This window comes from Spongiibacter sp. UBA1325 (assembly GCF_002306875.1).
GTDB classification, from domain to species: Bacteria; Pseudomonadota; Gammaproteobacteria; order Pseudomonadales; family Spongiibacteraceae; genus Spongiibacter; species Spongiibacter marinus.
This window is the reverse complement of sequence record NZ_DBTD01000004.1, coordinates 218973-334315: the sequence shown is the minus strand read 5'-3', so window position 1 is coordinate 334315 and position 115343 is coordinate 218973. Positions and strand designations below refer to the sequence as shown.

The window sequence follows — 115343 nt, the reverse complement described above, 5'->3', positions numbered from 1 at the left end:
ACTTCGACAGCTGCTGGCGATTCACCCTGACACGCCGCTGGAATACATTCACCCCCGCGATGTCGCGCTAGCGATTAGTCGAGCACTGAGCTGCCCCGCCGCTCAAGCCAAAACACTTTTACTCGGTGGCGGGGAACGCTGCCAAATCAATCAACGGCAATTCATCAATACCGCGTTTCAAGCGCTGGGATTGCCACTACCAGAGGGTATTCACGGACAGGCAAATTTCTACACCCATTGGATGGATACGCGCGAGTCCCAGGCACTGCTGAATTATCAACGGCACAGCTTCGAAGACTACCAGCAGGAAATGCACACGCTCTTTGCCAGCGTCAGGCGTCTACTCTGGCCACTTCGGCCGATATTGCGGCCGCTTCTGCCAACGGTGCTCAAGCAACTTTAACCCTTAAACCTATGCAGATAATGATAAAGGTGTGTTCTATGAAAACGCAGAAAAACCACCGCCTTCCTCTCACACTGGCAGGACTCATGGCGGCAACCCTGCCCCCCGCCGTGGCGGCGAACCAAGGCAGCTCCGCGGGCGTGATTGAAGAAGTGATCGTCACCGCGCGAAAACGCGCTGAGAGCATTCAGGAAACGCCGGTCGCCGTCACCGCGATCACCGGGGACTCGCTACGTGAGCAGGGCATACTCGGCGCTCAGGAGTTGAGTAAGTCGGTGCCCAGCCTGCAAATCAATAACAGCACATCGCCACAAATTTTTATTCGCGGCATCGGCCAGCGAGCGCCCTTTGCGCGCTTCGACCCGTCAGTGAGTGTCTATTTAGACGGTATTTTCATCCCACGTCCGGATGGCCAGCTCTTGGATACCATCGATGTAGACAGCGTTCAGGTTCTGCGTGGGCCGCAGGGAACGCTGTTCGGTAAGAACAATACCGGGGGTGCCCTGGTCTTCACCCTGACAAAACCGGGAGAAGAATTCGGCGGCTATATTGAGGGCAGTCTCGGTAACTACAATGAGCAGCGCCTGCAGGCCGCGGTCGACTTACCCATCAATGATGAATTGCTGACCCGCATATCGGTAAACACCCGCCGCCGCGACGGCTTCCTGAAGGACGCCACCGGCCGGGAAAATCAGTCGATCGATCGGCTGTCTGCCATTTTCCAAACGCGCTGGCTGGCAAGCGATGATTTAACCATCGACGGTTTTGCCTTTGTCGGCCGCACGCGGGAAAACTTTCCGTCTTACCACTGCCGCATTATTAATGACGATGCCCTGTTTGTAGACGGCCTCGGGATACTCTGGCCGGGTGATACCGACCCAAATAACCCCAGCGCCTATCGCGACAACTGCGCCGCGAACGCCCGCGAATCCCAGAAGGATTTGCATACCAACCAAGGCGACAGCCAGCGACAGCATAAGGATCAGGATGAACTCATGCTGGGCCTGACCTTCGACTACCAGTTCAATGCCGACCACAGCATGAAGTCGATCATCGGCTATCGGGATGCCACCAAATACAACCCTCAGACAACCGCAGACGAAGGCGGCCCTGCTGAGTTTTTGCGGGCAGATTTGCTGGACGACAGCCTTCAGGAATCCCTCACTTTCGAGCTGCAATTTAACGGCGTGTTGTTCGATAGCGTCGACTATGCCGCCGGTATTTTCTGGCAGGACGAGTACAAATCGGAGCGCTTTAACACCGCCAACCCGCTCGTTGGCTCTGAACCCATTGATTTTCTCGGGCTCGCTGCCGGACAGGCCGGGTTAGACCTGGACATGCTCACCGACCTTCTCAGTGGTATTACTGGCCTCATTCCCGGTGGCACTGTGCCGCTCGTGGCCGCCGCTCTGCCATTGGCCACCGTTCAAGACTTTGACATCGACGGAGAAACCTTCGCCGCCTTTACACAGGCAACATGGCATATCACCGATCACCTAGAACTGACGGTAGGTGGCCGTTACACCGAAGAAACCCGCGATTCCTATCTGGTAACCCGCAGCGCCGACCTGGCGGAAGTAACCTCTATTGTGTCCAGCGCCGATCCGCGCTTTGTGCCGCTTTTACCGTCCATGGGGGCGATGGCCTTCCTGGGCCGGTGGTCACAGGACCCGCTCAGCATTGCCAACAATATTCTGCGCGAGCGCTTCCCCGGCGATATTCGGGCACCACTGGGCGACGCCAAGATTGATGAAAGAGAGGATACTTTCCGTCAATTCACGCCCATGGCATCGGCCGCGTATATTTTCCCTGAAGAACTGCTCGACGGCAGCCTGATTAATTCAGCAATGGTCTATGCGACGTGGAGCAACGGCTTTAAATCCGGCTTTCAGGAGCCCTTTGGTTTAGACGGCCTCAGCGTGGTCGAACCCGAGGAACTGGAGAACCGCGAAGTGGGGATAAAAATTGACGCCCTGGAGCGCTCCTTGCGCGTGAATCTGGCGGCCTACTCAATGACCTTCCAAAATATGCATTTGATCACGGTAAACGTCGACTCGAACAACACCCTGGTAGTCGGGTCACAAAATGCTGGCGAATCGCTGATCGAGGGTGCCGAGCTGGAAGTCATGTGGTTCCCGTCGATGAACACCATGGTGAACTTCACCTACAGCAACAATAACTATCGCTACGAAGAGTTCATGGACAACGACTTGAAGTCGCTGGCGTTGCGTGGCGAATTCGTTCCCATCGACCGTTCTGACGAAGAATTTGCAGTATCGCCGGAAGAAACAGCGGCACTGGGTATCCAGTACACGCTCAATACCGAGTTCGGCCGCTTCGTGCCGCGACTAGACGCCAGCTATAAGAGCGATATTTACCTCGGCCTGGACCGAGGCGCGTGGGAGGCGTCAAAACGCAAGGAAGCACTCACGTATGCCGATGCCTATGTGCTCTTCGACGCGCGCCTGAGCTGGAGCAACGACGCCGATGACCTGAGCATTGCCGCCTACGTGAAAAACCTGACCGACGAGCGCTACGACATTGGTGCGGTAGCCGCCGGCGACAGTATCGGCACACTCACTACCGTGCTCGGCGACCCGCGCACCTACGGCATAGAACTTCGTAAAACCTTCTAACCTTCCTGTCATTCGGCAGTGTTCGGCCCACCCTCCGGCCACTGCCCTTTTTTTACGAGCGAATTGATGAACCCTTTTACAGCTAAAACGGCCTTGATCACTGGTGCCGCCGGTGGCCTCGGCAGTGCGCTGGCGGCGCTTCTGGCCAGTAAAGGCTGCCACCTCGCACTGGTTGATATCAACGGTGACGCACTCAAACAGTTAGCGGATTCACTGGAGGGACAAGGTGTCACAATTTCTTGTCACACCGCCGACCTCTGCGACCGCCATCAGCTGATTGATCTAGTCGATGCACTGAAAGAGCAGTACACATCGATTGATATTCTGATAAACAACGCAGGGATAACTCTGCAGAAGAGTACTGAAAACCACCGCCAAACGGATTGGGAAAAGGTCTTCCAACTGAATTTTTTTAGTGCTGTGTTTCTCAGTCGAGAATTGCTGCCGCTGCTCAGAAACAGCGGGCAAGGACACATCGTCAATCTTTCTAGCATGGCAGCATTCTTCGGCCTTCCCAGCCAGTGTTCGTACAGCAGTAGCAAAGCGGCCCTGCAAAAATTCAGTGACTCGTTACGCGCGGAACTGAGTGGCGAGGGAATCGGCGTCAGCTGTATTCATCCGGGAGCCATTAAGACCGATATGATTCTGGCCACACTCAAAGAATCGGACGATGTACAGCAGGCAGAGAAAAATATGCGACTGGCGCAGCGCGTTGGAGTGAGTGCACACTACGCCGCGCAGCGCATTGTAGGCGCGATAGAGCGTAACAAGCGCAGTATTTGTATTGGCGTCGACGCGAGGGTATTTAAAATTGTCAGCGGCGCATTTCCCGGCCTGTTATCACAGCTGCTGGCAAAAACATTTGCTCGCCTGAGCTAAGCGACAGGTCGCTTAGCAGCGGTGCAGGGCCGCGCTACCTATCATGGCATTTTCCACAATGCCAATGCGGTCCTGCCCCCATAGCACTAACTCGCCATAGCGAAAACTCGGCACGCCCCAGCAACCCATGGCATACATCTCTTCCAGGTTTTTTTGCACCGCGCCCCGCCAGTGTTCATTGCCGAGTTGTTGTCGCGCCGCCTCCCAATCCAAACCACAGCGCTGAATAATGCGCTTCAATCCTCGATCGCTGGCGGCATCAATACCTTGAGCATTTACGCCGCGGGCAAAACTGAGCAAAAACGGTAGCAAGCGTCCGCTAGACTCCGCGTAGTCACAAAGTGCATAGCAACGCTCCACGGCATCGCCCAGCGGGTCGGCAACAAAACCGTACTCCAGGCCCTGCTTTTCCGCCTCCCGAACCGTGTCATGAAAAATATACATTTTCTTGTCAGGAGGTACAGGCATCCCGCGCATCATCATCGGCAGCACCGGCTTCACCTCAAGCGCGATGCCGTAGTGCTCACTCAGCTGCGCCGCCTTCTCTAGCGCCAAGTATGAATAGGGGCTGCGTGCAGACCAATAGAGCACTAAGGGTAGATCGGGATCGACAACATCGGCGCGCTCACCGCGACAAAAACCGCTGTAGCTGCGCGTATACACCGCCTTTTCATCCGACCGCTTTGCACCGCCTTCAGCAATAAGCCGCCGTTCAAGGTGATCCAGCCGGTCCACGCCCCAATACCATTCCGGCGCACAGTAAATCATCGCCCCAGCGTAATGCCCCAGCGTTTGTAAGCGTTGAGAGTTTTCCGCCAGGCACTGACGGGCCCAGGAATCCAACGCGAGTAATTGCGTCGGCATCCGTCCCTGCCAGAGCGCCGCCAGCAGGCCGCGCGCTTGCCGCGGAAAATCGTCTACGGGTAACGATAGAAGGGATACCGCCGTATGGTCGATAGCGGCCTGCTCTAACGCGGGCAATTGTGAGGGAAAGTCTAAGTTGTATAGCCTGGCAAGATGTTCAGCGTCGCGACAGGCATACTCCCGCCACATGGTTTTTTCCGGGTACATGTCCTCGGGCGACTCGACGATCACCCACCACTTTACCTCGACATTAAAGCGCGAGCAGACATCGTCCATTACCTGCAATAGTAAATAGCTGTAGGGGTCATCAACGCGAATGAACACATCGAGCGTATGCGGCCTACCTGCCAAACGCCGCTTCGCGCTGTGGTAGCCCCGCCGCAAGGAAAGTAAGGACGTACTTGAAAGCACCCGGGCAAGGTGGGGCATTAGCGGGTTCATGTCACGACTCGGCTTGCTGAGCTAGCGGAAATTGCACGCCACAGACGCGGTTGCGGCCAGATTGCTTGGCAAGATACAACTGCTCATCGGCAATTTTGAGCAGGTCCGGCGGCTCCAGTGCATCGCACTCGGCGGTGGTGGCAACCCCGAGACTCACCGTTACCGTTGCCGCCGTTTTCGATTCAACGTGGGGGATCGCCAGCCCTTCAACGGCCTGACGCAATTTTTCGGCAATATGTTTGGCGCCCTCCAGGTCGGTATCCGGTAACAGGCAGACAAATTCCTCACCGCCGAAACGGGCGAGCATATCGCGTCCGCGCTCAACACTGGAAGCCAACGCCGATGCTATTGCCTTCAAACACTGGTCACCGTCCAAGTGGCCATAGTGGTCGTTGTAGAGTTTGAAGTGATCAACATCAACCATCAGCAACGAAAGGGGCGACCCTGAACGGCGACATGCCCGCCACTCGGCATCCAGCCGCTCATCGAAAATGCGTCGATTGGGCACGCCGGTCAAACCATCCAGGGAAGCAAGCATGCGCAGCGCATCGGTTTGCGCTTTCAGTGTGAGCTGCGTTTTTACCCGAGCTCTAACCACTGCGGGGTTTACTGGCTTGCTAATAAAGTCGACAGCCCCCACCTCCAGGCCGTGGGTCTCCTCTTCGGGGCTATTTTGCGAGGTCACAAAAATCACAGGAATGTCGGCGGTATCGGCATCCTCTTTCAAGCGTTGGCAGGTTTCCAGGCCATCCATACCCGGCATGATCACGTCCAGCAATACCAGATCGGGCTGTTTGTCTCGACACAGCGCCAGCGCTTGCTCGCCACTCGTCGCCATGAACACTTCGTGATCGTCAGCGAAAATCTGATAGAGGGTCTGGATATTCACCGGCTGGTCGTCGACGAGCAGTAGCTTTGGCAGCGACCGCAACATCGGCTTCACCCAGTCGAGTGCCTTTTCCGTCATTGTTTACAGCTCCGTATTACTGTTTTGTGCGTCGAGCTCTGCCTTAACACGCTCCAGCGCAGCAAGGGCGCCGGCAAAATCGAGACTCGCTATGGATTCCGCCAGTATCTCGGCTCCGGCGACCGCTGCCAAGCCCCCTTCCGCGCGGAGCGTATCGTGCACGGCCATCGCGCGCATATTACTGTCACGAAGGAGGGCTTCTAGCTCCTCACAACCCTTGAGTAGCTGCGCGGCATCCACCTTGGTATGCCCTTCATCGCCTGCACTGGGCGCGGGCGTCAACTGGTTCGCCAACTCACTAAAAACGGCACACGCGCGTTTTAATTCAGCGTCTGCACGCTGAAGATCCTCAGCAAGGGCATCGGCACTTGCCCCCTGTTTACAAGCATCCTCAAGATCACCCAACATCTGCGCCAGCGCCGAAGCCCCCAGTGTGGCGGCAACACCGCGCACAGTATGCAATTCACGAGTCGCCAGCGGCGCGTTATTTCCACGCAGGCTTTTTTCAACCAGTTTGAGATCGCCGCAATGCCTGTCGGCAAATCGTCGCGCCTGTGCGACCAGCAAGCCGCGATTATTCCCCATGCGCAGCAAGGCTTCCTTAAAATTGAAGCCCTCCGGTGACGCTGGCAAATCGGGCTCGACACGCTCAACCACAACTGACTCATCGGCCACTGCTTCTCGCCCCGCGGCCTTTAACACGGCATCAACCAATTCAGACAGCTCAAAAGGCTTGCCTACATGATCATTCATTCCTGCGTCTAAGCAGGCCTTGCGATCAGATGGCAGGGCGTTGGCGGTCATCGCGATGATGGGCAAATCTACCAGACCCATTTCCTGACGAATCTTCCTGGTCGCTGTCAGGCCGTCCATCTCAGGCATTTGCAAATCCATCAATACAGCATCAAAGGGCGATGCACTCGTGCGTATTTGCTCCAGCGCCTCCAAGCCGTTTTCAGCCAACTCGATCTCAGCGCCCTCCAATGCCAGCAGCTCCCGCGCCACTTGTTGGTTGGTGAGATTGTCCTCCACTAATAACAGGCGCATACCTGCCAGCGAACCCTTCGCCACTGGACTGACAACCTGGTTCTTGTCGCTGTCATCCACCTCGGAGACTGCCTCTACCGGCTTCGGCTCCGCCCTCGCCGGCAAGCTCGGTGCCACAGCATGTGTCAGCGCTTCGCTAACCGCATTGAAAATATCTGAGGCGGTTACCGGCTTCATCAAAAAACCATCCATCGGGCTGCCGCCCTCGCGTTCTTCCTGCGCGTATACATCTTTCGCGTGGGCGGTCACCATCACCAGTTTTGGACAGCGCTCATCCTGTTCGCGGCGGATCGCCTCAGCGGTTTGCCAGCCGTTCATGCCCGGCATCATCCAATCGATAAACACGACATCGTATGGCGCCGAGGCAGAGCGGATTTTTTCCACGCCGGACTCGCCATCCGCCGCTTCGTCGCAGTGCCAGCCCATCGACTCGCAACTGGTAGAGATGATCTGTCGCGCGTTGGCGTTGTCATCAATACACAGTATACGAAGACCCTGTAAACCCTGAGAGAGTTCACGCGCACGCGGTGCCGAGCGCTCTGCCCCTTCGACATTTTCTAACAACAGGCTAAATGAAAACGTACTGCCGCGGCCTTCCTCGCTGTCGACTTCGAGTTCACCACCCATCATGCGGATCAAGCGCTGACAGATCACCAGGCCGAGCCCCGTGCCGCCATATCGACGGGTCGTTCCCGCCTCGGCCTGAGAGAAAGACTGAAAAATGCGCTGCTGCTGTTCAACCGACATGCCAATACCGGTGTCGCGAACGCTGAAACCCAAAACAATGCGCTGGCGCTGCTGGTGCTGCACCACCACACTGATCATCACTTCGCCGCTATCGGTGAACTTCACGGCATTCCCGGCGAGATTGATAAGCACCTGCTTGATACGCAGGGCATCACCACACACCTGACTGGGAATGGCCGGGTCCACATTGAAGAGTATTTCCAGTTGTTTTTCGTCAACATTCATACTCAGAATATTGGCGATATCGCGCAAGACCTCGTCCACGCTAAAGGGGTGAGGGTCCAGCAACAGCTTACCGGCCTCGATTTTGGAGAAATCCAGAATATCGTTGATGATCCCCAGCAAGGCCTCGGCAGCGCCACTGGCCTTTTGCACATAATCGCGCTGCCTTGCATTGAGGCCGGTATGATCCAATAGGTTTAGCATCCCCAGCACCGCATTCATCGGTGTGCGAATTTCATGGCTCATATTGGCGAGGAATTCGCTCTTTGCTTTGCTGGCGTCCTCCGCCACCGCCCTGGCGTGCTCCAGCTCGCGCTGTTCTTGCTTGCGGGTGGTTAAGTCCACGGCCACGCTGAGGAAGCCCAGTACATCCCCCTCGTCGCTGAGCATCGATACGGTTTTTAATAACACTGGGAACTCTTGCCCATCCCGTCGACGAAATACCCACTCTCGTTCATCGCTGAAACCCGCCTTTAAAAGCGAATAGGTATCGAGCTCACCGCCCTGTTCAATCGCCTTTTCACGCAGGGCCTGGTTAAATTCGTCGCCGACAAAGAAGCTGTTGATATAGCGCTGGCCTACCACCTCTTCTTGGCGATAGCCGAGCATTTTTTCCGCAGCGGAATTAAACAGGGTGATTTTGCCCCTGGGGTCGCTGGCGATAATTCCGTAGCCGGCCTTTTCAAGAATTGCCCGCTGAGTTGCCAAGGTCTCACTCAGGTCCTTGGTACGCTGGGCCACCACCTCTTCAAGGGACTCATTGAGCTGGCGCAATTTGCTGCGCGATTCCTTCTCCTGGCTGATATCCCGGACGATCATCGCCGCGCTGGTTATTTTACCCGCGACCTTCACAGGCGAGACATTAATAGCGACCTCAATACGGTTACCCGATTTATCTTTCCGGTGCGTTTCCACATGCGGCACAGGCACACCCGCGCGCATCTGCTTTAGAAAAAGCTGCTCTTCATCTCTGCAGTCATCCGGCAAAATCAGTGACGCCGTCGTCTTCCCTACCACCTCGTCTTCGCGATAGCCGAACAGCAACTCTGCCGCTGCGTTCCAGCTAATCACCACGCCATCCAGACTGACCGCGATCACGGCATCGTTACTGCCATCGATAATCGCGACTCGCTCCGCATTTCGCTCAATGGCTTCGTCGCGTCGGCGCATATTCACAACGAACTGAAGAAGTAATATGAAGGTGATCAGCGTAAAGCACACAAAAACCGCCGCATTAAAACGCAGCATGCGAAATACGGCATCATCAACCAGCGCTTGATCTGCGGCGACAACCAACGTGACCCAATGGCGGTCATCGTAGGTCAATCGCTGTTTCAGTGAGTACCAAGTGGCTTCCCCACCGCGCTCACGATAGGGCCTCAGGCCATCGGCCATCGGCGCATCGAAGGCCTGCCCCCACTGATAGGACGGCCCAAGTTCGTAGGCCAGGGTTTTTTCACTGTAGGGATGCAACAAAAAATGCTGCTCTTCATCGAGGAGGTAAACTCGGTAGCCCTGGGGCAGATCTTCCCGGATCAATCGCTGGCTATAGCTAAAATCCAGATTCATCACGACCACGCCAAACAGACGCTGTTGCGCGTCGAAAACCGGCGTTGCTATTCGCAGCGTGGGCCAAAGTGGGCGCTCGATCTTCCCGCGCTCGCGGTTAAAATTAACCCGCGAAAAATACACCTCGCCTTCATTGAGCTTGCTAGATTCTTTAACGTAGTCACTATGGCCTTTTTGCTGCAACTGAGACTGGGGAATAATTTGAACGGACTCGCCATCACTGTCGACGCGCACTAATTCCCGCCCACCGTCATCCATTCCGATAAAGCGCAGCTGACGTACCTCACCGCGGCTGTACATGTAGGCACTAAAAATCTCTTGTAAGCGCTGCTGCCAGTCTTGCAGGTTGCTGCGAGTGTCGGGATCCTCCCCGGAATTTTCCGAGGCGCGCATAATGCCAGAGATGGGCGGCGTGTTAGCCAGGAAAAGCGTGTCGCTTTCGTACTGGCCTATGTGGTTATCCAGCGCTCGCGCGCGAGCATCGAGAAGGCTGCTCAACACCTCGCCAACCGCCGACACTTCCTGTTGATAGGCACGACGCTCCGCCAGCGGAAACATCACAATAAATACACAGAGGAAGACCAGCAGCACACCGGCGAGTAATCGCGGGCCAAGCGTGTTGTAGATGTCCTTCAAGCGCTTAAAAATCAACATGCATCCTTTTGATATCGCGTTTCATCCGGAGGGGTCACAACGGGATGTTACCGTCATTCTCGCACACCCTCCTTTAAAACATAGTGCACCGCCGCACAGCAGAGCTGTATTCGTATTGGCCCCTAGCCTTCTACCGGTATTGGTAAGAATCAGCGCGATAACGCTCACAATAACAACGCCTTGAATTCAATCGGCGCTGTCTTCCCGTCGTCGCTCCAGTACGCGCCGAGCCCTTGCGACAAAGGCCGCGTTGGCCTGCGGGTGTGCCGGCTCTCCGAGGTGCTGACGCCACTGCTCACTCAGGGCCTCCATACCGGCAACCCGGGCATGGTACTTGTCGTTCGCCGCAACAAGCTGCCACGGTACCGGCTGGGAGCACTGCTTCAACATGTACTCGTAGGCCTGGCAATACTGATGATGAAACGGAAAGCTATTCAGGTCAGCATCGGTGATCTTCCAATGTTTCTCCGGGCTTTCCAAACGGGTCAACAGACGATTGCGCTGCGTTTCTTTATCGATGTAAAACAGCACCTTAACCACCATAATCTGGTCGTCAACTAACATCCTTTCAAATTCGGCGATCTCGCGACACGCACGCTCCCGCTCGTTGTATCCGTGCTCGACATGTTCCACCAGAATACGCCCGTACCACGAGCGGTCGAATACACACAATTGTCCGGAGGTAGGCAGGCGCCGCCAAATTCGCTGCAGGTAGTGCTGACCCGCCTCTATGGCATCCGGGGGCCCAATGGCATGGACCCGCACCCCTCGGGGATCCATATACCGCAGGGCACGTCGCAAAAAGCCCCCTTTCCCCGCCGCATCCGGGCCCTCCACCACGAGTATTGCACGGCGTCGGCTTCGGTATAATTGCAGCTGCAAAGCCATTAGATCGAGCTGGAGTTGGTCGCGCCGCTGACGGTAGAGTTTCTTTTCTAAAACGGGGTGCTGTAACGACGACAAGTCAATTTGAGTCAAAGAACGCCCTTCCCTTAATTAACCACCATAACGTTGCTTCATTAGCGGGTCTTCGGGGGACTTCAAAAAGTCCGCTGCCAAGCAGTCTAGCAGCGCTTTATGCTCAAGGTCTTGTAGCCAATGCTGTGGAATATCATCGAGGCCGCGCCAGGCACCCAATAGCTGCCCCGCCAACGCGCCGCAGCTGTCACTTAAACCACTGTGATTAACCGACAGCACCAGACCAGAGGCAAAGTCCTCGGCGCAGAGCAGTGAGTACAAGGCAACGGAAAACACGTCCAGGGCCATAGAGTCGCCACAGAGGGATTCTGCGGCACTGGCCGAGTTTGGCTGTGCATTGGCCAACTCAACGGCGTGATCGATAGCTCGGCGCAAGGCTTGGCTGTCCTTGTTGGGGCGCAGCTGCTCGTCGATCCGCGCCAGGCACGCCTCAGGCGGGTGACCATACAACAAGCCAAGCAACAGTATGCCCAGTGCGCCGCCGGTTAAACGACCATTAACGTGGCCATCGCTGAGGGCGCTGATATCGGCGCTGAGTGAGAACATTTCAGCACGCAGCGCCTCTCCCCAGAATTTGCGCGTATCACTAACAAAGTGCACAGCAAGGGGCGCAATTCGGCTCAAACCGGCACCGAACTGGTACTGGTTGTCAGCCGTTACGCCGCCCTGCTGACTTTTACTTAACACCGCCAGAAAACTATCGCGCGCTGCTCGCTGACTGTAGAGCCCGCGCTCTGCCAATAAGAAACTGCGCTGCTGCCCTGTGGTGGTTGTGGTCTGCGTGGATAGCCAACGTAAGTCCGCGCGATGAATAAAACTTCGTAAATCTGGCTGCTCGCCTCTCGCGCTCGCCACGCGGTAGCGGAGTATGCCTTCGGCGGTGAACATAAGGCGTTGCGTGTCGTCAGTGACCGCTCCCTTCCTTCCGTAGACCGGCATATAGTCGAGTACGCCCCGCTCTCCGTACTGCTGCACAATATCGTCGAGACTAAAGAACTGCACCGGGGCGCCCAGCGCGTCACCTACCGCCCCGCCCAGCAAGCATGCTCTTTGGTAGTCAGCACTGTTTGCTGCCCAGTGCTCGCTCTGTTCGGCCATCTTTTCGCCTCACCTTTTTCCATCCTCTTACCAGTGTAGGCGCAAATACTGCGGCTTGCGGCTGAGACACAAATCGACCGAGGCGAGCACTAACTTGATTTACCGGTCAGGAAACCAAATATCTGTAAATTGCGTAAACGATGAAAAACAACACGAGACAAAAACATGATTTCCAAGGAAGCCAGTGCCGTACACAGCGCATTACTGGAAGCGGGCCTAGAAACACCGATGCGCCCCCAAAGCTCACTGAATGACGACCAAAAAAAGCAGCGGATCGCCGACTTGATGCTGGGTGTTATGGAAACCCTCGGCCTCGATCTCAGTGATGACAGTCTTGAAGAAACCCCATCGCGGATTGCGAAAATGTATGTAGATGAAATTTTTTGTGGCTTGGATTACAACAACTTCCCGAAAATCACCAATATCGACAACAAAATGCGTGTCGAAGAAATGGTAAAGGTCAGTGGCGTTAGCGTAACAAGCACCTGCGAGCACCACTTCGTTACTATCGATGGTGAAGCCACGGTCGCCTATATTCCCGGCGAGAAGGTGATTGGACTGTCGAAGATTAACCGTATTGTGCGTTTCTTTGCGCAGCGGCCGCAGGTGCAAGAGCGCCTTACCCAACAAGTGTTGGTCGCTCTGCAAACATTGCTAGAGACTGAAGATGTTGCCGTTACCATCGATGCGATTCACTACTGCGTGAAAAGTCGCGGCGTCATGGACACTAACTCACGTACGCAAACCACAGCTCTGGGTGGCAGTTTTAAAAGCGACCCCAGCACGCGAAATGAGTTTCTAAGCCAGAGCTGCCGCTAATGCGGCAGCCATCTTCACCCCGCCTTAAATTAAATGCTCGTCGCTGAGCGGTGCTATCGCGATACGCATTTCCGTCTCCTCACTCTTAACTGGCTGGCCCAGCATTTCGTCGTAGGCACTGCGCTGAATTAGAAAAAATGTTTGGCAACGACAGTCGGCCAAGCGTCTTCGCAGGCTAGTTATGTCCCGCGTTACCATCCTCTTGCCGCGCTCATAGACCGGGAAACTTCCGCCGTCAATAATCGCCGAAAGTACATACATACCGCCATCGAGAGAATGCACCTCGATCTCAGATACAGGGTAATGATTCAGGTCGTCAAATTCACATTTCGTCATAGGTCACCTCCGACTAGGTATACGCAGGCAAGGTAAAAGGTGTTTCGCTATCCGTGTGAACACACTGCTATCGATGGCGGCCGCTATGGCATAATTGCCGCGACGTAAACGAGGGAGAAAACCAAATGGCCATGCCAACGCTGCGCGATGCAACCTTGACCGTGGACGGGCGAGTCGCACTATTGTGTTTCCAGCGCGACGACATCCGCAACGCCCTAACGGGCAGCGCGCTCATCGACGACATCTGCGATACCGTCACCTGGGCAAACCAAAACCCCGCTATCTCCTGCTTAATTCTCACTGGTGAAGGCCGCGCCTTTAGTGCTGGCGGCAATGTAAAGGAAATGCGCGACAAGCAAGGTATGTTTGGCGGCAACCCAGCCGAGATCAGCGCCAGCTATCGCAATGGCATTCAACGCATCTCAAGAGCAATGCACAACGCCGAGGTGGTTACCATCGCTGCGGTAAATGGCGCTGCGGTCGGCGCTGGCTTTGACCTCGCCTGTATGTGCGATCTGCGTATCGGCTGTGACAGTACCCGCTTTGGCGAAACCTTCATCAATTTGGGGATCATTCCCGGTGACGGCGGGGCCTGGTTTCTGCAGCGTTTAGTGGGCTACCAACGTGCCGCCGAGTTGAGCTTCAGCGGGCGTATTATTGAGGCAGAGGAAGCGCTCTCTCTCGGCTTATTGTTGGAAAAGGTCACAGACGACACACTCTTGTCCTGCGCCCAGGGCTATGCAAACACCTATGCCAGCAAGCCGCCACAGGCACTTAGGCAAACCAAACGTCTAATGAAGCTTGCACAACGCCAGGAACTGGACGATTTCCTGAGCGTTTGCGCCGATGTTCAGGCCCAGTGCCACCAAACAGAGGATCACATGGTGGCGGTAAATGCATTTTTTGATAAAACCAGGCCCGAGTTCAGCGGCCGCTAATTAGCACTTGCTGCTAGGCCCTAGCGCGCTGGGCTGACATCGATGCGATCGACAACGCCCTCGCGCTCGTCAAACACTTCCATGCTGACCGTAAAGCCCCACAGCTTAGATAAATGCTTCAGCACTTCTTTGGCATCGTCGGTAAGCGGTCTGTCGCGCAGCCGGGTGTATCGCAGCAGCAGTGAGCGGTCGCCCATATGTTCATAGCGAAGCACCTGGATGTCCGGCACCAAAATATCGCGATTGTATTGCCGTGACAGCAGGCGCCGCACGTCACGGTAGCCCTCGTCATTGTGAATTGCCGCCACCTCGACAAAGTCGTTTTTCGCTTGATCCGCTATGGCAAAAAGGTGGAACTCGCGGATTAATTTTGGCGACAAATACTGCGCGATGAACGACTCGTCTTTGTAGTTACGCATCGCAAAATCGAGCACTTCGCGCCAATCTCGCCCCGCAATATCGGGAAACCAGGCGCGGTCCTCAGCATCCGGCGACTCGCAGATACGGCGCAAGTCTCGGAACATGGCAAAACCGAGAGCGTAGGGGTTAATACCGCTGTAAGCGGGATGATCAAAGCCCGGCTGCATGACCACATTGGTATGAGACTGGAGAATCTCGAACATAAAACCGTCATCAACCAAACCGCGGTCGTACAGGGTGTTGAGCAAGGTATAGTGCCAAAACGTCGCCCACCCCTCGTTCATCACCTTAGTCATACCCTGCGGGTAGAAATACTGCGCGAGCTTACGCACGATCCGAACGATCTCACGCTGCCACGTTTCCAGGGTGGGTGAATATTTTTCGATAAAGTACAGCAAGTTTTCCTGGGGCTCAGGGGGAAAATTTGCTGCCTCAGCGGGTGCATCGTCATCGCCCTGCTTTTCCTTGCGCGGCAATGTTCGCCAAATATCATCAAACTGCTTGCGCGCATGCTCTGCGCGCTCATGCTGACGACGCAATTCATCCTGCGCTGAAAGTGGTGAGGGCCGGTGGTAGCGGTCCACGCCATGGTCCATCAAGGCATGACAGGCATCGAGGGTTTCCTCCACACGATCGATGCCATATTTTTGCTCGCACTCAAAAATATACTTACGAGCAAATACCATGTAATCGACAATCGCATCGGCGCTGGTCCACTGCTTAAACAGGTAATTCCCCTTAAAAAAGGAATTGTGTCCATAGCAGGCATGGGCAATGACTAAGGCCTGCATCGGCATACTATTGTCTTCCATCAAATAGGCAATGCAGGGGTCAGAATTAATCACCAGCTCATAAGCCAAGCCACGCATTCCGCGCCGATAGGCTTCTTCGTTACGAATAAATTCCTTTCCGTAACTCCAGTGGGTGTAGCTGATAGGCAAGCCCACGGACGCGTAGGCATCGAGCATTTGCTCAGAGGCAATCACCTCAATTTGATTAGGGTAAGTGTCCAAGCCAAACTCTTTGGCGATGCTCGCTATCTCGCGGTCGTAGCTGCGCAGCAGATCAAAATCCCAGTCGCCGCCCCGGGACAATACGCGGTCTTTCACCGTCTCGCTCACGCCGCCTCCCGCTGGAATAATTCCCGCAGTACTGGATAGACATCGCGCCGCCCCATTACTTTGGCGGCCGCAAAGTTTTCGCTGTGGATTTGGCTGTAGGCGGCACCCAGCGGCGTGATGCTACTGGCATTGTCCGGCACCTCTACGTAGGCGTAGTAGCGACAGTGCGGCAAAATATCGTCGCGCAACTTAGCCGCGCTGCGTTGCGGATCGCTGCCAAAGGCGTCGCCATCTGACACCTGCGCGCCGTATATATTCCACTGGTCTGGCGCATAGCGATCTTTAATAATTTCTTCGGCCAAATTAAGCGCCGACATCACCACCGTACCGCCGGTTTGCGGGTCGTGAAAAAATGCGTGTTCGTCAACTTCTTCGGCGTTTGACGTATGCCGAATAAATACAAGCTCGACATGTTCATATTTTCGATTGAGGAACAAATACAGCAAGGTAAAAAAGCGCTTGGCCAGGTCTTTTTTTTGTTCCGACATCGACGCCGATACATCCATCAAACAGAACATAACCGCGCGACTAATTGGCTTGGGCTCCTTAACTTTATGCCGGAACCGGAGGTCGTACTCATCCAAGAAGGGAATGCGATCAATGCGGTCTTTTAAGTCTTGAATTTCTTGTGGATCAGCTCCACTTTCCTCAAGCTCACGCAGTTCTCGTTTCAGCGGTGCCGCCAGTGCGATCTTCCTGGCCATAGCATTTTGCAGGCTGCGTCGCACCGACAGGTTAGACGGCACCCCCGATGGGGTATAGCCCGCACGACGAAAAGTGAATTGTTTAGCGTCACCCAGCACATTACGCGCTAAACGTGGCAGTTCCAGGTCGTCGAAAAAGAGGTTCATAAACTCCTCTTTTGACAGGGTAAACATAAAGTTATCCTGTCCCTCACCGCCTTCACCCTGGCCGTCCCCGCCCTCGCCTTCACCGCCACCGCCACCTTGGGGTTTAGCGATGCGATCTCCGGGGGAGAAACTGTGGTTGCCTGGGTGAACCATCTCCCGGTCGCCACCCTGGCCAATACGGAACTTCGGTTCGGAAATATCTTTTACCGGGATTCCCACCTCGCCACCGCGCCCCATATCGGTGATGGAGCGCTCGGCGACAACGTCTGCCACAGAGCGCTTCAGCTGGGATTTATATCGCCTGATAAACCGCGCACGGTTCGTCGCATTTTTGTTGCGGTCGTTCAGGCGGCGGTCAATAATCATCGACATATTCGCACCTTGCTTTCGACGTGGCAGCGTTAACTAGCCAGCTTTACGTACGCGCAGATACCACTCTGACAACAAACGTACTTGCTTGGGTGTGTAGCCCTTCTCGACCATGCGGGTAACAAAGTTTTCGTGCTTTTTCTGGTCCTCATCGGAGGCTTTGGCATTAAAGGAAATGACCGGCAGCAGCTCTTCAGTGCTGGAGAACATTTTCTTCTCTATCACTTCGCGCAGTTTTTCATAGCTCGTCCAGTTCGGGTTGCGGCCCTCATTTTGAGCGCGAGCACGCAGCACGAAGTTAACGATTTCATTGCGGAAATCTTTCGGGTTGGCGATCCCGGCGGGTTTTTCAATTTTCTCCAGTTCACCGTTTAAGGTGGCACGGTCGAAGATCGCGCCGGTTTCCGGATCTCGGTAATCTTCGTCCTGAATCCAGTAATCCGCAAAGGTCACGTAGCGGTCAAAAATGTTCTGACCGTACTCTGAGTATGACTCCAGATAGGCCGTTTGAATTTCTTTACCCACGTATTCAGCGTAGCGAACCGCGAGCCAGCCCTTGATAAATTCTAGGTAGGTGCGCTGCACATCCTCAGGCAGCTGCTCGCGCATAATGCGCTGCTCAAGCACATACATGAGGTGCACGGGGTTAGCCGCTATCTCGGCGTTGTCGTAGTTAAATACCGCCGACAGCACCTTGAAAGCAAAGCGCGTTGACATCCCGGTCATGCCCTCATCGATACCGGCATAATCGCGGTACTCCTGGAAGGACTTCGCCGCCGGGTCGGTGTCTTTCAGTGACTCACCGTCGTAAACACGCATTTTAGAATAAATGCTGGAGTTCTCCGGCTCGCCAAGACGCGTCAATACCGAGAACTGTGCGAGCATTTCCAGCGTTCCCGGTGCACATGGCGCATCGGCCAGGGAGCTGTGGCGCAGCAGCTTCTGGTAAATTTTTACCTCTTCTGACACCTGCAAACAGTAGGGCACTTTGACGATGTATACCCGGTCGAGAAATGCCTCGTTGTGCTTGTTGTTGCGAAAGCTCTGCCACTCGGATTCGTTGGAGTGAGCGAGTATTACGCCCTGAAAGGGAATCGCGGAGAAGCCCTCGGTGCCCTTGTAGTTTCCTTCTTGCGTCGCCGTCAGCAGGGGATGCAGCATTTTAATGGGCGCTTTGAACATCTCGACAAACTCAAGCATACCCTGATTCGCCAGGCACAGGCCGCCGGAGTAGGAATAGGCATCGGGATCGTCTTGCGCATAGCTCTCGAGCTTGCGAATGTCCACCTTGCCGACCAGAGTGGATATATCCTGATTGTTCTCATCGCCGGGCTCGGTTTTGGTAATCGCCACTTGCTTTAACACTGAGGGCTGAATGCGCACAACGCGGAACTGGCTAAGGTCGCCTTCATACTCGTCCAGGCGCTTGATCGCCCACGGTGACGCCAGGCCACTGAGATAGCGCTCGGGAATACCGTACTCTTCTTCAAGCTGCTTACCGTCGCGCTGGGGGTCAAACAACGACAGCGGCGACTCGTTAATGGGCGAGCCTTTCAGGGCGTAGATCGGGTAGGCTTCCATCAATTTTTTCAGCCGCTCGGCGATCGACGATTTACCACCGCCTACCGGGCCAAGCAGATATAGCACCTGTTTGCGTTCTTCCAGGCCCTGCGCGGCATGTTTGAAAAATGCGACGATCTGCGCGATCACATCTTCCATGCCGTAAAACTCTGCAAAGGCGGGATAGCGGGCGATCAAGCGATTAGAAAAAATTCGTGAAAGCCGAGGGTCACTGCGGGTATCTACAAGTTCTGGCTCGCCAATGGCAGCCAGCATTCGCTCAGCCGGGGTGGCGTAAGCAAGCGGATCGCTGCGGCAAAGCTCGAGGTAGTCAGTCAATGACATCTCCTCGTCCTTCGCCTTCAGATATTGCTCGCGGACGTTATCAAGGATACCCATCGGTGCAATCTCCTTTCTGCGTTAACGCCACGTCGCTGACATTCCACTCGCGATGTAGCGCGACGACAGTTTCATGTGTGTGCGTCTTCACTCTACTCTGCTACGCAGAGATCATCTACTTCGATCCACAAAAAAAGACTACGCGATTACCGAAGTGTGGCTAGTGCATGTGCCAATAGAGTGCTTGGGAAAACGCTCGGCCTACAACTAGTGTAGACCGTAAAAACGCAGGGAAAGTGCCGCAGTAAAATTTACTGCGAGCGGAGGAATCCTAGTGTTCTATCTGGCCAAGATTGGCATGGATTACCGCGCCACTAATCACCGGAGAGCGCGCACAAAAATACAAGGTATCGGCGATTTCTTGCGGATCTATCAAGCGCCCAGCCGACACATTGGCGGTGATTGCGGCAATCACCTCTGGGTCATTGTTGATGTGCCCGCGCAGCATGGCGGTATCGGTAAAACCGGGGCAAACACAGGCACTGTGGATACCGGTGCCGGCCAAGTCCTGCACCGTTGCTCGCATCAGCCCCACCAGACCATGTTTACTGGCCACGTAGGAAGCGCAGCCGCGCACGGCTTTTTCAGCGAGGGTTGACCCCACATACAAAATTGATGACCCCGGTTTCATGTAGGGAATCAGCACGGCATTGAGTTGCTGCGGGGCGACCAAATTGATCTGCAGTACCGCGGCGAAATCCTCGGCCGCGAGCGTGGCAACGGTATCGCTGTCTTGCCGCGCAGCATTGTGGATCAACACGATTTCGTCGGCACTTTCTGCAGCAATACTGAGCGCCTCCGCGGCCATACCCTCTAGCCAATCGATGCGCCCCATGTCCACCGACAACTGGAGAACGCCCTCAATGTCCAGCGACCGCCGTGACAGGTTGATTACCCGGTACCCTTCCGCCAAAAAGCGCTCCACTGTCGCGCGGCCTATGCCTTGGCTTCCACCACTAATTACTACTAATTTATTCACAATACCGTTCCATTCACAGTCGCCGAATCAATCGCGAGTCCAGCTTGCAGAGCCCCACTGACCCGGGCCCGAGGAAACCTTCATCACCAACTCGCTGATCTCATTGCCATCAATGAAGGGGGCGTCGTCGAGCAGGCGCTCGAGGACGTAGCGAGCAAATTCTTCAACCGTGGTGTTGCGCAATGGCAGCAGTAAGGTGTCGGCCTTTAAAAACAGCAATTCCTCACCGTTAAATTCGGCGCGGTAGTACTTGCCCTGTTCTTCGACCCGCATATACGGGGACTGCGCGGGCAGCAGCGTGTACTCGTCTAACTCTGCGCACAGCTTGCGCAGACGTTTTTTAATCTCCACGTAACTAAAGCACATACCGTCCTCACCTACCTCCGCGGTCAGGTCGAGGCTAACCCGAAAATTATGGCCGTGCAGCCGCTCGCGGTCCGTCGCCGAAAAGATAGTAAAGTGGGCGCCGGAAAACTTCAGATCTTCCTTGCATATTTCAATACAGGTATGTCGCTTTATGGGCATCCGCCCCTCCTTATTCTTTGGTGTCGCTCTGGCGTTGTTGCCATTCAGCCGCTGCCAGCAAAATTTCTTCCGCCAGCTGCTGCTCGCCCCGGTCCAGTGCCGCCACGCGCACATCTGCCTCGCGTTCATATAAGGGCTGGCGTTCGGCATACAAGGCCGATAAATCTGTTCCCGGTGCACAGGCAACGCCGCGCTCGGCAAAATTCCCCAGCCGCGTAGCCAGCTCGCTCTCTGTAACATCAATAAAGACCACAGGCCCCAGGCGGTGAAGTTTCTCCATCACCGGCTGGCTGTATACGGCGCTTCCGCCGGTTGCGAGCACCACCCCGGAAAAATCCTCCGCCAATAATGCACGCTCCTCGGCTTCACGCAGCCCTAAATACCCTCTTTGCGCTAGCAACTGCGCCAGTGTCTGGCCTTCACGCTGCTCGATAAGCCGATCGCCATCCACAAACCGCAACCCGGTGCGCCGAGCTATATGCCGCCCGAGCGTGGACTTACCACAGGCGGGCATACCAATAAGACTAAGGGAATTGATCACTGAACTCGCTACCGCTACTAATCTGCTATCTAGAGTGCCACAGAGCGCGAAGCACACGCAAAACAAAGCGCTGTTGCCCCGCAGTGACTTTAATCAAGCCCCTGAATCCTGTAGCATTTCGGCTCTACACAGCACAGGCTCAAGCATGCAAACCCTGCACATTACCCGCCCCGATGATTGGCATATCCACCTGCGCGATGGCGATGCCCTGACACAGACAGTTAGTGACGCGAGCCGCTATTTTGGCCGCGCCATTGTGATGCCAAATCTTACCCCGCCGGTTCGCAAGCTCGATGAAGCACGCGCCTATCACGAGCGTATTCTCGCAGCGATGCCTGCCGAGCGAGCGAGCTTCACTCCGCTAATGGTGCTCTACCTTACAGACCGCACTGAGCCGGCCGATATTGCCGAGGCCAAGGCATCCGGCCTGGTGTATGCGGCAAAGTTATATCCCGCGGGGGCCACAACCAATTCCGATGCTGGCGTCACCGACGTCGATGGCCTGTGGCCGGTGCTGGATGAAATGGCGAAGCAGGGTATGCCACTGCTGGTTCATGGCGAAGTCACCGATGCCGATATCGACATCTTCGACCGCGAAGCGGAATTTATTGAGCGCCACCTCAAACGCATTGTCGCCGCCTTTCCCTCGCTGAAAGTGGTCCTGGAGCACATTACCACCGCCGATGCCGCCGAATTCGTCGCTAATACCGGCGATAACGTCGCCGCAACAATTACCGCCCACCACTTGCTCTACAATCGCAACGACATGCTTGCTGGCGGCATCCGCCCGCACTACTACTGCTTGCCCATCTTGAAGCGCAACCGCCACCAACAGGCGCTTATTGCGGCGGCAACCTCGGGCAGCCCGAAATTTTTCCTCGGCACCGACTCCGCCCCCCACGGCCGCCATCGCAAAGAGGCCGATTGCGGCTGTGCCGGTTGCTATACCGCCTACGCAGCCATAGAGATGTACGCGGAGGCATTCGAAGCAGCCGGTGCACTGGACAAGCTAGAGGCCTTCGCAAGCTTCCACGGCCCTGACTTCTATGGTCTACCCCGCAACCAGGATCAAATCACCTTACAAAAAGCCGACTGGCAAGCCCCTGAGGCACTGCCATTAGGGGACGATACGCTACGTCCGCTCCGCGCCGGTGAAACCCTGCGCTGGCAGGTAACCTGAGCATGAATGACGATAAGAGTCTGATTGCACAGCGATTTCGCGGGTTTCTACCTGTCGTTATTGACGTTGAAACCGGCGGTTTCAATTGTCACACCGACGGTATTTTGGAAATTGCTGCCACCCTATTGAGAATGGATGACGCCGGCAACCTCGAACCCGATGAGACACTCAGCTACAACATCGAACCCTTCGAAGGCGCGAATTTAGAAGCCGCGGCCCTTGAATTTACCGGTATCGACCCCCATCACCCTGACCGACAAGCCGAGAAAGAAGTCACCGTGATGGGCGAGCTGCTGAAGAAAATCCGTCAGCAAGTCAAAGCCCACGACTGCACTCGCGCAGTGCTGGTAGGGCACAACGCCCACTTTGACCTGGGGTTTGTGATGGCCGCGATTAACCGCTGCGGCATAAAACGCAACCCCTTCCACCCGTTTTCGGTGATGGATACTGCCAGCTTGTCAGGCCTGGCCTACGGACACACCGTACTGGCCCGGGCCTGCCAACTGGCCGACATAGAGTTTGATAACAATGAAGCGCACAGCGCCGCGTACGACGCGGAAAAGACCGCGGAATTGTTTTGCCAAATCGTCAACCGCTGGCAAGACCTTGGCGGCTGGCGCTGGGCATAAATTAAGTTGTTGGAACTCCGGCACAGATCGGCGTCCAACACCGTAGAGATAACACGGGCGAAAATACGCCCTCGACACCGTAAACAACCACTAAACGTCAGGAGAGACCAACATGGCTTTTGAATTACCTGCACTGCCTTACGACAAAAACGCACTTGAACCCCACATCTCAGCTGAAACTCTGGACTTTCACCACGGCAAACACCACAACGCCTACGTGACCAAGCTGAACGAACTGACGGCCGGTACCGACAACGAAGGCAAGTCACTGGAAGAAATCATCAAATCGGCAAGTGGCGGCCTGTTCAACCAAGCAGCCCAGGTTTGGAACCACACTTTCTATTGGAACAGCCTGAGCCCCAATGGCGGCGGCGCACCCACTGGCGAGCTGGCGGCAGCCATCGACGCCAAATTTGGTTCCTTCGACGAGTTCAAAGCCGCTTTCAACGCTAGCGCGGTCGGCAACTTCGGCTCTGGCTGGACCTGGCTGGTAAAAAACAGCGATGGCAGCCTGGAAATCGTTAACACCGACGACGCTGACACGCCTATCGCTCGCGAAGGCCAAACACCCTTGTTTACCGCCGATGTTTGGGAGCACGCCTACTACATCGACTACCGCAATGCGCGTCCCAAGTACCTTGAAGGCTTCTGGAACTTGGTGAACTGGGAATTTGCTGCCGCTAACTTCGCTGCCTAATCCCCGCCACACTACGTGTTGCAAAACCCCACTTCGGTGGGGTTTTTTGTATCTGGCGGAAACGCCTCCCGCGCCCCATCACCTCACCACTCCGCCGCCACAACCGCGTTTAGCGCGGGGGTTCTGTATACGCGCTTACGCCCTCAACACCACAAACTCTCACTCACAAAAAAGCCCGATCACCTTGCGGTCACCGGGCTTTTTTAGGAGCTTGCGGCTCGCGCCGCAGAGTCGCCGTATTACAGCTTGTCAGAGTTCTCTGACAGGTAAGCCGCTACACCAGTCGGTGATGCGTCCATACCTTTGTCGCCTTTATTCCAGCCAGCAGGGCAAACTTCACCGTGCTCTTCGTGGAATTGCAGTGCCTCAACCAAACGCACCAGCTCATCGACGTTACGGCCGAGAGGAAGGTCGTTAACCAGCTGAGAGCGAACCATGCCTTCTTTGTCGATCAGGAACGCGCCGCGGAATGCCACGCCACCTTCAGCTTCAACGTCATATGCACGGCAAATGTCGTGACGCACGTCAGCAGCCATGGTGTAGGTTACAGGACCGATGCCGCCATCTTTGATAGCAGTGTTGCGCCAAGCGTTGTGAGTGAATTGAGAGTCGATCGATACACTGATCACCTCAACACCCAGCTCGCGGAATTTGTCCATACGGTGATCCAGAGCGATCAGCTCTGAAGGGCAGACAAAGGTGAAATCCAGCGGATAGAAGAACAGAACCGCGTATTTGCCTTTAGCCGCTTCGCTAAGCGTGAACTCATCAACGATCTCGCCGTTGCCAAGTACTGCCGCACATGTGAAGTCAGGAGCTGGTTTACCTACGAGTACACCCATGATGTTTACCTCCGGTTGTTTTCATTAGACAGTGCAATCACGCACTCTTAAAAAGGAGTAGACCGGCAATCATACACGCCGTCACAAACCAATCCCATTGAAAATTCTAATCGCCCCCATAGCCTGCAACTATGGCAAAACCGACTAAAAAACCCGAATCCCCAAAAAGACAATTGACAAGCATTCTCATTTTCATTAACTTTAGAATCCTGAACACAACGACACCACACAGGTTCCAGCAACATGTACGTTTGTCTCTGCAAAGGCATTACCGATACACAAATTCGAGAAGCGATGGACAATGGCGCCAGCAGCTTCCGTGAATTGCGCCGTGAACTTGACCTCGCCAGCCAGTGCGGAAAGTGCGGTTCCCTGGCTCGCAGCGTCTTTGACGCCCATCTCAGCAACTATGACGAATCCCTCTGTTACGCCGTTGCCTAAGGCGAAAAGTAATTGAGAACGATTGGCTTTACCCTTCTAATATACCATTAAAATCAACAACTTAGCTTGACTCACCCCCATACTGCGTCCACACTATTGGCTATTTATACGCCACGTTAATTAAGGACACAGCAATGAAAGGTGACGCTCAGGTTATCGCCCATCTCAATAAGGCACTTGGCAACGAACTGGTCGCCATCAACCAGTATTTTCTGCATGCGCGCATGTACGAGGACTGGGGCCTGAAAGAGCTCGGCGAGCACGAATACCATGAATCCATCGACGAAATGAAACACGCTGACAAGCTGATCAAGCGTATTTTATTTTTGGAAGGCATTCCCAACCTGCAAGACCTTGGCAAGCTGATGATCGGCGAAAATACCAAGGAAATGCTCGAGTGCGACCTCAGCCTGGAGCTGAAAGCCGTACCAGACCTGAAAGAAGGTATTAAATACTGCGAATCAGTTGGAGACTTCGGCAGCCGGGAGCTGCTTGAGGAAATCCTGGAGTCTGAGGAAGAGCATATCGACTGGCTGGAAACTCAACTGGGCCTTATCGAGAAAGTGGGCATCCAAAACTACCAGCAATCCGTTATGGGCGGTCTTGGCGATTCATAAGCCGCCACGTCACACCACAAAGAAAGAAGGGCCCGCTCCTTATTGGAGTGGGCTTTTTTTTTGCGCGTTAACTCTTCGGCTTCACCGGCGACACATGCATGCCGATCTCAGCGGTGAAGACGACCGTACCATCTTCTTCTTTTACCTCGACCTGCACCGGCACTTCACCTTTTTCACCCACCTCTATCTCGCGCATACTCGCGTAGCCGCGCAGCACCCCTTTAGCAGGCTTTAAATAACGTACCGTCATTCCGGCGGGGATCCAACGCATACCTTTGGGCATAGAGACTTCAGCGGTGATGCCGCCAACGACTTCGGCCAGGTTACAAAGCGCGATCGCGTGAACCGTACCAATATGATTGTGAATAGAGCGACGCTCACGAATACGCACCACCCCATAGCCAACGCCCAGCTCTTCAAAACGCGGAGAGATCGTAGAGAAGTAAGGCGCTTTCATGCATATCGCCTTAGAGAAAGCCAGCTTGCCACCGGGGTACGCTGACAACTTACGCCACATTTTCAATACAGAATTCATAACACTACCTCCAGAACGAGGTAGTCAGACTAGCATTGAGCCCGCAACAGACCATTGACTGGAATGCCCGCCCCAATGAAATTTAAAGTCACAATAACAATTATTTTTTTCGCCAGCGACCGGGCTTAGTAACCCACACCCAAACACCGCTTAGTGCAATCAGTAGCAGAGCAACGGCTGCAATATCCACAACCCATACCCCCAGGTCACCGAACAGTCGCCCACTGTGAAGGTCCAGTAGCACTCGCTCCCAGCTTGGCCCCTTGCCGCGGTGTCGCTGCTGCAGAAAATTGTCGAGCTCCAGCGGGGGTGTTGATGCTTTAGCCCAAATAGTAGCAGGCGGTTCATCGGCAATAGTGAATTGCAAACTCAGGGGGTCATATTGATAAACGCGATGGCGATCACGAAGATACAAACGACCATTTTTTTCCGCCAGGCTTTGCAAACCCTCTGGTAACCCATAGGCCGCACTCAGGTCATCCAATAACGCGGCATCCTGACTAAATACCAATAGGCGATCTTCGCACAACGCGTAGATTTCACTGACCAAGGCTACAGCACCCAGCAACGCTCCCTCGCAGCTCAACAAGGCTTGCTTGCCGATATACAGCCCACTATCACCGGCTTGGCTTAGATAGTTATCGCCAACAAGGAAACTGCGTTGCTCCGCAGCATTAATACCGTATAGAGAGAGCAACCATTCCTGATCGACATGGCGCTCATTCAGCGACAAACCACTACTGTGGTTAATGGCAATGCCCGTCATCACCAAGTTCACAACAAAAATGGCCAGCAGCACGCCGATACGGCGATGCCAGCGCAACAAAGATATGCGCCAACGGCGATACGCATTCACGAAGCAGCTTTCTCCGGCACCACCTGCTGCGCTAACAATAAGGCTAGTCGAGCAACATGGGTAACAGCCCGCACTGACAATGTCGCACCGGTGATACTGTCGACCCGACCATCAAGTACTGACGAACTATCAAGGCGCAGGCCGTCAAATTGCTTAGTGAAAAAAGGATGGCGAACTTCCCAACCTCGACTTTCCCGGAAAGCCAGAATACGCAACTGCTGTATTGCCCCTTCCTCAACCACCACACCGATGGTGATGGGCATTTCCTTACCAATTTCGTCTAATATCCAGGCGGTGCGGCGACCACTCTGCCAATACCGCACCCTTAGCAACGGAAATTGGCGACCGGTTAACTCTTTAATCTGCCGCTTCAGCTCCGCGTTTAGCCAAAATACTTTTGTAGTGGGCTCCGCTTGCGCAAATGCGCCTGAGAGGAAATCCGGCACACTAAGATACTGGCCAGCCTCACTAGCATGTAGTGGTCTCGCAAAAAGAGCACATAACACTAAAAAAACAGCAGCGGGCATCTGCCCGCTGCTGAGACTTGCTTTAATTCGCCTGATCAACTATCAGAAGCTCCAACCAATCCCCAAGTTTACCGCATCTTTATTACTGTTGCGGGTGTCTGCGATATCTGCCTTCAATACTACGGTAGGCATCAACCAGTAGTTCAAGCCAATATCAAATTGCTCGACCTCTGTATCCACTGCGCTATTCGCAGCATTATCCCACTCACTCTGGCGGACGAAAACACCTAGCTTCGGAGTCACCTTATAAGAGGCTTCAACATAATTGCCATCCTGCTTATCAGTACCCGCGGCAGCGAAGGCATCGCCATCGATATCCCACTGAGCAGCCAGTGCAGTCAATGTCAGATCGCCAATGCGGTAACGCGCATGCGCTTCATATAGTGTCGCTTCACCACCACCTGTAGCGCCCTGGCTAATATCTTGCTGCTGCTGTACTGCTGCTGCCAACTCAAGGCCCGGGACGCCGTTGTAGCTAAGGCGCGCAGTGTATGCGAGGTCTTCCGCCGTGGCCTTGGCAGACTTTTGACGACCACCACGCACGGCGCCACCGGCTGGGTCAATTTTAAGACCGCTGTGTAACGCAACGTTGTAGTTAAGACCGGGGGCAATTTCACCATTGACCATCACACCCGTTTCCCACCACGTTGCAGGAATAATATTTTTCTCTACATTATTTCGCTCAACCCCGTAGAACGTATCGGGCTCGTGCGTCTCGTTAATAATACCCATTGGCACCAAAAACTGGCCCATCGTCAGCGTATGACCCTGGGTGAAGTCCCAGGCGATGTAGGCCTGCTCCAGCTCCACTTCACCAGGCTGGCCCTCACCGGCAATACCGTGCTCAACTTCCAGCTCGGAGAAAAAGCGAACCGTATCGCTGAACTGATGGCCAATGAACAGAACAAAGCGGTGCGCATCGACTTGATCGTCGCCATTTTTAAAATGATTAAAGTGGTGCTCTCCGTATCCACCCAGCGTTGTTTTGCTCGCCCAACTTGCAATCCCTGCTGATTGCTCTACCGCGTCTGCCGTTGCATTCAACTTAGCATCGGCTTCAGCTTGCTCTTGTTTTAAACGCTCAATCTCCTGCTGTTGCTGCTGGATTATCGTCCACATTTCTTCAGTACTAGGCGCAGCAGCGAATGACAGTGCAGGCAGTGCAGCCAGGGCTGCGGCCAAAGCAGTCTTTTTCATTGAGTTGTATCTCCAATCTCGATAGGCAATGCCGCCCGTCCCTCTTCGAGGACCTTGCGGCGATTAAGTCGCGATGGATAATAGCAAGCAATAACCCAAATAAAAAGCATTCTCATTCACAATCTCAAAAACCTTTAGCTATCCCTGATCAAGCCCTCCCCAAAGCGATAAAAAAACCCGGCGCTAAGGCCGGGTTTTCAGGAAACGTAATTGCAAGCCAACAGGCGTTAACCTCCAGCGGCCTCGCCAGCTGAGGTTTCTGTCAGCAACGTTTTCAGCTCACCGCTCTCATACATTTCGCAAATAATGTCGCAGCCGCCAATCAGCTCGCCCTTAACCCACAACTGGGGGAAGGTCGGCCAGTTAGCGTACTCAGGCAGTTTTGCGCGAATATCGGGGTTAGACAAAATATCCACAAAGGCGAATCGCTCGCCACAACCCATCAATGCCTGAGAGGCGCGTGCAGAGAAGCCACACTGAGGCTGATTGGGTGAACCCTTCATATAGATAATGATGGGGTTGTTTTCGATTTGCTGTTTAATTGCGTCGATCGTATCCATTGAGTACCTGCCGTATCGGCGTCCGGCAAACCGATGAGTAAAAGCCCGGACCATTTCAGAGCGCTATTCTAACAATTCCCGGCGCGAAAAGTCATGCCTGCCCCCAGCCACCCCCGCCGGGCGTGGCAATGCGCAAGCGGTCACCGGGCTTTGCCAGCGCACTTACTTTTGCTGGTAAGCGCTCGCCATTCAGGCTGTTTTCCCCGCAGCGACCCGCGTCACCCCCTTGCAAGCCCCAGGGCGCGACATAGCGGCGCTCGGTAAGCAAGGTAAAGCGCGCGGTCGCCAGGAATTCAAACTCCCGCACCAGGCCATCGCCTCCGCAATGCCGCCCGCCGCCACCGCTGCCGCGGCGCACGCTGTATTGGCGAATGCGCAACGGGTAGTGCATTTCCAGACTCTCCACCGGGGTGTTCAGCGTATTGGTCATATGGCACTGCACACCACTCAGTCCAGCGCCCTCGGCATGACCGCCGCTCCCGCCCGCCAGGGTTTCATAGTAGTGCCAGGGCTCGCCCTCTAACGAGCCCATCGCCACATTATTCATGCTGCCGTGCGCCGCAGCGGGAATACGCTCCGGCAGAGCCTGCGCGAGCGCGCCCAATACCGCGTCGCACGCGCGCATAGAGGTTTCGACATTGCCCGCCGCCACGGCCGCCGGCCGCCGTGCATTCAGCAGGCACCCTTCGGGAACACGAAGACTAATGGGACGGAACAAGCCCGCGCATACCGGCGCCTCATTGGGCATCAGACATCGAAACGCGTAATACACCGCCGCCGCAGCCACAGACCGCGGACAGTTAATATTGCCCGGTACTTGTTCAGCGGTGCCGGTGAAGTCCACCGTCGCCCGGCCGCCCCCCAAGGACAACAACACCTCAATCGTTAGGTTTTTCTGACCAAAGCCATCATCGTCCATAAGGTCTTGAAAACGGTACTCCCCAGCCGGTAATTCGGTTAAGCGGGAGGTCGCCAACTGCTCGGCATACGCCTGTAACTGGGTAACGGCCGCAGGAAACGGCAGCGGCAACGCCTCGACAACCTCGGCTAAGCGCGTCAGGCCACAGCGGTTCGCGCTAAGCTGGGCGACAAAGTCGCCGTGCTCACCCTCGCCAAACCATTCGTCCAGCAGGTGTCGCTGAACAACGCCATTTCGCTGCAATAGCGTGGGCGGGATCACAACGCCCTCTTCATCCAGGCTTTTTGACAGGGGCATCGAGCCCGGCGTTGAGCCGCCAATATCCGCGTGATGGGCGCGATTCACAACAAATGCCAGCAACTCGCCGTGCAAAAAATACGGCGCAATGACCGTGACATCGGGCAGGTGGGTACCGCCAAGAAACGGGTCATTCAGCACCAACATATCGCCTTCTGACCAGTCGCAGGCGCCGACAATATCAGCCATCGCATAGGCCATACTGCCGAGGTGAACGGGAATATGCGCCGCTTGTGCACACAGCGCGCCGCCGGCATCAAAGATGGCACAGGAAAAATCGAGCCGGTCTTTAATATTGGGTGAAAAAGCCGCCCGCTGCAGTACCGCCCCCATTTCCTCGCATACCGCTTCCAGGCGGCTTACGAAGAGCCCGAGTTTCACTGGGTCGAGCTGGGCGGTGTGAGTCATACCGTCATCCTGTTAGGGCTAGCAAAATACTATTATCCCCAAAGCCACCAATATTCGCCAAACGCACCTCAAACAAAAACGGCCCCGAAGGGCCGTTAAGTCGATTATGTGTCAGTCCATGACGACCTAGAAGTTATAGCGCGCGCTAAAGCCAATGGTACGTGGCTGGTTGACGTGGTGACCAACGCGGGCATTGCCGCCGCGCTCGGTATCCAAGGACAGCTCAGCACGTTCATTGGTTGCGTTGCGCACAAACAATGCGGTATCCCATTGATCGTTTCTCGCGCCCAGGCGCAAGTTGACGATCTGATAACCACCCTGCTCGCGATCATACTCGTAGGTCGGCTGGGTCAAAGGACCACCCACATTGGCGTAGAGGCTGGCAACACCGCGTCCGCCGTTTTCCTGATCCGCAAGCTGGGTGTAGCGCGAACCGACGTTTTGATAGGTGGTGTTGAAGTAGCCTTCCCAGGTTTCGAATACCGGGAAGTAATAGGTAGCCGTCGCGGCAAGCTCAAAGCCCGGCGCCGTTGGCAACTCATTACCTTCGCGAATGCCGCCGACAATGCTCGTCACATTGGCGTTGTCGGTAGAGGTAACATCCGAATCGATCTCGGCGCGCACGTAGCTGGCCGACAGACCAAACTCGAAATTGCTCATCGGGCGCACAAAGAACTCAACTTCCACCCCGGTGCTGTGGGCCTCAGGCACGTTGTAAACGATCCGAGAGGAACAGGTACCCGCGTTTACGGTTGCCTGCAGATCTTTAATGTCGCTGTAGAATGCCGAGACATTAAAGGTACCCGCACCGCCGAACAGGCGCATTTTACTGCCCACTTCATAGTTCGTCAGTGTTTCATCTTCAAAGTCATCGCGACCGCCAAAGGTGGCTTTATCGGCAGGTGAACACAGAGGTTCATTCAGCGGGTCGTTAATACCCCCCAAACGGAAGCCCTTCGACACCTGCGCATTGAGCATCACATCGTCATTCATGTCGTAGCGCAGCATCACCCGCGGCGACACGCCGTCCGACGACACATCGCTCTTCTGTCCGAGCACGCTGGCGTTGTAGATACCATCAAAGTTCAGCGTACGCTTTTCCTCGTAGTCGAAGAAACGGGCGCCCACCACGATCATGGTTTTGTCGTTCAGGTCATAAGACACCTCGCCGAACACCGCGTACTGCTCCAGCTCGTAGGGAATGTCTGAGTAGAACAGTTCATCAACCGCATTCGCGCCCAGGGTCTCGCCGGGGTCGGTGGAATCGGGCGCCGTGGTGCGCGCGCTGGCATCGTAACCGGCCACTTGCAGAGACTGGCCATAGCGGCGCTCGATATCGCTATAGAAGATCCCCGCCACCCATTGCACGGGACCATTCAGGCCACTCAAGCGCAGCTCCTGGGTCAGCACCTCAGCTTCGGTTTCGTCATACAGCGGCGCATCGAGGGTATAAACCGCCTCGCTTTCACCGAAGGAGCCGCCAGTGATACTACCGTTCAGGGCCGTGGCATCGCGCAGCACCAACACATCGCGATCGGTATACGAGGACACCGATGTCAGCGTCATATCTTCCGTCAGATCAATGGTGGCGGTCAGATCAACCAGCAAGAAGTCGTCCTCAAAACTCTCTTCAAGCTGAGTAAACTGCTCGTAGTCGCCCAGGCGAACGGGCGGGCGGCTGGTGGTGTAGGGGTTGGCCAACATGTTGTAGTCGTCTTCGCGATTGAAGCCGTCCATGTCGATGCTCTGAAAAATAACCCGAGGCATGATAACCACGCTGTCAGATGGCTGAAAGCGCAGTGCGATGCGACCACCGCTGCGGGTGCCTTCGTTAACATCGTCCTTGGTGCTTCCGTCGGGCTGCAAGGCATCGATGTAACCCGCGTATTGCTGAGCGTAACCCACGGCGCGGAGCGCCAAGGTGTCGCTAAGCGGAATATTAACATGCCCCTTAATATTGCCGCCTTCACTGCCTTCATCGACGGTTTCACCGCCCACTTGCACAGAGCCGCTCAGCTCGTCACTGTTGGGCGCATTGCTGATATAACGCACCGTGCCCGACAGCGAGCCGGAGCCGAACAGTGTGCCCTGCGGCCCGCGCAGCACTTCCACACGATTGATGTCGTAGAAATCCAAGTCGGGCGTGAACAGCGACATCGAGATCACTGACTCGTCAAAGTAGACCCCAACCTGCTCTTTAACACCGGGCTGGTCGCGAACAATTTGCCCAGCAGAGATACCGCGAATAGAAACCTGGCTCTGACCCGGCCCCAGGTTTTGGATCGAAATACCGGCCACGTTTGTCGCCATCGACTCCAGATCCGTCGCCCCACTCTGTTTTAGTTTCCCTTCTGTCATCGCCGCAATAGAAAACGGCACATCCTGCAAGGTTTCCGACTGCTTCCGCGCGGTTACCAGCACCTCTTCCAGAACATTGCCGTTGTCCTGGGCCGAAACGGCCACTGGCAACGCCAACATGGCAAGGGCAAGCTTTGATCGTGTGAACATACGCTTGTGTGTCATCTGTAGAAGTCTCCCCGACTACAATTATTATTGGCACCAAAAACACTGGCGCAGCATTTTGAGTCAATCTACTTATAGCAAACATCTCGGAGATTGCCGTATTGCACTTTTACGGCCTCCATGTTTTCAGGTAAAACATTAACAATAAATTTCCCCCCATCCAAGCCGCACCCGCTTCGCCCAAAACCACGGCTGACCAATCGCCCAGCGCCATTGACAAATTACCGCGGGCTATGGAATTTACAAAAGCTTCCTTATATGATTACTCCCTTAATTCTCGGGCAGCAGGCGCTGCCCTTTTGCGTTTTGGGGTTCGCTCAAATACCCCGCTAGAGGAGATACGCTGCAATGACATTGCCCGCACTGATGAATACTTACGGCCGCCTGCCTGTCAGCTTTGTGCGCGGTGAAGGTGTTCGCCTGTTCGATGAGCAGGGCAAGGGCTATATCGATGGCATCAGCGGCATTGGTGTCAATGCACTCGGCCATGCCCACCCCGGCGTTACACAAGCCATTACCGAACAAGCGGGCAAACTGCTGCACACCTCCAACTTATACAACGTGCAGCGCCAACAGCAGCTGGCCGAATCTCTGCGCGATGCCAGCGGCATGGACAACGTATTTTTTGCCAACTCGGGGGCAGAAGCCAACGAAGCGGCCATTAAACTGGCGCGTATGCACGGCCACCAGCGCGGTATCGACATCCCCCATGTTGTGGTGATGGAGCAGGCCTTCCACGGCCGGACTCTGGCCACGCTTACCGCCTCCGGCAACCGCAAAATTCAGGCGGGCTTCGAGCCGTTGGTGCGCGGCTTTATCCGCGCGCCCTTCGGCGATATTGCGGCTCTGGAAAGCATTGCCAACAACAATGACAGCGTAGCCGCCGTGTTATTGGAGCCGATCCAGGGTGAAGGTGGCCTGCACGTATTACCGGAAGGCTTCCTGAAACAACTGCGCGAGCTATGTGACCGCAACAACTGGCTGCTGATGCTCGACGAAGTACAAACAGGCAATGGCCGGACCGGCAAATATTTCGCCTACCAACACGACGGCGTACTGCCCGATGTTCTGGTTACTGCCAAAGGCCTGGGCAACGGCCTGCCTATTGGCGCCTGTCTGGCACACGGTAAAGCCGCGTCGCTGTTTCACCCCGGCAACCACGGCTCTACCTTCGGCGGCAACCCACTGGCCTGCGCGGCGGGACAAGTAGTCGTCGAGACCCTCAATACCGAGGAGATGCGCAACCACGTCAGCGACATCGGCGACTACTTGCAGGCCGGTCTGCGCGAGCGCTTAGCCGATGCCCAGCACGTTGTAGAGGTGCGCGGCCGCGGCCTGATGGTGGGCGTTGAATTAAACAGCCCCTGCGCGGGCCTTGTTAAACAAGCGCTCGACCAGGGCTTATTGATTAACGTTACTGCGGAACGGGTCGTGCGCCTGCTTCCCCCTCTTATTATTAGCCGGCAGGAAGTCGACGCGCTGCTCGACATCCTCTGTCCACTGATCCTTCAGTGGCCCGCCCAGTCCGATGCCGCGTAAGGCAGCAATCGATGCAGCAAAGGTAGCCACTTATGGCCTTGAGACACTTTTTAACCCTTAACGACCTCAGCCCCGCGGAACTCGACCACGTCATTGCGCGGGCGATTGAGCTGAAAGCCGAGCACCGCGAGCGCCGCCAGAGCGTGCAATTTCCCAACTACGTGCTGGGCATGATCTTTGAAAAAGCGTCTACCCGCACGCGCATTTCTTTCGAGGCGGGCATTGCCCAATTTGGCGGCCACGCCATCTTCCTGTCACCGCGCGATACGCAATTGGGACGCGGCGAGCCGACTGAAGACAGCGCACGCGTGATCTCGTCAATGTGCGACATCGTGATGATCCGCACCTTCGAACACAGCATTATTGAAAAATTTGCCGAGTACTCGTCAGTGCCGGTCATCAATGCCCTGACTGATGACTACCACCCCTGCCAGCTCCTCGCCGACATTCAAACCTTTGTCGAGCACCGCGGCAGCATTAAAGGCAAACAAGTCACCTGGGTTGGCGATGGCAACAATATGTGCCAGTCCTATATCAATGCCGCAATCCAGTTTGACTTCAAACTGAAGATCGCCTGTCCCGAGGGTTTTGACCCGCGCGCTGATCTGGTTGAGGCCGCTGGCGACCGCGTGGAAATTATCCGCGACCCCGCCGAAGCGGCAAAAGGCTCCGACCTGCTGGTTACCGATGTCTGGGCATCCATGGGCCAGGAAGAAGAAAAGGCCGAGCGCCGTCGCAAACTGGCGGGATACCAGATCAATGCCGAACTGATGTCCCATGCCAACCCTGACGCGCTGTATATGCACTGCCTCCCCGCCAAGCGCGGCGAGGAAATTAGCGCCGAGCTGATGGACAGCCCCGATACCGTGATCTGGGACGAGGCAGAAAACCGTCTGCACGCCCAGAAAGCACTGATGGAATTTTTGCTCACCCAGTAGATTGTTGCTTGCGGCGAGGCGTTCGGCCCGCCGCATAGCAAGCGAAGGAGCAGCCTTGCTAAAAATTCAGGACATTCACTGCCGCTACGACACCACCCCCGTCGTCAATGGCGTCAGCTTTCACGTCCACAACGGTGATATATGCAGTCTGCTAGGGCCTAGCGGCTGTGGCAAAACCACTATCCTGCGCGCGATTGCCGGCTTCCAGCCGCTTCACAAAGGGCAGATCCTGCTCAACGAGCAAACCCTCAGCCAACCCGGCATGCAGCTACCACCCGAGCAGCGCCACATCGGCATGGTATTTCAGGACTACGCCCTGTTCCCCCATTTGAATGTTATCGACAACATTCGTTTTGGCTTAAAAAAACTGCCGCATAAAGAGCAACAGCAGCGCGTCCGCCGACTGCTTTCCCTCGTTCGCCTGGACGGCGTGGAAAAACGCTACCCACACGAGTTATCCGGTGGCCAGCAACAGCGCATTGCACTGGCCCGCGCGCTGGCCCCCAACCCTCAGCTGTTGTTGATGGATGAGCCCTTTTCCAACCTCGACGCCGAACTGCGCAAGAAGCTCAGCCTGGAAGTCCGGGACATTTTAAAAGAGCTTGGCATTAGCGCTATTTTGGTCACCCACGACCAACACGAAGCCTTCGCGTTTAGCGATCAGGTCGGTCTGCTGCACGGCGGTCATCTGCAGCAGTGGGATACGCCCTTTAATCTCTATCACGAGCCGACCAACCGCATCGTTGCCGACTTTATCGGTGAAGGCTGCTTCCTGCCCGGGCTGATCGGCACCGAGTCCAACACGGTGAATACCGAGCTCGGCGCGCTCATTGGCAACCGCGCCTATCCCTGGCCTACCGGCACCCCAGTGGACGTGTTGCTGCGCCCCGACGATATCGTATTGAGTGACTTCGGCGGCTTGCGGGCAACGGTAGAGCGCAAAGTCTTTTCAGGCAGCGCCACGGTCTACACCCTGCGCCTGCCCACCGGCAGCGTGGTAGAAGCCTTACTGCCCAGCCACCGCGACTTCCAACTCGGCGAAACGGTACAGATCAGCACCGAGCTGGAACACCTCATCGCCTTCGCTCAGGAAGGTGCAAATTTTGAGCACGCACCCCGGCCTCATAGCGGCGCTGCATAAAAATTTTTTTGTTATAAACATTCCGTCTAGCGGCTGTGTCCGCAGCAATTTTAGTGGCCACTCGGCGCTAAAGCCCGCCCCGCGGGCACTTGCGAGCAAGGCAAATTTCACCCCCTGCTTACCCACACTTTATCCACAGCTCATTCACATCATATGGTGCTTGCACCCACCCGAAAACCGCATTATCTTGTATCCCGATTTCCAAAAAACCCCATATATGGGTGGCGGCGTCAACATTCACCTAGCATTGAATAACGCCTGAGATCAAGCTGTAGACAAAAAAAAACCTCGCCCGAATACGGGCAAATAAGCCAAGCAGCGCCCCGCAAACATCCGTTTTTTTGCGGCATTAACACCAACAACACGCGATCAGCATAGCAAGGGCCCTAAATACCATGCAGACCACCCAAGATAGCAGCACCAGCAACGCGCCGGTTCCTCCTACCGCCCCCAAGCAAGACGAGCTCAGTGCCACCGCACCCGGGCAAATCCGCGTTATCAAACGCAATGGGTCAGTGGTGAGCTACACCGATGACAAAATCAGTGTCGCCATCACCAAAGCGTTTCTGGCTGTAGAGGGTGGCAATGCCGCGGCCTCGACCCGTATTCATGAAACCGTAGCCAAGCTGACGGATCAGGTTTCCGCCACCTTCAAGCGCCGCATGCCCACGGGTGGAACCATCCACATTGAAGAAATTCAAGACCAGGTCGAGCTGGCTCTGATGCGCAGCGGCGAGCACAAAATTGCTCGCGCCTACGTACTGTACCGCGCGGCCCGCGCCGAAGAGCGCGCCCAACAAAGCCCGGAAGTGGCCGAGAAAACCCACCCCAGCATTCGCGTTAAACACGCTGATGGCAGCGAAGTACCGCTGGACCTGGGTCGCCTGGAATTTATTGTGAATGAAGCCTGTGAAGGCCTCGAAGACGTCTCTGCCAATGCCGTGCTCGACGAAGCACTGAAGAGCCTGTTTGACGGCGTGTCCGAGAAAGAGATCAACACCTCGCTGGTCATCGCCGCCCGCGCCATGGTGGAAAAAGAGCACAACTACAGCCTGGTTACTGCCCGCCTGTTGCTGGACAAACTCCGCGCCGAAGCACTGAGTTTCCTCGGTGTGGCAGACAGCGCCACCCAGCACGACATGGCTGTTTACTATCCCAAAGCCCTGCCGGTTTACATTGAAAAAGGTGTCGAGCTGGAGCTGCTGTCGCCCGAGCTGCGCGACTACGACATGGCCGCTCTGGGCGCGGCCATCAAGCCCGAGCGCGACCACCAGTTCCAATACCTCGGTTTGCAAACCCTCTACGACCGCTACTTTATTCACAGCAATGAAGTGCGTATCGAGCTGCCACAAATTTTCTTCATGCGCGTTGCCATGGGCCTGGCCATGCGTGAAGAGAATAAAACCGCGCGCGCGATCGAATTCTATGACCTGCTGAGCTCCTTCGACTACATGAGCTCCACCCCCACGCTGTTTAACGCCGGCACACTGCGTCCCCAGCTCTCCAGCTGCTACCTGACCACCGTACCCGACGACCTGCACGGCATTTACGGCGCTATTCAAGACAACGCCATGCTGTCTAAATTCGCCGGCGGCCTGGGTAACGACTGGACGCCGGTACGCGGCCTGGGCGCTTACATTAAAGGCACCAACGGCAAGTCACAGGGCGTTGTCCCCTTCCTGAAAGTGGTCAACGACACCGCCGTTGCGGTTAACCAGGGCGGCAAGCGCAAAGGCGCCGTCTGCGCCTACCTGGAAACCTGGCACATGGATATCGAGGAATTCCTCGAGCTGCGCAAAAACACCGGTGACGATCGCCGCCGTACCCACGACATGAACACCGCCAACTGGATTCCCGACCTGTTCATGAAGCGCGTATTCGAAGACGGCGAATGGACACTGTTCTCACCGAACAATGTGCCCGATCTGCACGACCTCTACGGCAAGGCCTTCGAGGAGCGCTTCGAACAGTACGAAGAAATGACCCGCACCGGCGAGCTCAAGCTCTACAAGCGTGTTAAAGCGGCTGACCTGTGGCGCAAGATCCTGTCTATGTTGTTTGAAACAGGCCACCCCTGGATCACCTTCAAAGACCCCTGCAACCTGCGCAGCCCGCAGCAACACGCCGGTGTGGTGCACTCGTCTAACCTGTGTACCGAGATCACACTCAACACCAACAAAGACGAAATTGCCGTATGCAACCTTGGCTCGGTCAACCTTGCCCAGCACATCATCGACGGCGAGCTGAACCTGGCCAAGCTGGAAAAAACCATCAAAACCGCTGTGCGCATGCTCGATAACGTTATCGACATCAACTACTACAGCGTGCCGCAGGCCGAAAACTCAAACCTGAAGCACCGCCCTGTGGGCCTGGGTTTGATGGGCTTCCAGGACGCGCTGTACAAACAGCACATTGCCTACTCATCAGACGCGGCAGTGGAATTCGCCGACCGCTCTATGGAAGCGATCAGCTACTACGCTATTAAAGCCTCTAGCGACCTGGCCGTTGAGCGTGGCAGCTACCAGAGCTACGAAGGCTCGCTGTGGAGCCGCGGCATTCTGCCCATCGACTCACTGAAGCTGTTGGTGGAAGAGCGCGGCAGCGACTACATCGAAGTCGACCACAGCCAGACTCTGGACTGGGACAGCCTGCGCGAAGTCGTTAAGCAACAAGGCATGCGTAACTCTAATGTGATGGCCATTGCCCCAACTGCCACCATTGCTAACATCACCGGTGTGTCGCAATCGATCGAGCCGACCTATCAGAACCTCTACGTGAAATCGAACCTGTCAGGCGAATTCACCGTGGTGAACCCGCACCTGGTTAAAGACCTGAAAGCGCGCGGCCTGTGGGATGCCGTTATGGTTAACGACCTCAAGTACTACGAGGGCTCACTGCAGAAGATCGACCGCGTACCCGACGACCTGAAGGCCATGTACGCCACCGCCTTTGAGGTTGAGCCACGCTGGTTGGTGGACTCGGCAAGCCGCCGCCAGAAATGGCTGGACCAGGCCCAGTCACTCAACCTGTACATAGCCGGTGCATCGGGCAAAAAGCTCGACATTACCTACCGCATGGCGTGGTTCCGTGGCCTCAAAACCACCTACTACCTCCGTGCATTGGCAGCCAGCTCTACCGAGAAATCCACGGTAAACCAAGGCTCCATGAACAAGGTATCGGCAAGCGCCGCCGCACCATCGGCGCCACAGGCCGCGCCCGTACCACAAGCCTGCTCGCTGGATGATCCAGATTGCGAAGCTTGTCAGTAATAGAACTAGCTGCACCCGGGGCGTCACCGCGCCCCACCCAAATAGCAGCGAACGAACACACACTTAATACCGAGGTAACTCACTAATGCTTAGCTGGGACGATTTCGATAAAGACGACGCACAAGAAGCGGCAAAACCTCAAACCAAAGAAGCACCACAACAGGCCGCCCCACAGGCTCCGGCACCTGAAGCGCCCAAGCCTGCCGTAGCCAGCCAAGCGGCTCCCGAGCAGCCCGCTGCACCGGCCGCCAGTGCACAAGCCGTTATGGAAAAAGCCAGCGCCTCACTCGACAACCTCGACGTTGCCGCCGGCCTGGAAGACCTGGAAATGGGCGCTGCCCGCCTGCGCGTTGAAGACAAGCGCATTATCAACTGCCACCTGGACCTCAACCAACTGGTGCCCTTCAAATACGACTGGGCATGGCAGAAATATCTGGACGGCTGCGCCAACCACTGGATGCCGCAAGAAGTTAACATGACCGCCGACATCGCCTGCTGGAAAAACCCAGAAGGCCTGACCGACGACGAGCGCCGCATTGTTATGCGCTCGCTGGGCTACTTCTCTACCGCCGACTCACTGGTTGCCAACAATCTGGTACTGGCCGTTTACCGCCACATCACCAACCCTGAGTGCCGCCAATACCTGCTGCGCCAGGCTTTTGAAGAAGCCATCCACACCCACGCCTACCAATACTGTGTAGAGTCACTGGGCATGGACGAAGGCGAAGTCTTCAACATGTACCGCGAACTGCCCTCCATCGCCAAGAAAGCGGCCTGGAGCCTCAAGCACACCCAGGCACTGGGCGACCCCAACTTCAAAACCGGCACCCCGGAAGACGACCAAGAACTGCTGCGTAACCTGATTGGTTTCTACGCCGTTACCGAAGGCATCTTCTTCTACTGCGGCTTCACCCAGATTCTGTCTATGGGCCGCCGCAACAAAATGACCGGCGTTGCCGAACAGTTCCAGTACATCCTGCGCGACGAGTCCATGCACCTGAACTTCGGCATCGACATGATCAACCAGATCAAACTGGAAAACCCACACCTGTGGAGCGAGCAATTCCAGGCTGAAGTCACCCAAATGATCGTGGAAGGCATGCAGCTGGAAATCGAATACGCCAAAGACTCCATGCCCCGCGGCGTACTCGGCATGAACTCAGCCATGATGGAAGAATACCTGCAATTCATCGCCAACCGCCGCCTGTCGCAGCTTGGCCTGAAAGAGCAGTTCCCCAATGCACAAAACCCCTTCCCGTGGATGAGCGAAATCATGGACCTGCGCAAAGAGAAAAACTTCTTTGAAACGCGCGTGATTGAGTATCAAACAGGTGGGGCGTTGAGCTGGTAAGGCCAACACTGCTACCACCCAAAGGCCCTCAAATGAGGGCCTTTTTTATTGGGCCCAAAACACCTTAAATACGCTCACGACTTACCTCATTCAAACAGTGCTGGCATTGCGCCCGTTCGTCGGCGAGCCGAGGGGCGATACATATATATCTGAGCCATCCTTGCTGCTTTCGGCGAGCCTGGGTTTCGCCCTTGCTGGGAGACCTACTTATTTTTTGCGCAAAAAAATAAGTAGGCAACAACAGTGTGTTTTCTGCATTTAGCGCCGCTTGTCGGCGACCCGAAGGGCGAGGCATGTAATGCCGAGTAAAAGTGCGCCCCGCATCACTGTCGTCGGCTATCGCCGCCGATCCCCTGCGCGCGGCGCGACCAGCACGGGCGCTGCGGAACTCGCCTGACGGCTCAGACAGTCCTCGCGCAATTCCCGTGCTGCCCGCGCCGTGCTCGGCAGTGCTGAGGGGGAGTTTTAGCCCCCGCCAACGGCTGGATGAGTGGATAATACTTGCGGGATTCGCGCTACGAATTTATGGTAAACACCTGACGCAGTTAAGGATGTACTGCCCCACTACCCAAGGAACGGTATGCAATTACAGCTACTTACTTGCCACTCCCCCTGTAGAAACGGCACGACCCACTTAACAGGCTTAACTGCACAATAAATGACCCTGTTAATGGGTTTTGAGGCGATTTATTTTAGAAATAGTCTTTACCCTACAATGGAATAGGCCTTCGCCGGGCGGAATCCAAAACGTGATAGATGGCCGCCCGATAATATTTATTGTGAGGCCGAACTGGCCTCATAAACAGGCTGTTAAGAAAAATGAGGTGATTTGCGAGTGTTAAGAAATTTTGTTTCCTTATTAGGGGTTTTATATCTCATTATTCCGACTGTCTCATTCTTCGAGAGGCTCACTGTTGATAAATACATTGAATGGGAATGGATTCAAAAACACTCAGAAAAACTTAGGGAGCTGGAAGCCTACCAGTTTTCGTTCACTTTTTTATTGTTTGGAGTTGTATTTTTAGTTGGCTTTTATCTTGATGGAATTAAAAAGCACAGGCTAAGTGATATTGCTGGTATATGGGGCCTAATAATTACATGCTTTTGTTTTGGATTGATGTACTGGTGGGATTTTACTGTCTGGTTTCTGTTGCTATCAAGCTGGTTAACAATTTATTGTTTCATTATTCCAATTGTAGAGTATTTTTCTAAAAAGGTTGGAGAAACAAATTGGGAGAAGGCGTTTATTGTAAGTGTTCCTTCACTGATTCTGCTCTATATAGCAGGCTATAATGCGGATATATTATTAAGCAATAGTTTTGGTATTGATCCATCACATTTCTCATACACCAAACCTGTCGCATCACTTGTATTCTTAGCGCCTTTTATTTTTATAGGGAGTTTTTTCCTTGTTTTGTTTCTTGCTGCTTGGGTCGTTCGTAAGTCAGGGGATGAAAACCCGTTCAGGCAGTTTGTAGGGTTCTTTTCTGCGATAATACTATTTACTTTTTCATTCGTTTTATGGGGTAACGGGTCTAAAGCAATAGAGCAAGTCGCAGTTATAGTAGACTTTAACCCAAATAGCGTCTGTGCCTTGGAAAGGCAGTATGACGGTTTCATATATCTAGATCCGGTATATAATTTGGTTTTCGTGTACGATTCAAATGCGGTTGACAAAGAAGATAAATACTTTATTACAGAGTGCAATCCTGGAAGGTTGCTTAAAAAATAGGTGCAGCGGATTTGTGTAAGCTGCCACCTTTTTTGTACCAAAAAAGTCGCCATCTCACACAAACCGCTGACCTAGGCGTTAGAGGTCATATGGATATTGCCGATTATGCAGCATGGTGGGGTGCCTTTGTGGCAACGGGTGTCTTTTTATGGGACATCGTGAAATGGAACCGAGAGCGGAATAATCTTTATGTAAACGTAATCGGAGACATGCAGGAGGTAATTGACGGCGAAGGGCTGCGTGAAAAGCTATGGATCCACATTGAGCTGGTTAACAATAGCTCACGGTCAATGAATATCACTCATATTCAAGGGGCTATTTTTCGAAAGTGGACATTATTTCCTTGGCGTCGCAGAGCAAAAATGCAATTTATTCTGCCAAATCCGCATAGCGCCCAGTCAGCGCCGTTCGTACTTGCACCGGGGGAGCGTTGGGCGGGAATGGCTGATCAGGAAAAACTAATTGATATAGCAGGTGGCCATCAAGTTTGGCTTGGTGCATCAGTGGCTGGAGTAAAACGCAGCTATCTCAAGCGCTTGAAGTATGAAACCTCTAACAAATAAAAGCAGCCGAAGCATAAATGCGCGCGGCTGCTTTAGGCGTTAAAAATCAGAGGAAATAATGGAGCAGTACCTCGGAATATCAGCTGCAATTCTGGGCTCACTTGGTGGCGCGGGCGTGATTGTTGTTGGACTTTCCAGTTGGCTCGGAAAGGTTTGGGCCACCAGATTGATGGACAACGAGCGCCACAAGCATGAGCGGGATTTGGAAGCTTTACGGGCCTCACTAAAAGTACAGAACGATAAGCAGCTGACTGAAATATCGAGTGATTTCGAGATATTCAAGCAGACCCATTTGCGTGAACACAACGATAAGCTCGCGATATATCGCGCTGCACTCGATACAATCGTTCCCATTCTCGCAAAAATCGAGCTTTTAGTTATCGGAGAGAGGGGCGAGCTATCTTCTGAAGAAAAAGAGGCTTTCGAGAACGATAGGCTGCGCATCTACGGATACCTTGCGATGCTGGCGCCACAGTCATGGATGCAAATGATGCGTTCATTGACCTCTTGCTAGCCCTCATTTATGACGGTGAACAAACTAATTGGAAAGCAGTCAGGAATTCCGCGCTACGTTTGACCAATGCCATGAGGGCCGATATTGGTCTCAATAAAGAACCGGTAGCCTACAACGGTAACCGCTGATTTTTTAAAAAGGCCAAGCACGGCGACGTCTTTTTCGTTGCGGCTTCGGCTCCACTGCAAATGCTCGCCTGCTGGCGGCGTTATGGGGCAACATGTACGAAAGCATGAATAAGTTAATTTTCGTAATTCTAGCCTCGTTATCAAATGCAGCTATTGCTGCCACTTTGGAACCACAGGATTTGGTAGGGCACTGGGTGCCGAGCGATCAGATTCCGACCAGTAGTGAAGTTTTAAAATACAACCTGACAATCAATCAGGATTTGTCGGCTACATATGAAGCAGTAGGCGAACAGCCCTTTGAGCTAGCTTGTAAACATATGCCAAGCTCCGCTCAACAAAGTGTATTTGTGTTCTATTGCTACTTGAGAGATCAGCATTTGATTACATTGAGCTTAAGTGGGTGGGTACAAAAAAGAGGGGGCAAAATGTTCTATGGTTATGAGTATTGGCTTGGGTCTCCCTAACCTGGCAGTACATACGGTGGTGTACCCGTCAGTTTTGTGCCAGCCCGCCCATAATATTAATTACGAGGCCGAACTGGCCTCATAAATAGGCTGTTAGGTTTTTCATGCATGTAGATAGGTGGGCGACTGAACTTATGAGGCTGGCTTTTTTGCTGGCTTTATCAGTATTCCTTTTAGTTACAACAGGCAAAGATGCCTATATATCGGTTACGAAGGGCCAAAGAATTTATGGTCATGTCAATTCGGTGGGTAAGCAAGACCCTAGCTGTACCGGAAGATGCTCTTTTCAGTCGTGGGTTACATTAGAAAATGGAAAGCGATCAATAGCAAAGTTCAGATTGATTCAAGGAAAAGACTACAAATTTAGTGTCATCGCTAAAAATAGTAAAATCGTATCGGCCGTCACTTGGAATCCAGTCGGTAATAAAGAATTTGGAAGCGTCATAGCTCTTTTGTTTCTAAAATTGGTAGCTCAGCGTCTATTTGTACTGCTAAAGGGCTTCGAAAATGTACATACCTAAAAAGCGCGAGCAGTATGCCGCTGAAAAGCGCGGCGGGACAGCCAAAGCTCCGCACCTTTTTGTGCAATCGCTCCGCTTATTTTTTGCACAAAAGGCGCTCCACTTTGTCTGCCGCGCCCCGATAGCCCTCGGGTAATTTCAACACTGGCGGCGACTCACTGAATCAAAACGGAATGTCATCATCCGTGTTGCTAAAGGATTGATCATATGGCGTGTTGTCTGCCGGGGGGTAGGGCTCACTATCGGCAGCACTGGCGTCTGACTGGATTTTCCATCCCACCAGATTATTGAAGTAGCGCCCGTTGTACTCACGCCCACGAATGTCGAAGCTCACGGTGACGTTCTGCCCAACGCTGAGGCTGTCCAGCAGGCTGATCTTTTCTTTTAGGAATTCCAGGCTGATATCCTGCGGGTAGTTGCCGTCTTCGACGGTGACCACCATTTCCCGCTTGCTAAAACCGCTATTGAAGGTTTGTGTTTCCTGAATCAGCTTAATTTTGCCGGTGAGCTCGTATGACATGCTTCTCTCTCGGGGGTTGCGTGTGTGCCACAGTTGGCCAAACGCATTGTACCAATGCCGGATTGAATCGCCAGACTTGGCGTCAATAGGCAAGCGTGATTCATTACCGCCCTCTGGCTATCTCCTCTGACTACCCCTCAGTCCAGCCCCAACCACGCTTTGAGGCTGTTCCCGATATCGACAATTTCCTCCATACAGACTTCATGCTGCATGGGGTAGCTGCGGTAGGTGGGTTTAAAGCCCATGCTTTGCAGGATTTGATCGGCGGTATGGCCCATCACCTCGGGCACCATTGGGTCTTGGCTGCCGTGGAAAATATGGATAGGCAGGGCCTTGTTGGCTTCCGAGAGCGTTACTTCCTTGGCGGTGGCAAAGTAGGTAGACATTGTCAGCAAACCCGCCAGCGGTTTGGGGTAAGAAAGCGCGGTGTGGTACACCACTGCCCCGCCCTGGCTAAAACCTGCCAATACGATGCGCTCGCTGGGAATACCGGCATCCAGTTCACGCTGAATTAGCTCGCGCACGGCCGCAGAGGAGGCTTCTATCTGCTCGGTATCGATCTCGCGCTCCAACGACATGGCGAGAATGTCGTACCAGGCGGGCATGACCATGCCGCCATTGATTGTGACGGGTATCTCCGGCGCGTGGGGGAAGATAAAGCGCACGCCGTGATTTTCCGGTAGGCCAAGATGAGGCACCACCGGCACAAAGTCGTGGCCGCTGGCACCCAGGCCATGTAGCCAAATAACGGCGGCATCGGCCGTCGTTTGCGGTTCTATTACTTCACATTTGAGCAAGGTATCGCTCCTGAGTCTGAATACGTTATCGGCAGAACGGCCTATACACCGCTGATAGTAATTGCTTGTTCTATTTGAGGAAAAATAATAACAGTAAGAGCGCCGAAGCGCCCTTAAGGCGTTGGCGGCTAGAATAAAAAGCGAATCGCAGCGTTGACCGTATCAACGTCAACGTCTTCATATTTAGTGAACTCCAGGCCGAACTCAATACTTTGACCTGGCTTAAAGCTGAAGCCTGCACCGTAGAGCATGCCGTTGCCTTCGTAATCACGCGAGCCAAACGCGTGTACCGTACCCTCACCATCCCACTTGTGCATACCAACGCGAGCATACACAGAAGCCTTTTCGCCGAGAGGAGCGATGACACGTCCGGACAAGGCAATTGTGCTGGCTTCGACTTCTCCGGTAACCAGGTCATGTTCAAAATCTGCACTGCCAAAATCAACATAAGCTGCTTCAAGAGCAAAATTAGGAGACGCTTGGTACCCGAGAATCATTGAGAAGCCGGTCGATTCGTCGACATCCGCCATACCGTCATCTTCATAAGTCGCCTGACCTACCGAGACACCAAGATACAGTTGTTCCGCATGAACCCCCAGGCTAGCGAATGCAATAGAAGCGACTAATAGACTTTTACGTAGCATAGAAAATTCCTTTTTGTTTTATTCATGCTCGGCAACCCGCTGCCGGGCGACGATAAACTATCAATTTTTGGTGGTAATGGCGAGGCGGTAGCAACAGCGTTTACCTTGCTACAACGATGCCGCAACCCGCTAGCGCACACCTAGGAAATAAGTGCCATAGCAGTCAAACAGCAATTTGTGCCGGCCAATTTGCGCGGCATTTATCAGTGTTCTAGCATGTTGCGCACTGTAGCCTGCGCGCCTGACATGGCCCGGCAGCGCCTACTAAGCGAGCTGTGACAACAAGGAACTCACTCATGCTACGCCACCAGAACGGAAGCCTGCTCCAGCTTGAGGATGCAGAGATTTACTATCAGGTATCGGGCTCGCCAACCGGCCACCCGCTTTTGCTGCTTCATGGCGGCCTGGGTAGCCTGGAAGACTTTTCAGCGATCGCGGGCAGCATACCTGAGCACTTCTTTGTCATTGCCGTGGACCTTCGCGGCCACGGCCGCTCCACAATAGGGAGAAAGCCCCTTAGCTACTTACAACACCAGTTGGATGTTCAGGCCCTTATCGCTCACCTAAATCTGAACGAGTATTCAATATTGGGATTCAGCGACGGCGGTATTGTCGGCTATCGCTTGGCCATCGAGAATGCCGCCATCAGAGCCCTTGTCACGGTAGGTGCTCAATGGCGAATTTCAACCCAAGATGCCTGCTATGAAATACTCAGTGGGGTAACACCTGAAACATGGACAGAGATATTCCCCGACGCGCCTCGGAAATATTCTGAACTGAACCCACAAGGCAACTTTGCCGAGCTGGTTGAAAGCTGCACCAGGCTCTGGACGGATCTTGGCCCCGCTGGCTATCCGGGAGATGCCATTGCCCGTATTCAGTGCCCGACGCTGATCCTTCGCGGTGATAATGACTTCCTACTTTCATTGGAAGAGGCAGCAGACGCACAAACCATGATCAATGGGGCGTCACTTGGGAACATCCCCTTCTGCAGCCACGCAGCCATCGAAGAGTCACCCGATATAGCAGCGCGCCTGATCTGTGACTTTCTGAACGAGCCCAGAAAGCGCCATACCGACACCTAGAACAGCCGTACTCGTTTCTTTGTGGGCCTTATGGGCGCGCCGAAGGAGTGCAATAGTCAGCAAACAGCTTTTGCATTTTCTCCAAACGAATATAGCCTTGCAGTGTTCCCAGCAGTTGTCCCTGTGGGCCGAATATCAGCGTCCACGGTGTGGCGGGCACGTCGCCCACAACGTTCATCAAACTAGGCGTTGCACTCAGAGCAGGGTACTGAACCTTAGCGCGGCGCACCTCCTTGCGAAGACGTAACACATCGCCATTTACGCCGACAGACAAAGGCTGAAGGTGATCGCCGCACTGCGCCTGAAGGCGATTAAGCACTTTCATTTGCCGATAACACCACGGGCAGTCTGGCTCAAAGAAGCTCATCAACACTACCTTGCCACGGTACTCGCTCAATACATGCTCGCCGTCGCCACGCAGGCTCGGCAGCGCGAGGTCTTGCAGTGCAGCCTGAGCCAGGGAGTTAGCCCCCAGGCTCAGCAACAACAGAATGCGAAGGGCAGCGCGCATCAGAAAGTGTACTTCACACCGGCGTAGGCTTCGCGGCCACGCAGCGGCCCGTAAATATGCGCGACATCGTATTCCCCGCCCTCATAGAACAGCGGCGTTTCCATGTCTTCCGCTTGCGTGTATCCAAACAAGTTACTCACCCCGGCATAAACCTGCCACTGCTCACTGAGTACTTTGGCGACCCGCATATCTACCGTCCAATATGACTCGGCGTCTTGCGACTTCGCTTCTGTACCCGCGGCATCAAAGCTTGGGCTTTCCGGCACGCCATACTCACTAAGGTCGCGACTGCCCACCCACGTCGCCGAGGCATAAAGATCCCAGCCCGCAAACTCCCAATCTGCGCTCAGCACAATGCGCTGCTCCACCGGCACCACACCATAGGAGGATTTGAATTCGTCTGAGTAAGCGATGTTCTCTGCTGTCGCCATCAACGCCAGGTCATCGCGAACGTTCCAGGTAAGCGCAACATCAGCGACCAGGACACTGGCATCGTTTTCGGACTGGGTAAGCACGGGCACACCGGCATTGTTCTCATCGAGCGCCGCCAGATTTTCCACATTGGTGTGAGACAGTGAGCCCGTAACGGCAAGGGCCTCGGCTTCGTAGCTCAGGGCATAGTTGTATGAACTGGAGCGCTCAAGTTCGTCAATTTGGATATCAAACCCGACGCTGGCATCCAGAATGCCGTGGTCGCTTTCGAAGAACGACAGCGGCGCTCGATAGCCCCGGCCAAAGGAAAAACGCGACGTCCATTGATCGTTGTGGCTGTAGCGCATATCGACACGCGGGGAGGTAATACTCTCGTCGATCTCGGTACCCGGCTTTGAGGCATCCACAAAGTTCGCTTCAACCTGGTCAAAACGCAGCGCCATCGCTATTTCAAGGTTTTCTGTAGCGGACCAGGTGTCTTGCACGTAGAAGCCTTGCGTATCGTAGTCAAAACTGTCTGATACGTAGGCTGGGCTGGTGCTATTGGTCTGTGATCGAAGCTCTTCCGCCCGATTGTCGGCCCCTACCGTAAGTAAGTGGTCATCGCTCACTGCCCAATGAAACCGCGCATCCAGGTAGGTCATCTCGTCGTCGGCTTCATAAATAAAGCCTTCATAGAACGAGTCCTGCGTGTGCTCGTTGTGCGCAACCGAAAGCTGCATATTCACATCGCTGCTGAACTCGTGCAGCCAGCTCACGTAGACCTCGTCCCGGTCAGACTGAATCCACTCGGTGGTCTCCCAGCCTCGTCCAATATAATCCTTGCGCACATCGTCATCGACAAACAAACTAGCTGAGGCGAAATTTGGGTCGCGATGGTAATCGGCTTTTACCTGCCCAATGCTCGTACCGGTCGGCCCGCCAAAAATTTCGGATTCGGTGTGATTCACGCGCAGGCGAACATTGTCACGCGTACCCAAATCCTGGGAGAGGTACATGGTCAACGAGGTGTTCTCCAGCTCGGGGTTCTCGCTTACACCATTGTCATCACCGTCATATTGATCGCGTGTGTCGTACTGCCCGATAAGCGTGAGTCGGGTGGTGTCTTCGTTCGCCAGCGCTGTGGCGACAACACTGCCTTTTCTATATCCAAGCTCGCCGGCAGACAGGTCCAGCTCAACGGCGTTCTCCCTCGCCTCTTTGGTGACCAGGTTTATCGTACCGCCAATGGCCTCAGGCGCTATTAATGAGGCCCCTGCGCCGCGAGCAATTTCGATATTCCCAATACCGGCGGATGCAGCGGCATCCAATCCGTAGAATCCCGACATCATCGTATAGGTGGGAATGCCATCCACCAGAATGGTTGTATGCTCTCCGCGCAAACCGTTCAGCATGACTCGCTTAACACCGCACATAGAGCATTCATTATTAACACGAACGCCCGGCGCCTCCGCGATGGCCTCCGTAAGGCTTGCCGCATTCATTTTTTCTATGGATATATTCGAGATGACTTCCGTCTTCTGAATAACGTCCTTCAGCATACCCGCCTGATACAGGCGCTCGCGCAACCCCGTAACCGTCACCTCTTCCAACACGGTGTTGTCTGCCAAGCTAGGCGCCGCTAACAGCGCGCCAATTGCCGACCCTAAAAATACGTTTTTCATAGCGTTCCCTTTCAATATCGGCGATGGCCCAGAACACCATCACGCCGCGAATAACGCTAATGATAATGATTTTTATTTGCGAAATAAGATAAAGCGTCAATTTCTTGATCCAGATCAAGAATTGGCGCATTCCATGCGACTTATTGTCCGATCAGAATCAGTTTTCCGGTCTCCGGGTCACGATATACAGTGCCCAGTGACTCGTAGCCGCTGCCGTCTTGCAACTGTGATTGCATACTTTCCGGCGCCTGGGGCAGCTCTTCACCCAGTGATAAATCCCGTTGCTGGCGAGTGCTGTCAAAGTGCTGCTGTAGCTCGGGGCTATAGGCCACCAGCGCCGCGATCAGGCCGCAGGCAAATACCAGAATTATGTCCACCAGGTTCGCCATAGGGCCCAGTGGGTCGTCGTCGTGCTCAAAGAAGTGACTGCGCCGCCAATCATCCATTACGCTATTCCCCTGCGTTTGTCGACGGCGTTAATACCAGCAACGCTCGGTCGTACCAGCGGCGGCGCAAGCGGCCAAGTACAAAGCCGATCATGCCTGCCAACAAACCGATAACCGTGGTATCAAAAGCCGTGATCATCGCCGTGGTAAGCACCTGCAAGTCGCCCTCACCCAACGCGGCCAGCCCTGGCCCCAATGGAATCAGTGTGCCCATGAGGCCGAGCATGGGCGAGAGTCGCGTGACAAAATCTGCTCGCTCGATGCGCCGCCGCCCCGTTGCCAGTAGCGCGGCGCGGCTCATGCGGGCAATGCCGCCAAAGCGCTCACCCAGCGCCAGGCCACACTCAAACACGGCCACTGCCAACATAAGCAACAGTGCCCACACCACAGGCTCTAACAGCAGGCCAGATAACGTATGTAAAACATCCAGCGATAAACTCGAAAACATAGCGACTTTCCTTTTCTAACGGTTACGCATTAGCGCGCAAACCGCGGCGAATACCCACACCAAATAACACGACGACCATTGCCAGCAGCCAATACCATGTTGGCGACATGCCACTGCGCGCCGACTCAGCCTGCTCACCGTCACCCTTCGCTGCCGACAACTCCTCGGCATGCTGGTCCGGCGCTAGCTCACTCGGCGCCACTTGCACTTCACGAATGGTGCTGGGCTGAGCAGCCGGTTGCTCGGCGACCGTGCGGCTGCGCGCCAACACGGCCTCAAGCTCCGCTGCGCGCTCGGCGCTGAGCTGGGCTTTTACTAGCTCATACATTGGGTGATTAGCATGGGTGTGGCCGCTGCCAGGGTTGCCGTGCTCAATAATATTGCTGGCAAACTGCTGGGCGAGCTGGGCGGTGGTTTGCTCACCGGCCTGCCAAAACCCTTTGTCGATGGCCACCAACATCACCGCCAAAATATTGGTTTGTACATAGCGCTTATCACCTTCGCTCAGGAAGGTATCCAGCCCAAGGTCGCGGCTGTCGTCGATGTAAACGTCTTTTAGTTCGCTCCACACCGCGTCGCTGATTAACTCCGGGCTGGTGACTTCCCAGCCCCAGAGGTACTCGACGAATTCACTGCCCATGGTGCGTGCACCGGCGTAGCCCTCTTCCATTAGGGGTTTGATCCACTGTGGATTGAAGAAACGACCGCGCAACTCGGTGGCGAGCGTTTTCTGTAAGCTGTCCATACGCAGCGCATCGCTGCGGGCATGATTGATCACCGCGCTTTCCGGCTGTCGACCGGTGACGGTTTCCACGGCCAAATTAAAACCGCCGAGGTAGTCGAAGGCGTCGTTATTGTCGATCAAACCATAGAGGTTACTGGCGCGCCCGAGAAAGGTTTTGGATACACCCGCCAGCTGGTCGCGAAACACCTGCTGCGCCGCGTCGCCCTGCAAACCCACGCCGAAGGCATGCCCCATGCGCTTGAGGTAGACCTCACCCAGCTCCTTCCGGTCTTGCCAGGCACCTGAACGCTCAACCAGTCGGTTAATACCTGCGCCGTAACCGCCCGGCGCAATACCAAAGACGCGCAGGCTGGCTTGCCGCCCCACTTCACTGGCACCCATCCCCGGCTGCGCGGCGAGCATCGCGCGCGCCTCTACCACCCAGTTAGTCGCCACTTGGTTTTTCTCCAGCGGCTCGCGACCACCAGCTGCGGTATCTTCGATCAGCGCCAGCGCGGCATTGAGGGCGGGCCGTAAATTCGGGTATCGCTCTGCGATGATGTCGCGGCTGGCATCCACCGCCATTAACACGGCGCGATCAAGCAAGTTCATGTGTCGCCCGTATAAATCGCGAAACAGCCCAGAGGCGGTAAACAACACGTCCATACGCCGGGGCTGATCCTCGCCAAGCTCGATGCGCTCCAGCCCTTTTACAATGCCGCGACTGTTCCACACCGGCCGCATACCCAGCAGCTTTAGGCCAAAGGCCACCATCGCCCCTTCGTCCCGCACCGCATCCGAGGCCCAAAGAATCACGCCCTGTTTATTGGCAGGGCCCGATTCGCCGTATTTGGCGGCAACGCGCTGGGCGTTTTCACGCAGCAGAACCTCATCGCTTTGCTCACCGCGAAGCACCTGATCAGCCAACTGGCGCCCAACCTGATAGCCGAGCTTACTGGGAATAAGACTGCCGTCCAGGGCGTGGAAGTTGCGCCCCGTGGGCAGGGCCTCGGGAGTTCGAATCGGGTCGTTGCCTTTACCGGGCGCAACAAAGCGCCCATTTAAGCCATTGAGTAGCGCGGCCATCTCGGCTTTGGGAGAACGCGTCAGGTCTCGCCGCCACACCGCTTTTTCAGCCTCAGTCGCGCCGCTATCCGCCATCGAAGCCAACATGGTATCAACGCCGGCCGGGCTCCAATCGCGACCCAATACATGCAAGCCCAGCGGCATAAAGTCTTCCTGAACATGGGTCAGGTAGTGGCCGACTTCGTGGAGAAAGAGCTCTTCATCGATCTCTTCAAAACCGATACCTCGCACTTTTAGCTCTTCGTCCATCGACGCTTCCAGCTCATCGCGCAGACCATATTCATCGATTTTCGCCCTGAGCTGCGCCAGCGCGCCGCTGCGGGTAAACGGGTCACTCGCGGCCTCGGCGCTCTCCACTAACTGCCGCACTTCCAATAGCTCATCGTAAAGTTCAGTAACTGCCAGAGGCGGCGTTAAGTGATCCACCATCACCGCCAGGCCACGACGCTTGGCTTGAATCCCCTCGCCAACGCCATCGACGATATAGGGATACACCCCCGGCAGATCACCCGCGATAATGCTCGGGTAGTCGTCTTCCCCCAGGCCCACACCCCGGCGCGGCAAAAACTCGTAGGTGGAATGACGACCCACATGCACCAGCGCATCGGCGCCAAAGTCATCCTGCAAGTAACGATAGAACGCCAGGTACTGATGCGGCGGCGGAAAACTCAAATTGGCGTGCAACAGCTCTTCGTTCAGTTCCCAGCCCCGCGGTGGCTGCGGGCCGACGAAGACATTGCCAAAGCGAACGCCGGGCACCAGCAAACGCTCGTCCCAAACCATTACCTTGCCGGGGGCATCGCCCCAGCCGCGAATGCCTTCAATGCCCAGCGCAACCAGCGCTGCCACCCGCGCCTCGGCGGCCCGCCATGACGCTTGGCCACCACTGGCCACGGCATCAATTTGCGTCTGGTATTCGCGCTCTAGCTGCTCCAATAAATCCAGCGCCCGATTGCGGCTTTTTTGACGCACACCATCGAGGGCGTGGTGAAGATTCGTGACGGTATTGTGCATACTCTCGGTGAGTAGCGTTAAACGTTTATGGCGCAGGCGAAAATCCTGAAGTGCGCTGAGCCTCTCAAGCTGACTCACCATGCGCTGGTGTAATTCACCCAGCGGGCCAGCCACCATTTCTTGCTGCACAACCTTGGGCAGCGTGGCAAACCACTTCCGATAATCGTTTGCACTCAGGCTGGCGACCTTACCAGACATCTCCGCCAATGCCTGGCGATCTTCGGGTAAATTCACCCCCCTTTCCTGCAGCAAACTCAGCAAGGCCTCGGTACTCTCTGGGAGCTTTCCGGTGTGATAGCCCGCAGACTGCAGTACCTGCAGCATTTCCAGCAAACTGTCGGGGACATTGAGATTATCTGCGCCGATATTGTGGCGACCGGGGGGGTGGTTGTAGTAGACAATGGCGATCCGTTTATCGACGTTGCGCTTGTTTTGCAGCGCCAACCAACGCTCTACCCGCCGCAGTTGCCGGGCCAACTCAGCGTCGACCACTTCGCTGCGACGCAGCCTGGCACCGGTGGCCGGGTCGATACCGGAGTCTGACGCCAGCGAGAGAATTTGCGCCTGTCCAATGCCCTGGAGTTCGGGCATGGCCAAACGGTAGTGCACTGAATCTGCCGGCAAACCCTGAGCGGAAAGCTGCCAGTCACTATAGCCCCAGTCCAGCACCCGCAGGCCTTTCAACACGGGCAAGTTCAGCGCTTTCAGAGCGTCGAGAACCGCTTGGCGACCTTCACCGCCGCCAACCACAAAGTCCTGCAGAGAAATAATGACCGAGGGCGTCGCCGCACGCTTACCGGCCATTAGCGTTGCGATGGTATCTACAGCGTCGACGCTGGGCTCACCCCATGCCGCCAATAACGAGACGCACTGCCACTGCTGGTTTGCGCAAATAGCGCGATGCAACGCCCATTCACCGTTGAGGTCGCCGGTGTTGTGGTCGAGCACCCAAACAATGGGCTTATCGGCAGACAGTGATTGGTCCAGCTCGTCACTCGTCAGCCAACGCTCCCCTTGTTTACCGTGTAAGGCCAAACGCAGCGGCGCCTGTTCTCGCAGTGGTGCGACATCCCCATCATTCAGCAGCGCAATCAACGACTCGGCATTCACCGCCGAGCGGTGAATCCAATACGCCCGTGCCTGCAACCACGCGCTGTAATCGGGAAATTTTTGCTGGCTGGCCGCCAGTGACTCAGCATCCAGCGCCAGGCCCTCGCTGCCCACAAACTGCTGACTAACGGCGCTGGAAAACAGCTGCCCATTGGCATCGCGCTGCAGCGCCATAAGCCGGTTGTCACTGTGCAATACAAAGCGGCGTTGACCGCGCGGATACGCCATTGCCAGCAGGCGTTCGACGGATTCGCCGAACACCCCCGCGAGAAGTAAGGAATGGTGACTCAACAGTAGCTGCTGTAAATCTGCGTCGTTCAGTCGCTCTACTTGGCTAACGGTGCGAATCGCTATATCCGCCTGCGGCTTCTTATCAAGATAGCGGTGAGCGCCCGCCACCAGCACCGAGGAAGAGCGGTCGGAGACGATCACGAGGCTAGCCTGCGCCGCCGAGCACAGCAAGCTCGCAGTCAGTGCGAGGAGGAATACCAGTAACGCCTTAGTCCAGTGCCACTTGTTAAAATGCTGATTCACCCGAAGTCCCTTCCTGTACGGCAGCCAAAGTAAGGCTGTGATACCGCGTGCAAGTGGACGTCTCGACAACTGGCATAACCAGCTATTGCGCTCGCATGCCCACCCGCATGTGATTGATAAAACGCGGTTGTCGAAAAGGGAGGAATTTAGAAGGGAAAACTGGCCCTGCTACGTCGCCCACCGCAACTACGCACTGTGTTCAGGCCGGTCTCCGGGCTTACAGAAGTGGATCTCTCCAAATGTTTGACGCCTTCCCGTCGTGAGACAGTGGCCGTGCCAAACTACTTCTGATTACCGTTGCGGGGGCAGCACAGGGCTAGCATGCATGGCCAGAATCAGCACAGTATGCGCACCTGTTTCCCGTTTAACCCAAGTAAAACAACAATTGGGCACCTGGAACAGGGAGCGATCATACCGACTTAATTAACTCGGTCAAGACAAAGGCGCGGGCACTAAATACCGGGTAGCAGACGCCAGGCGATTTTTGATCACGCGAAATTTGTGTGGGTCAGCCAATGGCTTGCGAGATCAATACTCTGAGTTTCTCCTCGTAGCCGCTGCGCAGTTCGCGATACATTTCCTCACCAAACATCTGGCTCAATGTCGGCTCGGAAACCAGAAAGTAATTCATCGCTCCCAGCAGCTGATACACGGTAATTAAGGCCTGAGCATCGGACGAAAAGGTGGAAGGCGAGGCCTGCTTGGCCAACGCGATAAGCGACTCCAAAAATGGCCGCAGGTACCAGATATTGGCAGAGGTTGCGCGGTGTTTGTTGTCCAGGAGTTCGCGCATTAGCAGCTGCGTTTTGTGGGTCTGCCCTTCCAGCAGGCGGTAAAAGCGTATCAGCGTGTCTTCCAAGGCACTGCTACCCTCGCCGCTTGTGGCATCGCGCGCTGCCTCTAGTTCTGCCATTAACTGGTCAGAAATTCCTTTCAGCACTTCGCCGTATAGCTTTTCCTTGCTGCCAAAGTGGTGAAGCAGGGCCTGCTTGGTATAGGGCAACTCGTCGGCAATGGCCGCGATGCTGGTGCCATAGAAACCGCGCTCGGCAAACAGACGTGTTGCCACCGACAAAAATTGCTGTCGCGTATCCGCTGCCTCACTCATCACCATGCGCTCCTACTGTTTTTTTCAAACGGGCTGTTTGCCACACTTATCGCCGCTTGACAGCTTACCATGTGGTAAGTATGGTTTCACTTACCACATGGTAAGCCGCGTAAATCGCAAGGGGTCGCAGCGTGAAACACACAACTGAAATTCATCGCATTAACGAGTTGCTGAAACTCAATGAAGAAAAGTCTGCCTTTCTTGACGACAGCGTTAGCCATAACCCTGTTGAGCACTACTATTCGGCGTCGATTTTCGAGCGGGAACAGGCCGCCATTTTCCGGCGACTACCCCAGCCTCTGGTGCACAGCAGCGAGCTGAAAGAACCCGGCGCTTTTCTGCGCCGCACACTGGCCGGCTTACCTCTGCTGATCACCCGCGATGCCGATGGCCACGTGCATGTTTTTTTAAATGTTTGCCGCCACCGGGGCACGCGATTGGTAGATGAACAATCTGGCTGCAAACACCGCTTCACCTGCCCCTACCACGCCTGGACCTGGGACAACCGCGGCGAGCTTATTGGTGTACCCCATCAAAAGCTGGGCTTCCCCGATCTGGACCGCGCCCAACACGGCTTAAAACGACTTGGTTGCAGCGAGTTTGGTGGTTGGCTGTGGGTAAATCCGGCCGGCGAAGAAGCGCCGGATATCCCCGCCTTTTTGCAGGACTATGCCCCGGACTTTTCATGGTTTGGCGGCGAGTCGCTGCAGCTTCTCCACGTAGAGGAGCAAACCCGCGAGGTGAATTGGAAGTTGTTGGTGGAGGGCGGCATAGAGGCCTATCACTTCCGCGTGGCCCACCGAAACACCATCGCGCCTTACTTCTTCGACAACTTATCGAGCTACGAAAGCAGCGGGCCGCACCTGCGCTCCATACTTGCCAAGCGCTCAATGGCCGACTTGCGCACACAAGCTGAAGCTGACTGGCAGCTGCGCGACCATGCTCAGGTGGTCTACACCTTGTTCCCAACCACCCAGCTCTTGGTGCAGTCTGACCATATTGGATGGGTGCACTTTGAGCCACTCAGCGCGTCGTCTACCCGCATGCGGCTGTGTACACTGGTGCCGAAAAACCGCGTCGAAACGGACAAAGACCTGGCGCACTGGGCGAAAAATCATGCGATAACCGTAAAAACGCTCAGCGAGGATTTTGCAATTGGCGAAAGCATACAACAGGGGCTGCGTTCAGGCGCAAACGAAGCGCTAAACTTCGGCCGGTTTGAAGGAGCACTGGCGGTATTCAACCAGCAAATCAGTGATCGACTCTCGCCAGAATAGCGATAACACAGGGTTGCGATAAGAACGCAGCCTCTGTTTCCGAGGTGATATGAATACACGCGCTCGTAGCTATTTGCACATGCCGACCATTCCCCGCGAGTTTATCGCGCAGATGGTCGAACACCTGCCGCCACAGGAGCTGGCAAATTCCTCACTGAAGGGCTTGGTATCCGACCTGCTGAGTAAGAAAAAAGTCAGCATCAACGAATATCGCAGCTTGCACCGCTGTCTGGCCGAGCAATTAGATGACGAAATGCTGGGCTTTCTGCCGCGACCCGTGCCGCGAGGAAGCCTGAATACCCTGAGCCATCTGCTGGTGCACAGTCCAGACCTGTACAGCGCCCTGGAAAACTACAATCGCTTTTACAGCCTGTTTCTCGATGCCGAGCAAACTCTGTTGGACTTGTCGCAGTTACGCAGCCAGCACTGTATCGAGCTCAGGCGCATTAACGGTCGTACGACCAGTCCTATGTTTCAACAAACCATCATGATGGCACTGGTGAAGATTCCCAGCTGGCTGGCGGGGCAACAATTGCCCATCCGCTCGCTGCACTTCCAGTTTGACGCAATGCCCTTCGACCGCGAGTTTGCCTATCTTTATGGCGCCGTACCGAGCTTTGGTGCGGCCTCGACACGCTTGCAATTTCAAGCGGCGGCGCTGGCCTTTGCGGTGCGCCCATCGCTGAATGCGGATGACTACAGCAAGCGATTTATGGAGCATTTCCTGTACTGGTCTGACGATGATGACCTCACCCGGCGGGTGTACGCAGAAATCTCTCACCGCCTGGGGAACGATGACGCAGACGTGATTGCAATAGCGGGGATACTGGGTGTGTCGAAACACACCCTGGCCCGCCACCTCAAAGCCAGAGGCACGAGCTACTCGGCCATTCTCGCTAAAGTGCGCCACGACAAAGCGCTGTATCAGCTGGTAAATAGCGATGCCTCTATCGAAGCAATTGCCGAACAGCTCGGCTACACAGAAACCGGATCATTCAGCCGCTCTTTCAAAAGCTGGATGGGAATCAGCCCCGCCGACTATAGAAAGATCGCGCAGCAAAATGCGACGAAATGCTAAATTCTTGCAACGCCTAAACATTCTTCCCTCAGCCACTGCCGCCTACACTGCATCCAAGGCTTACCTAAGGGCCAACAAATATCGATTCAGAGGAAAAGGCAATGACGACACCCAAGCAAGAAAACTTTGACAGCTATGTGTCTTCTGAGACCGCTCGTAAGTACAAAAAATCGGCCTCCGATGCATTGAGCAAAGTAGATCGACACATGCTGGATAAGCAGTTGGCCGCAGTTCAACGCGATGGCTACGTTATTATCCCCAACGTCCTGTCTGCTGAACAACTGCATGAAATTCGACAAGAGGTGTCTCCCCTCCTGGACAGCACGGGCCGCAATGACTTTGAGGGAGCGCTGACCCAGCGACTGTATTCCGTTATTGCGAAGACTTTCGTTTGTAACCCGTTGGTCGAGCATCCACTTATTCTGGCGCTACTCGACAGCCTCTTTCAGCCGGGCTATCTCTTGTCGCAGTTACAAGTCATCAATATTTTGCCGGGAGAGAGCCAGCAGGCGATACACACCGACGATGCTTTTTACGCTCTGCCGCGCCCACGGCAGGCACTAGGCGCCGCGACTGTGTGGGCGATAGATGACTTCACGACAGAAAATGGCGGCACCGTGGTGATTCCGGGGTCTCACCAATGGGGAGAGGGTGGCCCCACCGACGAGCAACTGTCCCGGCAAATTCACTGCGAAATGCCCGCAGGCTCAGTGGTGTTTTTTCTCGGAACGCTGTGGCATGGCGGCGGCGCGAACCGTTCCTCGTCCTCACGGCTGGCTATCACTGCGCAGTATTGTGAGGGCTACTGCCGTACTCAGGAAAACTTCAGCTTATCTATACCACTGAAGCGCGTGGCAAAATGTTCAGAAGATATTAAACGGATGCTGGGCTATTCAATTTATGGCCCATTTATGGGCATGGTCGATGGCAAGCACCCAAAGCGATTATTGGAGGGCCTGGCGTAATTTACTCGGTGATATAAGCGCCGACGGTGACCGGCGCTTTTTCGGTTAGCGTTTGCCCAACCAAATCATTGATAGGCTCGCTTACCTCTTACCGGATAGTTGTTGTCCGGGTCTCGTATCCAGCGCAAACCGGAAACCAAGGTGCTTATCTCTGGGCGAACGAAGGGGTTATTTGAGATATCCACCACATGTAGCTGGCCCTCAGAATTGATAACGAATATACCCGGCTCCGCAAAGGGATGGTCGGTTTCCTGCGCTGATCGCGGGTCAGAAATATACAGGCCCAGGGCCTGCATTTGCTCGACAGACAAGCCAGTGTACAGGGGGAAGTTAACCTTGAGTTCGGCTTTGTGCGCTGCCAGCTGCTCAGGGCTGTCGGCGGACACCGCGGCAATATCTACCCCACTATTTTTGAGCGTCTCTCTGACCTCCTCCAGACTGTTCAAGTACCGCGTACACAGAGGGCAATGCTTGCCGCGATAGACGACAATCATCATCCAGTCACACCCATTCTGTGGCGTAGTAATATCGCGAGTCGTTTGATCTTCGGCGATAACGTGTATGCTCGGAAAAGGCATACCCGCTTCGAGTTTAGGCGTTGTCATAATGGCATCTCCCAGGTAAAACCATTAAAGGTGAGTGGCGAGGTGGCGTTGAAAACGCGTAAAGTCACTGTCGATATCAGGTGCCTTCATCACATCGTGCGCAGAGAAAGTAGGCAGCGGCGTCGCGGCAAAAAATTTCATATTTAAATGAACCGGCGCGAGTAAATCATCGACACTCATGCCGCTAAAAAATGGCTCAGCGGGATCGTCGAAGGCCTCCTTTGGGGCATTGAACGTCACCGACAACATGTAGCGTGTATTCGCCAACACTCCCCCAGTGCCGTAGTTGCGCTTGGGATCAGCGGCGCTGCGGCCGTCCCCTTCGCACAGTCGCCCATCCATGCCTGCGGTATACACCTCGTCCATGTACTTTTTGAAAGACCAGGGTACCCCCATCCAGTTCGCGGGGAATTGCATCAGTACAACATCTGCCCACTGATGGTTAGCCACCTCCTCGTCAACATTGTAGCCATCGGCAACAACCGTCTGGCGCACGGCGTCGCCGCGCTCGCCAAAGTAGGCTGCAGCGGCCGCAACGAAGGCCGCGTTTAACTCGCCCTTTGCGAAGTCATAGGGCTGATGCCCATTGATAATCAGAATATTACTCATGAAACCCTCCAGTCAGGTCAGGACTTGATTAAGCCAAGCAATGAGAGGACGATATCGACAGTGGTTACCAAAAACAACCAGTTACCTTTTGGTTACCTTTACATCAGCCCAACGGGTACAGTTGGGCGAAGAACGGGGAAAGCACACAATGAAAGCACGGGTGAACGTTGACGAACGAGGCCGCCGAACCGCCAGTGATGCCTGCCTGGAGCCCTGCTCGATTGAGCGCGGCATGAGGGTGATTGGTGGAAAATGGACTGGCTCTATTATTTATCACCTAAAAGACGGTCCAGTACGGTTTAATGACCTGGTACGAATGCTCGGCGGGGCAAGTAAGAAGATGATAGATCAACGTCTGAAAGAGCTTGAAGCGCGCAATATGGTAACGCGTACCGTGATCAGCGAGCGCCCGATCGCCGTCAATTATGCGCTGACAGACTTCGGCCGCAGTGCGCTGAAAATTTTGGACGACCTGCGAATATGGTCGGAGTCCAACAATATTACTTAACTACCGTCGCGAATGGGTCTGCAGCGGCCACACAGACGCCCAGACACAACATCCACTATGTTTACGGGATTAAAATGATTAAACACATCGTACTCCTCACGTGGAAGCCGGAAACCACGAAAACTGAAATAGACGCCGTTAGCCAGGGGCTAGCCCGACTTCCAGAAGATATTCCAGAGATCGTCTCCTACCACTTTGGCCCCGATGCAAAGCTGTATCGCGGTAATGCCGACTACGCGTTGGTGGCTGAATTTCACTCGGAGGCGGACTTAAAAACCTATGTTACTCACCCCAGCCACCAGCGCTTTATGAAAGAGGTGGCAAACCCCATTCTCGACACCTTCCAGTCGGTACAGTTTGAAACGCCCTAAATTCCCGTGCTAGCTAGCTGCCAGACCTAGTTAGCCCTTCTACTCAGAATAAGCGGGAGCTTTTCTGGCTTTGGTAGCGGAACAAACTGAAACTTCACTTCGAAATTTTTCGGTAATTCAAAAGTGAAATTCAGCAACATGTGATGCATGAATATCTTTCCCAGCATGACGCCAAAATGCATACCTATACACTTATGCGCACCGCCACCGAACGGGAAATAGGCAAAGGGGTGAGATTTTTTTTCATTCCTCTCGCTGGAAAATCGGTCCGGGTCAAAAGTTGTTGGGCTGGACCAATATTTCTCTGAGTAGTGGTTGTGAATCGCTGCCATCATCACCGGCGTATGCGCAGGAACCTCGTAACCACCTAACTGGGTCGGCCGAATACTGCGACGAATCAGTATCGGAATGGGTGGATGCAAGCGCATACACTCATAGAAGCCATTCTCAACATCGCTCATAGCCTCCAAGCTATCAAAATCGAGTAGCGATTTGTCGAGCGCAAGACTCTGCTTTCGCGCCCTTTCCTGCCAGTGTTGATTAGCCGCATAGTAATACACCAGATGATTCAGTACGCTTGTCGCGGTATCGTGGGCAGCAAATAATATAAATGCGGCATGATCACTGATTTCTTCATCGCTAAAGGGCGTGCCATCTTCCTTACACTCTTTGCTCATCAGTGTAAGCATGTCGCTCTTGTCGCTATGCCGCCTCGCCGGTATCAAGCTGGTAAAGTAATCCCTCAGGTAAGCCACCCCTTTTTTTGCCTTGTAGAAGGGGGTCCCCGGAATATTCTTTTTTACCGGGTCGTTAAAACCAGCCTGGATGTTTAAGAACGCGTCGTTGAGCTTCTGATACTCCTCGCCGACATCATCAACACCGATGAATATTTCAGCACCTATACGCAGCAGTATTTCTTTGATCTCTGGATAAAATTCCAGCGGTTTGTCGTCGTTCCAGCCGTCTATAAACAGCTTTACCAGCTCATTAATCTTTTGCGCGTAAGCCCTCATCGACTCCGTTTTGAAGCATGTTTGCAGAATGCGCCGCTGCATTTTATGCACATCGAAGTCATACGCGAGTACGCCACCATCATAGAAGTGGCGCATCGTTTTTTGGTACCCCATTTCGGTAGACCAATTTTGATCCCTATCTAAAAACACCCGCTGGATATCATCTGCCCCCAATAGCAGCAGGCCTTTTTGGTCGCCAAACTGTATGCGCGACACTTCTCCCCACTTTTCGTAGTGCTCTTTGATTAAACCAGGGAAGTCCACAAAACCCCTTATGCCTCTTCCCACAAGCGGCAAACCATAGCTCCCCGGTATATGCCTGATCCGGACACTGTCTTTTGCGCGGCGATAGCCGGTCTCCAGGTCGAGTTTTTCTACAGATTCCATAACAGCCCCTCGCCGCCAACTGAGTTACACATGCGTGCAACTTAGTTTGCTATGGTAAAGTTGTAAAATTAAAGATATGTAAGGGAAGGCGTCTTGGCGTTAACAGAAAAGCAAATTCAGCGAATCGAGAATCGCAAAAAGCAGTCTCGCGACAAGATCACCTCAAGCGCTTTAAAGCTCTTTGAGAAGCAGGGCATTGCCAATACAAGCGTCGTCGATATTGTCAAAGCATCAGGCGTAGCTCACAAAACCTTTTTCAATCACTTTAAGAACAAAGATGAGCTCATGATCCACTTGGCGACGGAAGCCGCCACGATTGGCGACGTCTTTTTCGCAGAGGCATTAGCCGTCAGTGACGAGCCCAGACTTCAGATAGAACATGCCTTAATGGGGATGGCGCAAGCCTTTGTGCCGGTGAACCAGACTTACCGCGAACTCATCAATTATTATTTTATTTCAGGCAGCCACCGCGACATGCGTAATCAGCAGCGCAATCATTTTCAAGACAACATTAGAGCCATTCTGACGACAGCTAAAGATGACGGTAAGTTAGTCGACGACAATAACTTCGAAACCTATATGGATGTATTGGTAGGCGTTTTTATCTCTCTCATTATCAGCTGGAATATTGAAGACGCCTTCCCCATCGAGGCGCGTATGGAGGGCGCTTTGAAACTGGTGAACGACAGCATTTTCAGAGCTATTTGAACAGCGAAAATGAAAACCGACGCAGACCATGGAAATGTCTGCGCCAAGTTTATTCACTACCAACTAGCTCAATGCCTTCGCCAGCGGACGATCCACTCTCACTTTGAACGGCATTTGAATTTCATAGGTAACGCCTGCCACGCGGGTTGGAATGGGCGAACCGGGTTCCAATTCCGGTGGCAACAAGCCTAAAGGACGGCTGCGCTGCCCGGATACGTATAAGCGGTCCCCAGTGGGGGCAATGGCAATGCCGGTCACCTCGGTAAGGTTAGGGTTGCCGGGAAGCTGTAACAGCGGAATGGTGGTTCGGTCCGGCAACAGCACCATGCAGCGCATAAAACCGCCGTCTTCCACCACCAGCATTTCACCGTCCAGCGTCATGGCAATATTGTCCACCCCCGTCAGCGGCTCTTCGGCATTGTCGAAGGGGGAGCCTGCCACGTCATCCCGAGGGGCGTAGATGCTCTCGATGGTTTCGCCGTCAATATCAATGGCCCAGATATTGTCGTCACTCTTCGTGGAAAAGAAGATAAAGCCATTGAGGTACCAAACCCCTTCATTGCCTCCAAAGATCGTGGCGTCGACCTCACCCACCGTTGCAGGCTGAGCGCGGCCGTCGTCAATGGCATCGTTCCATACAATCGGCGTCGGGCCGGCACGCGCGGCATCAATGCCGGCAGGCACATACAGCACCTGCAGTTTCCCGGCAGCCATGTCGGGGCGCTCATTGGCTACCGGCCAGCTGCTGCTCGTCCAAGCGGTGCGGTAGAAGCGGTCGGTTTCGCTGTCGATATCTTCGGTGTGGTAAATCGCTCGGCGCTCGGCATCAACCGCCACCATTTCGTGGGCTTTGCGGCCGAAGCACGGCAGCTCAACGGCCTCGCCGCCGTCGCGAAGCGGGCTGCACTCAAACATCTTACCGTCCCAGATTTCCTCGCCGTTAATCCAGGTTCCCCAGGGGGTGGCGCCGCCAGAGCAATTCGTGGTGGTACCGCGCTGGCAGGGGTAGGCATCGACAAGATTACCCGCCGCATCAAAGCGCAAGGCACTGACCCCGCCGCCGAAAAATGGCGGCAAGAACGCGGCGGTATCGCGGTCTAGATTGCGTCGGAATTCACCAGTCGGGTCCTGGTCGCGGATCGTTGTCAGGTCGCGCGCTTCGGAGTTACTAACATAGATCCAGCCACCGTCGTCGGTTCTGAATGTGCCACCGCCGTCGGGGTCTGAATGCCAGAAGAACAGCGGGTCAACACTGGGTACTGGCGGCTCGCCAAATACCGCCAACTGACGGGAGGTGAACCCCAGGGGAAGACGAATGCCGTCGTCATTGGGCTCTTGCAGAGGGCCAATGTTGCGAAATTTACTGGAGAACGTCGCACTACCATTGCTGCTGGAACTGGACGAACTGCCACCACAGGCGGTCAACCAGCTTGCCGTGGCGACACTGCCTGCCGAGAACAACAGGTTGCGCAGAAATAGTCGCCGCGACCAGCCCTTGCGCTCCGCTTCTTTTAATAATGGATTCATCCAACCTTCCCCTCTAGTTTTCTAACTACTATTTTCTATTACTTGTATTTTCTATTACTTGGCCGCAGCGCCCAGCGCTAAAAAATGGCGGCCGTGTGACACCGAGATGACAAGCCCATAGGTTTTAGCATAGTTATATGACAGCGAGATAACATTCCGGGCTGACCCTCAGGCCAGCAGCGCCTCTGCATGCAACAGCTTACGCACCCAGCGGTGGGCGAGATCATGGTCCAGGCGCGGATGCCACGCTGCGGCAACGGTGATCGACGGCATCGTCGCCGCAATCTTTACCTCACTCAGCGGGCCAGACATTACCGATAGCAGCCGGCGCGGGATCATCGCGATGAGATCGCTAGCCGCCAGCAAACTCGGCAACACCGCAAAATTGGGCAGCGTAACCGCCACTTTGTCGAGCAAAGGCGAGTGATGCAGGTCGCGAAATAAGCCTCCTTCAAAGGCAAACCCCGTGGGTGAAACAATGACATGGTCATAACCCAAAAACGACTCTGCGGAGGCTTGCTGGTCTGCCAGCGGGTGCCCCTGCCTTGCCGCTGCGATGTAAGGGTCGGTAAAAAGCTCTTCGCTGGAAAAGTCCGCCGGCAGGGCCTGCGGAAAACTCAGCATCAAATCCAGCTCGCCGCCGCGAATCCGCTCTGCAGCCGCTTTACTGTCCAGATCGTACAGGGCAACTTTCACCTTTGGCGCTAATGCGCGAATCCGCTGAACCAGTGGCACTATCAGGGCGATTTGCAGGTAGTCATTCGCAGAAATCGACAGTGTGAATTCAGCTTCCTCGGGAACAAACACCGGCGGCGCGATCAACTGCCGAGCATCGCTGAGCAACTGTTTGATGGCAGGCCGCAGTGACTCAGCGCGAGAGGTTGGCGTCAACCCCCGGGGGTTGCGCACAAACAAGGGGTCGTCGAACAAATCGCGCAGTTTTTGCAGAGTGTAGCTGACACTCGGCTGGGTGACATGCAATCGCTTTGCCGCCTGGGAGACACTGCACTCATCCAGAAGTACATCCAGCACTTTCAGGGCATTCAAGTCGGCCTTCAAGATATCGCTCATTTTTATATCTTTTATAAAATTTAATAATTTGATTTATACCATGTGCATTTCTATAGTCCAGCCACACTCCACACCTCCACCCATTTTGGAAGTCGACTATGTCCTCGCGCAGCCAACATGCCTCAATTTGCCGGATGTGCCACGCCGCCTGCCCAGTCATTGTGGAAATGGAAGATGGCCTCCCGGTTAAGGTGACTGGCAACAAGACCAGCCCGACCTATCACGGGTTTTGCTGCAGTCGCGGCCAGGCCTCGGTGGAGCATATTCGCCACCCCGACCGCTTGCTGCACTCGCTGAAACGCATGCCCGATGGCCGCTTTGAGCCCATCGCGATTGAACAGGCAATGGATGAGATTGCCGAAAAATTGCGGGCGATCGTCGACCAACACGGGCCTCGCGCACTGGCCGCTTATTTCGGCACTTACTCCGGCCCCTACCCCGCCGCCGGTACGTTGCTTGGCTCACTGGTGGCCTCGCTGGGATCACCGATGATATTTGCCAGCGCCACCATCGACCAACCGGGCAAAGATATCGCCAACGCCATGCTCGGTCACTGGAAAGCCGGCCCCCAGGCCTTTGCCGACTCCGATGTTTGGCTGATGCTTGGCGGCAACCCCATGGTGACGATCGCCGGCGGCGTGCCCAGCCAAAACCCCGCGCGACGCCTCACCGACAAGATCAAAGATGGCATGACGCTCATCGTGATCGACCCGCGCAAAACCGAAACTGCCGCGCGCGCACAAATTCACCTGCGCCCAACGCCTGGCGAAGATGTCGCGGTGCTGGCGGCAATGCTGCATGTCATCATCAAAGAGCAGTTATACGACGACTCCTTTGTTACTGAAAACGTGAAAGGCTTTACCGAGCTGAAAAATGCCGTTGCCCCCTACACCCCAGAGCATGCGGCTGCGCGCGCCGACGTTCCCGCTGAGCAAATTTTTGAGGCTGCGCGGGTGTTTGCTAAGGCCAGGCGCGGGGTAGCGACGGGCCTAACCGGCGCCAATATGTCTGGCCACAGCTCACTGACAGAGTATTTACTGCTGTGCCTGAACACTCTGTGTGGCCGCTTCGTGCGCGAGGGCGAGCCCGTCGCCAACCCCGGTGTACTGCTGCCACGGGCAACGCCCATTGCCGAAGCGGCCGATCCCGCCCCCTATCACAATGTTGGCGAAGCCTTGCGCGTGCGCGGCCTTTCACAGAGCGCGGCAGGCATGCCCACCGCGGCATTAGCGGACGAAATTTTGCTGGAAGGCGAAGGCCAGGTGAAGGCGCTTATCGTCAACAGCGGCAACCCCGTGGCGGCCTGGCCCGACCAGCAGAAAACCGTGGCGGCGATGAAAAAGCTCGAACTGCTGGTTCACGTGGATATCAAAATGTCGGCCACCGCCAAACTGGCCGACTACATTATTGCCCCGAAAGTCAGCTACGAAGTTCCAACCATTTCGCTCGCCGTCGAGCACCTGGAAAACTTCTCTTACCACTGGGGACTTTGTGAGCCCTTCGGCATGTATGCCCCGGCTTTGATGGACACACCCGAGGGCTCCGACTTAATCGAGGAGTGGGAGTTTTATTACGGCCTGGCCCAGCGTTTGGGCATTGGGCTATTCAGCTTCCCAATGCAATCGCGCACGGCGACGGTGCGTGAGGAGCGCGACTTTGTGATGCTGGATATGGACAACAAACCTACCAGCGACGACATGCTGGAGCTGTTGTGCAACCGCTCTCGCATTCCCTTGGATGAAGTGAAAAAGCACCCGAACGGCGCGCTGTTCCCTGAAAAAATTGTCGCGGCCGCCAAGCGCCCCGACTGCACAGCCAGGCTGGATATTGGTAACCCCGACATGATGGCCGAACTTGACGCCGCAGTGGTGGCCAAGCCCCGCGATGACCGCTTTCCGTTTACATTGGTGTCGCGCCGAATGAAAAACGCCTACAACTCATCGCTGCGGGATCTGCCACGCTTGGTGAAAACCAAACGCCCGTACAACCCGGCCTATTTGCACCCGGATGATCTCGCAGCACTCGGCCTCGATGATGGCGATTACATTGAAATCCGCTCGGCGCATGGGGCGATTGTTGGCATTGCCAACGCCGATAAAACGCTGAAACCCGGCGTGCTATCGATGGCCCATGCCTACGGTGACGGGGCGCTTTCTGAAAACGCGAATGCCACTGACCAGAAGGATATTTTGTTCCGTGAGGGCAGCAACACCTCGGCATTGATCAGCACAGATGACGACTACGACCCCTTCTCAGGCATTCCCCGTATGAGCGCCCTGCCGGTTGCCATTCAGCCCTACCACAGTCACCCCGTCCCCAGTCAGCCCGCCCCGCAATAGCGGGTGGAGTGCGGCACTATTTCGGAAAAGCAGGCGGCCGCGGCTGCGCCTCCGGCCAGCGTTGCGGCTGACGCTTAAATTCGCTGAGGTCGTAGCCCATCTCGGCGATGCGCACCAGCAGCTCCTGATAACGCGTCTCCGACAGCTGCGGTGAACGCGCCATCAGCCACACGTAGTCGCGCTTCTCGCGCCCGATGATGGTTTCTGAGTAATCCTCAGAGATATAGGCCACCCGATAGTCTGCCTTGAACGGCCAAAGGAATTGCATCTTCCACTGGGTGTTCGCTGTTCCTTCCACCACCGTTGCCGAGGGGCGATATGTTTTGAGCGGGGCATCGAAACTGCCATCGCGAAAATGATAAGCCACGGCGATACCGCCGTCGTCCTTAAGCTGGTAGCTCTCTATCCCGTTGTGAGCATCGCGCTCGGGGAACAGCGGAATAAAACCGATCACATACCAGTCTCCCATAAAGCGCTGAAGATCGAGCGAAGACGGTGCCGGGAGCGCGTCACGCGCCGTGGTGCAAGCTGAAAGAATCGTCATTGAAAGTCCGAGGATGGCCATACGTAACATGTCACACTCCTTTGCCAGTGAATGCCTGCTGTACGTAATTTGACCAAACTCAGAGCATTGAGAAATACGCTCGTATTAACATCCCCATCTGCCAATAATTAAGGGGTATGTGAATACTTACCTACATAGACGGCCAGCTTGCCAGTATTTCCGCCCTCTGCCAACGTCGCTAGGGCTTTAGGCGCATTTTCCAGACCGTGGAAAAGCTGATTTTGGTTTACCAGTTTTCCAGCCAGAAACCACTGCTCGAGCTGCTGCAATATCGCAGGCACTTCAGCCATGTGGTCCAGAATTAAAAAGCCTTCCATGCGCAAGCGGTGCAGCGTCACCAACGGTAAATTCTTCACGCCGTAGCTGTCCTGCTTGCCGTATTGCGACACACTGCCCGAGGCAACAATACAGCCGCCGATAGTCATTGTGGGCAGTACCGCATCTAGGATTTCGCCACCGACATTGTCGAAAAATAGCTCGACGCCGTCGGGGATCATTTCGCGAATATCGGCGGTCAAATCGCGACTTGCCCGATAATCAACGGCGCCGTCCAAGCCCAGCTGCTCGGTTAGGAATTCACATTTACGGCTGCCACCGGCGATACCAAACACCTGAGCACCGGCGGCCTTGGCCAGTTGCGCAGCCATTAACCCAGTAGCACCCGCCGCCCCGCTAATCAGCACCCGCTGCCCCGCTTGCAAACGGCCGACCGTCATCAAGCCAATATGCGCAGACCAGGCAGTGAGCCCCAGCGTTCCCATGTAGGCATCCAATGGAATATCAGTGTGGGGAGAAAACCTCAGTGTAAAGCCGTCGTTAAGCAACTCATCACCGCTTACCACCTTGTAATCGGCCCACGACTGCAGACTCATCACATAATCACCAAGCGCAAAGTCTGGGTGGCGCGACGCGACCACTTTTGCGATCACATTACCGCGCATCAATTCGCCCACCTGCAACTGCGGCAGGTAATCGCGCTTCTCGCTAAGCCACAGTAAATTGGATGCATCGAGCGACAATAGGCAGGTTTCCAGCAGAAGCTGCCCCTCCCCCAACTCGGGTAACGGCTCGCTCCCCCAGCGCAGCTCGTCGCCAGCCAGGGCGTTGTCGAGATAGCGGGCAATACGCCAGCCGTTGCAGAATTCCGGTGACATGACTCATCCTTTTTTAGCTATTGTTAACGATGCCAGCGCACTATACGTGGCGCATAAAATTGCCCGCAATGTGTATCCACGACGAATCTACCCTGCAACGACGACAGCATTGCTCACCGTGCGCCTGCGCTGCACCGCCCTGCTTCGGACTGATACACTGCATCTCGTACCCAACGGAGCGATAACCGTGATGAAACCCCACACACCGGCCCCTACATGCAGCGAAGACACCGGGCAACGCCCCCGTGAGCGGCGTTTCCAATTTTCCAGTAACCGCGGCAACGCCACCCACCGCGTGCGCTATGTTGAATTCGGTGGCGGTAACGCGGACCAGACATGTCGCCTTTGCCAACCAACTCTGCCCCCCAAGTCACGGTAAGCGCCGAAAAGTTTCCCCCCGAGTGCTTGCAGAAAAAACACGGAAAACAGCCCCAAATCCGCCCCGCTACGACATACGTAACAGTATTTTGTGCTGTAAATAACAAGATAGTTTGGGGGATTTATGAAAAGAACCACATTTGCGCTGCTGTCGATGATGGCGGCGAGCAGATCTGTACTTGCCGTTGAAAACTGGCAGGGACTCTACACCGACCTACGCGCAGGCGCGGGTTTTAATCCAGGCGACAATGGTGAGTTGGAATTTCGCCGCGCAGATGGCAGCGACAACCGCGCCGCAATAGACAGCGCTTTCGGCGATAACTTCAATGGAGAATTTAACGCGGGCAGCTTACTGGGCGCCGCGATCGGCTATAAATTCCAGCAAGATCGCTGGGTCTATGGCGCCGAATTCAGCCTTTCCTCAGCCGATTTATCGCAGGATCAAAGCGCCTTCTCGGCCACGCCCGCCACGTATGTCGAGCGCCGGGAAATCGACCTACTCACCCATGCGTCGTTCAACATCGGCTATGCCAGCGAGCTGCCTATTCTGCCCTTCTTCAGCTTGGGCGCGTCCTATGGCGACGTCGATTACAGCTGGCAGGGTAACTCCGGCGCTTTTCGTGGTGACAACGGCAAGGATGACCGCAACATTGGTTACCACGTTGGTATTGGCGTTGAAGTGAAACTTAACGGGCCGCTGTCGCTCACCTTCGAATATCAATATGTCGACCTCGGCGATGCTGATTTCGCTACCAACTTCAGTGGCGAACAGGATTTGCTGGGGCAGAATAACGGCGCCTTCAACGCCTTTGGCAATGCCGCCTCCGGGGGCACCAACGCACAGGGCAGCGACGACGACTTCGATTTTCAAACTGTCGGGGCGGCGCTGCGCTACCGCTTCTAAGGCGTTTCTCCAGGCAGCGTGTCACGAACCGACACGCTGCTTGGCCACCCACCTCACATGCCTGGCTATCGCTTCATCATCACGCAAGGCCTCTATGCTTGAAAACCGTTGCCCTAGGGTCAGCTCATCATAAAGCTGGTGGATACCGCTGTGGCATGGGCGACACAGCCATACCCCGGTGTTTAATTCATTGCGGTTAAAGCGCTTGTAAAAGCGTGGCCGACGGTGGAGTTTCCGAGGGATCAAATGGTGAAATGTCAGCGCTACCTGCCTTTGGCAAAGCTGACACGGTTGTTGGGCGGGGCGGCGTCGAGGCATTGATATTTAACCCCAAAAAAAAGCCCCTGGGGGAGGGGCAAGAAGCAGGATCATGAAAAGCAACTACTCTTATGCGAAATCCCCCCTTTTGGATCACCACTGACAACGTGTGCTAACGCACAACTTGCCCAGCGCGACGACAAGCACCCACCACTACTGCACTAAATTGTCTACTCGATCACTTACACAGCGCGAGGCAACTCTTAGTATTGCCGCCTCTATTTTCCAGGCTGGCCCAGTGACTTCTCCAACAACATCTCAGCACCATATCGCTCATCTGCACGCTTTTCGCGGTTTCGCCATTTTGAATGTGATCGGCGCCCATGCCTGGACATCGCTAATGTTCCGGGTTGGGGGCTACGAAATGGCCGACAGCATGCGGCCACTGTATTCATTGATCCAGACCGTTTTCCACGATGCCACGCTGTATTTTGCGGTGATATCGGGCCTGCTGTTTACCAAAGTGTTGCGCGGCCGGCCCTGGGCAAACTTTTACCGCGCCAAGCTTAAGAACGTCATCCTGCCGTATGCCGTTTTGAGCGTGTTCTTTTTAACGGCGCTGTGGGATTGGTATGTTGGCTATGCTGCCGACAACGGCTTGCCCACCGACTACGCCACCGCCCTGCTACGCGGCTTGCTGCTCGGGCAAACACTGCCCCAGTTTTGGTATATCCCGGTGCTGGCAGTGCTGTTTGTGATCACGCCGGTATTGGACGCACTTATCCAACACCCACAACGTCGCTGGCTGGCCGTAGCGCTGGTTATTCTGCCTTTGTTTATCTCGCGCACGGGCATGGCGAATTCAGTCAGTGTGCAGACGATTGTCTATTTTAGCGGTGCCTACCTCTGCGGTATGTTGATGGGCCAACACTATGACGCCGTTCAGACTGCCATCACCCGCAACACTGTCAATCTATTCTTACTGGTATTGGCAAGCTCGGCGGCACTATTCGCTCTCTATGCCAACGGCTATAAAAGCAGTGGCTGGCTGTCGTACACCGAAAGCCTGTTCTACATACAAAAACTGGCGATCACCGCGCTGATTCTGCATACCTTCCTCTGCCTGGAGGGCGGGCTACCAAAGCTGTTGCACACGCTGGGCGACTACGCGTTCGCGATTTACTTTTTGCACTTAGTGTTCATCTTTTTACTGGCACAACTGCTCGTCGAGCCACTGCGAGCGCATCTGCACAGCGGCTGGATGTTCGCCGGGGGGCTATTGGTCATGGTGGGCAGTGCGGCATTGACCCTGGGCGCCAGCGCAATGTTAAAACGCTTGCTCGGCAGGTATTCAAGGATGATCATAGGAAGCTAACGCAGCAAAAACGTAAGCAAGGGAGTTGCTATGCGCTATGTATCGCGCGGCCTTGCCGCTTTCATAATCGCCCTGATGGCCGCACTCAGCGCGCTCGCTGAACCGCCAACACCAAGCCCGCAAGCCTACCGCGATGGTTTGTATTGGCTGCCAGACCTACCCTACGGCGACCACCCTCGTCAGCGCATGGATATCTATTTACCCAGTGTGACTCAGGGCGCACCAGTGATCGCAATGGTGCACGGCGGCGCGTGGCGTTTCGGCGACAAACGTCACCGCACCGTGGTTAAGCACAAGCTGGCTCACTGGTCATCAAAGGGCTTTATTTTTGCGTCGATCAACTACCGGCTTTTGCCGGATGCCAACCCAGGCGTTCAGCGCGACGATATCGCCCGCGCCCTCGCTCACTTGCAAACCACCGTTGGTCAATTGGGCGGCGACGCCGAACGCCTGATATTGATGGGGCATTCTGCCGGCGGCCATCTTGCCGCTTTACTCGCCGCGCGCCCCGATATTGCCTATGCCGCTGGCGCCACGCCGTGGCGAGCGACCATCGTCCTCGACAGCGCCGCCGTCGACCTGGAAACGCTAATGGGCGCACCGCATGCCAAACTCTACGACGCCGCTTTTGGCGATGAGCCCAAGCATTGGCAGCGCCTGTCACCGCTTCGCCAATTACAGCCTAACGCAAGCGACCTTTTGCTGATCTGCTCCCAGCGTCGCGACAATGCCTGCCCCGCCGCGCAGCGCTTCGCTACCGCAGCAGAGGCGGCCGGCAGCCACGCCGAGGTCAGCCCTCAGCCATATACACACACGGGAATCAATGCGCGCCTGGGTCAGGCAAACGCCTACACAAGCGCGGTAGATGCCTTCATTCAAAGGCAGTTGTCGGGGAGCGATAAGCGCTAGTCAAAATCCACGGCGCTGTGACGTTCTGCCATTTGCTCCTCTTCCGGCCCCCACACGCGGTTTACGCGGCGACCACGCTGCACCGCCGGGCGCTCAGAAATTTGCTCGGCCCAACGCACAACATGGGTATATGAGGTGACATCGAGAAATTCTGCCGCATCGTAGAGGTGGCCCTGTACCAAAGCGCCGTACCACGGGAAGGTGGCAATATCAGCAATCGTGTACTCGTCGCCGCACAGGTAGGTATTCTCAGCCAGGCGCTTATCCAGCACATCCAACTGGCGCTTCACCTCCATGGTGTAGCGTTCAATGGGGTATTCCAGCTTCTCTGGGGCATAGGCGTAGAAGTGACCAAAGCCACCACCCAGGAAAGGCGCACTGCCCATTTGCCACATCAACCAGGACTGACACTCGGCGCGCGTCGCCACCTCTTTAGGGTAAAAAGCGTCAAACTTTTCAGCGAGGTAAAGCAGGATCGCGCCGGATTCAAACACCCGCGTTGGCGGCGTTGTGCCGCGGTCCAGTAAGGCCGGTATTTTTGAGTTGGGATTGATGTCGACAAAGCCACTGGAGAACTGATCGCCCTCCATAATATTCACCAGATAGGCGTTGTATTCAGCTTTACTGATACCCAGCTCAAGTAGCTCTTCGAGCATCACCGTCACTTTCACGCCATTGGGGGTTGCCAGCGAGTAAAGCTGCAAATCGTGGTCGCCGCTGGGCAGGGCTTTTTCGTGCGTCGCACCGGAGATCGGCCTGTTAATATTGGCAAACTTGCCGCCACTTTCACTGTTCCATGTCCAGACTTTGGGGGGGACATAGGGCTTGGATTCCGACATACACACATTCTCCACGTTGTTGTAGTAATGGCTCACCGCAGCACCTCGCGGTGAGCCTACCTTGCCACAATAGATGCAAGAGTACATAGCTTGTTACATCTCTCGTACTCCGGCTTTCTGCTATGACCGCGTGTCCATGGCCGTGTTCATCGGCGAGCGCTGACGCCACAAGCCCTGGTGAACGGCCAAGGCGGTAATAATCATGCCCGCACCCAGTAGCATCGCTGGCGTGATCGGCTCGTCGACAACCACACTGCCAATGGCCAGCGCCAGCACCGGCGACACCAGCGGGATCAACGACACGGTTTCCACTGGCATGACTTTCAGAATGTAGTAATAGGCAACAAAGCCGACCAGCGACGCAAACAGGGCAAGGTACAGCAGGGATCCCAGCGACACAGCACTGAATACCAGTGGCTCAAAGCCAACCCACAGCCACCAGCTCAACAGCATACCCGGCAACGCGAAGGCCATTGCACCCAGCGCCTGCTCCACCGGCGACACAACGATGGTGGCGTTGAGCTTTTTCACCCACACCGCGCTGCCGGAGAACAGTAAATTAGACAGCAGCATTAGCGCGATACCGGTGTAGCTGTCGCCAGTGATTACCACATCGTCGGCCAGAATACACAGTAAGCCCAGCGCTGCCAGCGCAATGGCAAACAGCTTGCGCGGCACCAACATACGCTCCCCCAACATCGGCCACGCCAGCGCCGCCGTGAAAAACGGCGACAAGCCAAACATCAGTGCGATCAGTCCCGAGGGAATATATTGCGCAGCCAAGTACACCAACGCCATGTTGGGAAACAAGCTGATGGATGCGGCGAAGTAAAGCTTCCAGTGGCGGCGAATATTTAAACCCGCCACACCAAACAGTGTGCACAGTGCACTGCCGACAAAAAACGCAATAAGAATACGCAGGCTCAACGCTGCGATGGGGGCCAACGAATCGCCACCGAGTTTTATCGACAGTGGCGTCGTCGCCCAGATAAGAATAACCAGTAGATAGACAAACCGTACAAGCATGGCGCTTTACTCACGTATTTGCCGAGACATGTCCCCGAGGCCCACAACGAAAAAGGCCGCAGATGAAATGTCTGCGGCCTTTTGGAATTGGGTATTTTCTAACCTTGTATCAATTCTCCGCCGCACACCATCGCGCCACACGCACAATACGGCGCATGGCAGCGAGAAATTTGGCGAAACACCACTGATACATAATTTACATACTATATTCGTTAGCAACGCAATCACTATATGCCAGCGGCTTCCGTCGGCGCAAGGCCTCTGAAGCACAAAGACAACTAACGATAATGGCATGCCGCTTATGCCCATCGCCAACGGCAGCTCCCACCCCCTATCCACCCGCCCCCGTTTCCGCCATCTGACGCGCCATTCTTAACGCAAGAAACGAACAGGCCACACCGAGAAGCCGATGACATTTTTCATCATTAACATCACTATTGATGAAATAAAGAATCAACGCAGCAAAAGGACAGATAGCATGAATTAAAAATAAACATAAAAATCAATAGGTTAAGAAAATAACGAGTTTGGCATAGCTATTGCTATTACCGCTCTAACGATAAGATTAATTCAGTCTAAGGTTTGTACCATGAAGGTTTCTCGCTTCCGCTCTGCCCGCCAATTACTCACTGGCGAAGGCGCAACCGAACAATTACCCCAACACCTCAGCGCGCTGAATATCCACTCCCCCTTGCTAGTGACTGACAAAGGTGTGCGCGACTCCGGCAGCCTGACACTAATCAGCCAACACCTGACCGAGGGTAGCTTCAGTATTTTTGACCAAGTGCCGCCAGAACCAGAGGTGGACATTGTGAAGGCCTGTGCAGCCGCTTTTAAACACGGCCAGCACGACGGCATCCTGGCAGTGGGCGGCGGCAGCGCGATGGACATTGCCAAGTGCACCGCGGTGTATGTAGACCACGACGGTGAGCTGGAAGACTTATTCGGCGAAGACCAGGTACGCCAGCGCCGTGTTCCCTTGATCGCGATTCCCACCACCGCAGGCACGGGATCAGAAGTGACCAACATCGCTATTTTGTCGGACCCCGAAGCCCAACTAAAGAAGGGCATTGTCAGCGACCACCTACTGCCCGACTTGGCGATAGTCTCCCCGGAAATGACCCTGAGCTGCCCGCCCACAGTAACGGCCGCCAGCGGCGTTGATGCGCTGGTGCATGCCCTGGAAGCCTACCTGTCTAACTTTGCCAGCGATATCACCGACGCCCTCGCCATTAAAGCGATGACGCTGATCATTAACGCCCTGCCCAAGGCCTATGCCCAGGCCGATAACCTCAGCGCCCGCGAAGCAATGGCCACCGGCAGTCTGCTGGCAGGCCTGGCCTTTGGTAATGCGGGTGTGGGCGCAGTACACGCCCTCGCCTATCCGCTGGGCGGCCGCTACCACATCTCCCACGGCGTCAGTAACGCCCTGCTGCTACCCCACGTGATGGAGGTGAACAAAATGGCCTGCATTGAACGCTTTAGCGATATCGCCGCAGCCTTCGGCGCGCCGGTTCATCAACTCAGTCACCAGCAAGCCGCCGACTATATGCTAGAGCGTCTTTACACGCTGTGCAGCGATGTGAACATTCCCGCCCGCCTGCGCGACCTGAACATTCCTGAAGCCGACTTACCCCAGCTGGCAGAGGAGGCCTTCGGCGTAAAGCGCCTGCTGCGCAACAACCCCCGAGACCTGAGCGTCAGTGAGATCCTCGGCATTTACCAAGCCGCGTACTAAGCGCCTCACCGCGATCCAATAAAACAATAAAGGGACTCACCATGACTGCATGGCAACAACGACGCGACGGCGATGAATCGCCGTACATTCCCCTTGGCCCTTTCAAGCTAAGGCTGCCATTTATCCACTACCGCTTTGAGCTGCCCGACTACCTGCAGGGCCTGCTGATGTGCGCGGTAGATCTCGCGGCCATCCCGCTGATGGTCGAGCTGCTGGACATGCCCTTTGAAGCAGCAATCGCCATCGTGATGCTCAACGGCCTGTTCTATCTGCTTCACCACCTGCTTGGCGACCCGGTAATCCCCGGCTGGATCACGCCTGCCATTCCTTTGCTGATCGCCTATGTGGAAACCTTTGCGCCGGGCAGCGACCGCGTTCACGCCTTGATCGCTTTTCAGATGATGCTGGGGATATTCGCACTAACGCTGGGAAGAACCCGGCTAGCGGCAAAGGTTGTTCACATGATCCCCGCGGCAATCAAGTCGGGCATTATCATGGGGGCGGGCATTGCCGCCATCGCCATTGTCTTTAAAGAAGGCGGCCGCTTTGACCAATACCCCATCACCATCAGCATTGCGGTGGGCATTGCGTTTTACCTGATTTTTTCCAAGCACTTTGCCACGCTTCGCCAACGCAGCCGCGGCTGGGCCAACCTCGCCAAGCTGGGGATTTTCCCCATCATTGCCCTGGCCGTAATCGTTGCGCCGCTGGCCGGCGAAGCGCCGTGGCCCGATATTACCTGGGGCTTTACCCAACCCAACTTCGCACTGATGTTCAGTGACTACACCGTGTTTGGCCTTGGCCTGCCACCGCTAGCCATGTTCGTCACTGCCCTGCCCACCGTTCTCGCTGCCTATATCGTGTTGTTCGGCGATGTACTGCAAAGCAAGGCAATTCTCGCCGAGGCCGATGCGGTTCGCCAAGACGAAAAAATCGACTACGACCCCAACCGGGCGCACATGATTTTCGGCGGACGCAATTTTCTTATGAGCATACTCGGCCCCGATGTGGTGATGTGCGGCCCGCTGTGGGCGGCAATGCACGTGGTTATTGTTGAGCGCTACAAACAGGGCAAAGCGTCAATGAACTCCATCTTCGGCGGTTCGGGCTCCTTCCGCTGGGGAACCAACACCGGCCTTTTGCTGCTTCCAATTGTCAGCCTTGTGCAACCCATTCTCGGTATCGCACTGGCGCTCACCTTATTAATACAGGGCTTTGTCAGCGTACGCATTGGTGTGATGGAAGCGCGCAGCCAGCGCGACCTCGGCATTGCCGGCGTCATCGCCGCCATCTTAACCATTAAAGGCGCCACCTGGGCGTTTGCCGCTGGCATCTTACTCACCGTGCTGATCTACGGCCGCAACTTTTTCAAAGGCGACGTCGACACCACGTTCACCAAAGACCAAAACGAGGTGAACAATGGATAAGCTTGAGTTAGCGCTGTTGCAGCCAGTGCTCGACACCCTGCAAGACGGCGTGTACATCACCGACGAAAATGGCCTGACGCTCACCATAAACCGCGCCTACGAACGAATTACCGGCATCCAGCGGCACAAAGTCGTTGGCAAACATATGACCGAGCTCGTCAAAGCGGGGTACATCTCCAAGTCCGTTTCGCTGGAAGTAATCCGCGAGCAGGAGCCGGTAACGCTGGTGCAAACCATTCACGACAGCCGCAAAATTGTGGTGAGTGGCAACCCTATGTTCAATGAACAGGGCGAGCTGCAATATGTGATTACCAATGTTCGCGATATCACCGAGCTACTGAATGCCAAGCATGCCCAGGAGCAGCTTGAGCAAATTATTAACACCCGTCAGGAATACAGCCTAAAAGCGCCGGACACGGCCTTGGATAGCAGCATTATTCTCAGCAACCGTTCCCAGGCGTGCTATGAGCTTGCCGAACGCATTGCACCAACGCTGGTAAAGGTGCTGATACAAGGTGAGACCGGTACCGGCAAAACACTGCTGGCACAGTTTATCCATCAACACAGCGAACGCAGCGACGGGCCGTTCATCTCATTGAACTGCGCCGCCATGCCAGAAGGTTTGATTGAAGCCGAGCTGTTTGGCTATGTGGCCGGTGCCTTTACCGGTGCCAGTAATCGCGGCAAGGACGGGCTGCTGGATATTGCCCATGGCGGCACGCTGTTCCTCGACGAGATTGGCGACCTGCCGCTGGCGCTGCAGGCAAAACTGCTGAAAGTTGTTGAGGAAAATCGCTTCCTGCCGCTGGGCGCCACCCGCTTTAAAGATACCAATATTCGGTTGATCACCGCGACGCATCACGACTTGAAAGAGGCCGTTTCCCGCGGTCGATTCCGCGAAGACCTCTATTACCGCCTGTGTGTTGTGCCCATTACCCTGCCGCCGCTGCGCCAGCGCAAAGACGAGATCATTCCGCTGCTCAACCACTACCTGCAATTTTTTGCCGAGCAATACCAGGTCACCAAACAACTGGACCCGGAAGCCGTTGAGCGACTGATCAATTACTCCTGGCCCGGCAATGTTCGCGAATTGATGAACCTTACCGAGCGGCTATTGCTCAGTGCCACGGGCGAGACCATCGGCCCCAACGACCTGCCCGCTGAGGTGCAACCCACGCTTCAACCTGGCGAGCCGGGCATTGCCGGCACTCTGAAAGAACAAGTTGCCGCACTGGAAAAACGCCTGATCACCACCGCACTGCAACAGCATCGCACCACCCGTGCAGCAGCGGCCTCTTTGGGTATAGACCAATCCACGCTGGTGAAGAAATCCCAGCGCTGGAAGACCGACGTGAACCAATAACTCAGGATGTGAACGTGAATTTAGCCAATACGCCCTTTTTCAAAAATCAGTGTTTTATCGACGGTCAATGGCTGTCCAGCAGCGATACCGCCGCTGTTCACAACCCGGCAAACGGCGAGGTCATTACTCACGTACCAATGATGGGTGCGGCAGACACTGAGCGCGCCATTCAGGCAGCCGAGCGCGCGCAGCGCGAATGGCGTCAGCGCAGTGCAGACGAGCGAGCAACCTTGCTAAAGCGCTGGCACCAGCTTGTGGTGGAAAACAGCCGTGGCCTTGGCGAACTGATGTCACTGGAGCAGGGCAAACCCGTCGCGGAAGCCGAAGGTGAAGTCCTGTACGCCGCCAGCTACATCGAATGGTTCGCCGAGGAAGCCCGGCGCCTGTATGGCGAAACCATCCCCGGCCATCAGGCTGACAAACGCATTGTGGTCACCCGCGAAGCCATCGGCGTTTGCGCGGCCATCACACCGTGGAATTTTCCCGCAGCAATGATCGCCCGCAAAGTGGCTCCGGCATTGGCAGCGGGTTGTTCAATTATCGTAAAGCCCGCTCTGGAAACCCCGTTGTCGGCGTTTGCTCTCGCGGCCCTGGCCGAGCATGCCGGCCTGCCCGCGGGGGTGTTTAACGTGATTAGCGGCCACGCGCCGGATATCGGCAATGTCCTTACCGCCAGCCCTGTTGTACGCAAGCTCAGCTTTACCGGCTCGACGGCGGTCGGCGCAAAACTGATGGCCGACAGCGCCGCCAACCTGAAAAAACTGTCACTCGAACTTGGCGGCAATGCACCGTTCATCGTATTTGACGACGCCGACATCGAGCATGCCACCGACGAGTTGATTAAGGGTAAATTCCGCAACGCTGGGCAAACCTGTGTCTGCCCCAACCGGGTATATGTGCAGCGCGGCGTCTACGCCAAATTCAGCGAACGCCTGCAGGCGAAGGTCGCCAACCTGCGTGTTGGCCCGGGCTCGGAGCCCGACACCGATATCGGCCCGTTAATCAGTCGCGACGCCGCCGACAAAGTGAAGGCGCAGATCGACGATGCCCTTGGCAAAGGCGCAGAGCTGCTGTGTGGCGGCCAACGTCACGAGCGGGGAGACAACTGGTTTCAACCGAGCGTTATCGGCAATGCCAATCGCGACATGCTCTGCGCCCGCGAAGAAACTTTCGGGCCACTCATCCCCCTGTTCCCCTTTAGCGACGAGGCCGAGGTGATCGCGGCGGCAAACGCTACCGAGTTTGGTCTGGCCGCCTACCTATTTTCAAACAACATACACACCATTGAGCGCACCACCGAAGAGCTGGAGTACGGCATGGTCGGCATCAACACCGGCATGATCTCCACCGCTGTAGCCCCCTTCGGCGGCATTAAGTCCAGCGGTTTCGGCCGCGAGGGCTCGCACTTTGGTATCGAGGATTACACCGAACTGAAATACCGGTGTTACCACATTGCTGCGCGGTAAGCCGCCTGCAACGAGGAAGGCGGTGCACACTGCACCGCATAGATAGGTCATTGAATGACGACAATAAACAGCAAAAGGAAGCATAGTATGATCAGCTCTCTGCACAACACACGCAAACGTTTCGCTGGTATGGCACTGGCGAGTTGTATCGGTTTGTTCGGCGCCGCCGCTAGTCATGCGGCCGGCGACATCGAAGCGCTGCAGAAAAAGTCCCCCAACAACTGGGGCAAATGGGGCAAGGAAGACCAGATCGGCGGCCTCAACTACCTCGATGGCAAACAAGTATTGCGCGGGGTTGCCGAGATAAAAACCGGCGAACGCTTCACCCTGCAGCTGCCCATGACCCACGGTGTTGGCCCGGTCTTCCCCGGCCGCGTACCGGTTATGCACTTTATGTCTCAGGATGAAAGCATCTACTCATCCAATAAAATTAACGAACTGCCCGGCGGCGTGAAGTATTCTGACGACGCTGTATTTATGTACCTGCAAGGCACTACTCACGTCGATGCCCTTGGCCACGCGTGGTATGGCGACAAGGTGTACAACGGTAAGTCTGCCGACACCACCACTCACGGCCACAGCTTTGTGGATATCGGTACGCTGGGCGAAGCCGGTATTGCCGGGCGCGGTGTACTGCTCGATGTTGGCCGCGCAATGGGTGATAAGAACCACCGCCTGGCACCCAATGCCTGCATTAATCTCGACGATATCAAGGCAACCGCCAAGCGCCAGAAGGTCAATATTGAGAAGCGTGACATTCTGTTGATCCGCACCGGCTCTATGGGCCGCTTCTACGACGAAAACGACAAGCAAAACTGGAATGCGCAAACCGAACCCGGCCTGTGCTACAGCACCGCCTTGATCAAGTGGTTAGACAAGATGGAGATCCCCGTGATCGCCGCTGACAACCTGGCCATTGAACGCGCCAACCAAGTCATCGATGGCGACAACTATGTCATTCCTCTGCACGGCGCACTGATCCGCGACCTGGGTATTGTGCTGTCAGAAATCTACTGGCTGGACGACCTGGCAGAGTCCAGCGCGAAAGACGGTCGCTACAGCTTCTTCTTCAATGCAGCGCCACTGAAAATGAAAGGCGGCTCCGGCTCCCCCGTTAACCCCATCGTTATTAAGTAACACCACCCTTCCCTAGTGCCCGCCTGTGCGGGCTCCCCTTCGGGCAATGGCCTCGGTCACTGCTCTGGGGAACGGCTGCGCCAGAATTTTGCTTTTGGCCGAAAAATGCCTGCGGGAAAGGTCAGCACGATATCGAGATAACCGCCGAATAACGGCAAAATAACAAGGACATTCACATGAACAAACATACCCTACTCAGCTGCCTAGGCAGCAGCCTTCTGATAGCGGCGCCAGCCTCGCAGGCCCTGGAAATTAACGCCGACGACTGGACCCTAAGCTTCGGCGGCTATATCAACACCCACCTGGTGTATGCCAAATGCGACGACAACGCCCCAACAGTGGCGGGTAACGCCTTGCTGTGCACCGGCGAAGACGCCAGCGCCGTTTCCAACGGTTACAGCCCGGCAAGTTTTCAACTCAGTGCCAGCACCCAACGCAACGGCTTCGACATTCGCGCGACGGTGGCCATTGAACCGGGAACCACCGACAACGCCGCCTTCAATGGCAATGGCGACGGTGAAGCCTGGCGCGCTTTTTTCACCGTTGGTAACGATGAAGTTGGCACATTAACGGTAGGCCGCGCCTATGGCGTCTACGGCATAGACGTGCTGGTAGAAGACATGTCTCTCGCCTCGGTGGGGGCACCACTCGCCGTAAAGAGCCCGCTTAATACCAGCCTGGGCGGCGCCGGTTACGGCTATATTTTTGCCGACCGCCTCTCGCAAATCACCTATGACTATAAAGCCAGCAACGGCGTGAGTACCGCCATCGGTTTATACCAGCCACTGGATTTAGTTTCTTTTGGCGGCAATGGCTATGTTGGCGATACCGGCAGCCAGGAACCGGGCCTGCACGGTAAGCTGCGCTTTGACCACCAGTGGGGTTTTGTCTCAACCACCTTCCTTCGTCAAAGCGTGGATGTTGCAAATGGCAACGACTACGAAGCACTGGCCGTCGACCTCACCGCCGCCATCAGCCTGGGGAATACCCGTCTCATGGCATCGGCATTCGACGCGACCGGCGTGGGCTACTACGGGCTGTTTATCGACGCCGCGGACATCAATGGTGAAGCGCGAGATACCCAGGGCTGGTTTGTGCAGCTCAGCCACCAGATCGGCGACACCAAACTCGGCATTAACTACGGTGAATCCAGTGTAGAGCTGGCACCCGCCGACACGGACACCCAGCTCGACACGCAGGCAAAACTCACTCTCGGCGTTTACCACACCCTGCTGCCGGGGCTGGTGCTTGCTGGTGAATACTCCGAGCTGACGGCAGACAACCACCGCTCTGAAGAGATGGAAAACCAAGCCGTAAGCGTGGGCTTGGCGCTGTCATTTTAAAGACACAGCCCCGGCCAATATCTTAGTCCCACCCGATGCACGCGGATCTCTCCGCTGTGGTCTTTGCGGCTGCGATGCAGCCGCCTTTTTCAACTCCCAGCCAACTGGTTACTCGGCGTAGGTCTCATTGAGATAGTCGATAATGTCTGTCGACTCAAACATCGCTACCCCCGTGTTGGGGTCGACCAGATACGGCACCTGACTGCGACCGGTTAGCTCCCGCAAACGCAGCCGGTTATCACTGGTTATTGGCGCATCGGGGAAGAATTTTTCGCGCACGATCGGCGGCCCCATTTCCTGCCAACGGGACTTGGCGAAATTGCGCAGGCGATAAGGAATCTCCAACTCACTTAAACGCTCTCTGACCAAACGCGCGTAGGGGCTGGACTCAAAGCTATACAACTCCAGCGGCTCAGCGGGCGCTGTGGACTCCGCCGCATACATACCGCGTGGCTTCGGCGACGATCGTAATGCCGTTGCCGCCAGCGACGACAACATATCCACCTGACGCAATACTCCCCGCGAGGCGCGGCGGCGACCACCACCATACTGGTGGTAGAGATAGTCGATGATATCTGCAGACTCCAGTAGCACCACATCATTGTTGGGGTCGACCAGCAGCGGGAACTGGCTGGCACCGCTCAAGTCGATCGCGGTGCCACGAAAGCGCATGCCGCCTTTCGGGCAAGGGTAGATCATCGCATCCAGGTCCAGCTCACACAGTACTTCCCGAACGAGCCGACAGAATGGACAGCCCTCATACTCGTAGAGCTCAAGTAATTTTTCCGGCTTGCCCGGGGTCGATGCAAAGGCGGCGGTGCCGCGCCAGGCACGACTGGAACTGGCAAAAACAGATGTCGCGATATCGAGCGCTTTCATGACGGCTTCCTCATAAAATTTGCCCGCTACCCTAGCACAGAATGCCTACAGGAAGGCGACACCACTAACGCGCTTTGCGACGCTTGCCCTTACCGGCTTTACCGCTTTCTTCACCCGGCAGCTGCGCCTCTAACCACAATAAGGTATCGAGGTAGCCAACAAACTGTTTCAGGTAGGCCGGCGAGCGTTCGCGCATATTGGTCAGCGAGCGAATAGCCAGCATTTGCGGGTTGAGAGGGCCGGGATCCTGGGGGGCGTTTTGAATGGCCTGATCGATGCGCTGCTCGATATCCTGATGGCGCTGGCGGCTGCGCAATTGGCGCAATGCGCGCAGCTCTTTTGGCGGCTCGCTGGTCGCCTTATCGGATGCATGGCTCTGGGAAGCGCCCAACAGCGAAAATTCCTGCTGGCGGAGCAAGGCACTGATCGGTGAACTTGCTTCGTCGCTGGTGGCGTCATCCGGGGTGTCTCGGTTTAGCTGTGCTTGCAGAGCCCGCAGGGCTGAAGCCGCCCCACTGCGACGAGTGACCAATTGCTGGCGGTGAGTCGCCAGCACACCAGCCAGTCGGCTCGGCTGCTCGCTGAATTGCTCACAGTCGCGCCGATAATCAGCAAGCATTGATGCCGCGCGGCGCAATAGTGGCGCCTGCACTGACGGTCGCTGCTGCTGCGCCTTCTCCAACAGACTTTCCACGCCGCGCAGGCGCGGTGGGTCGAACTGAGGACACTGCCCTTGCAGCGTCGCCAGCGTTGCCTGCAATTCAGCCAGTGGCGTACCGGGAACGGGAGTCACTTCGCCTCCTGCTTCACGCGGGGGACGGGCGCCATTTCCACGCGGCGGTTTTGGGCGCGACCATCTTCGCTATTATTGGCAGCCACCGGTTGCTGGTCGCCAAAGGCGGCGGCAAACACGCTGTCGGCGGGCATGCCTTCGTCGATCAACGCGCGGGTAACCGTTAGCGCTCGCTGCGCAGACAGCTCCCAGTTGTCAGAGAACTGCAAGTTGCCCTGCTGAATGGGCAGGTCGTCGGTGAAGCCGCTCACCATCAGCAGTTGATCATTTTCCTGCACAAACAATTTGAGCGGCGGGATCAGGCTGCGCAGCAGTTCTCGGCCTTCTTGCTGGAGTTCCGCCGAGTTCAGCGAAAACAACACACTGCCGCTTATGCCAATACGGCCATCGCGCAGGGTCACTCGGCCACTGGCCAAGGGCGCAGCAAGCGCTTCTTCCAACACGGCGCGGCGCTGTTGCTCCACCTCCCGCTGGGCGACTTCTTTTTCCAGGCTTTTCGCCAGTTCCAGCTGAAAGCCCAGCGCCCAAATGAGCAGCAGCACGAACACGCCCACCATGCCGGTCATCAGGTCGCCAAAGATCGCCCAGATTGGCGGCTCCTGGCTCAAGCCGTCGTCAAGTTCGCGACTCACGCCTCGGCCCCTTCGGCATTCATATTCAGCTCAAGTTGCTCGGCACTGTCGGTAAGGGCTTGCAGGCGCGCCAAAATATCCTGATGGGTGAGCAGGTTGTGGTCGATAATTTCCCGCGCCTGGGCAACGTAGTAACTCATTTGCTCATCGCTGCGCTCGCCGCTTTCCTTGAGGGTTTGTTCGACACTGGCCAGCGCCGCCAGCAGTTCGCCGTTACTGTCACCAAACTGCTGCACCGCGGCGGCAAAGGTGTCGCCCACGCCGGACAACTCCAGCGCGCTACCCGCCAGTTGGTCGCCAAGCTCGGCCAGCTGACCGGCGCGCTGCTCAATGCTGTCACCCAAACGCTCACCCAGCTGCTTGAGAGTATCGCCGCTGTTAGCGAGCAACTGCTCAACCGCTTCGCGCTGCGCCTGACTGTTGTCGCGCAGGCCATCGGTCAAACTGGCCAGCTCCGACATTAACTCACGGCGCTCATCGAGCAGGCTGTTATCGCGTTCAATGTTCTTGGTAATTTCGCCGCGCAATTGCTCCATCAGCTCTGCCGCAACGCGGGGCGCCTCCGACGCGGATTCGATCAGATTGGCCAGTGGCGCCTCTAATGAATTGCCCAGTTCGGCCAATTGCGTCGCCACGGCGGCTTGCAAGGTTTCCAGTCGGCTCACAGCGGCATCGCCGCGCTGCGCTTCCTCGTCGCGCAGCTGTTGCAATTGACCTTGCAGGGCATCGATCAGTGCACTGCTGCGCTCTGCCACATTTGCTTGCCAGCGCTGCTCCGCGGCCTGTTGCTGGCTCAGTTGCTCGGCAATGGCTGCCTGCAGCGTTTCCAAACGGCTCACCGCGGCGTCGCCGCGCTGCCCTTCTTCATCACGCAGCTGTTGCAACTGGCCCTGCAGGGCATCGATCAGCTGCGTACTTCGCGCCGCCACACTTTCCTGCCAGCGCTGCTCAGCCGCTTGCTGTTCTTCAAGTTGCTGGCGCTGCTGCTCCAGTAACTGTTGGTTGACGCTGTTCAACGCCGCATTGCGGGTTTCGGCATCTTCGCCCAGGGAGCGGGCCACCGCCGACAACATGGTTTCGGCATTGGCAAAGGCCGCCTGCCACTGCTGTAAGCGCTCAGCTTCGGCATCGCGCTGGGCCTGCAGCGCCTCGGCACTGCGCTGGGCCGCATCGTCCAGCAACTGGCGGCTGTCGCGGGCCATCTGTTCGGCGCTACTACTGAGGCTTTGACCCACCGCATCGGCCAATTCACGATTGGCGCGCTGCTGATTTTCCAGGCCTTTTTGCCAGGTGCTATCAATGGTGGCCGCGCTTTGTTCAAGCTGGCTAGACATCGCTTCAAGGCGCGCATTGGCGGCCTCGTCAAACTGTTGGTGGCGCTGCTGTAGGTCGCGCTCCAACCCTGCCAGCAGCCCCTCTACAACCGGCTTGATAGTTTCGCCAGCCTGACGACCGCTGTCCGCCAAACTGCGATTGAGTGACTCGGCCACCGCATTGGCCAGTGATTGAAAATCCTGCTGCACGCTCTGCTGAAACTGCTGCTGGTTGTCGAGCAATTGCTGGCTGAGCTGCTCGCCCATCTCACCGAGGCGCTCACTCAGTGCCGTCAGCTGGCTGGCAACGGTGGGCAGAGCATCGGCTTGTTGTTGCAGGGCGGAATAGGTTTGTTGGCGCTGATGACTGAGAGAGTAATTCCGGAAGCGGCTGTCGCGCTGTTGATCCAACTCGCGGGATACGTCAATACGCTCGCGCCGGCTGAGCGTAGCGATAAAACCCAGCATCGCCGATGCCGCCACACCGGCCACAGAGGTACCAAAGGCCATGCCCAGACCCTTGATCGGTGTGGTCAAGCCGTCGCGAATAGCGCTTAGCTCGGTGCTACCCTCCAGCGCTTGTACCGCACCGCCCAGGGTTTCGACCATGCCGACGAAGGTGCCCATCAAACCCAGCATGACCAGCAGGCCAACCAGATAGGGCGTGAGCACAGGTACCGGCAGCCCTACGTATTCCCCTTCGATACGCTGACGCACCGGGTTGCGCAGCGACGCGGGCAAGGCATCCAGCCAGCGATTCAGCTCCACATCGCCGCCCTGCGCCAGGGCCGCGTGCAGCGCGCCAGTGGCCTGCTGATAGCGCAGCAATTCTGCCCCGCCGGTAAAGTAGGCCAGCGCGATGAGTAACATCACTACCGATGCCAGCAAGTGGCCGGCGGCAACAGCCACCCCCATCCACAGAATAACCAGCGCGCCAAGAATAAAGGCAGCCAGGGAAAGCAATCGTGTCATGGAGTGTCCTCGTGTTCGGAGTTCAGGGCTTCCAATAGGCCCTGTAGCGGCTGCAGGCGCAGCGCGAGTTCAGCAAGTAGCAAACTCTGCATGTCGGTATGAAATTGCCAGAGCCAGCCCCCGTCCGCGAGCCACTGCTCACTGGTAGTTGGTTGCTCGGTATCGGCATCGATGTTTTGTTGCTCACTGCGCAGCGCGAAAAAATGCTGCGCCAGTAATTTAGGTAAGGCAGAAAGTGCACGACGGCTGTATACCGCCAGCGTGCCCTCCATCATGGTATCCAGCGCGGCCAGCTGGGCCAGCGCCTCGGAGCGACCCGCCAACAGCTTGCGTAACTCGCCGCGCAAGCTGATGACCCGATGGTCAATTTCACTTTGATGCAGGGCATAAAAGCGTTGATAAGGCGCGTACCCGGCGGCATCGCTGCCGAAAGTGTCGGCGTTTGGCGAGGGTAGAATAAATCCCGCCGGGCTGCTCGCCATCGCCTCCGGGTCGAGGGTGAAACTCGCGGAGATCGCCTCAATCATGTCGGCGCGGCGCGCCATAAAAAGGGTCTGGGCATCATCGCCGGGGGCTTCGCCGGTCGCCTTCACGCGTCGCAAGCCGCGCAATGACTCCGACAGGGCAATCGCTCCGGAGAGGTTAATCAATTCGGCCAGTTTGTCGGCAAAACCCGCGCGCGGCGCAGCACTCGCCGCCACACCCAAGGCATTGAGGGTATGGGCCAGTCGCGAAGGTGTCGGCGGGGCGTGCGCGGCGGCCTTGGGCATAGAATCCTAGTGCGAGTTCTCATCGAACACGATGAGCGAGTTTATTCGGGACAGGCCATTCTGCCAGCGTGACAAAATTTAGAGTGGTCACTGACGCCTGTTACAGGCCACAGCGGAACGGCGTTGCTTCTACTTTTTTGGCTATGCTTTTGCATTTTTGCGCCCCATTATCGCCATTTTACCGCCCGATTCAATACAACTGCACAGGCGATGTATTGGCTTTTCTGCCCCTTTTAGACGATTTTTTGCGCCAGACAGCCCCACGGGAATTCCGTACTATGGCGGAATTACCCGTAACGGAGCAGTCAATGAGTACCACAGCTGGCGCGAGCATTCTGTTTATTCCCCACGGCGGCGGCCCGCTGCCCCTGCTGGGCGACCCCGGCCATGCCCGGCTGTGTGCCTTTCTAACGCAAATGGGGCAAAGCCTGCCAAGGCCACAAGCGATTGTACTGATCAGCGCGCACTGGGAGGCCGAGCAAGCCCGGATTACCAGCGCCGCTCGCCCCGAGCTGATTTACGACTACAGCGGCTTTCCGCCGGAATCTTATCAACTGATGTATCCCGCCTCAGGCCATGCGACGCTGGCTTGCGAGCTGCAGCGCGCCCTCAGCAACGAGGGACTAATCGCTCATCTTGATGCAACGCGCGGCTTCGACCACGGTATGTTTGTGCCGCTAACGCTGATGTACCCCAATGCCGATATTCCCGTTGTGCAGCTTTCGCTGTTGAGCAGCCTCGATGGCGCCGAGCATATCGCCATGGGACGCGCCTTACGGGTATTACGTGACCGCCGGGTATTGGTGTTAGGCAGCGGCGCCACCTATCACAACCTGCAAGCCTATTTTGCCGGCACGATGGACCGCGACGCCCACCACCAGTTTGAAAACTGGCTGGCGCAACAGTGCTGCGACGAAACGCTCTCCGACGATACCCGACAAACTGCACTTGCCCACTGGCAGCGCGCACCGGGGGCACTGCACTGCCACCCTCGCGCGGAGCATTTAATGCCACTGCAGGTCTGCGCAGGCATGGCCCGAGGCCCCGCTCAACGAGTATTTTTTGACGAGGTCATGGGCGAACTCAGCAGCGCATTTTTGTGGCAATACTAGGGCTGGCTCACCCTCATCGCACTGCAGCTGCTAAGGGCAAATGGCGCCTGTCCTTTGGATCGTCACTAATGAACACTTGTTAATTTATTTTTATCCGCCAGCCGACTACACTGGGCCTCGCCATCGATCGCCACAACAATAAACACAGGACCCCGGCTATGCCAAAACTCAGCGACCCCCTTACGCTTCCCTGCGGCGCAACACTGCCCAACCGCTTGCTGAAATCTGCGATGACAGAGGGCCTCGCCGACGAGCACGATCACGCCACCCCGCGGCTCGCCAGACTTTACCAAGCATGGTCGGAGGGCGGCACAGGCACCCTGGTAACCGGTAACGTGATGGTCGACCACCGTTTTTTAGAGCGCCCAGGCAATGTGGTGATCGACCACAACGGCGGCGAAGAGCAGCTGAAACACTGGGCAAAAGCCGGGCAGGTCGCCGGTAACCAGTTGTGGATGCAAATCAACCATCCGGGGCGACAGTGCCAAAAGGTCGTATCGCACCAGCCACTGGCCCCCTCAGATGTGGGCATTGATCTGGCCGGCATGTTCGGCAAACCGCGCCCCATGACCGAAGACGACATCGAGCGTGCAATCAGTGGCTATGCGCGCGTTGCCGGCGTCGCCAAGGAAACCGGCTTTAGCGGCGTGCAGATTCACGCTGCCCACGGCTACTTGATCAGCCAATTTCTGTCGCCGCTGGCAAACCGCCGCCAGGATCAGTGGGGCGGTAGTCTGGAGAATCGCGCTCGCTTCCTGCTGGAGGTCATTCGCCGCAGTCGCGAGGCGGTCGGCCCCGAATTCCCGATAGCCCTGAAACTCAACTCCGCCGATTTTTCCAAGGGCGGCTTTAGCCACGACGAAAGTCTGCAAGTCGCGGCCTGGGTGTCGGAAGCCGGCATCGACTTGCTGGAGATTTCCGGAGGCACCTACGAAAAACTGGCACTGATGGGCGACCAAGAAGAAGGCGCCGCCGCCAGCCAAGCGCGGGAGGCCTATTTTTTGGACTACGCCAAAGGCATTCGCGACGTCACCTCAATACCTCTCGCAGTGACCGGCGGCTTCCGCAGCTATAACGCCATGCAAGCCGCACTGGATAGTGGCGCTATGGACGTGGTGGGCATCGCGCGGCCACTGTGCATGGAGCCCGATGTAAAACCCCTGTTGCGTGGCGAAAAACTCGGTTTTCGCGCCTGGGAAAAAGAGCTGCGCATCGGCCCCGGTTGGCTCGGCCCCAACAGCCCCAACCGCACCCTGCGCACCCTGAATTTTGGTCTGGCGACCCAGTGGTACTACCAACAAATCATCAACCTCGCCGAGGGCAAACCGCCAGTCGAAGACACCGGCCTGCTGCGCCGCGCCGCCAAGCACATGATCGGCGAACGCAAATTGGCGAAGCGCCGAGTGGCGCGGAACAATTAAGCCGCCTCCCAAATAAGGCGGCGATCTAGGCGGTACCAATCGTCTAACTTCGCCGCGTAACGCGCTTCAATTTCATTGCGCTTCAGCTTGAGCGTGGGGGTAAGAAGGTTATTCGCAATACCCCACGGCTCTGCGACCAAAACGACGAATGCCAACTGCTGGTGTGGGTCGAGCGTTGCATTCACATTATCGATAACGGCGAGTAGCTCTTTCTCAAAGTGGGCTCTATCAAAGTTCTCGCCAAGCACTTCAATCGCCTCGCTACCGGGCACGACTAACACGCAGGGACTTGGCTGGCCCTCACCCACCACACAAAGATTCTCGACCAGGGGGTGGCTGATCGCACTTTCAATCGGTGCGGGGGCGACATATTTACCTTTGCTTGTTTTAAAAATTTCTTTTACCCGGCCTTTTAGACGCAGACGACCACGGTCGTCGAACTCACCTAAGTCACCGGTTTTAAACCAACCGTCTGCCGTAAATGACTCAGCAGTCGCCGCAGCATTTTTATAATAGCCCGCCATTTTCGCTGGACTGTTAACTTCAACTTCGCCGCTTGCCGAAAGCCTCGACTGAACACCCGGCAAAGGCGAGCCGACATAGCCCACTCTCACCTCTCCAACTCTTGAAAGATGGGAATATGCAAAGTCCTCAGACATACCGTAACCTTCGAGCAATTCCAAACCCAGGTCTCGATACCAATGAATTACGGAGTCTGCGAGCGGCGCCGACCCACCTAATGCCACCCTCGTACAATCTATGCCAATCTGCCCTAAGACATAATTGCGAAAGTCCTCGGCTGTATCCGGGTCTTCTAGCATTTCACGCATGACCGAAGCAGGTATCTTTTGCTGAATTGCTTGCTGAAACTTAATCCACAACCTAGGGACGGAGTGGAAAATCGTTGGACGTGCTCGACGTAAATCTTCACCGAACGTCGCCACCCCCTCACTAAAAAAAACCTCACAGCCGAGATTAACGCTACTGTTGTGAATAATATTGCATTCAAATGCGTGCGCAAAAGGCAAATAGGATATCAATCGATCACGCTCATCAGCACCTCCAACATCTCTCAATATGTTGCGAGCAGCACATAACGCAGAGAAGGGAATCATGACGCCCTTTGGCTTACCGGTACTGCCCGAAGTATAAATGATGCGAGCGAGATCTTCGGGCCGTATAGAACTTTTCACGTGACTCGCATCAGCGCAGTCCAATATATTCTTCCAGGATAAATAGTTCTGCTGAAGTTGCTCGACCGGTGCCCCAGGAAAATGAATAAGCGGCAAACCATTGGGCACACCGGATTTCATCGAAGACCAATCATCCACCTGCCCTAGCAGTAGACAGCGCGCCTCACAGTGTTCAAGAATGTATCGCAATGTTTCCGCATTCAGGGACGGATATACCTGAACGCTCACACAGCCCGCCATCCAGATACCGAGATCGCAAATCAGCGACTCCGCGCAGTTGCGTGAGACGACTGCTATACAGGTCCCCGGGGCATAATTTTCGTTGAGCAAGTAGTTGGCAAAACAACGCGCCTGGCGCTGCACCTCTTGCCAAGAATATTCAATACTTGCACCGTCTCTGGGCTGAATTAAGAATCGCGCATTCGGCTTTTGCTGCGCCCAAAAATCCAGGCCAACAATAGGCGTCCAAAATTTCGACATGACAAAGCTCTCTAAAAAAGGGGGCGTTAACGCCCCAAGCAAGAAGGGTTACTTAGAAACAATGCTGCTGCAGACAAGACAAAAACGGCAATTTAGAAGTTGTAGCTCGCTTCCAGCCCAAACATCATCGGATCGCCAATCATGTAGTAATCCAAGCCGAAACTAGCCTGTAAATTGATGCTGTAGGTTTTGTATTCCTCGTCAGTAATGTTCTTGCCCCACAGCGCTACTTGGTAGCTGCCATCATTGGCGTACCAGCCTATACGCGCGTTGTACACGGTATAGGCGTCCTCGCGCCCCTGGTCATACCCGGCCGCATCGTTGTAAGCACTAAACCACTGTTCATCCTGATAATTGGCATTCACGTTCATGGACAAATAACCGCTTTCGCCAACATACAGATCGTAGTCGGCGGACAAGCTCACATTTAATGGCGGCGCCGAAATTAACTCATTGCCATCAAGCGTGATCGTGTCATCAAGGTCAGCCAATGTACTGGTGTCGCGCAGTTCGAGGTCAGTGTATTCCGTTTCCAGAAGACCAATACCTAACTGCAAGGTCAACCTCTCTGTGGCGCGCCACCACACTTCTGCCTCGGCGCCGAGAATTTCTGATGAGCCGGCGTTTTCTAAGAAGTTAGATATCCCCACGACATTAATAAATTGCTGATCGGTATATTCGTACATAAAGGCCGCTGCGTTAATCCGTAGGCTGTTGTCGAGTAAGTCGGCCTTAAAGCCCACTTCAAAGGCATCGATGTATTCGGGGTCTGCGTAAGCCTCATCGAGATCACGCGCTTCATAGTAAATACCGCTATTAAAGGCGCCCGCTCGATAGCCTTTGCTGTAACTGGCATAGGCCATCCACGCGTCGTTGAAGCGGTAATCAACACTCACCTTCCCTGTCCATTCCCTTTCGGTTGACTCAAGTTTTGGGCCACTATCCAGTGTGTAAGGCCCTTCGGTATAACCGGGCAAGCCATACTGAGTCAGGTTGTTCAAATAGGGTGTGGGATCAGCCAAAAACGCCAACAAGTCTTGAGGATTCCCCGACAACACTGGCGGCAAGAAAATCGGCACAAATGCCTGATCGTATCCGGTAGTATTCCCCGGAACAAAAGTGCCGCGCGGACTGCCATCCAAGCCTATCCGCGATACGTTTAGGTAGGTCAGGCGATTGGTGTCTTGCGTATACCGTACGCCGAAATCAATACCAAAATCAGCAGTAACGTCGTATCGCATTTGTGTGTAAATAGCAGTGGTCTCTTTCTCCGTATTTTGACGCTGATCAACCGCACCAAAATCGAGAACAAAAGGCGCTTGCCCAGCGAGGTCAGGCTTGGCCAGTGCCGCGCGAAGGTCGAGAAGATCGGCGAACAATTCATAGACATTACGCATTTCCAATTTTTCTATGCCGTAGTAGAGACCACCCATGACTTGGAATTCACTGTCAAAGTTGGATACGAAGCGGAAGTCCTGTGAGAATGACCGACTGCCGGTATACCAATCGATTTCAACCAGCCGAGTTGGACTGCCATCATCGTTAGTGAATTTATCTAGCTGAGTGTCGTACCAAGAACTCACAGAAATCAGCGAGTAATTTTCTGCCTCATAATTGAGCGTGGCGATAACAAGATCCAGGTCAAAATCATTGCGATTTCGGTCGCCGGTATTATCCTCCACCTCATGGAAGCCAAGGTTGCGGGTACTACGATCGTAGCCGGTATAATCGATAAATCCATTGGTCTCATACTCATGAAGTTTTATTGCTTCAAGACCACGCACATCCGTTCTAGCCTCGGCATAGGGGACCTTCATATTGCCGCGGTTCACCGCATGGGTGTATTTGAGCACGGCACTGAGACTGTCACTTATCTGCCAGTTCAGCGCCAACCGTGCAGCACTGAAGTCCAGCATGCCTCGGTCGTCTCCAACACCCTTATTCTCCTGCACGCCGTCATTTTCCTTAATCTTGAACGCAAGCCGCGCCGCCAGAGTGTCCTCGATCAACGTGTCGCCAATCGCCCCCTCCAAATTACTCATACCGTAATTGCCAATACCGGCCTTAATCATGCCCTGAAGAGGGTCGCCGATCATTGGCGTCTTGGTAATGATATTAATGGCGCCACCAGTGGTGTTTTTGCCATACAGAGTTCCCTGCGGCCCACGCAAAACCTCCAGGCGCTCGACATCAAAAAAACTGGTGCCGTGGGTGAAGACTGCACCCAAATACGCTTCATCAACATACACACCGATTGGGCTTGCCTGGTTTGAGCTGTAGTCCGACATACTCACCCCGCGAATCGCGAAGATAGGCTGAACTTCGCCGTAGGGACCGCTCACCTGCATATTGGGTACTTGGGCGGAGATGTCATTAGCGTTTTCAAAGCCCAGCTTCTGCAGAGCGTCGTCGGCCAAACCGGTAATCGCCACAGGTGTGTCCTGCACACTTTCCGCGCGACGCTGCGCTGTCACCACAACCTCCTCTAAGGCCTGAGAGAGTACTTCCGGCGTATACGCGCAGCTGATGGCAACAGCTGCAACGGCTTTCTTAAAGTGCGTAGATGTTTTTATCATTATGATTTCCTATTTTTTCTATGGCGTAACAGTAAGTAAGAAGGTCGGCTAGTCTCGGGCATGCAAGATCATGTCAGCGGCTTTTTCCGCAATCATGATTGTCGGCGCATTGGTATTGCCGCCAACGATAGTGGGCATAACTGACGCATCCACGACCCTCAGCCCCGTGATACCGCGCACACGAAGCCGCGAGTCAACAACGGCCATAACATCGGATTCGGGACCCATTTTGCAGGTGCCGACAGGGTGGTATTGCGTATCGGCGCGGTTGCGAATATCTCGCTCAATAGCCTCGGCATCCTGCCAATCAACGGGATAAATTAACGATGGGCGGTATTTGTTGAATGGCGCCGACTCCAGAATCGCAGCTTGCAGTTGGGCACCTTTTACCAGCAGGTCGACATCATCTTGGTGACTGAGAAAGTTCGGATCAATCTTGGGCGGTTGCTCTGGCTTAGCTGAGTGTAGGCTGACAGTGCCGGTACTTTTCGGCCTAAGTACTTCTATGTGGCAACTGTAACCATGGCCGAAGTGAAGCTTCCTGCCATGATCGTCGACAACAGCCACCACAAAGACCATCTGCAAGTCGGGAACCTCGACGTCCGGCGCCGAACGCAAGAACGCGCCCGCCTCGGCGTAGGGCGTTGTCAGTATGCCCCGACGGCACTTAGCCCACTGCGCCATGCCGGTCGCCACGCGGGCACTGCCGCGCAACGATAGACCAAAGGTGTCGGCGTTGTAGGGCGTGCGATAGGGAACGGTGTAGTCAATATGATCCTGAAGGTTCTTACCTACGCCGGGCAAATCTTGCAGCACCGAGATTCCGTGTTTAACAAGCTCTTCTGCCGGCCCAATACTCGACCTCATCAGCAATTGCGGCGAGCCAAACGCTCCAGCGCAAACCAACACCTCTCTGCGTGCGCGGAGCATTCGCTTTTCGCCGTTAACGATGACAGAGAGACCTATCGCACGGCGGTGCTCAAACTGAATTTGGTCGAACAATGCGCCAGTGATGACTTTTACATTACCGCGCTGCATTGCCGGGCTTAAATAAGCAGCATGCGCGCCATGCCGCTCGCCGTTTTTTTGGGTAACCTGGTACTCGAAACACCCAAACTGCTCAGCAGCATTGTAATCCGGGTTCAATGGGATGCCCTGGGCCTGAGCGGCCTCCAGAAACGCCATATTTAAGGGGCTGGGGCACTGTAAGCTTGCGACATTGAGGGGGCCATCCGCACCGTGATAGCGATGGTTATCGCCAAATGTCTCGTTGTTCTCGGAACGTTTGAAGTACGGGAGCACGTCCTCATATGACCAACCGACATTGCCCTGTTGCGCCCAGCCATCGTAGTCCCGGCGATTTCCACGAACATAAAGCATGGCATTGATTGCACTGGAGCCTCCGAGGCACTTCCCGCGCGGCTGATAGCTACGACGTCCATTGAGCCCTGGCTGAGGCTCGGTTTGATACGCCCAGTTGTTCATTTTTGAGCGCATCATAACCACTAAACCCGCGGGAGCCTTTACAATGGCACTATCTCCACGCCCCCCTGCCTCCAGCACACACACGCTGTAGCGTCCGCCCTCGCTGAGGCGATTGGCCAGCACGCACCCCGCCGAACCGGCACCGGCGATCAGGTAATCAAATGTCTCTGGCAACATCATGCAGGACTCCGCTATTCTTTTTATTAACGACTACTGTTAGCGAGCGTTGCTCGCCTACAGAAGTGGAGGCAAGATGTTAGGAAAATAAATGTGATTGTGTTTTCCACTACGCGCAGACTTGTTACCTTTTCGCGCAAAAACCAATAGTAAATTCAGATATGACTATGACAAAGCCACTATTGCCAGGCACCCAAACCACTAGTGGAGCGTGGGGAAGAATCGTAAGCGAGTGCCTAAAAGATGCTGGAGTTGATCCAAAATATTTATTTGAGAAAGTAGGTTTAGATTACGAGGAATCCATCAAGCCAGATGCTCGAGTTCCTGACTCGAAATTACGCAACCTTTACCCTATCTGTGAGGAAGCTACGGGCATATCAGAGTTTTACTTGCATCTGGGAACATACGTTAATGCCCATAGTTTTCATGCTCTGGGAATGGCAATCTTGGTAAGCAAAAATGTGGAGGATGCACTACACCGATTTCAGCGTCATGGGGCAATAATTTCAGACTCAGGACATATTGAAATTCATCAAAACGAAGATCAGTGTCAATTTGAGATCAAATCGCAAAGTGATTTAAAAGGTCATCGACTACTCCCGCCGAAGATAGTCCCCTGTTTTTTCCTTGGAGTCGCAAATATGATGCGAGAGATAACTGGCGACCCAAATTTTAACCCACTGAAAGTTATATTATGCCAAGAACACCCTGACAATATTGTTCCCTATAATTCAGCCTTTAAATGCCCAATCCAATATAACCAATCTCGCGATGTACTCATTTATGACAGTAGCGATATAAAGAGGCCAGTGCGCTACTCCAATGACTCGCTGGCACGGCAACATGACGAGATTACCGAAGCCTTTATTCAGAATATGTCGCCAGGTTTTGAGGACGCTCTCTACCGACAAATTCTGAAAGAACTTCCCAACGGAGAGCTCAGCGCCGAGAAGCTTGCCTCTCGACTGAATATGAGCTTGAGAAAACTGCAGAATAAGCTGCAAAGTGAAAACACGACTTACCAACAACTGCTAGACAAAGCGCGAATGGAGTTGGCAAAAAAATACCTCAGCAACACTCATTACAGTATTACCGAGGTGGCATTCCTGCTGGGTTTCGCCAGCAGTGCCAGCTTCTGCAGGGCATTTAAGCGTTGGTTTGATTGTTCACCGTCGGAATACCGGCAGCACTTACCCTAGGCTCCTCCCCCTATTATTTCAGTCTTTAATCCGACTGCACCGCCGACTGCGCATAGGGTTTTAAGGGCGGCTCTTCGGTCACCAGTGATAGGTCGGGGAAACCCTGACCGCCTTCGCTGGCAAACACATCGATAAAATCGGTGAGCAGGCTTGGCGATAGCGCCGGCTCGGGTAAAAATGGCAGTAAACCACATATCTCGCCGCCGGCCCGCTCTGGGCTGGCTGGCCCACCGTTGGCCAGCGCGTCGAGTACCAGCTCGTAGGTCGCACGGTCGGTCAAACCGATCGTCGCATGCTCGACGATGCGTCCCGGGCAAACATCTTGAATCAGAATATTGGCAACTCTGGGGTTGTCCTGCTGCCAATCCAACGCCGCCGTTGGCACTGGTGACACCGGCTGCACCAGCTCGTCAAACTGGGTGTAGATATTGGTGTAATCAATATCACCCGGCGTTTCATCGTCGCTATTCAGCGCCTGCATATAGTTCGACTCTTGCCCGAACTGAAAAAATACTGCCGGCATGGGCAGGCCGAGTGCCGTTAATTGCGCAAATTCCAGGCCGTGGTTAGGCGTCGCCAGAAGAATCATGTCCTCAATTTTGTCGCGCAGGCTCGGCCACCAACGCACTGCCCAGCGCGGCCCCATACCGCCCTGACTATGGCCAACAATGGATACCTTGCGCCCGGAGTCGGCAATTTGATCAATCGCATTCACCACATATTCGGCGGCAATCTGCGCATCACTTAACCCGCGGTTGGGGTAGGTCACAATACAAACATCGTAACCCTCGCCCAACAGCAGGGGCTCGTAATTCCACGTCCACTGCTCTTCGCCGTGGGTAAACGTGCCGTGAACCAGCAGCACAACAGGCCCGCTCTCGGTGAAGGGGTTACAGACCAGACCCTCATTGAGCACCGACATTTCTGTTTCAAAGGTCGGCTCAGAGAAACGCTCACCGGAGGAACCGGAGCCCGACGAGGAGCCTCCGCAGGCGGTTAATACCGCGATGAATAACAACCCCAGTGTTGTGAGACGTCCTTTTTTCACATGGTCAAACATGGCTTACCCTCGGTAGGTTTAGCGCTTGGCGCTGCGAGAACGCTCATTGTTTGGCAAGGCGCGCAGCTGATCAATCGTCCGTTTTACATAATTATAGAGAGACGCCATGAGCCTACCACGCAAGGATGTCGAATTTTTAAGCCAGGGCACTCGCTGCCGCGCATGGCATTACCCCACGGCCACACCACAAGCCTGCATTGTGATGGCGCACGGTTTGGGCGGTACACGGGATGCGGGCCTGGAGCCCTACGCCCAGCGGTTTGCCGACGCGGGCTTTGCAGTGCTGCTATTTGACTACCGCCACTTTGGCGCCTCTGACGGTGAACCCCGGCAATTGCTGTCTGTTTCCAAACAGCTGCAGGATTGGCGCGCCGCCATCAGTTTTGCTGAAACCCTGCCCAATGTTGACGCCAAGCGCATTGCGCTGTGGGGCAGCTCGTTCTCGGGTGGACATGTGATCAGTACGGCGGCCGCCGATAAGCGTGTGGCCGCGGTGGCTGCCCAGGGGCCGATGATGGACGGTCTGGCCTCGGTAGCGGCCATGCTCGGCTATGCAGGCGTCGGCCGGCTACTCAAACTCAGCGCCTACGGCGTGGCCGACCTGGCCAAATCCGCCCTTGGCGGCTCACCGGTGATGGTGCCCATTATCGCTAAGCCCGGTGGCTTTGCCGCCATGAGCAGCCACGACGCCTGGAGTGGCTACCGCGCTATTCAACCCGATAACTGGCAAAATGCCATGGCTGGCCGCCTGGCCCTGGCGCTAGGCACCTATCGCCCCACACTCAAGGCAAAGCAAGTCCATTGCCCTGCGCTGATCCAAGCCTGTTTGCGCGACACCGTGGCACCGGCTTCGGCAGCGATTAAGCTGGCGCATAAGCTCGGCGCGAAGGCCACGCTCAAACAATACGATATCGGCCATTTCGATATTTATGTTGGCGAGGCGTTTGAACAGGCGGTGAGTGATCAGATCGCCTTTTTCCAAAAGCACTTAAACGGCACTCAATAACTAACCTGCACCGGCGTCAACGCGCTCTCGCCGCGATGCGCCGGTATTCTCGGTAACTCGGTGTCCAGAAGTTGCGCTCTATATCTGCGCGTAACTCTTCGTCACTGCGCTCGCGGGCCAGGCCCTGCGCCTGAGCCACTTTGGCAACGGCAAAGGCGATGGCACGACTCAACTCAGCGAGCTCGGTTAGCGGCGGCAGCACCCTATTGCGTTTATCGTGATACTGGCTAGCGGCCTCGGCGAGGCAACGACTGGCGGCCATTAACATTTCGTCGCTGACGCGGCTGGCGCGACTGGCCACCACTCCCAAGCCAATTCCAGGGAAGATATAACTGTTATTGCACTGCGAAATCTCGTAGCGCTGCTGCGCGTATTCCACCGCTGAGAACGGGCTGCCGGTGGCGACGATAGCCTGCCCATCGGTCCATTCAAGAATCTGCTGCGGCCGCGCCTCAACATGCTTTGATGGGTTACTTAATGGCAGGATGATGGGCCGCTCACAACGCTGGTGCAGACGGCGAATTGCCTCTTCGGTAAACAGACCAGGCTTGCCGGAAACACCTATCAGCACACCTACATCGATATTACTCACGACATCCAACAGGCTGGGATAGTCGCCATCATACTGCCAGGCCGATACCGCCGATTCGGGCTGAGCCAGCGCCGCCTGAAAATCCAACAGCCCGTCCATGCGCTGCATAAGTAAGCCAAAGCGGTCGATCATGTAGAGTTGGGCGCGAGCTTCGGCGTCGCTCAAGCCCTCCTCCACCATTGCACGAATCAATTGCTCGGCAATGCCACAGCCCGCCGAACCCGCACCGACGAACACGATATTCTGATCCCGCAGCCGTTCGCCCTTGCGCTTACACGCGGAAAGTACCGTCCCCAGGGTGACGGCAGCGGTTCCCTGAATATCATCGTTAAAGCAACAAACACGCTCTTTATGCCGCTGTAAAATCGGCATGGCATTGGGCTGAGCAAAATCTTCAAACTGAATCAGCACACCTGGCCAGCGCTGTTGCGCCGCGTCGATAAACTGGTCGACAAAGGCGTTGTACTCATCCTTTTCAATACGCGGGTGACGCATACCCATATACATGGGGTCGTCGAGCAATGTTTGATTATTCGTGCCCACATCCAACACAACCGGCAATGTGTACGCGGGGCTAATTCCACCGCAGGCGGTATACAAAGATAGTTTGCCTATGGGAATACCCATTCCCCCAATGCCCTGGTCGCCCAAACCCAACACGCGCTCACCGTCGGTGACCACCAGCACTTTTACTCGGTCCTTGCTGACACTGTGCAAAATGTCATCCAAGTAGTCACGGTCTTCATAGGAGACAAAGATGCCGCGGGCACTGCGATAAATGTCGGAAAAATGCTCGCAAGCCTCGCCCACCGTCGGGGTGTAGATAATGGGCAACATCTCTTCAAGGTGATCATTCAGCAGGCGATAAAACAGGGTTTCATTGTTGTCTTGCACCGCCCGCAGGTAGATATGTTTATTGATCGGCTCATCGAAGCTGCAGTACTGCATATAGGCACGCTCGACCTGCTCGTCGATATTTTCGTAGCGCGGCGGCAACAGCCCCATCAAATTAAAGCTGCGACGCTCCTTTTCAGTAAATGCCGAGCCTTTATTTAGCAGCGGGGTTTCCAACAACATGGGGCCTGCGTAAGAGATATACAGCGGTTTCTCAGAATTCATAATGGACTCGTATCGGAGGGGTACAAACAGCTTCTCGGCGCGTCATTCTACACATGAATAACGCCAATCACAAAATAAATACTACTAAAGTCTATGCGACGATTGCCAAGCTCGCACAGGGTAACACGCCCCATGCAAACTGCTATGCAAGCTGCGACGCAAGCACAACACCGGCAACGGAATAAAATAAATACTCTTTATTTTCAATTACTTAAACAGGGAACAAAACTTGCAACCAATTACCTCAGGAAATTCACACTGCGCAGTAGATATGCGCACCGGAGCGTTTTGGATGCGTAACATTGCGAATCACCCCAGCCCGATTGAGTCGTCACGCGTACTCATTATCGATGACTCTCCCGTAGAGCTGTTCCGAATGGAGGCCTTACTGACGAGGCATCACTTTGAAGCCCTGTGCTGTAACGACCCCAGCAAAGCACTGCAAATTTTACTGACTGAGCATATCGACATTGTGCTTTGCGACTGGCAAATGCCCAAGATCACTGGATTAGCGCTCTGCCAAACCATTAGTCAGAGCCCTGCAATGGGCGCACCCTACTTCATTATGCTAACGGGGCGGAAAGACCGGGCAGACATGATCGCAGCCATGGACGCGGGCGCCGACGACTTTATCTGCAAGCCCGCCGCCAGCGAAGAGCTTCGCGCTCGCATTCAGGCAGGCTTGAGGCGCTTGGACAGGGAGCGTTCCATGATGATGCGCCAGCAACCGCTACTTCTCTGCGGCGAATAAATACACCATTAACGCCTCGCGCTGCGCTTCATTTAAATTTAGCTGAGGCATCGGTGGTGTCGGCGTTATAAAAAAGCTCATCAAGCTCTGCGCAGAATAACGCTCTGCCAACCCTTGCAGGGGGCGCAATCCTTTACCCTCATGACACTCGGCGCAGGCATAGCGTTCATATAAGCTACCCCCCATTGCCACAAGCCGCTCGCGATCGCGCTGACTGTAGTCGCGCAGTGGATCGGTTTGGTCGCGCTCAGCACGGGTATTAACCGCTGCGCGACTGGCTTCACCGCGGTGCACACGATAGACCCGGCCACTGTAATCATCGGAGATAAATATCTCTCCGCTTGCCGCCTCCACAACATCCACTGGGCGACCCAGCAAGCTGTCGGCCTGCAGGAAGTCACTTAAAAAGTCGCGCTGGAGAATACTGCCGTCTTGCTGCCAGTGAAGTGACACCACCTTGTAACCATCTGGCTCACTGCGATTCCAGGAGCCGTGCAAGGCCACAAGGGCCGAGCGCGCGTAAGGCCCGTCCTGGTGCCGCAAAAAACGAATACCGAGGGGGGCATTGTGCGCGGGGAAATTATGGGCAGGCGGTCTGTTTTGTGGCAAACCTTGCGGAATTTTCTCACCGAAGTCCGGGTCCAGCTGATCCGCATTGTAGTAGGGCCAACCATAGAAGCCGCCCTTCACCACCTCATTCAGCTCGCAGGGCGGGAAGTTGTCACCCAATAAATCGCGGCCATTATCGGTGGCGAAAAGCCGCTGATCCCAAGGCGTCCAGTCAAAGCCAACACTGTTGCGTAAACCGCGCGCATAGATTTCCAGGCCACTGCCATCCGCTTGCATGCGCATGATCGTCGCGCGTTGCGGGTCACTTTCTTCACACACATTACAGGTGGACCCGGAGCTGAGATACAGCCAGCCATCTGGGCCAAACGCTATGGTTTTTGTCCAATGGTTGCCGCCATCGCCAAATCCGCTCACCAACCGTTGGTAGTCGCCTTGAATGCGGCCATCACTGTCCAGCGCCACGCGACCAATTGCATTCGACTCGGCAACGTATAAGTGATTTTCTCGCAATGCCAGGCCATGCGGCCGCGTCAGCCCCGCCAGCACGACCTCTTGAGCGTCGGGCAAGCCATCACCATTGTGGTCTGCAGCAAGACGCAGCACTTCACCAGTGCGCGGGCGACTGACAAAAAGATCGCCACCTGAGGTGATGGCAAGAAAACGAATATTTCCAAGACCACTGGCATACACATCAACGCGATATCCCTCCGCGACTGTCAGATCAGTACCGCCATCCATCGGCGCGGCATCGCTGTAGCCAACGGCCGCATGCAACAGCGCCCGAGAGGCCATCGCCATACCCGGCGAGCCAAATTGAATCAAGACAAACGGGCTGGCGACAATCAGGATCAGACAGAGTAACAGCGCAGAAAAAACAAAGACCAACGTGCGTTTCAAAAGTGTATTTCCCCTTAGTATATATTTCGGCTCAACAGCGCCTTATGACGCCTCACCGGCTTCGCCAGTGGCGTATGGCAGCGACGAATCGGGCAGTTGAGCCAACGACGCGTCAACCAGATCCTGAAGCTCTCGCAACACCACAGTGAACACCGACAAATCCTCGGCTGCCGCAATTCTGACACTGTCGATGATGGTATTGTAACGGCTCAAGCGCGACTGATTGTCAGTTTGCCAGCTATCGAGTATGTCAGACAAACTCCGTTGCGCGTCGCTCAACAGGCCAATGCTTAGCTGGCGCAACAACGACTCCAGGCTATCCACATAGGACTCCCGCGCCAGGTCCTGCCAACGCCCACCCGGCTGCCAGGAAATTAGCACCTGCAGCGCCCAATCCATTTGCAAGGTTTCTAGCAGAGCGAACTGCAACTTGCTGAAACGCTCCGCCGGGCAATCAACTTCCAGGGCGGCGTCCACGCAGCCTGGCAGCATAAAATAGGCATCAAATGCCGCAATCGTGGTCGCCAATTCTTCCGGCACCCCGGCATCTATCCAGCGCGCGCTTCTGCTGCGGTATTCCTCTGCCCATACACCGCGCAGATTCTCCACCACACCCGGCATTAGTGCAGCGAAGCCCGGCTGCATTTTTTCAATCAATCGCGACGGCTGTATATGGTGGATATTTCGCAAAAACCAGCGCGTGCTGCGTCGCCCAAGACGCATAATCTGGTGAAACAAGGCGTACTGCACGGTGCTATCGACACCTTGGTCCAACGCTTCTACGCGGCGCCACAGCCCTTCAATGCCAAATAACTCGACGACGGTGACAAACGCACAGGCTGTCTCTACTGCTGTTGCCCCCAGGGAGATTTCCTGACGATGGCTGTAGCGAAAGCCCATGATGTTGACCAGCTCATTGGCCAACTGCGTGGCAATGATTTCCCTGGCCAGACGGTGGTCGCGAATTTGTGAGGCATAGTCGCGGCGAAGACGCTGAGGGAAGGCGCGGTATACACGCTCAAGCAACCAGGGGTCGTCGGTATCCGCCAGCGCCATTAACTGCTCCTTGAGCTCAACTTTGGCGTAGGAAACCAGCAGCGCTAATTCCGGTCGCGTCCAGCTTTTCCCTTCGCTGTGCAGCTCGTTAATACGCTCGTTATCAGGCAAAAACTCCAGCTCTCGATTCAGCGCCCCCGTCTCTTCCAGGTGCTCAACAAAGCGAAGGTAGTCGTGGTGGTGCTTATCGCGGCTATAGCTTGCCAGGCTGATTGCCAAGGTCTGACGGTAGTTGTTATGCAATACCAAGGACGCCACATCATCCGTCATATCGGCAAGCAGCTGATTGCGCTGCTTGGATGTTAAGTCCTCAGACTCGAGCTGTGCATTGAGCAGAATCTTTATATTTACTTCGTGGTCGGAGCAATCCACACCAGCAGCGTTATCGATAAAGTCGGTATTACAAATACCGCCATTGCGGCAAAACTCCAGACGCCCGAGCTGGGTAACGCCGAGATTTCCGCCCTCACCAAATACCCGGCAACGCAGCTCGCTGCCATTTATCCGCAACGGGTCATTGGCGCGATCACCAACATCGGCATGACTTTCTTCCGAGGCTTTAACATAGGTGCCAATGCCGCCGTTCCATATCAGGTCTACCTTCGCCTGCAGCAGTCGGCGAATCAGTTGCGTGGGAGTGAGTGCGGCGTCGTCACAGGCTAGTAGCTGCTGCATTTCCGGCGACAATGGCACCTGCTTGGCGCTGCGCGAGAAGACGCCACCGCCCGTCGAGATTAATTCGGTACTGTAGTCGGCCCAACTTGACCTGGGCCGCTCAAATAAGCGCTTGCGCTCCTGCCAGGAAGCTTCTGCATCGGGCGCTGGGTCAATAAAAATATGCAGGTGGTTGAAGGCGGCAACCACCTTCAGCGACTTGGACAACAACATGCCGTTACCAAATACATCCCCGCCCATGTCGCCGATACCAATCACCGTCACCGGATCGCGCTGCACATCAATATCAAGCTCACGGAAGTGCCGCTGCACCGCGACCCAAGCACCCCTGGCGGTAATTCCCATCGCTTTGTGGTCATAACCGTTACTGCCCCCTGAGGCAAAGGCATCGCCCAGCCAAAAGCCGCGACTGAGGGCAATATCATTGGCAATATCGGAAAAACTCGCCGTGCCCTTATCCGCCGCAACCACCAAGTAGGGATCGTCGTCATCGCGGCAAACGACAGACTCGGGCGGCACCACACGATCACCCTCGCGGTTATCGGTAATATCCAACAGGCTGCCAATAAACAATTTGTAGCAGGCCACGCCCTCGGAAAACAGCTCCTCTCGCGACTCAAGCTGCGCCGAGCGTCGGGCGACAAAGCCCCCTTTAGCACCGGTGGGAACTATGACGGCATTTTTCACCTGCTGCGCTTTTACCAGCCCCAGGATTTCGGTGCGGTAGTCCTCCAGACGGTCAGACCAGCGTATGCCGCCGCGCGCAACTTTGCCGCCCCGCAGATGGACGCCTTCCACGCGCGGCGAAAACACAAATATCTCGTACTCAGGACGAGGGGCTGGCGCAAAACTAAGATCGCGGGTGCTGATCTTCAACGCAATACAATCGCGGTATTGCAGCGCGTCATCCTGTTGAAAGAAGTTACACCGCAGCGTGGCGTCGATACACTCAAGGTATTGCCGCAGCACCTGGTCCTCATTGAGGTTTTGCACTTCATCCAGCGCATGAAGAATGCCGTCTCGTAGCTTATTTTCGCGCTCTTCACTGCTTTTTTGCGCGCCGCGCCTCGGGTCAAACAGGCAGCGAAACAAAGCCATTAAATCCCGAGTAATATCGACATTACTGCTCAACACCGAGGCGATAAAGTCCAAGCTCAACAGTGAGCCGAGCTGCTTGATGTAGCGCGCATAGGCGCGAATCAGCGCCACAGAACGCCAGTCCAATCTGGCGCCAATGACTAGACGATTGAAGCTGTCATTCTCGGCCTTGCCCTGCCAGATCGCGCGCAAAGCGTCTTCATAGCTGTCGCGCACTGACTCCAGATTAAGCTTCCTACCGCCGCCCAGATCGTGCTCCAACACGAAGTCGTGCATCCAGATATCGCTTTCACTGTCGGGGCAAATTTGATACGGGTGCTCCACCAATACCCGCGAGCCCATTTTTTCCAACATCGGCAATATATCTGATAGCTGCAGCGATTCTTCGCGATGAAACAGCTTTAAGCGCAAGCGATTATCGTCACTGCCGGCCTGATGAAAAAGGCTGATGCTGATATCACTGCTGTCTGTAAGGCGCCGACAGAGCTCAATATCATTCACCGCCAGCAGCGGCGAAAAACGATCCCGATAAGCCGCAGAAAATGCCTGCTGGTATTGCAGGGCTAACGAGCGACCGGTTTCCTCGCCATGACGCTCAATACACAGCTCGGTAAAGCGCTGCCGCCAGTCACGGCACAATTCAATAATCTCAGCTTCCAGGGCTCCGCGATCAAGCTGACGAAATTGCTGATCGTGAATGCGGAAAACCAACTGCATCCGCGCCAGCACCGATTCCGAAAGAAACTGCGTGGACAACTCACAATCGCTACTGCCAATGGCTTGCCCAAGCAGTCGTTCGATGTCCTTTTCCATCTTTACCGCTTCGCGCGGCAAGTAAACGATGCAGCTCACGAATTTTTCAAAGCGATCAACGCGCAGCACCAATTTCACTGCGCGCCGCTCGTAAATTTTCCAAATTGCCAGGAGCGCGTCGAGCAGGTCGCTTTGCTCAGCCTGAATGAGCTCGTCTCTGGGGTGGCGCTCAATGATCAGCGCGAAGGTTTTGCCATTGTGGCTGGCGCCATCAAGCTGGGAGTGGTGTCGCAACCATTGCGCCTTGCTGCGCAGTAGCGGTATTCGCTCGACACTGTGGTAGTACATACCTGCGGTATACAGGCCGAGCACCCTTGTCTCACCAACCGCCTGGCCCTGCTCATTGAAACGTTTTATCACGATATAGTCGGCGTAAACGTGGCGGTGTACCGTCGATTTTTGCGAGGTTTTCGTAAACGCCAATGCCGATCGCTGGGCGTAGAAGTCGGCAAAGCCCTGGCACAATTCAGTCAAGGCAACAGCGGGCAGTGGCGCGCGCTTACCCATTAGGCCCAACTGATTATCCGGTACCTCGGCAATGTAGGGTTGATCATTTTGGCTGGAGAGAAGAAAGTCCGACATCCCCAAAAACGTGAAATTGCCATCGCGCAGCCAACGCAGAAACACGGCCTCTTCGTTATCCTCCCCAAAGGTTCGCTCACTTTCGTCGATACAGGCCTGCAAACGCTCAAGCATCGCCGGGAAGTGCTCGACAACTCGCTCAACGTCGTCACTGGCGGTGCGCAGATCGGAAGTCAATGCATGAAGCACGCCCTGATCACTGCAGGTGTCTATCAATACATAGCCGACACTTTCGCAACAGGCGTCACTATTGCGACTCGTCGAGAGCGACTCCAATATTCCCTCAGGGCTGCGTTCAACCCACATTAAGTTGCTCTCAAACACGTGCACATTGAGATTGGAGTTATTCAACGCGATACGCAGAGAATCAACGAGAAATGGGCGATCGGGCTGGCAGTAGTAGATTACGGTGTGCTTACTTAACCAACCGTCGCTTTCCAGGTCCGGATTAAAGACTTTGACCAATGACTCCGATTCAGCGCGCTGGGAGACAAAGTCATACAAGCCATATAACAAACCGAAGTTAGCATCAGCTTCCCAACTCAGCTGGCTCTCGTCAGGGTGAACATGTACCACCTGATCGAGAAACTGACGAAAAACCTTCGCGTCACTCCCATCCAGCTGTTTATCCGCAACCGTTGCGATACGCTTGAGTAATTGCTGCCTAATGTTCAGGTTAGTCATATCAACGGTCTCACTCTGCAAAAAAGCAAAGCGGCCTGCCAGACACGCCGCTCAACCTGAGTCTAGCAGCTGTCTGGCAGGCCGCCCGCAAGGCCGCAAGCGCCGTCACACATGGCAGCAAAGGCGCATTAGTATTCGCGAATAATCACCCGCGTGTTCCAGTCATTACCCTTACCATGAACCCGGTGGTTTTTGTGGGGACGGTGGCCGCCCTTGTGATAGTGCCGGTCGTAGCGGCTGCTGTGGTGACGCCAATAGTCGCGTTTGTGATGGTGTTTGCCATAGTGGGGGCGGCTGTAATCGTAAGCGCCATCATCGTAGCCATCTCGATAGCCGGATCGATAGGCATGCTGATAACCGCGCCGGTAATTAGGGTGCTTCGCCACCCGGTGACCACAATGTGCATGGTGACGGTGCACATATCTGGCGTCGCTATCGTGCGCGGCGTAAACCACTGCGGCACCCAGCAACACCGCGGCAGCAACCTCAGCATTGTCGGCACGCGCCTGGCTTGGCAATGCCATTGTGCCGACCAACAACACGACCACCGCCGCCAATAGATGGTTTTCTGACGACACTCTACCTGTCTTGTTCATCGCTATATCCTCCATTAGAGTTTTTAGCCTAATCAGGTTTGCCTTAACCCCAACTGAAGCACCTAACCTCCACACTTTTGTGCCTGCCGGACCAGGCCCGCCCTCAGCGCCACTCGGTTCACAACACCGCCCACTTGAGCGAGGGACTACGCATTTAGCGTCGCAATTTGCGAAAAACCGATAGAGCTTCCCGCCAAAAACCCCAAACCCATGAAATAAAAGGATTTTTTAATTGGTATCAATTTTGCGATTAGTAGGACATCTGCCAACGAATAAGTGATGACCAATATGAAACGCAAAATTCTGGGCCTTGTAAGCCTGCTTTCATGCACCACCTCGCTGACGTATGCCCTGCCCTTTGAGCGCTGCCCCGGGGAGGCCTTTCTTATTCAAGACAGGGTGGCGCAGCTGTACAGCGTCGATCTCGCCACCGGCTTCAGTAAGCCGCTGAGCACGCCGGGTTGGACGAGTGCCAAAATGAATGCCCTCGCCTTCAATTTAAGTGACAGCTATCTCTACGCCTACAACTACGAAACGGGCTCTATCAGCCGCCTTGGCGCTGACAACAGCGTGGCGGAACTCAATGCCAATATGCAGGGCTTAAGTTTTTTTGTCGGTGATATATCGCCCACGGAAAACGCCTACTACTTCTACCGAAGCGGTAGCGATTACGGTCTGTATCGGCTCTCGTTGGACAGTCTCAGCGATGACTATCTATCGCTGCAGAAAGTTATTTCCGGCGCGGCACTGAATCTCAAGATTTACGATATGGCCTTCCACCCCAGCAACGGCATGGTCTATGCCGTGGATAACCAAGGCGCACTTTGGAAGATAGATATTTCGAACAACACCGCTGAAAAGCTCGGCAATACCGGCGAATCAGGAACGTTTGGCGCCGCCTATTTCGACGTTGATGGCAACCTCTATATTTCCCGCAACAACGATGGCCTCATTTTCCAAATTGACGTTTCACAAAGCACGCCGAAAGCCGTTCGCTTTGCCTCCGGCCCGGCCTCCAGCAACAACGATGGCGCCCGGTGTGCGCTGGCCCCTATCGTTACCAGCGGCATCGCCATCGCGGATTTCGGCAGCGCTCCGGACAGCTATGCTAGCTCGCTGCAAAACAACGGTGCCCGCCATGCCAAGGGCAACGGCGAGCTCTATCTGGGCGCGAGCATCAGCTACGAAGCCGATGCCAAGCTGTCCGAACTAGGCAACGCGACAACCGAGAATGATGGCGTTGCCTTTCTTAATACGCCTCTGCGTGGGAAAAGCGCATTAGTGTCAGTTGAAAGCAGCGGCGCAGGTTTGCTCAGTGCCTGGGCGGATTGGAATGGCGACGGCAATTTCAGCGGCGACGAACAGTGGTTGGTGGACCATCCAGTCGCGGCCGGAACGGCAATGCTCTCCTATACCGCCCCCACCGATGCAGCGATCGGTGAAAGCTGGATGCGCTTTCGCTTGAGTACCACACCCGGGCTGACCAGTCAGGGCGGTGCACCCGACGGCGAGGTGGAAGATTACGCCATTGAGATTGCAGAACAGCCCGCCACCACCATTTTTTACCCCGGTGAAAACGACCGCGCGACACTGGCCTTTGAGGATAATTGGCCGCTGATGGGCGACTACGATATGAATGATGTGGTCATTCAATACCGCTTAGCCAAACACCAACTCGGCGACTCGCTGACCCATATCGAGATAGAAGGGGAAATCGTCGCCCATGGCGCGAGTTACCACAATGGCTTTGCTTTCCGCCTTCCCGGACTTAACCGCGACGATGTTATCGAAGCACTGAGCCACCTATCGATCAACGGCCTTCCACAAGCCAGCGTCATGGAGCCAGATCAAGATGACGCCATTGTGATCATCGCAGAGGATCTTCACCAATACACCACCCCGGGGGAAAACTGCCGCTACTACCGCACCGAGCCCGGCTGCGGTTCGAACATACAAATGCGTTTTAGTGCCACGATCACACTGCAAACAGGCGTGCCATCAGAGCGCCTTGGCGACTTCCCCTTCGACCCATTTCTTTTCGCCACGCCAGGCTACACAAGAAACTATCTGTTTGGAGAAGCACCGGGACGCCGCTTCGAAATTCATCTCAGGGGTATGGCCCCAACAAGCGCCTTTCAACAGGATTTTCTTGGCAGAGGTGACGACGCCAGCAATACCAACGTGTACTACGTCAACCAAAACAACATGCCCTGGGCAATGAACATACCGGCAAAATGGGATTACCCCTCAGAGTACATGGACATTCACTACGCCTACCCCAAATTCCACGACCACATACGCTCGTCGGGAAAAGAACACCTGGACTGGTACAACCGTGAGAACGCCAACACCAAAAACATTTTCAACCGCTAAACACGGCGACACACCGAGGTCACTATTATGAGCAGCCACTCACTTATCGCACCACTCTGCCTTAGCCTTGCCATTACCGCCTGTGGTGGTGGAGGTGGTGGCGGCGGCGGTGGAAACAATACGGCAAGTACTGCCGACAGCGACAGCGCAAACATCACCCCAACGCCCGTTCAGCAGCCCGTCGCTGTCGACGAACCGCAGCCGCCCGCGGAAACCACCGCCGATTTACAAGTGCCCGAGGGCTTTGATCTTCGC

94 protein-coding genes and 1 riboswitch (2 of these 95 cut by a window edge) are annotated in these 115343 nt (G+C 55.3%); of the genes, 43 read left to right on the top strand and 51 right to left on the bottom strand.

Features of this window, described 5'->3' with window-relative positions:
- The 3 genes from B3K78_RS04350 to B3K78_RS04340 all read left to right on the top strand — a co-directional run.
- Positions 1-403, top strand: the 3' end of a protein-coding gene (locus B3K78_RS04350; protein ID WP_286694453.1) for an NAD-dependent epimerase/dehydratase family protein. Its footprint begins 545 nt before the window's first position; the window shows 403 of its 948 coding nt (coding positions 546-948); its start codon lies beyond the left edge, outside the window; the stop codon is at positions 401-403.
- 38 nt (positions 404-441) lie between these two features.
- Positions 442-3039 (top strand): TonB-dependent receptor, encoded by a 2598-nt coding sequence (locus B3K78_RS04345; RefSeq protein WP_286694452.1) that lies wholly within the window; start codon positions 442-444, stop codon positions 3037-3039.
- 66 nt (positions 3040-3105) lie between these two features.
- Positions 3106-3918: an SDR family NAD(P)-dependent oxidoreductase gene (locus B3K78_RS04340; RefSeq protein ID WP_286694451.1), complete on the top strand. Its 813-nt coding sequence runs from the start codon at positions 3106-3108 to the stop codon at positions 3916-3918.
- 12 nt (positions 3919-3930) lie between these two features.
- Here B3K78_RS04340 and B3K78_RS04335 read toward each other — a convergent pair whose 3' ends face one another.
- The 5 genes from B3K78_RS04335 to B3K78_RS04315 all read right to left on the bottom strand — a co-directional run bounded on the left by B3K78_RS04335 (position 3931) and on the right by B3K78_RS04315 (position 12505).
- Positions 3931-5223 (bottom strand): DsbA family protein, encoded by a 1293-nt coding sequence (locus B3K78_RS04335; RefSeq protein WP_286694450.1) that lies wholly within the window; start codon positions 5221-5223, stop codon positions 3931-3933.
- Between the two features lies 1 nt (position 5224).
- Complete coding sequence (locus tag B3K78_RS04330) at positions 5225-6190, bottom strand: diguanylate cyclase (protein ID WP_204995215.1); 966 nt, start codon at positions 6188-6190, stop codon at positions 5225-5227.
- Between the two features lie 3 nt (positions 6191-6193).
- Complete coding sequence (locus tag B3K78_RS04325) at positions 6194-10429, bottom strand: response regulator (protein ID WP_286694449.1); 4236 nt, start codon at positions 10427-10429, stop codon at positions 6194-6196.
- A gap of 186 nt (positions 10430-10615) precedes the next feature.
- On the bottom strand, positions 10616-11407 hold the full coding sequence (locus B3K78_RS04320; protein ID WP_286694448.1) for a polyphosphate kinase 2 family protein: 792 nt from the start codon (positions 11405-11407) through the stop codon (positions 10616-10618).
- Between the two features lie 18 nt (positions 11408-11425).
- Positions 11426-12505 (bottom strand): ADP-ribosylglycohydrolase family protein, encoded by a 1080-nt coding sequence (locus tag B3K78_RS04315; RefSeq protein ID WP_286694447.1) that lies wholly within the window; start codon positions 12503-12505, stop codon positions 11426-11428.
- 165 nt (positions 12506-12670) lie between these two features.
- On the opposite strand from B3K78_RS04315, the gene folE reads away from it, so the two are divergent.
- Positions 12671-13324, top strand: coding sequence for a GTP cyclohydrolase I FolE (folE, locus tag B3K78_RS04310; RefSeq protein ID WP_286694446.1), 654 nt, complete (start codon positions 12671-12673; stop codon positions 13322-13324).
- A gap of 24 nt (positions 13325-13348) precedes the next feature.
- Here the strand turns inward: folE and B3K78_RS04305 are convergent, their stop codons facing one another.
- Positions 13349-13660 (bottom strand): DUF6482 family protein, encoded by a 312-nt coding sequence (locus B3K78_RS04305; protein WP_204995210.1) that lies wholly within the window; start codon positions 13658-13660, stop codon positions 13349-13351.
- Between the two features lie 125 nt (positions 13661-13785).
- Here B3K78_RS04305 and B3K78_RS04300 point away from each other — a divergent pair, with 125 nt between their 5' ends.
- The gene (locus tag B3K78_RS04300) at positions 13786-14598 is read left to right on the top strand and encodes an enoyl-CoA hydratase-related protein (RefSeq protein ID WP_286694445.1); all 813 of its coding nucleotides are present in this window, start codon (positions 13786-13788) and stop codon (positions 14596-14598) included.
- 20 nt (positions 14599-14618) lie between these two features.
- On the opposite strand, the gene B3K78_RS04295 is transcribed toward B3K78_RS04300, so the two are convergent.
- From B3K78_RS04295 to B3K78_RS04270, 6 genes are all read right to left on the bottom strand, one after another.
- Positions 14619-16139 carry a SpoVR family protein gene (locus tag B3K78_RS04295; protein WP_027874462.1) on the bottom strand — a complete coding sequence of 507 codons (1521 nt, stop codon included), beginning with the start codon at positions 16137-16139 and terminating at the stop codon, positions 14619-14621.
- Positions 16136-17362 (bottom strand): YeaH/YhbH family protein, encoded by a 1227-nt coding sequence (locus tag B3K78_RS04290; RefSeq protein ID WP_286694444.1) that lies wholly within the window; start codon positions 17360-17362, stop codon positions 16136-16138. Before B3K78_RS04290 ends, B3K78_RS04295 begins: the two co-directional genes overlap by 4 nt.
- A 33-nt stretch (positions 17363-17395) precedes the next feature.
- Entirely contained in the window at positions 17396-19318 is a 1923-nt protein-coding gene (locus B3K78_RS04285) for a PrkA family serine protein kinase (protein WP_286694443.1), read from the bottom strand.
- 271 nt (positions 19319-19589) lie between these two features.
- Positions 19590-20297: an SDR family NAD(P)-dependent oxidoreductase gene (locus B3K78_RS04280; RefSeq protein ID WP_286694442.1), complete on the bottom strand. Its 708-nt coding sequence runs from the start codon at positions 20295-20297 to the stop codon at positions 19590-19592.
- A gap of 27 nt (positions 20298-20324) precedes the next feature.
- On the bottom strand, positions 20325-20822 hold the full coding sequence (locus B3K78_RS04275) for a 6-pyruvoyl trahydropterin synthase family protein (RefSeq protein WP_036256633.1): 498 nt from the start codon (positions 20820-20822) through the stop codon (positions 20325-20327).
- 10 nt (positions 20823-20832) lie between these two features.
- Positions 20833-21363 carry a shikimate kinase gene (locus tag B3K78_RS04270; protein ID WP_286694441.1) on the bottom strand — a complete coding sequence of 177 codons (531 nt, stop codon included), beginning with the start codon at positions 21361-21363 and terminating at the stop codon, positions 20833-20835.
- Positions 21364-21508: 145 nt separating this feature from the next.
- Between B3K78_RS04270 and pyrC the strand changes: the two genes are divergently transcribed.
- The 3 genes from pyrC (at position 21509) to B3K78_RS04255 (ending at position 23869) form a co-directional block, all read left to right on the top strand.
- Entirely contained in the window at positions 21509-22543 is a 1035-nt protein-coding gene (gene pyrC, locus B3K78_RS04265; protein WP_286694440.1) for a dihydroorotase, read from the top strand.
- A 2-nt stretch (positions 22544-22545) separates the two neighbouring features.
- A complete protein-coding gene (gene rnt, locus B3K78_RS04260; protein WP_286694439.1) occupies positions 22546-23172 on the top strand; it encodes a ribonuclease T in 627 nt (208 codons plus the stop codon).
- 112 nt (positions 23173-23284) lie between these two features.
- Entirely contained in the window at positions 23285-23869 is a 585-nt protein-coding gene (locus B3K78_RS04255) for a superoxide dismutase (RefSeq protein WP_286694438.1), read from the top strand.
- Positions 23870-24108: 239 nt separating this feature from the next.
- Here the strand turns inward: B3K78_RS04255 and B3K78_RS04250 are convergent, their stop codons facing one another.
- Positions 24109-24711, bottom strand: a complete 603-nt coding sequence (locus B3K78_RS04250; protein WP_027874453.1) for a peroxiredoxin — start codon at positions 24709-24711, stop codon at positions 24109-24111.
- Between the two features lie 243 nt (positions 24712-24954).
- Here B3K78_RS04250 and B3K78_RS04245 point away from each other — a divergent pair, with 243 nt between their 5' ends.
- Complete coding sequence (locus B3K78_RS04245; RefSeq protein WP_286694437.1) at positions 24955-25152, top strand: bacterioferritin-associated ferredoxin; 198 nt, start codon at positions 24955-24957, stop codon at positions 25150-25152.
- A 134-nt stretch (positions 25153-25286) separates the two neighbouring features.
- A complete protein-coding gene (gene bfr / locus B3K78_RS04240; RefSeq protein WP_027874451.1) occupies positions 25287-25769 on the top strand; it encodes a bacterioferritin in 483 nt (160 codons plus the stop codon).
- 67 nt (positions 25770-25836) lie between these two features.
- On the opposite strand, the gene B3K78_RS04235 is transcribed toward bfr, so the two are convergent.
- The 7 genes from B3K78_RS04235 to B3K78_RS04205 all read right to left on the bottom strand — a co-directional run bounded on the left by B3K78_RS04235 (position 25837) and on the right by B3K78_RS04205 (position 33591).
- Positions 25837-26304 carry a hotdog fold domain-containing protein gene (locus B3K78_RS04235; RefSeq protein WP_286694436.1) on the bottom strand — a complete coding sequence of 156 codons (468 nt, stop codon included), beginning with the start codon at positions 26302-26304 and terminating at the stop codon, positions 25837-25839.
- A 100-nt stretch (positions 26305-26404) separates the two neighbouring features.
- The gene (locus B3K78_RS04230) at positions 26405-27160 is read right to left on the bottom strand and encodes a PepSY-associated TM helix domain-containing protein (RefSeq protein ID WP_286694435.1); all 756 of its coding nucleotides are present in this window, start codon (positions 27158-27160) and stop codon (positions 26405-26407) included.
- Positions 27157-27606: an FMN-binding protein gene (locus B3K78_RS04225; RefSeq protein WP_286694434.1), complete on the bottom strand. Its 450-nt coding sequence runs from the start codon at positions 27604-27606 to the stop codon at positions 27157-27159. The genes B3K78_RS04230 and B3K78_RS04225 overlap by 4 nt, the downstream gene beginning before the upstream one ends.
- A 123-nt stretch (positions 27607-27729) precedes the next feature.
- Complete coding sequence (locus B3K78_RS04220; protein WP_286694433.1) at positions 27730-28884, bottom strand: porin; 1155 nt, start codon at positions 28882-28884, stop codon at positions 27730-27732.
- A gap of 227 nt (positions 28885-29111) precedes the next feature.
- Complete coding sequence (grxD, locus tag B3K78_RS04215) at positions 29112-29444, bottom strand: Grx4 family monothiol glutaredoxin (RefSeq protein WP_286694432.1); 333 nt, start codon at positions 29442-29444, stop codon at positions 29112-29114.
- A 91-nt stretch (positions 29445-29535) separates the two neighbouring features.
- Positions 29536-31068 carry a hydantoinase B/oxoprolinase family protein gene (locus B3K78_RS04210; protein WP_286694431.1) on the bottom strand — a complete coding sequence of 511 codons (1533 nt, stop codon included), beginning with the start codon at positions 31066-31068 and terminating at the stop codon, positions 29536-29538.
- Positions 31069-31194: 126 nt separating this feature from the next.
- Positions 31195-33591, bottom strand: a complete 2397-nt coding sequence (locus B3K78_RS04205) for a TonB-dependent receptor (protein WP_286694430.1) — start codon at positions 33589-33591, stop codon at positions 31195-31197.
- A gap of 348 nt (positions 33592-33939) precedes the next feature.
- Between B3K78_RS04205 and B3K78_RS04200 the strand changes: the two genes are divergently transcribed.
- The 9 genes from B3K78_RS04200 to B3K78_RS04160 all read left to right on the top strand — a co-directional run bounded on the left by B3K78_RS04200 (position 33940) and on the right by B3K78_RS04160 (position 45230).
- A complete protein-coding gene (locus tag B3K78_RS04200) occupies positions 33940-35130 on the top strand; it encodes an acetylornithine transaminase (RefSeq protein ID WP_286694429.1) in 1191 nt (396 codons plus the stop codon).
- Between the two features lie 32 nt (positions 35131-35162).
- Complete coding sequence (gene argF / locus B3K78_RS04195) at positions 35163-36068, top strand: ornithine carbamoyltransferase (protein ID WP_286694428.1); 906 nt, start codon at positions 35163-35165, stop codon at positions 36066-36068.
- A 55-nt stretch (positions 36069-36123) separates the two neighbouring features.
- On the top strand, positions 36124-37209 hold the full coding sequence (locus tag B3K78_RS04190; protein WP_204995194.1) for an ABC transporter ATP-binding protein: 1086 nt from the start codon (positions 36124-36126) through the stop codon (positions 37207-37209).
- A gap of 395 nt (positions 37210-37604) precedes the next feature.
- Positions 37605-40478 (top strand): ribonucleoside-diphosphate reductase subunit alpha, encoded by a 2874-nt coding sequence (locus B3K78_RS04185; RefSeq protein ID WP_286694427.1) that lies wholly within the window; start codon positions 37605-37607, stop codon positions 40476-40478.
- An 85-nt stretch (positions 40479-40563) separates the two neighbouring features.
- Complete coding sequence (locus B3K78_RS04180; protein ID WP_286694426.1) at positions 40564-41829, top strand: ribonucleotide-diphosphate reductase subunit beta; 1266 nt, start codon at positions 40564-40566, stop codon at positions 41827-41829.
- A gap of 835 nt (positions 41830-42664) precedes the next feature.
- On the top strand, positions 42665-43561 hold the full coding sequence (locus B3K78_RS04175; protein WP_286694425.1) for a hypothetical protein: 897 nt from the start codon (positions 42665-42667) through the stop codon (positions 43559-43561).
- Positions 43562-43650: 89 nt separating this feature from the next.
- Positions 43651-44124, top strand: a complete 474-nt coding sequence (locus tag B3K78_RS04170; RefSeq protein ID WP_286694424.1) for a hypothetical protein — start codon at positions 43651-43653, stop codon at positions 44122-44124.
- A gap of 58 nt (positions 44125-44182) precedes the next feature.
- A complete protein-coding gene (locus B3K78_RS04165) occupies positions 44183-44638 on the top strand; it encodes a hypothetical protein (RefSeq protein ID WP_286694423.1) in 456 nt (151 codons plus the stop codon).
- A gap of 232 nt (positions 44639-44870) precedes the next feature.
- Positions 44871-45230 carry a hypothetical protein gene (locus B3K78_RS04160; protein WP_286694422.1) on the top strand — a complete coding sequence of 120 codons (360 nt, stop codon included), beginning with the start codon at positions 44871-44873 and terminating at the stop codon, positions 45228-45230.
- 684 nt (positions 45231-45914) lie between these two features.
- Here the strand turns inward: B3K78_RS04160 and B3K78_RS04155 are convergent.
- From B3K78_RS04155 to B3K78_RS04145, 3 genes are all read right to left on the bottom strand, one after another.
- On the bottom strand, positions 45915-46271 hold the full coding sequence (locus B3K78_RS04155) for a DUF3127 domain-containing protein (RefSeq protein ID WP_286694421.1): 357 nt from the start codon (positions 46269-46271) through the stop codon (positions 45915-45917).
- 137 nt (positions 46272-46408) lie between these two features.
- Positions 46409-47068 carry an alpha/beta hydrolase gene (locus B3K78_RS04150; protein ID WP_286694420.1) on the bottom strand — a complete coding sequence of 220 codons (660 nt, stop codon included), beginning with the start codon at positions 47066-47068 and terminating at the stop codon, positions 46409-46411.
- A 128-nt stretch (positions 47069-47196) separates the two neighbouring features.
- Positions 47197-47712 carry a porin family protein gene (locus tag B3K78_RS04145; RefSeq protein ID WP_204995187.1) on the bottom strand — a complete coding sequence of 172 codons (516 nt, stop codon included), beginning with the start codon at positions 47710-47712 and terminating at the stop codon, positions 47197-47199.
- Between the two features lie 296 nt (positions 47713-48008).
- On the opposite strand from B3K78_RS04145, the gene B3K78_RS04140 reads away from it, so the two are divergent.
- The gene (locus tag B3K78_RS04140; protein ID WP_286694419.1) at positions 48009-48797 is read left to right on the top strand and encodes an alpha/beta fold hydrolase; all 789 of its coding nucleotides are present in this window, start codon (positions 48009-48011) and stop codon (positions 48795-48797) included.
- Between the two features lie 28 nt (positions 48798-48825).
- On the opposite strand, the gene B3K78_RS04135 is transcribed toward B3K78_RS04140, so the two are convergent.
- The 6 genes from B3K78_RS04135 to B3K78_RS04110 all read right to left on the bottom strand — a co-directional run bounded on the left by B3K78_RS04135 (position 48826) and on the right by B3K78_RS04110 (position 57874).
- Positions 48826-49308 (bottom strand): TlpA family protein disulfide reductase, encoded by a 483-nt coding sequence (locus B3K78_RS04135; RefSeq protein WP_286694418.1) that lies wholly within the window; start codon positions 49306-49308, stop codon positions 48826-48828.
- Positions 49308-51404 carry a TonB-dependent receptor plug domain-containing protein gene (locus B3K78_RS04130; RefSeq protein ID WP_286694417.1) on the bottom strand — a complete coding sequence of 699 codons (2097 nt, stop codon included), beginning with the start codon at positions 51402-51404 and terminating at the stop codon, positions 49308-49310. Before B3K78_RS04130 ends, B3K78_RS04135 begins: the two co-directional genes overlap by 1 nt.
- A 140-nt stretch (positions 51405-51544) precedes the next feature.
- Positions 51545-51850, bottom strand: a complete 306-nt coding sequence (locus B3K78_RS04125) for a DUF2149 domain-containing protein (RefSeq protein WP_204995183.1) — start codon at positions 51848-51850, stop codon at positions 51545-51547.
- Between the two features lie 4 nt (positions 51851-51854).
- Positions 51855-52298, bottom strand: a complete 444-nt coding sequence (locus tag B3K78_RS04120) for a MotA/TolQ/ExbB proton channel family protein (RefSeq protein ID WP_286694416.1) — start codon at positions 52296-52298, stop codon at positions 51855-51857.
- A 22-nt stretch (positions 52299-52320) separates the two neighbouring features.
- The gene (locus B3K78_RS04115) at positions 52321-56766 is read right to left on the bottom strand and encodes a cobaltochelatase subunit CobN (protein ID WP_286694415.1); all 4446 of its coding nucleotides are present in this window, start codon (positions 56764-56766) and stop codon (positions 52321-52323) included.
- A 184-nt stretch (positions 56767-56950) separates the two neighbouring features.
- Positions 56951-57178, bottom strand: a riboswitch (cobalamin riboswitch).
- 96 nt (positions 57179-57274) lie between these two features.
- Positions 57275-57874 carry a TetR/AcrR family transcriptional regulator gene (locus B3K78_RS04110; protein ID WP_286694414.1) on the bottom strand — a complete coding sequence of 200 codons (600 nt, stop codon included), beginning with the start codon at positions 57872-57874 and terminating at the stop codon, positions 57275-57277.
- Between the two features lie 131 nt (positions 57875-58005).
- On the opposite strand from B3K78_RS04110, the gene B3K78_RS04105 reads away from it, so the two are divergent.
- From B3K78_RS04105 to B3K78_RS04095, 3 genes are all read left to right on the top strand, one after another.
- Positions 58006-59151 carry an aromatic ring-hydroxylating oxygenase subunit alpha gene (locus B3K78_RS04105; protein WP_286694413.1) on the top strand — a complete coding sequence of 382 codons (1146 nt, stop codon included), beginning with the start codon at positions 58006-58008 and terminating at the stop codon, positions 59149-59151.
- Between the two features lie 49 nt (positions 59152-59200).
- Complete coding sequence (locus B3K78_RS04100) at positions 59201-60229, top strand: helix-turn-helix transcriptional regulator (RefSeq protein ID WP_286694412.1); 1029 nt, start codon at positions 59201-59203, stop codon at positions 60227-60229.
- Between the two features lie 101 nt (positions 60230-60330).
- Positions 60331-61194 (top strand): phytanoyl-CoA dioxygenase family protein, encoded by an 864-nt coding sequence (locus tag B3K78_RS04095; protein ID WP_286694411.1) that lies wholly within the window; start codon positions 60331-60333, stop codon positions 61192-61194.
- 65 nt (positions 61195-61259) lie between these two features.
- Here the strand turns inward: B3K78_RS04095 and B3K78_RS04090 are convergent, their stop codons facing one another.
- Together B3K78_RS04090 and B3K78_RS04085 are read right to left on the bottom strand one after the other, a co-directional pair.
- Positions 61260-61799 carry a redoxin domain-containing protein gene (locus B3K78_RS04090; protein WP_286694410.1) on the bottom strand — a complete coding sequence of 180 codons (540 nt, stop codon included), beginning with the start codon at positions 61797-61799 and terminating at the stop codon, positions 61260-61262.
- Between the two features lie 24 nt (positions 61800-61823).
- Positions 61824-62408: an NAD(P)H-dependent oxidoreductase gene (locus tag B3K78_RS04085; protein WP_286694409.1), complete on the bottom strand. Its 585-nt coding sequence runs from the start codon at positions 62406-62408 to the stop codon at positions 61824-61826.
- 148 nt (positions 62409-62556) lie between these two features.
- Between B3K78_RS04085 and B3K78_RS04080 the strand changes: the two genes are divergently transcribed.
- Both B3K78_RS04080 and B3K78_RS04075 read left to right on the top strand, forming a co-directional pair.
- Positions 62557-62916 (top strand): winged helix-turn-helix transcriptional regulator, encoded by a 360-nt coding sequence (locus B3K78_RS04080; protein ID WP_204995175.1) that lies wholly within the window; start codon positions 62557-62559, stop codon positions 62914-62916.
- A gap of 74 nt (positions 62917-62990) precedes the next feature.
- Positions 62991-63287 carry a Dabb family protein gene (locus B3K78_RS04075; protein ID WP_286694408.1) on the top strand — a complete coding sequence of 99 codons (297 nt, stop codon included), beginning with the start codon at positions 62991-62993 and terminating at the stop codon, positions 63285-63287.
- Between the two features lie 26 nt (positions 63288-63313).
- On the opposite strand, the gene B3K78_RS04070 is transcribed toward B3K78_RS04075, so the two are convergent.
- Complete coding sequence (locus B3K78_RS04070) at positions 63314-64687, bottom strand: cytochrome P450 (RefSeq protein WP_204995173.1); 1374 nt, start codon at positions 64685-64687, stop codon at positions 63314-63316.
- A 93-nt stretch (positions 64688-64780) separates the two neighbouring features.
- Here B3K78_RS04070 and B3K78_RS04065 point away from each other — a divergent pair, with 93 nt between their 5' ends.
- On the top strand, positions 64781-65395 hold the full coding sequence (locus tag B3K78_RS04065; protein ID WP_286694407.1) for a TetR/AcrR family transcriptional regulator: 615 nt from the start codon (positions 64781-64783) through the stop codon (positions 65393-65395).
- Between the two features lie 63 nt (positions 65396-65458).
- On the opposite strand, the gene B3K78_RS04060 is transcribed toward B3K78_RS04065, so the two are convergent.
- Together B3K78_RS04060 and B3K78_RS04055 are read right to left on the bottom strand one after the other, a co-directional pair.
- On the bottom strand, positions 65459-66922 hold the full coding sequence (locus tag B3K78_RS04060; RefSeq protein ID WP_286694406.1) for an alkaline phosphatase PhoX: 1464 nt from the start codon (positions 66920-66922) through the stop codon (positions 65459-65461).
- Positions 66923-67090: 168 nt separating this feature from the next.
- The gene (locus B3K78_RS04055; RefSeq protein ID WP_286694405.1) at positions 67091-67993 is read right to left on the bottom strand and encodes a LysR family transcriptional regulator; all 903 of its coding nucleotides are present in this window, start codon (positions 67991-67993) and stop codon (positions 67091-67093) included.
- Positions 67994-68091: 98 nt separating this feature from the next.
- Between B3K78_RS04055 and B3K78_RS04050 the strand changes: the two genes are divergently transcribed.
- On the top strand, positions 68092-70332 hold the full coding sequence (locus tag B3K78_RS04050) for a molybdopterin-containing oxidoreductase family protein (RefSeq protein ID WP_286694404.1): 2241 nt from the start codon (positions 68092-68094) through the stop codon (positions 70330-70332).
- Between the two features lie 16 nt (positions 70333-70348).
- On the opposite strand, the gene B3K78_RS04045 is transcribed toward B3K78_RS04050, so the two are convergent.
- Together B3K78_RS04045 and B3K78_RS04040 are read right to left on the bottom strand one after the other, a co-directional pair.
- Positions 70349-70906 (bottom strand): lipocalin family protein, encoded by a 558-nt coding sequence (locus B3K78_RS04045; protein ID WP_204995168.1) that lies wholly within the window; start codon positions 70904-70906, stop codon positions 70349-70351.
- A 98-nt stretch (positions 70907-71004) separates the two neighbouring features.
- Positions 71005-72051, bottom strand: coding sequence for an MDR family NADP-dependent oxidoreductase (locus B3K78_RS04040; RefSeq protein ID WP_286694403.1), 1047 nt, complete (start codon positions 72049-72051; stop codon positions 71005-71007).
- Positions 72052-72553: 502 nt separating this feature from the next.
- On the opposite strand from B3K78_RS04040, the gene B3K78_RS04035 reads away from it, so the two are divergent.
- From B3K78_RS04035 to B3K78_RS04025, 3 genes are all read left to right on the top strand, one after another.
- The gene (locus B3K78_RS04035) at positions 72554-73333 is read left to right on the top strand and encodes an outer membrane protein (RefSeq protein ID WP_286694402.1); all 780 of its coding nucleotides are present in this window, start codon (positions 72554-72556) and stop codon (positions 73331-73333) included.
- A gap of 556 nt (positions 73334-73889) precedes the next feature.
- Entirely contained in the window at positions 73890-74966 is a 1077-nt protein-coding gene (locus B3K78_RS04030; RefSeq protein ID WP_286694401.1) for an acyltransferase family protein, read from the top strand.
- 30 nt (positions 74967-74996) lie between these two features.
- Positions 74997-75875, top strand: coding sequence for an alpha/beta hydrolase (locus tag B3K78_RS04025; protein WP_286694400.1), 879 nt, complete (start codon positions 74997-74999; stop codon positions 75873-75875).
- On the opposite strand, the gene yghU is transcribed toward B3K78_RS04025, so the two are convergent.
- On the bottom strand, positions 75872-76714 hold the full coding sequence (yghU, locus tag B3K78_RS04020) for a glutathione-dependent disulfide-bond oxidoreductase (protein WP_286694399.1): 843 nt from the start codon (positions 76712-76714) through the stop codon (positions 75872-75874). The genes B3K78_RS04025 and yghU overlap by 4 nt on opposite strands.
- A gap of 120 nt (positions 76715-76834) precedes the next feature.
- Complete coding sequence (locus B3K78_RS04015; RefSeq protein WP_286694398.1) at positions 76835-77740, bottom strand: DMT family transporter; 906 nt, start codon at positions 77738-77740, stop codon at positions 76835-76837.
- A gap of 589 nt (positions 77741-78329) precedes the next feature.
- Between B3K78_RS04015 and B3K78_RS04010 the strand changes: the two genes are divergently transcribed.
- The 6 genes from B3K78_RS04010 to B3K78_RS03985 all read left to right on the top strand — a co-directional run bounded on the left by B3K78_RS04010 (position 78330) and on the right by B3K78_RS03985 (position 86214).
- Positions 78330-79478 (top strand): iron-containing alcohol dehydrogenase, encoded by a 1149-nt coding sequence (locus B3K78_RS04010; protein WP_286694397.1) that lies wholly within the window; start codon positions 78330-78332, stop codon positions 79476-79478.
- A gap of 41 nt (positions 79479-79519) precedes the next feature.
- Positions 79520-80905 carry a hypothetical protein gene (locus B3K78_RS04005; RefSeq protein ID WP_286694396.1) on the top strand — a complete coding sequence of 462 codons (1386 nt, stop codon included), beginning with the start codon at positions 79520-79522 and terminating at the stop codon, positions 80903-80905.
- Complete coding sequence (locus tag B3K78_RS04000; RefSeq protein ID WP_286694395.1) at positions 80898-82268, top strand: sigma-54 interaction domain-containing protein; 1371 nt, start codon at positions 80898-80900, stop codon at positions 82266-82268. Before B3K78_RS04005 ends, B3K78_RS04000 begins: the two co-directional genes overlap by 8 nt.
- 14 nt (positions 82269-82282) lie before the next feature.
- Complete coding sequence (locus tag B3K78_RS03995; RefSeq protein ID WP_349676110.1) at positions 82283-83734, top strand: NAD-dependent succinate-semialdehyde dehydrogenase; 1452 nt, start codon at positions 82283-82285, stop codon at positions 83732-83734.
- An 87-nt stretch (positions 83735-83821) separates the two neighbouring features.
- Positions 83822-84871 carry a cyclase family protein gene (locus tag B3K78_RS03990; RefSeq protein WP_286694393.1) on the top strand — a complete coding sequence of 350 codons (1050 nt, stop codon included), beginning with the start codon at positions 83822-83824 and terminating at the stop codon, positions 84869-84871.
- Between the two features lie 176 nt (positions 84872-85047).
- Positions 85048-86214 carry a porin family protein gene (locus B3K78_RS03985; RefSeq protein ID WP_286694392.1) on the top strand — a complete coding sequence of 389 codons (1167 nt, stop codon included), beginning with the start codon at positions 85048-85050 and terminating at the stop codon, positions 86212-86214.
- Between the two features lie 108 nt (positions 86215-86322).
- Here B3K78_RS03985 and B3K78_RS03980 read toward each other — a convergent pair whose 3' ends face one another.
- The 5 genes from B3K78_RS03980 to B3K78_RS03960 form a co-directional block, all read right to left on the bottom strand.
- Positions 86323-87093 (bottom strand): glutathione S-transferase N-terminal domain-containing protein, encoded by a 771-nt coding sequence (locus tag B3K78_RS03980; protein WP_286694391.1) that lies wholly within the window; start codon positions 87091-87093, stop codon positions 86323-86325.
- A gap of 64 nt (positions 87094-87157) precedes the next feature.
- Positions 87158-87886 (bottom strand): DUF2894 domain-containing protein, encoded by a 729-nt coding sequence (locus B3K78_RS03975; protein ID WP_286694390.1) that lies wholly within the window; start codon positions 87884-87886, stop codon positions 87158-87160.
- Positions 87883-88518 carry an OmpA family protein gene (locus B3K78_RS03970; RefSeq protein WP_204995153.1) on the bottom strand — a complete coding sequence of 212 codons (636 nt, stop codon included), beginning with the start codon at positions 88516-88518 and terminating at the stop codon, positions 87883-87885. The genes B3K78_RS03975 and B3K78_RS03970 overlap by 4 nt, the downstream gene beginning before the upstream one ends.
- The gene (locus B3K78_RS03965; protein WP_286694389.1) at positions 88515-90803 is read right to left on the bottom strand and encodes a DUF802 domain-containing protein; all 2289 of its coding nucleotides are present in this window, start codon (positions 90801-90803) and stop codon (positions 88515-88517) included. Before B3K78_RS03965 ends, B3K78_RS03970 begins: the two co-directional genes overlap by 4 nt.
- The gene (locus B3K78_RS03960; RefSeq protein ID WP_286694388.1) at positions 90800-91573 is read right to left on the bottom strand and encodes a DUF3348 family protein; all 774 of its coding nucleotides are present in this window, start codon (positions 91571-91573) and stop codon (positions 90800-90802) included. Before B3K78_RS03960 ends, B3K78_RS03965 begins: the two co-directional genes overlap by 4 nt.
- 308 nt (positions 91574-91881) lie before the next feature.
- On the opposite strand from B3K78_RS03960, the gene B3K78_RS03955 reads away from it, so the two are divergent.
- Both B3K78_RS03955 and B3K78_RS03950 read left to right on the top strand, forming a co-directional pair.
- Positions 91882-92685, top strand: a complete 804-nt coding sequence (locus B3K78_RS03955; RefSeq protein ID WP_286694387.1) for a DODA-type extradiol aromatic ring-opening family dioxygenase — start codon at positions 91882-91884, stop codon at positions 92683-92685.
- A gap of 158 nt (positions 92686-92843) precedes the next feature.
- Positions 92844-94106 (top strand): NADH:flavin oxidoreductase/NADH oxidase family protein, encoded by a 1263-nt coding sequence (locus tag B3K78_RS03950; protein ID WP_286694386.1) that lies wholly within the window; start codon positions 92844-92846, stop codon positions 94104-94106.
- On the opposite strand, the gene B3K78_RS03945 is transcribed toward B3K78_RS03950, so the two are convergent.
- The 3 genes from B3K78_RS03945 to B3K78_RS03935 form a co-directional block, all read right to left on the bottom strand.
- Positions 94103-95779 carry an AMP-binding protein gene (locus B3K78_RS03945; RefSeq protein ID WP_286694385.1) on the bottom strand — a complete coding sequence of 559 codons (1677 nt, stop codon included), beginning with the start codon at positions 95777-95779 and terminating at the stop codon, positions 94103-94105. The genes B3K78_RS03950 and B3K78_RS03945 overlap by 4 nt on opposite strands.
- Before the next feature lie 92 nt (positions 95780-95871).
- Positions 95872-98355 carry a TonB-dependent receptor gene (locus tag B3K78_RS03940; protein WP_286694384.1) on the bottom strand — a complete coding sequence of 828 codons (2484 nt, stop codon included), beginning with the start codon at positions 98353-98355 and terminating at the stop codon, positions 95872-95874.
- 48 nt (positions 98356-98403) lie between these two features.
- The gene (locus B3K78_RS03935) at positions 98404-100020 is read right to left on the bottom strand and encodes a GMC family oxidoreductase (protein WP_286694383.1); all 1617 of its coding nucleotides are present in this window, start codon (positions 100018-100020) and stop codon (positions 98404-98406) included.
- 164 nt (positions 100021-100184) lie between these two features.
- Here B3K78_RS03935 and B3K78_RS03930 point away from each other — a divergent pair, with 164 nt between their 5' ends.
- Positions 100185-101216, top strand: a complete 1032-nt coding sequence (locus B3K78_RS03930; RefSeq protein ID WP_286694382.1) for an AraC family transcriptional regulator — start codon at positions 100185-100187, stop codon at positions 101214-101216.
- 25 nt (positions 101217-101241) lie between these two features.
- Here B3K78_RS03930 and B3K78_RS03925 read toward each other — a convergent pair whose 3' ends face one another.
- Positions 101242-102276, bottom strand: coding sequence for an esterase/lipase family protein (locus B3K78_RS03925; RefSeq protein ID WP_286694381.1), 1035 nt, complete (start codon positions 102274-102276; stop codon positions 101242-101244).
- A 106-nt stretch (positions 102277-102382) separates the two neighbouring features.
- Between B3K78_RS03925 and B3K78_RS03920 the strand changes: the two genes are divergently transcribed.
- A complete protein-coding gene (locus tag B3K78_RS03920; protein ID WP_286694380.1) occupies positions 102383-103282 on the top strand; it encodes an alpha/beta hydrolase in 900 nt (299 codons plus the stop codon).
- 16 nt (positions 103283-103298) lie between these two features.
- Here B3K78_RS03920 and B3K78_RS03915 read toward each other — a convergent pair whose 3' ends face one another.
- Entirely contained in the window at positions 103299-104993 is a 1695-nt protein-coding gene (locus tag B3K78_RS03915; RefSeq protein ID WP_204995146.1) for an NAD-dependent malic enzyme, read from the bottom strand.
- A gap of 292 nt (positions 104994-105285) precedes the next feature.
- On the opposite strand from B3K78_RS03915, the gene B3K78_RS03910 reads away from it, so the two are divergent.
- A complete protein-coding gene (locus B3K78_RS03910) occupies positions 105286-105744 on the top strand; it encodes a response regulator (protein WP_286694379.1) in 459 nt (152 codons plus the stop codon).
- Here the strand turns inward: B3K78_RS03910 and B3K78_RS03905 are convergent.
- The 3 genes from B3K78_RS03905 to B3K78_RS03895 all read right to left on the bottom strand — a co-directional run bounded on the left by B3K78_RS03905 (position 105724) and on the right by B3K78_RS03895 (position 112715).
- Positions 105724-107211, bottom strand: coding sequence for a PQQ-dependent sugar dehydrogenase (locus B3K78_RS03905; RefSeq protein ID WP_286694378.1), 1488 nt, complete (start codon positions 107209-107211; stop codon positions 105724-105726). The two genes, B3K78_RS03910 and B3K78_RS03905, sit on opposite strands and share 21 nt — an antisense overlap.
- Positions 107212-107253: 42 nt before the next feature.
- Complete coding sequence (locus B3K78_RS03900; protein WP_286694377.1) at positions 107254-112119, bottom strand: NAD-glutamate dehydrogenase; 4866 nt, start codon at positions 112117-112119, stop codon at positions 107254-107256.
- 128 nt (positions 112120-112247) lie between these two features.
- A complete protein-coding gene (locus B3K78_RS03895; protein ID WP_204995143.1) occupies positions 112248-112715 on the bottom strand; it encodes a hypothetical protein in 468 nt (155 codons plus the stop codon).
- A 288-nt stretch (positions 112716-113003) separates the two neighbouring features.
- Between B3K78_RS03895 and B3K78_RS03890 the strand changes: the two genes are divergently transcribed.
- Both B3K78_RS03890 and B3K78_RS03885 read left to right on the top strand, forming a co-directional pair.
- Positions 113004-115088, top strand: a complete 2085-nt coding sequence (locus tag B3K78_RS03890) for an LruC domain-containing protein (RefSeq protein WP_286694376.1) — start codon at positions 113004-113006, stop codon at positions 115086-115088.
- Between the two features lie 27 nt (positions 115089-115115).
- Positions 115116-115343 carry the 5' end (the start) of a hypothetical protein gene (locus tag B3K78_RS03885; RefSeq protein WP_286694375.1) on the top strand. 285 nt of this gene lie beyond the right edge of the window, so 228 of the gene's 513 nt are visible here — the first part of the coding sequence; the start codon lies at positions 115116-115118; its stop codon lies off the right edge, out of view.

What these genes read in the sequence shown, in the direction of transcription:
- B3K78_RS04345 (WP_286694452.1), top strand. Translation starts at nt 442, where the DNA reads ATGAAAACGCAGAAAAACCACCGCCTTCCTCTCACACTGGCAGGACTC.
- B3K78_RS04340 (WP_286694451.1), top strand. Translation starts at nt 3,106, where the DNA reads ATGAACCCTTTTACAGCTAAAACGGCCTTGATCACTGGTGCCGCCGGT.
- B3K78_RS04335 (WP_286694450.1), bottom strand. Translation starts at nt 5,223, where the DNA reads ATGAACCCGCTAATGCCCCACCTTGCCCGGGTGCTTTCAAGTACGTCC.
- B3K78_RS04330 (WP_204995215.1), bottom strand. Translation starts at nt 6,190, where the DNA reads ATGACGGAAAAGGCACTCGACTGGGTGAAGCCGATGTTGCGGTCGCTG.
- B3K78_RS04325 (WP_286694449.1), bottom strand. Translation starts at nt 10,429, where the DNA reads ATGTTGATTTTTAAGCGCTTGAAGGACATCTACAACACGCTTGGCCCG.
- B3K78_RS04315 (WP_286694447.1), bottom strand. Translation starts at nt 12,505, where the DNA reads ATGGCCGAACAGAGCGAGCACTGGGCAGCAAACAGTGCTGACTACCAA.
- folE (WP_286694446.1), top strand. Translation starts at nt 12,671, where the DNA reads ATGATTTCCAAGGAAGCCAGTGCCGTACACAGCGCATTACTGGAAGCG.
- B3K78_RS04305 (WP_204995210.1), bottom strand. Translation starts at nt 13,660, where the DNA reads ATGACGAAATGTGAATTTGACGACCTGAATCATTACCCTGTATCTGAG.
- B3K78_RS04300 (WP_286694445.1), top strand. Translation starts at nt 13,786, where the DNA reads ATGGCCATGCCAACGCTGCGCGATGCAACCTTGACCGTGGACGGGCGA.
- B3K78_RS04290 (WP_286694444.1), bottom strand. Translation starts at nt 17,362, where the DNA reads ATGTCGATGATTATTGACCGCCGCCTGAACGACCGCAACAAAAATGCG.
- B3K78_RS04285 (WP_286694443.1), bottom strand. Translation starts at nt 19,318, where the DNA reads ATGGGTATCCTTGATAACGTCCGCGAGCAATATCTGAAGGCGAAGGAC.
- B3K78_RS04275 (WP_036256633.1), bottom strand. Translation starts at nt 20,822, where the DNA reads ATGCCCATAAAGCGACATACCTGTATTGAAATATGCAAGGAAGATCTG.
- pyrC (WP_286694440.1), top strand. Translation starts at nt 21,509, where the DNA reads ATGCAAACCCTGCACATTACCCGCCCCGATGATTGGCATATCCACCTG.
- rnt (WP_286694439.1), top strand. Translation starts at nt 22,546, where the DNA reads ATGAATGACGATAAGAGTCTGATTGCACAGCGATTTCGCGGGTTTCTA.
- B3K78_RS04255 (WP_286694438.1), top strand. Translation starts at nt 23,285, where the DNA reads ATGGCTTTTGAATTACCTGCACTGCCTTACGACAAAAACGCACTTGAA.
- B3K78_RS04250 (WP_027874453.1), bottom strand. Translation starts at nt 24,711, where the DNA reads ATGGGTGTACTCGTAGGTAAACCAGCTCCTGACTTCACATGTGCGGCA.
- B3K78_RS04245 (WP_286694437.1), top strand. Translation starts at nt 24,955, where the DNA reads ATGTACGTTTGTCTCTGCAAAGGCATTACCGATACACAAATTCGAGAA.
- bfr (WP_027874451.1), top strand. Translation starts at nt 25,287, where the DNA reads ATGAAAGGTGACGCTCAGGTTATCGCCCATCTCAATAAGGCACTTGGC.
- B3K78_RS04235 (WP_286694436.1), bottom strand. Translation starts at nt 26,304, where the DNA reads ATGAATTCTGTATTGAAAATGTGGCGTAAGTTGTCAGCGTACCCCGGT.
- B3K78_RS04220 (WP_286694433.1), bottom strand. Translation starts at nt 28,884, where the DNA reads ATGAAAAAGACTGCTTTGGCCGCAGCCCTGGCTGCACTGCCTGCACTG.
- grxD (WP_286694432.1), bottom strand. Translation starts at nt 29,444, where the DNA reads ATGGATACGATCGACGCAATTAAACAGCAAATCGAAAACAACCCCATC.
- B3K78_RS04210 (WP_286694431.1), bottom strand. Translation starts at nt 31,068, where the DNA reads ATGACTCACACCGCCCAGCTCGACCCAGTGAAACTCGGGCTCTTCGTA.
- B3K78_RS04205 (WP_286694430.1), bottom strand. Translation starts at nt 33,591, where the DNA reads ATGACACACAAGCGTATGTTCACACGATCAAAGCTTGCCCTTGCCATG.
- B3K78_RS04200 (WP_286694429.1), top strand. Translation starts at nt 33,940, where the DNA reads ATGACATTGCCCGCACTGATGAATACTTACGGCCGCCTGCCTGTCAGC.
- argF (WP_286694428.1), top strand. Translation starts at nt 35,163, where the DNA reads ATGGCCTTGAGACACTTTTTAACCCTTAACGACCTCAGCCCCGCGGAA.
- B3K78_RS04185 (WP_286694427.1), top strand. Translation starts at nt 37,605, where the DNA reads ATGCAGACCACCCAAGATAGCAGCACCAGCAACGCGCCGGTTCCTCCT.
- B3K78_RS04180 (WP_286694426.1), top strand. Translation starts at nt 40,564, where the DNA reads ATGCTTAGCTGGGACGATTTCGATAAAGACGACGCACAAGAAGCGGCA.
- B3K78_RS04170 (WP_286694424.1), top strand. Translation starts at nt 43,651, where the DNA reads ATGGATATTGCCGATTATGCAGCATGGTGGGGTGCCTTTGTGGCAACG.
- B3K78_RS04165 (WP_286694423.1), top strand. Translation starts at nt 44,183, where the DNA reads ATGGAGCAGTACCTCGGAATATCAGCTGCAATTCTGGGCTCACTTGGT.
- B3K78_RS04160 (WP_286694422.1), top strand. Translation starts at nt 44,871, where the DNA reads ATGAATAAGTTAATTTTCGTAATTCTAGCCTCGTTATCAAATGCAGCT.
- B3K78_RS04155 (WP_286694421.1), bottom strand. Translation starts at nt 46,271, where the DNA reads ATGTCATACGAGCTCACCGGCAAAATTAAGCTGATTCAGGAAACACAA.
- B3K78_RS04145 (WP_204995187.1), bottom strand. Translation starts at nt 47,712, where the DNA reads ATGCTACGTAAAAGTCTATTAGTCGCTTCTATTGCATTCGCTAGCCTG.
- B3K78_RS04140 (WP_286694419.1), top strand. Translation starts at nt 48,009, where the DNA reads ATGCTACGCCACCAGAACGGAAGCCTGCTCCAGCTTGAGGATGCAGAG.
- B3K78_RS04135 (WP_286694418.1), bottom strand. Translation starts at nt 49,308, where the DNA reads ATGCGCGCTGCCCTTCGCATTCTGTTGTTGCTGAGCCTGGGGGCTAAC.
- B3K78_RS04130 (WP_286694417.1), bottom strand. Translation starts at nt 51,404, where the DNA reads ATGAAAAACGTATTTTTAGGGTCGGCAATTGGCGCGCTGTTAGCGGCG.
- B3K78_RS04125 (WP_204995183.1), bottom strand. Translation starts at nt 51,850, where the DNA reads ATGGATGATTGGCGGCGCAGTCACTTCTTTGAGCACGACGACGACCCA.
- B3K78_RS04120 (WP_286694416.1), bottom strand. Translation starts at nt 52,298, where the DNA reads ATGTTTTCGAGTTTATCGCTGGATGTTTTACATACGTTATCTGGCCTG.
- B3K78_RS04110 (WP_286694414.1), bottom strand. Translation starts at nt 57,874, where the DNA reads ATGAGTGAGGCAGCGGATACGCGACAGCAATTTTTGTCGGTGGCAACA.
- B3K78_RS04100 (WP_286694412.1), top strand. Translation starts at nt 59,201, where the DNA reads ATGAATACACGCGCTCGTAGCTATTTGCACATGCCGACCATTCCCCGC.
- B3K78_RS04095 (WP_286694411.1), top strand. Translation starts at nt 60,331, where the DNA reads ATGACGACACCCAAGCAAGAAAACTTTGACAGCTATGTGTCTTCTGAG.
- B3K78_RS04090 (WP_286694410.1), bottom strand. Translation starts at nt 61,799, where the DNA reads ATGACAACGCCTAAACTCGAAGCGGGTATGCCTTTTCCGAGCATACAC.
- B3K78_RS04085 (WP_286694409.1), bottom strand. Translation starts at nt 62,408, where the DNA reads ATGAGTAATATTCTGATTATCAATGGGCATCAGCCCTATGACTTCGCA.
- B3K78_RS04080 (WP_204995175.1), top strand. Translation starts at nt 62,557, where the DNA reads ATGAAAGCACGGGTGAACGTTGACGAACGAGGCCGCCGAACCGCCAGT.
- B3K78_RS04075 (WP_286694408.1), top strand. Translation starts at nt 62,991, where the DNA reads ATGATTAAACACATCGTACTCCTCACGTGGAAGCCGGAAACCACGAAA.
- B3K78_RS04070 (WP_204995173.1), bottom strand. Translation starts at nt 64,687, where the DNA reads ATGGAATCTGTAGAAAAACTCGACCTGGAGACCGGCTATCGCCGCGCA.
- B3K78_RS04060 (WP_286694406.1), bottom strand. Translation starts at nt 66,922, where the DNA reads ATGAATCCATTATTAAAAGAAGCGGAGCGCAAGGGCTGGTCGCGGCGA.
- B3K78_RS04055 (WP_286694405.1), bottom strand. Translation starts at nt 67,993, where the DNA reads ATGAGCGATATCTTGAAGGCCGACTTGAATGCCCTGAAAGTGCTGGAT.
- B3K78_RS04050 (WP_286694404.1), top strand. Translation starts at nt 68,092, where the DNA reads ATGTCCTCGCGCAGCCAACATGCCTCAATTTGCCGGATGTGCCACGCC.
- B3K78_RS04045 (WP_204995168.1), bottom strand. Translation starts at nt 70,906, where the DNA reads ATGTTACGTATGGCCATCCTCGGACTTTCAATGACGATTCTTTCAGCT.
- B3K78_RS04040 (WP_286694403.1), bottom strand. Translation starts at nt 72,051, where the DNA reads ATGTCACCGGAATTCTGCAACGGCTGGCGTATTGCCCGCTATCTCGAC.
- B3K78_RS04035 (WP_286694402.1), top strand. Translation starts at nt 72,554, where the DNA reads ATGAAAAGAACCACATTTGCGCTGCTGTCGATGATGGCGGCGAGCAGA.
- B3K78_RS04025 (WP_286694400.1), top strand. Translation starts at nt 74,997, where the DNA reads ATGCGCTATGTATCGCGCGGCCTTGCCGCTTTCATAATCGCCCTGATG.
- yghU (WP_286694399.1), bottom strand. Translation starts at nt 76,714, where the DNA reads ATGTCGGAATCCAAGCCCTATGTCCCCCCCAAAGTCTGGACATGGAAC.
- B3K78_RS04015 (WP_286694398.1), bottom strand. Translation starts at nt 77,740, where the DNA reads ATGCTTGTACGGTTTGTCTATCTACTGGTTATTCTTATCTGGGCGACG.
- B3K78_RS04010 (WP_286694397.1), top strand. Translation starts at nt 78,330, where the DNA reads ATGAAGGTTTCTCGCTTCCGCTCTGCCCGCCAATTACTCACTGGCGAA.
- B3K78_RS04005 (WP_286694396.1), top strand. Translation starts at nt 79,520, where the DNA reads ATGACTGCATGGCAACAACGACGCGACGGCGATGAATCGCCGTACATT.
- B3K78_RS04000 (WP_286694395.1), top strand. Translation starts at nt 80,898, where the DNA reads ATGGATAAGCTTGAGTTAGCGCTGTTGCAGCCAGTGCTCGACACCCTG.
- B3K78_RS03990 (WP_286694393.1), top strand. Translation starts at nt 83,822, where the DNA reads ATGATCAGCTCTCTGCACAACACACGCAAACGTTTCGCTGGTATGGCA.
- B3K78_RS03985 (WP_286694392.1), top strand. Translation starts at nt 85,048, where the DNA reads ATGAACAAACATACCCTACTCAGCTGCCTAGGCAGCAGCCTTCTGATA.
- B3K78_RS03980 (WP_286694391.1), bottom strand. Translation starts at nt 87,093, where the DNA reads ATGAAAGCGCTCGATATCGCGACATCTGTTTTTGCCAGTTCCAGTCGT.
- B3K78_RS03965 (WP_286694389.1), bottom strand. Translation starts at nt 90,803, where the DNA reads ATGACACGATTGCTTTCCCTGGCTGCCTTTATTCTTGGCGCGCTGGTT.
- B3K78_RS03960 (WP_286694388.1), bottom strand. Translation starts at nt 91,573, where the DNA reads ATGCCCAAGGCCGCCGCGCACGCCCCGCCGACACCTTCGCGACTGGCC.
- B3K78_RS03955 (WP_286694387.1), top strand. Translation starts at nt 91,882, where the DNA reads ATGAGTACCACAGCTGGCGCGAGCATTCTGTTTATTCCCCACGGCGGC.
- B3K78_RS03950 (WP_286694386.1), top strand. Translation starts at nt 92,844, where the DNA reads ATGCCAAAACTCAGCGACCCCCTTACGCTTCCCTGCGGCGCAACACTG.
- B3K78_RS03945 (WP_286694385.1), bottom strand. Translation starts at nt 95,779, where the DNA reads ATGTCGAAATTTTGGACGCCTATTGTTGGCCTGGATTTTTGGGCGCAG.
- B3K78_RS03940 (WP_286694384.1), bottom strand. Translation starts at nt 98,355, where the DNA reads ATGATAAAAACATCTACGCACTTTAAGAAAGCCGTTGCAGCTGTTGCC.
- B3K78_RS03935 (WP_286694383.1), bottom strand. Translation starts at nt 100,020, where the DNA reads ATGATGTTGCCAGAGACATTTGATTACCTGATCGCCGGTGCCGGTTCG.
- B3K78_RS03930 (WP_286694382.1), top strand. Translation starts at nt 100,185, where the DNA reads ATGACAAAGCCACTATTGCCAGGCACCCAAACCACTAGTGGAGCGTGG.
- B3K78_RS03925 (WP_286694381.1), bottom strand. Translation starts at nt 102,276, where the DNA reads ATGTTTGACCATGTGAAAAAAGGACGTCTCACAACACTGGGGTTGTTA.
- B3K78_RS03920 (WP_286694380.1), top strand. Translation starts at nt 102,383, where the DNA reads ATGAGCCTACCACGCAAGGATGTCGAATTTTTAAGCCAGGGCACTCGC.
- B3K78_RS03915 (WP_204995146.1), bottom strand. Translation starts at nt 104,993, where the DNA reads ATGAATTCTGAGAAACCGCTGTATATCTCTTACGCAGGCCCCATGTTG.
- B3K78_RS03910 (WP_286694379.1), top strand. Translation starts at nt 105,286, where the DNA reads ATGCGTAACATTGCGAATCACCCCAGCCCGATTGAGTCGTCACGCGTA.
- B3K78_RS03900 (WP_286694377.1), bottom strand. Translation starts at nt 112,119, where the DNA reads ATGACTAACCTGAACATTAGGCAGCAATTACTCAAGCGTATCGCAACG.
- B3K78_RS03895 (WP_204995143.1), bottom strand. Translation starts at nt 112,715, where the DNA reads ATGAACAAGACAGGTAGAGTGTCGTCAGAAAACCATCTATTGGCGGCG.
- B3K78_RS03890 (WP_286694376.1), top strand. Translation starts at nt 113,004, where the DNA reads ATGAAACGCAAAATTCTGGGCCTTGTAAGCCTGCTTTCATGCACCACC.